Here is a 115343-nt window from a genome sequence, read left to right on the forward strand (position 1 = left end):
TTTACCATTTTGAAAGTACGCATTTCTACGGTACCGTTTGATTGTTGCTCGCTGACATCAAACGCAACGTCTGGAGTTAAACCAAATTTTGCAATAACAGGCTGCTGTAAAGGGAAATTAGCACCAGGACTGGCTTTTACATAAGTAATTAATGCATTTTGCTGTTCTGCAGCGGCATCTCCTTGTGTCACTGGCGCACCAGAACTCGCACTACCATTGTTACAATAAGTTCCGTATTCAAAAGCTTGATAAAAGTCAAAGGAAATAAGATCATCAAAAAGACCTACTTCACCTTCTACCGCACCAGCGGCATAGACTGGTTTCGGAAATTCTCCCGTTATCCAGGCGCCAGCTTTTATAGATGCGATGTTAATATTCCATTTTGTACTTCCGTTCTTTTTATATCTTGTTACTCTAGCACCAGCAGTACCGTACATTCCTAATCCGCCTTTTGCTCTATAACCGTTGATACCTAATGGAGTGTACCCACCACAACTACCTACATACTGCATGTAAGAGAGATGTAGTTCTGCTCCAGCGGCTAGATCCCATCCTAATACATGTTTTTTTTCTCCGCTATTGAATTTTGTGACCTTATATTCTCCACTTTTATCAAACATAAAACCTATTCCCATAGCAAATCCTTTTCCTTGCTCTGTATTACTGCCTACACCACCAGAACCAGTGGTTCCTGCATAAGGATAGTTCCCTACGGCACTGTAATAGTTATTCTTGAATCTCGTCGTAAATCCACCTGGAAATGGGATTTTATTTCCAAACATGAGATATTCATATAAGGAAACTCCACTTATATTAACGGTATTTAGATAATCGGGTTCTCCAAATTTGAAGAACCATTCATTCTTCTTTCCATCAATATCAAGAATCAAGTTCATAGGTGATGGAGTCGTGATAGGTGGTGCATTTATATTTACAGCTGCGGTTAAAATAAATTTCTTGTTTGGAAAATTATAACTAACACCTACGGCACCATCTATTTTGGCTTTACTGCGATCTACAATTTTTGCTCCTACAAAGAAGTCTCCGGTAAAAGCAATATTGGTCATACCGCCACTACCAGAAAAGGCAGCCAGTAGTCCTACGTCTGCATTAAAAGTCTCTTCTTTAGGAGTCGTTGCGATTACTGCATTTGCTCTGAAACCTAGTTGATCATACTCTGGTGTGAATATAAACTCACTTCCATCAGGTGTCGCAATCATATTTTGAAAAGCACCACCGCCAAAACCTCTAAAGGCAATTCCCGGTAAAAATGTAATTCCTGGAGCAGGGAAAGTCGCTGCAGCTTCAACACGCCAGTATCGGTAAGGACTAGTGTGATTGTAAGTGGTATTTCCGAACTCTGCCAGTGCACTTACTTTAATACCACCAGCTTTGAACTCGGCTTCTAGTGTTCCTAGAAACCCATTGCCATATTCAGGATCATCGGTTCTAAAAGCGAGCATTCCATCTATTTTCACGGCTGCTAAATCTGCAGAGACATGAATTTCATCTATGACTACACCTAATAATTCTGGATCAAAAGTTTTCCCACCACTAGATTTAGTGTCTGTAATGGCTCCTTCTATACCTAATGTTGCTCGTCCTCCTATTTTCTTGGATAGGTTGAAAATCAAATCAAAATTTAATTTACCGCGCATTAATTGATTGCCAGTAGTAGTCATTTGATTGAATTTAATTTCTTCAATCGTCACAGGGAAATTTGCAGCTTTCTTTTGTGGACTTGCAAAAGCCCAATTTCCTGCATCAAAGGATAATTTATTGCTGGATAAACTGCTGTCATAATCAAATCCTAGACCTTCAAAACCTAGTGCCATGTTGATTTGATCTACAGGCCCTACGGTAGCATCTTCCCACGCAAAATCACCATTAAGATCCATGGTAAAGGTTCTTTTATCTTTATCAAAGTAACCTGATAAGTTTGAAGTCTCATCAAGAGTAAATTGTCCACCACCGAAAAGATCATTCTGTATAGGTTGATCTGGTTCTAGAATTATTTGAAAATTGTTATTCAACGCTGGATCTAACGGGTTGTTAAACAAAGCAGTATAAGCAAGTGAGTTATCAATTCCATTTCCTTCATTTACTGGTATAGCGATACGACCTTCAACGCCAGCTTCTACAAAATTACTAGATAGTATTTCTAGATAAATACGATCTACACTAGCAACCATATCACCTACTTCTGCACCGCCAAAAGCGATGAGATTTTCTACCTCAGCAGTTAGTGTGATTCCGGTATCATCTATGATCATGTCATTAATGCTCACTTCTATAGGGCCACCACTTGGTGTATTCATTTTATTAGGAGAGAATTTTACCGTTAATTCATCCATATAAAAACCTCTAAACAGATTGGTAGTTTCACCAGTGTAAATAGGAGGAAAGGACATTCCAGGCGTGTTCATGGTATCAGACATATCCATGGCAATCTCGTCGGCAATAATAATAAAGTCATGTGCTCCAGAATCTGTAGGTGTACCATTATCTGGATCGGGTATTGTAGCAGATAATATAGATTCTTCAAGATTACCAGTAAGTACTATTCCTTCCCATGCAGTTCCTGCACCTACTAGGTTTGCGGTTGATTTTTCTGTTCCATCAATTTCATCTACAGGAATTAACCATTCTCTAGTAAAATCTACATCCAGTTCAACAGCATAGTTTGTAATTCCTGAACTGCCCCATTCTATAAAACAACCAGGACTAGTTCCTGGTACTGGAGCTTTAAATGTGAAGGTGATTTTATTATTGACATTTCCTATACTAATATCTTCAAGTAATTCTAGTCTTTCTGGTGGCCATACAGGTGCTGCTAGATGAAAGTCTGTATCACAGGCTTTAAATCCTAATACTTGATCTGGATTCACGTCTGGCTCAAATTGTTTGATGACTAGTAAATTAAACTCTGATTTTGTAGGTTTAAAAACCATAGAACTTACTGCGATAATATCACCACCAGGAAATTCAATTCCAAATGGAGCTTCTAAAGGTGCAAGAAAGGGTAGTGCAGGTGTGTACTCAACGATAGCTCCATCTGTAGTTAACCAATCTTGAATATCATCGGCATTATCGTGTCCCATTCCTACACATCCATAAGGATAAGCAGGCGCTGTATCGGCTACTATTACTGTGATTTCTCCAGAAACAAGATTTGCATCTGCGTCTACGGTAATATCGGTAAATTCTACAGCCACGTTTGCGAGTAACCATGGGATATGTGTGATTCCAGTTCCAGAATATGGGCCATCTCCTGTGATGCTGTCTATGACTATTTCAAACTCACCTTGTCCATCCACATGTTTACCTGCAAAAATGCTATCTCCATCAGCGATGTCTCCATCTCCTTCAGCTGCAGTATTTAATGCTAACCATTCTATAGGCACCGGTAAACACTTAGTTACCTCACACGCTTGACCATCGCTTGAAGGGAATAAAGGCGTTATGGTAAAGGTTACACATATTTCAGATGGAATTTGATGATCTTCTGTATCATAAGCATGTGTAAAAGGTCCAGCATTTACTATAGACTCTTCGTCATGGTCTTCGTCCCAATTAATATTGACTTCCATAGAGTGAGTAGAAAGGCTGTAATTACTATTACAATTTAATAAGTAATCTCTATAAGCCGTAATTCCGCCGAATAAAATTTCTCGAGGTTCCTCGACAACATCTGGTCTTAATAAGGTAAGTGCTGGCTCAGTAAGCGTTGTGTCATCATCACATTCACATTCTTCTGTCCCGTTTATCGCGTTATATGCATCATGTGGTACAGGCACGTCTTGTGTGAAATAACAATCTATCCCAGCATTATCATTTACAATATGAAAAGTTACGGTCACAAATTCTGCTAGTGGTTGATCTGTGTCCTCTAGAACGGTAAATATATGTGTGTTACTAGGGTCATTTATAGCGTCTGGTATATGCCATTCATGTGTTACTGTTCCTGTAAAAAAATGTTCTTGATAATTATATTCTGGATGACCATCCATATTTTCCATACCTTCAAATTGTTCAATTGTAGCCATACAATCTATAATGGATTGTAAAGCTGCTGGTGAACCAGGAACAGTGAGTGTATGTTCTGTGCCAACTCCATTTGCGGTATAGTCCATGGTAAGATCTGGAATAGTCACACTGCTTTTATCTAGACAAGCACAATCTTCTTCGCCAGCTTTGTCGTTAACGTCTGAATTATCATCATCTCCTGCGCCTTCATCATATTTTAAATCGTCTAACGCTCTCTGAAATTCTTCTGATAATTCAAGGCAATAAGTTTTCTCGCACACTATAATTTCTCCACGTATTTTTCTTTTAATAGTATAGGTAAGGCAAACTTTTTGTGGTATTTTTCTTCTAACGCAATCTTTAGTATACGTATGGGTTATAGTGCTGTCTTCACCTCTATCAATTTGAGGATCATGAACTTCCTCATAAGTAGGTTCATGATAACCATTATCGTAGCTTACATTTAACTCTGCTTCATAATGATTAACTCCAGGATACAATAGTTCTCGTCTAATCTCCTCGGTAAAATCTGCCACATTAAATATTTCAATTTTTAATGGATCAGAGTTTGGATCGCTGTTGATAATACTTACTGCACGTTCAAAATCTCTTTGTGAAGGAAAATCACATTCCTTTAGTTTATCAATTTTATCTTGATCAAAAGTTGAATCTTTAAGCTCCACAGGGACAATTTTTACACAGACCATTCCCGATTTAAGAGAAACGAGTCTAAAGTGAATATTTATTGTAGTAGGAATCGAAAAATTATTATGAATACTTGAATTATAATCATGATATATATCTACGGCGTTTGCTGAAATAATTTCCATAGGATGAACTTGATCCCATTCGATATGAGTAGTCAATTGATAATCCATAGGTTTATATCCACCTACTGTTTGTAACCAATATTTTTGTTGTATAATATTTAATCCAGTCAAATGATATTTATAACTAAGACCGGTATCCATAAATATGATATGATTGCTCAAATTATTTGGGTTCCCTGGATATTCTGGATTAGCATTGCAATTGATTACTTCTGGAATGAATGGGTCTTTATTATTTTTAATAGAATTGTCTCCATCTTTATCATCTCCGCTTTCATTACCACTTTTATTATTACTAATAAAATCGTCATTTCCATCACCTTTTTCATCACCGCTTTTATTATTGCCGCGTACGGTAAACACTCCATAATCTACAAAACCATTGTTTTTTTCTCGATAAGTATTACCTTCTCTAGTCATAGGTTTAATTCCCCAAACATATTGTTGATCCTCATCTGGTGCTGGGATATCTAGTGGCCATATGAATTGCGTCCCGATGGTTACTTCTTCTTCTATAATCGGGTAATTCACACTGAATGCTTGACTGGGCGTTTGTCCAGGCTGCACTTCACTTACGGCAATTAGGTAAGTGATACCAGTCATGGCATCTGGTACAGGAACTAGTGGTGTCCATTGAAACATTAGACTGTTAATCAATAAAGGATCGATTACTTTATCATCGTCAGGGGAAAGTAGTTCTGGCATTTGATAATCTGTAATGATCATAGGTCTACAGATTTGTTCTGGTTGCGTTAAACTGCGACCTTCTTGATCTAATAACTCGACACAAAAACTGTAGGAGCCAGGTGGTAACATACCAGTACGAGACACTTTATCTTTAAACTTAGCATCTATAAACTGTACCGCAGTATATGGGATCAACTCATCTGCAAGAAATGTTTCTGTACCTAGATCAGCCGTCATATATGGTACAGATCTATCGGTAGTTAATTTTACATCACCATCTAATAGTAGACTAACTTTAATTTGGTAATCTATAGTCAGACCAGCAACTGGATTAGTCACCGTTAAAATGGCGAGATTATTACGATTTACCCATTCACTTAATTCTGGAGTAGGATTTGAATCTACATTAAGTGTGGCTTGTAATTGTGCTTGAGCCCATTGACAACAGCATGCAAAAACTAATATTAATAATATCTTTTTCATAATCCAGTGTATTAAAATCGTTGTTGAATAGAGAATTGAACTCTATTTTGATCCAGTGCGGCACCAGGTTTAGAATTACCGTATCTGAAATTTGTGTAGCGATACTGCAGTTTACATTGCAGTTTTTTAGTCAGTTTATAACCCAATCTTAGGTTTAAATTTTTTCTATAATCTGTAGTGAATCCAGGAACGTCTACATGAGCAAAGTTGAATCCTATGGAAGGCGTTAATTTTTTATCTAGCATTTTGTAGCTGGCTATAAGACCATAATTCAACATGGTAAAATCTCCAGTAGGTAATTGGTTTTCTAGATAGATGCCTTGTAAACCGATGCTCAAAGGCTTTTCTAAGAAAGAGATATTATAATTGATAGAGTAGGTGGTATTTTCCGCTTTCGCGAAAGCGTTACTGACGACATCAAATTGCTCAAAACTGGTCAGCGCCACATTACCTGTAATAAGGTGCATGTACTTTTCTGTTTTAAACGTGTAGGAAGGCGATACCGTGATGGAATTATTGACTAGTTCTATGCGTTGATTCAATATGTTAGCATCGTTTTTGAATCCAAAGTTGCTGTAATTGAGGTTGACAGAGAAAGATTCTGTCACTTGCGCAAATAGATTTGCATTAGAAATAATGCGTTCTGAAGACGATAATTTTGTATCGTTTAAATTATTAGTTCTTATACCAAAACTACCTGTAAAGTTTACTTTGTTGTCAAATAGTTTCATACCAGTATTGACCTTATAATCTAGGATGTCGCGTTCTACAAATCGATATCCCACAGGTAAAAATCCTGGACCTATATATTGTACTTCACCACCTAATTGAAATTTATCTCCTTTCCAGTCTATACGTGTGTTATGAGAGAAGTCTGCGGTAGTACTTGCATTAACGGTGATAAAATCTTCTACTGCCGTTATGTAATCTTCATCGATGACTCCATTATTAAAGAGATCTTTGGTAAATATAGATCCAGCAGTCTCTGTACGGATGTTTAATTTTTTAAACACTTTAAATTCTGCATAGGGTGAAATGGTCAAACCTTCAATAGGTTCTATTCCTATGGGATTAGCAAGTACAGAATTTTTATGATCTCTCACACGTACTACGTTAATCGTGAATTTAGAGCCTTCTATTTTTCCTACTCCTATACGTGCCGTGATAATACTTTGTTCATAGGCGCCAGGTATGTTTAATAATATATCTGGTTCGATAGCACGTTGAGATTTCCCTACTGCTGCAGATAGAATAAATTTACCTGGGTTTATTTCTAGACCAACTCCAAAGATGGGTATGTCACCAGTAGTTAGTGGTGTGTACATAGGTGTTTGCGTACCAAAAAAGCCTTGAGCCCATTTGTACTTAGGATTGATGCTTATGTTGTTTGCTGGATTTTGAATATAATCTAGAGCACTTTCTTCTGGTACACTAGGTAAATTATAAATAACGTCTTGATTAGTAACGTTGACACTTATAGGTATGCTAAAGTGCTTGCCAAAGTTGATGCTCATTTGAGCGTTAAGTCTTAATAGATTTTCGGGATATCGAGGTCTAAAACTTGCATAGTTTTCTTGTGTATAAGAATAGTAGTCATAGTAAAAACCTAAACTTCCTGTAACCTGAATAGGTGACTTTTTATCTTCTTTTTCATCTTGTGCCTTACTAACATGAAAACCCATCAATAAACACAATAATAATGTAAAAACGATTTGAACATTCCTCCCCATAATGTTGTAGTCTTGATAAAAAGTCACCTTCAATTAAATAATTAATTCAGGCTTCTTCAATTTAACAAGAACAATTTGAGACTTTCATTAAGAAAAGACAATCGCTATTTATTCAATGGTTGGTTTCATTCCATGAAATGCTTATTTGGTTCCTTAACATATTTTAACATTCTTAGAGCATTACAAGTAGAGGATAAATTGAGTGTAAGTATTAAAGTGTCTGATAATAATCATATTAAATGCGGATATGGTTGTTGATACTTCTAAAAAAACGAGTTAATTCGTAATTAATTAAGAGTATTACCAATGATGTGTCTGTATGTTTAAAATAAAAAATGAGTTCAGAAAACCTATACCAAAGAGAAGCTTTAGAGAAATACTTAGAATTATCCAGATCGATTGAGACCAGTATGATGCTTACTAATCTAGGGTCAAAGCCAGTCGACAGTATACCTATGACGCCTAAGAGAATTAATGATAATGGATCGATCTTATTTTTCAGTAAAAGCACGAGTGATCACAATAAAAACATCCAAAAAGATGCAGATACTCAATTGATTTTTAGTGATGTAAAGTCTAAAGAGTTTTTGAGTGTTTATGGATCTACTAGTATTAGTAAGGATCCTGTTTTAATTGAAGAGCTTTATGGAAATCTTGATAATAATTGGTTTGATGGAAAAGATGACACAACAATAACGGTATTGACCTTCACACCAGAACAAGCGCAGTATTGGGATACTAAAACAAATTCAATTGTAACCTTAGCAAAATTAGCCTACACAGCTATTACAGGCGATGAAACAGAAATAGGAACTAGTGGAAGTTTAAAATTAAAAGAAATGACTAATTCATATTTTTAATAAATTCTTAATCTATTAACATAATTAACAAATGGACTTAACATATCCATTTACAATTCAGCAGCAATCTCTTCATGAATCACATTTTGCTCACCATATTTTTTAAGGTAAGCTCTGATAATTTGATTGGTATGAAAGTTTGCAACCTTGCGGTCTATAAAATCTTCACAGTCTGATAAAGAGTTGATCGTTGCATAACGATCTACATAACCATAACCTTGATATTCACCATCTTTTACGAGAATAAAACAAGATTCTTCATGGGTTCTACCAGGCTGTTTAATGATGTAATTAGGATTCTGATTATGTAAAGATTCTATCGCCTGTTGTGCACGCAAATTGTATAAAGAAACAAGCTCTTCTTTTTTACACACGCCTTTACAGTTCTTTAATTTATAATGTGATGTACAATCCTCTTTGGTTTTAAAGCTACAATATCGAGGACATAGATTATAATCTGCACAAAGCTGTTCTAGTTGCTCTACGGCATGAGCGCGGTTATAATGTGTCACTACAGAATAATCATAGGACTTAACTAATCCTACTGCAAATTGAATAATCCCTAGCTGATTTTTATAATGTAGGATTTGATAGGCCGGTTTAGGTTTTTTTTGAACCACATTAAAACGTGGATAGTGCTTTTTAATCAAATCAGATTCTTGCAATAAAGCAACCAGCTCATTACCCGTCACGATATGATCAATATGAAAAATCTCTTGACACATTAGGTAAGACTTAGACGTTTTAGAATAGAAATGAGACAATACACGTTTACGTATGTTTATGGCCTTACCTATGTAAATGATTTTATGTCCTTTATCTTTAAAAATATATACACCAGCGATTTCAGGTAATTCATCAAATTGTGAACGTTCCAGATGTGGCGGAAAAGTTCCTTCTTTAAAAGTGCCTTTAACAAATTTGTCAAACGTCACACCATTATCATCTATTGCGAGTAACTTTTTAAAAAGGATGACTGTCGCATCCGTATCACCTTCGGCGCGATGTCTATTGATTAATGGAATGCCTATCGCATCACATAATTTTCCCAGACTATACGATCTCATTCCTGGTATTAATTCTCTAGATAATCTTACCGTGCATAATTTTTTACGTTTAAAGTCGTGATGTAGTCTTTTAAACTCGTTGCGCAATACGTTGTAGTCAAAGTTGACATTATGAGCTACAAAAATGCAATCCTTGGTAAAATTCAAGATCTCTTCGGCAACATCTGCAAATACTGGTGCACTGGCCACCATAGCATTATCTATACCTGTTAAAGTCGTAATGTAATCTGTGATTAAAACTTCTGGGTCAATTAAAGAGCTGTATTTATCCAGTATGGTATCGCCTCGCATACGTACTATGCAAATTTCGGTCATACGATTACCGCTCATACGGTTACCAGTAGTCTCTATGTCAACGACACAATATAAATTTTCAAGATGATTCAAATGCTGTAATTTGGAAATGTTCCAAAATTATGGAATAATTCCAACATTTATATTCTGAATTTGAATTTTAACATACTTAAGATATCATCAAGCTATGACTCAGATATTAAAATCTCTCTAATAAAAATTAACTACTACAGCTCAACATGCTACAACCTACTTTGTTGCGAGCCCACTTAGGTCGCAGATCATACCATTTGTCAAATTCTGGTTGCTCGTCATACGGTCGCTGCAACATTTTGTAGACATCGTTTAATAAAGTATAATCTCCTCTGTCGGCATCATCGATGACCATTTGTGCGATGTAATTTCTAAGTACGTATTTAGGATTTATAGCATTCATTTGTTGTTGTTTCGCTTTCGCGAAAGCGATACCATCCATACCCAACGCGTCCTGTTCTAGCTGTAATCGTTTTAAGTAACGTTCTAACCATTCTAACCAGCTCCATTGATGAGGCTCGCTGATGTTCTCAAGATCATAGAAAGCCATTGAAATAGTTACAAAAGCTTTATCGGCATCCATTTGTGGTTCAACTAAAGATAATTCTCTGAAGAACAAGGTCATGTCGGTCTCGTGTAACTGTAAATGATGTTCTAAAGTAGCGATCAGCTCTTGATCATTTTCTTGCGATGTTTGAAGACCCAATTTACTTTGCATCATCGTGAGATACTGCGACTGGTAATTTGTTTTATAATCGTTTAAAATCGCTTCTAATGCAGGACCATCATTAATTAATTCATACAATGCATTTGCCAGTTGTAATAGGTTCCATAAACCTATCTCTGGCTGCGCACCATAGCGGTATCTCTTGTTTTGTCGGTCTGTCGTGTTAGGTGTCCATCCATGATCATAAGGCTCTAGCCAGCCATAAGGTCCATAATCTATGGTAAGTCCTAGAATAGACATATTATCGGTATTCATAACACCATGTACAAACCCGACACGTTGCCAGTGAATGATGGTATCGAGTGTGCGAGCGGTAACTTCTTTAAAGAATTGTAAGTAGGCCTCTTTACCGGTCGTGGTAATATGACTGTAAAATGTTTTAATGGTATAATCTGTAAGCTGCTTCAAATACTCTGGATTGCCTTGCGCTGCCGCCCATTCAAAATTCCCAAAGCGTATAAAACTAGGTGCCACACGACATACAATAGCGCCTTTTTCATGTGCAGCATTGCCATCGTACAACATATCACGCAACACCTGATCACCACTTAAAGACAATGATAAAGAACGCGTGGTAGGTATGCCCAGATGATGCATCGCCTCGCTACATAAATGCTCACGTATGCTACTGCGCAGCACGGCAAGTCCATCGCCACTACGAGAATATGGAGTAGGACCAGCACCTTTTAATTGTAATGCCCATCGCTGGTCATGATGCAACATTTCAAATAAATTGATGGCACGTCCATCACCTAACTGTCCAGCCCAATTGCCAAATTGATGTCCGGCATATGCCATCGCATAGGGTGCAACGCCATCAGGGAATTCTTGTCCAGTTACTATATTTTTAAAAGCAAGAGACTGCACTTCTTCGTCTGTAAAACCCAGCTCTTGTGCTAGCTTAGATACATGAATGACTTGTGCGTTTTTAAAAACTAAAGGTTGCGCTAGGGAATAAGCAGCACCAGTAACTTGTCTGGTGTAATTTTCTGTTATTGGGTCCTGTGGTAACGCGTCTGTAAAGCTGTTATTGATATGAATGTCGTGCATCATACAAAGGTAGTAGAATTGAAAGGAAACTAGATTTAATGACATGCCAAACCATATATAAAGAAATCTCAAAAATCCCCCATAATGGGAATGTTTTACTATTCAATTGCGATGTAATTTTCATCATTAATCAAAAACGGTGAATTATGAAAAGTTTGATGATCAGTATAGCCTTCGGTTTATTTATAAATATAACGATGGCACAGTTTCCCAATTTTAGAGCTAGTGATAAGTATTATTCTCCTGTAATTTCTAATGATGAAGGTTCTGTAAAATTTGGTGATAGCATTGCAGCAAATAAAGTAGTTTCTATTTATAAAAAAGATCTTGATGTATTCTTAAAAGAGAAAATTGATCCAAGCCTAGATTATGATGTTTTGCAAACAACAGACCTGAGTACTTTTCAAAATAAAATAGCTACAGCAAACGGTAGAACCTTAAGCGCAGACCAAATAGCTTTATATAATTTGATTCAGAAAAATGTAGAAGATCTAGATGGCCATATTTTAAACATCAAATCTGTAGATTATGATAACGCTACACTAGATCATTTTATCAATACGCATTTAATTGCAGAATCTTTACCAGCATCTCAAAGTAACTTTCCTCTTTTAAAATTCAAGTACCATCAAACGCTAAAACAATTAGATTCGGTTAGAAAGAAGAAGCGCACCTTACTGGATAATCAAGAATTTATTGAGGCAGAGAGACTGACGATAATAGAGAAGAAGTTTCAAATAAGTGCTGATACTTTAAAAACACTGTTTCACGATGCCCGAGATTCTACAAATATCAAGTACAATATTTTTAAAGAGAATCAGATAGATCCAGTACAACAAATATATGCTCGAGATCATGGCGAGTTGTATTTTGTTAATGAATCAGCCCTACAATTTAATACCGATGCAGCAGTTGTTAATACTGAATTTGCAGCGACATTTTTTGGACCGTTGCGCGTGAATTTTGGAACGGTTTTAAGTACTGGATCTAATGATGAGGTTGCGGTAATGGATCCTACCACTCCTATTGTGGAAGAGGTAAAAGTAAGCGAAGAAAGCAAACAACGTTTAATTACGGGTGGAGGAAACACTTATCTAGGACTAGAGCTTCCATTATTATATTACAGCTCCCATCGATTTACGTTTTTTGGTTATATGCGTGGTAGAATGTCTTTAGAACTTAATGATTTTTCAGATGATGTCGATACCAGTTCTGGTGTATTAAGCAGCACTGGCCATATGGTACTGGCTATTAATAGTGATGATCGTGCCTTTAATTTTTATGTGCAAGCCAGTTATGGCGCATATACCGGAGCGAGCGCTTTTAGAGAACGATTAGGTGTTGAGGAAAAGGTTTTTGATTTTGGATTAATAACTGCTGGCGTGACGATTAAAGACTCTATGAGAATATCTGTAAATCTTAAACCGATCAGTTCACAAAACCAGTTAACAGATGGAAAGTTTACTTTAGGAATTCAATTCCTACCCAATCTCTTTAAAATTTAAAAGAATTCGTATTATTGAAGAACAACCATGAAAACATTGCACATGAAAATTTTAAAAGCTTTGAGTCTTTCCGCAGTTTTATTTATGTTTCTAACTTCCTTTGCAGCATCAGTGGGCGATAGCGCACATGTAGGTCTTTGGAAAGGTGAAGATAAAGGCGATATGGGATATCTAGAATTGACCAGTGATGGATATGCCACCTTTGAATTTCAAGGAGAAAAAATGGGTGGTAAATCATATTATAATGATGGACTAGAACTCGCTATGACTTATGAAATTGACAATAAGAAAACACCAGCACATATCGATTTTATAATGATAGATAAAAGCGAAAATTCTGAATTAGGACGCCTTAAAGGAATTATAGATATGAAATCACGTGATCAATTGAATCTCGCAATAGGCTTCGGTGGAGGATCACGTCCTGCAGATTTTACAGTAGACGCATTACTTTTCACTAGGGTGAAATAAGTAATCTTATATAAACCAATATCGTTATAAGTGACTAGTTTTGTGATAAAAAAAACACTCTTTTGAACTGCCCTTGCGATTCCCAGCGACTCTATAAAAACTGTTGTGCCATAGCGCATCATCACATCAACGACGTTAACACAGCACAACAATTGATGCGATCGCGTTATAGCGCCTTTGTAATGGGTGACATCGATTATCTACAACGCAGTCATCACAGCTCTAAAAGGCCTAGTAAAAAAGAAGCTCGCGAGATGAAACAATGGACTCAATCTGTAGAATGGGTGAAATTAGAAGTGTTGCAAACCAGTCATGGGCTTGAAGATGATCTTACCGGTACGGTAGCGTTTAAAGCATTTTATATGGAGAATGGTCGATTAGAAATTATCCACGAGCATTCTAGATTCTGTAAAGAGAATGGACATTGGGTCTATCTAGACGCGTTGGTATAATAGGCAGATGGGTTGTTGGATTCCGCTTTCGCGAAAGCGTACTGAAACAACTAAGCCTCTTTATTATTTTGCCCAGCTTTTACAATAGCCTTTAAGCGCAGGGCACGCGCCTCTTTCTCTTGGCGCAATTTATTTTTCTTGCGATTCATAAGCTTAGTATGCTTACTCTTGTTTTTAGTGTTTTTTTCTTTTCCAGCTTTTGCCATGAGGATATCATCAGGCGACAAAGGTAGTCGATATAGAATACTTGAAGATAGCACTTACCTTTACAAACAAAAAAACGATGACCGTAAATGATCTGGTAGGAACTTATAAAATTAGTGGTCATAATCAAGATCGTGCCCAAAGCAGCTATCGCGGTATCCTTACCTTATCACTAGATCAACATGATAGAATTGTTGCATTATGGCAAATAGGTGATGATCAAGTGCAACAAGGAGTAGGCTTTTATAAAGATCATATTCTGGTCATTAACTTTAATTATAAGTCTGATACCGGCACGATATTTAAAGGTGTTGTGGTGTATAAATGCCTGACTAGGGATGTTCTAGACGGATTCTGGTCAGAAGAACTAGGTGATCCAGACTATCTAGGAGTAGAACAAGCCTATAGAATTAAGGAAACCGATGACTTACTGAACTAAATATAACAATATCACTATTCTTTGTGGTGATTCATCTCCTTTTCTGGTATTTGGTAAGTAGTAAAGAATATTCTTATATTTATTTTAGTTTAAAACTAAATTGAGCCTAGTTTCGTATTTGATATAACCTTACTCAAAGCGTTTTAATCATACACCGGTCAGGTAAACACAATGAATCAATACTTTTTAATAGGCCTACTCATTCTCTTGGCGTTTCTAATTATTAGGATCTACCTGTCTGTAGAAGCTATTAAGAAAAAGCGTACTACCGGTCAGAAAAGCTATAAAGATAAAATGTATTATAAATACTTTCTCAAGTATTTAATGAAAGACATTCCAGATTAAGCGGTTTTAACCTTTGTGTTCTGTCCTTATAAGATTCCCTATAAAGGGTATGTTGATATTCAAATCATACTCATATATTTGAATACTAACCGTTTTATTATGAAAAAAACTTGGGGAATTATCATTGTCGTATTGTTAATCATTATTGTAACTGCAGGTCGATTGTATAAAAAATACGATCGCGATCAGCGATTGCAAGAAGTAAATGCGGTGTCGCAAGAGCAAGCACAACAATTGATACAAAACCAACGCCAGGCAGAAATTGATGCCCAGCTCGCAGAACAAACCCGATTAAGAGACTCTGCTTACCAGGTTGAAAAAGCCGCTCGAGAACAACAAATGGCAGATCTTAAAGCTTTAAGAGAACAACTAGAAGCAGAAGCTGCTGGGAATTGATTTTTACCAGTAGAAACTTGAAGGATTTGTAGATGGTTGCCGTGGGAAACTTTAGTTTGATAGTGGCGGTTTTCCTGTACGTGCTACTATCATAATTATACTTTTCATTTCCCATTTATTTTTAATTCTCTTATATTCACATTCCCCTAAAACACAGATTTTCCTACATCATTGGATAAGTGCGTTTTAGGGTTTTTTGATTTAAATTACGCTTTCGCGAAAGCGGAATTACAACACACAAACCACAATCACCTCAACATTTTAAGATTTTGAAGTGTCTGATTCTAACTTTTCAAGGTTAATATTGCATTTTAAAATTGAATTGCGAGGCGTCTATGAGCGAACTGGAAATCCCCATAACCGAGATTGAGAATTTTATTTACTGTCTAGAGGTCGTTCCCGATGCCGCTATTACTGATACGACTGAGGTGCTTACCATACTAGAAGATATGGCACTGCAACAACATATCACCAGTATCTATAAAGCTTGCGATACCATTGAAGATCTAGAAGATAGTATCAATCATTTACTATATGATGATCATCATTTTAAAGATTATGAAATGATTTATCTGGTCTTACCTGGTGAGGCTAATAATATATTAATCAACGGTTACTACTACAGTATTGAGGAAATCGCAGAGCTTTTTGAAGGTAAAATGGATGGTAAAGTCATACACTTTGCAAACAAAAAACTACTAGACCTTACTGATGAGGAATCACAGTATTTTCTTGATGTCACTGGTGCAAGAGCCATTTCTGGTTATGGAGTTTCATCGGCTCACATGACCAGTGCGTTTACGCTAGATCGTTTGTTTTTCAGTTTGTTCTATGAGAACGATGATTTAAAAGAAGTCGTGGAGCGCTTGTTTTATAAGCAGTATAAACTGTGTCAACTGCTGGACTTTAGGTTGTATTATTAGTCTGTTGTGATCCTTAGTTTTTTTGAAGACGCTTTCGCGAAAGCGATATCCATCAATTGTATAAAAGAGGAATCTTAGGGATAAAAACACATTAATTATCCCGTTAGTTTTTACTTCTTGATATGGTCTAATAGAATTCAGGTGTGTTTAATATATATTGAGGGATCTTACTGCTATGGAAGCGTAGTTTTCAATTTACAATTTTGGAAGAATTAAATCTTTGATTGTTCTTAATGTGCTCACCTTTTTGTGAGGCGTTAAAAGATTTCACCAAACATGATATGGCACAATAGAAAAGCAAGTACAGAGCTTATGATCCCAATTAAAAATACATTGAATGACTTTCTTAAAAGCTTGAATTTTCTATCCATAGTTTTACCTAGATAGTAAGTGTCTTTTGCTATGATTTTATATAACTCATCACCTTCATTCATTAAAGTGGTTATATTTTCAACATATTCATCTTCTTCCATATCTTGAAAATTACCATAGAACATTAAATTGCGAGTTTCTTTTTTACCATGAATTAATTCTGGACGTGTTGCAAATATGGCATAGGTAATGGATACTAGATTTGTGATCATCATCATTACTACAGGGAAAATCAAATGAGGATCTGTATCTAATTGACTCATTACGGTTCCTAAGATCAACGAAATAATCAAAGCATTAATAGATAACAAAATATTAGATTTTGTATCTATCATTTTATTCAATGTATATTGATTTTTAGATAGTAGTCTAAACAAGGTCTCAACGCCTCGCTCAGAACGTGGTTCTAGTTTTGCAAGTTTCTTTTTTAATTGCTTAAGCCCTTCTTTATCTACATTGAGCTCTTCCATTAGGTATTTGTCTTCTTCTTTTTTGATTTGTTTTTCGCTCATAATAAACTTTTATATATTAGGTATTGTGAACTCAGTTCACTGTCTGAATTAGTGTTTAAGTATTTATTTTCTTGTTTTGCATCAATTAATCTTCCCTTTATATGATCATTCAATTGTAGATTTAAAATATTTCTTAATTTGAATGCAATGTCCTTATCTAAGATAGGTGTAATAACCTCAATTCTATGATCTAAGTTACGAGTCATCCAGTCTGCAGAGCCTATATACATTTTTTCTTTTCCTCCGTTTCCAAAGATGTATATTCTACCATGTTCTAGAAACCTATCGACTATACTTGTAACTTTTATATGTTCGCTTTGACCATTTATTCCTGGAACTAGACAACATATTCCTCTTATGAGTAGTCTAATCTTTACACCAGCATTATTTGCCTTGTAAAGCAGTCTTATCATATCTTGATCTTGCAGGCTATTCATTTTTAATGTGATGTATGCATCTTCTCCTTTTTTAGATAGTTTAATTTCATTTTTTATGAGCTCTTCAAAAGTTGATCGCGTTGAAAATGGAGATATTAATAATTGTTTTGTTTTAGGTAAAAAGAGCTTGCGCTCTAAAACCTGAAAAACCTGTAGAATTTCTGATGTGATTTTACTATTTGATGTTATTAAACTGAAATCAGTATATATGGTAGCTGTTTTTTCATTAAAATTACCGGTGCCTATAAAGGCATAACAGGTGGGATTGTCATTCTCATTACGTTCAATGTATAGTATTTTAGAATGTACCTTTATACCAGGATAACTATATTTTACGTCAGCACCATTTTCTTCTAATCGTTTTCCCCACTTAATATTATTTGCTTCATCAAAACGAGCTTTTGTCTCTATAAAAACGAAAACATCTTTTCCATTTTGAGCGGCTTTGACGAGTGCTTGTGCTACTGTTGAATCATTAGAGACTCTATACAAGGTGATTTTAATACTGGTAACAAAGGGATCTACAGCAGCAGTTTCTATAAAATTTAAAACACTATCATAAGAGTCATAAGGGAAGCATAGTAATTGATCTTTTTCATCAACTGCTTTAAAAATATTCTCGACAGATTTTAATACCTTGTTTTTTACAGGTGGTAAATCTTTGAAATATAGGTTCTTATTTCCTAATTTAGGAAAGCCAAAAAAGTCTTTAAAGTTATGGTAAGCTCCTCCTTTAATAATATCGGTCGCATTAATGTCTAACTCCTTTTCTACTGCCTTAAGTAGTTTATGAGGCATCATTTCATCAATTAAAGCTCTAGTTACCTGACCGGTGATTCTATTAGGAAGTGCTTCTTTTATTTTCTCGAGTAAATCTCCCGAATATTCATTATCAATATATAACTCTGCATCCCGAGAGATTTTAATAGAATAAAAATCTGTTTGAAATTCTTCTTTTAAATGAAGCTTAAGGATATCATCTATAAAAATGATGCAAGATGATTTATCACTAGTTGGGATTTCTAAAAATCTGGAAGTATTACCACTGATTTTAACCCAAATTAAAGCATCATCTTTTAAGTGACCTACCAGATATAATGCTTCATTTTCTATAAATGTTTGAGCTTTATCTGTCATCGGCTCAAAAAGGTGTTTGACTTTTTTATAATACGCTTTCGCGAAAGCGAGACCTTCATCATTTAACTCATGAATATTTTTAAAGAAAATATCTTCTTTTTCTAAAGCAGGTAATAGTATTGTATAAAATATTTTACCAAATTCTTTTTGTTGCAGATCAACTTGTGTTTTAATTTTTGCCAAAAGTCTATTAGGTTTAGTAATAAGCTTTTTTCTTAAAGGTTTATCAAGTTCTTTTATTTTCCTGATTTCAGAAACGCGTACTTTAAAGAATTCATCTAAGTTTGATGAAAATATGGCCAGAAATTTTAATCTTTCCACTAGTGGATTTCTATCATCTGCAGCTTCTTGAAGAACACGATGATTGAAACGCAACCATGATAAATCTCTATTGTATTCTTTTTTTGTGATTAAGGCCATAGGTCTAAATTTTGAAGCGTAATCCAGTTCTTAAATAAAGGTCATTTGTGTTATCGAGTCCTTTAATGTTATTACGACTATTATCTCTGAAGTTTACGGAACTACTTATAACATATGAAGATCTGGCATAAAACTGAAGGTGGCTAGTGACATGAAACTCGTACTGTAAACCACCTAATAATAGAGACATATTGATACTCTCTGCAACTGTTGAATTATCGATAAGTACACCTTGTTGCAGGTTTGCCGTAAAACCATCTAGTTCGGTATATAATTTTAATCGATGCTTTTCAGAGATATGATATTGTAAATTTGTTTTAGGTATTCCAAGGTTGTAAGACCATTTTTCATGAAATTTTCTATAGTAACTGATAAATGGAAGAGGGAAAGGAAAGCCGCGATTACCAGAATAGGATACTCCTAGTATAAGACTCCAAGGTTTATCTGCATTAGGGTCTTTCTTTTTGTCTTTAATAAAAACGACATCACCAGAGATTATAACGTCTTCTAAACTCAAGTCATTTGCGGTTAAGTTAGAGCTAAATCCTGGTGTTAACCTGACACCTAATCGCCAGTCATTTTTTAATGGTGTTGTGTAAGCTATATTCAAATCTAATATTTGAAAGTCACTAATCTTTTCTGTATCAAATGATAGATTGTCATTCATATCAAGTTTAATGTTTGAATAATCGAGCCCTAATAATAAATAGGCACCTTCTTTTTTTAGTTTTACAGGATAGTTGAATAGTCCTCTTACACGACTATACTCTACGTCAGAAGTTCCTGCGGGCAGTATGGTGTAGTCTACTCTTGCTAGATCGCTCAGTTGTGCATATCCTAATGTAGATGAGAAGATCAAAAAGACTAGTGTTATAAATGTTACTTTTTTCATTTCTTTTGATATAATTTTTGAGCAAAGACACCTATACTTAATCCTTGTACTATAATTGAAAAGATCACAATGATATAGGTAATATGAAGAATTAGATTCCCAGAGAACTGGTCACTTAAACTCAGTGCTAGTGCTATAGAAATACCACCACGTAAACCACCCCAGGTCAATATAGCTATGGTTTTAATAGGTTTATCTTCTTCATGTTTAAGTAAAGAATAAGGTAAGAACACAGAAATAAATCTTGCTAACAACACAATGATAATTGTTATTACACCTAGGTAGACATAACTGCTAGTAAAATCTAATAAGTGAATGGCAAGACCTATAAGTACAAATAGAATACCGTTAAAAACGTCATCTAGAATGGCCCAAAATGAATTGATAGCTATTTGTACTTCACTTTTATTTTCACTGACATGGATCTTGTTACCGATTAATAATCCTGCGACTACCATAGCTAGTGGAGCAGAGGTATGCATTAAAAAGGCTCCTGCTGTTCCTCCCATTACTACAGCAAGACTCATCATTACGGCAAGTTGTGGGTTATCATTTAAGGACTGCATACATTTTAAGCCTATAAAACCTATCAATAATCCATAAAGTATGCCGCCTACAGCTTCTTCTAAAAATAGAATACCTATTTCAGTTCCTATTTCGGTACTATTAAACTCTCCGGTGACAGATGCTATTATAAGTATTCCTGAGAAAACAACCACGCCTATACCATCATTAAAAAGCGATTCTCCTTCTATTTTAATTCCTAGACTTTCGGCAATATTTGCTTTCTTTAAAATAGCCATAACAGCGATAGGATCGGTAGGTGATATTAATGCTCCAAAAAGAAGTGCATGTATAAATGGTAAGTTTAAGTCAAAGAGTTGTGCTGTGAAATAGGTTAAAGAACCTACTATAACGGTAGATATAAGAACGCCTAATGTTGCAAACAAGATGATAGATTTTTTTTCTTTGGCCAGTGAAGCAAGGTTAACATGCAACGCACCAGCAAATAGTAAAAAACTCAATATACCGTCTAATAAAAGTGTTTTAAAATCTGCATTAACGATAATGTCACAAAAGAATTTATAAAATTCAGGAAAAATAGACTCACTTAAGGTGATAGGAATGATGAGTAGCAAGCTTAAAATCATTAAACCTATAGTGGTAGGTAATTTTAACCATTTATAATTGATGTAGCTAAAAAATGCTGCAATAGTAAATACGATACTGAATGACTCGAACATTTTATTTTTATTTAGTATTAATATATTTCCCTACAAAAACCCCAATTACAATAGCTAGATAAAATTGTCCAATGATATTCATTACTAGTGTAAGTGACTGCGCAGGTGCGGTTAACGGCGTAATGTCTCCATATCCTACGGTTGTAATACTTATGAAACTGAAATAATAGAAACTAAAGCCAGAAAATCCTTTGATGAGTTCGAATGAACTAGGATCAAAAAAATGAATTAATTCGAATAGAGTTCCTCCAATAATACCTAAATAAAGAAATCCTAAAATTGGACCTAGAATAAACTGAAGATTTATTTCTTTAATTTTTAAAAGTTGCCTTACAAGAATGATACAGAAACAAGCAAATAATAAAAGAGAAAGTACTAACCTGCAAATCAAGATTGATTTAGAATCAGAATTATTAAATTCTAACCAAATAGTTGAAAGTGTTAAACACCCCAAAATATAAGTAACGATTTTTGATGTCTTAATTGATGCAATTAAGGAACTACTTAAAATAACCAGCGTATAATTTACAACTACTATATATGCAGGATTAAAGCCACTTATCATAATATGAATAGGAGTTAAAAGAAAATTGAAGACGCTTAAAAGCGCGATTAAATACTTGAAATTTTCTTGTAACATTTTAACCTTATTCATCCTCTATGAAAATTGTTTGTTATGATTTCATTACTATAGAATTATACTTTACTATGAATATTGACATTACTTCTTTAGTAATAATTTAAGTTTATATATAGAAAGCACAGATAGAATTATAGCAATAACAACTAGCATGATATCTGGTTGAGGTCTAGCAAAAAATTCCATAATTAGACCACCAATCATTGTAGATAGCAGAAAGAAATACGCTATTTTCCCTAAATTAACTTTCTTATTGATTGTAAAAGCGATGAGTAATATCGCAATCAAAAGCTCGACGGAGCCTGTAAATATTCTAAATACATCTGCATCTAATGGTACTAAAGATTTAAACTGTTCAAAACCTTTAACACTCTTTTCAATTCCTATTAGTTTAGGGATAGCGAAGAAAAGCATAAGTCCTCCAGCTACTAAATTGGTGATTGTATTAAATTTTTTCATGTTGTATGGCTTTAATTATTAATTTATATCAGGTTAACATCGGTAATAACTTCTAGTAGTGCAGGACCATCATGATCACGTAGTTTTTCCATTGCTGGAACTAGATCTTCTAACTTTTCTACACGTATTCCTAGAGCGCCGCAATTCTCTGCATACTTTGCAAAGCTTGGGTTAGAGAGTGATGTTTGCCATACATCTACCTCGGCAGCACGTTGTTCTTTAGATATTTTTCCTAGTTCAGAATTATTCAGCACGACGTGTTTAATATTCATATTGTACTTGACTAGTGTATTGATTTCGGCTAGATACTGTCCTAGACCAGCGTCACCAGACACAGACCATATAGGTCTTTTATCTCCTTGTGCAGCCCATGCTCCCATAGCTGCTGGTAAAGCAAAACCTATAGAACCTAAATATCCAGACATTAATACGGCTTGATTTGTAGGTTCAAAATACCTTCCAAAAGAGTAGGTGTTGTTACCTACATCTACCGCTATAACAGCGTTATCTGGAGTAACTTTATTCATTGCGTTAAATACAGAAATAGAGCTCAATCCATTACCACAATCTTTTAAACGACTTTCTTTTTCTTCTCTCCACAGTTTCCATCGTTCTTTAATTTCTTCGGTTTGATCTATGGCTGCGGTTTTATCTTTAGTTTGAGTAGTAATAATATGAAGCGTTTCAGAAATCTCTCCCCATAATGCCACATCTACTTTATGGTGTTTACTCAATGCCATAGGATCGTAATCTACCTGAATAATAAGTTTCTTAGGTGTTATTCCAGTATGGTTAGAGAACGATGCACCTAACACGAGCATAAGATCACATTCATTCATAAACCAAGATGCGATAGGAGTACCGCTTCTTCCTAGCACACCACAACCTAATGGATGACTGTCTGCTATCAATCCTTTTGCTTTAAATGTGGTTATGACTGGACAGTTTAACGCTTTCGCGAAAGCGGTAATAGCATCCATCTCAAAACGTGCTCCATGGCCTACTATAATTACAGGCCTTTTTGCTTTCTTAAGTAAGTTAACCGCCTTTTCTACCATTTCCTTGGGAGGCGATATATTAAAAGGGGTAATTCTATTTTCTGGTGTTTGCGCTACGGCATGTTCTGGCTTTTCAGTAAAGGCTACTTCATCAGGAAAAGTTAAGTGTACCACATCTCTTTTAATTAAAGCGGTCTTTACTGCTTGAGACATTAACTCACTATGATTAGAGTTTAAATGAACCGCATGATTAAATTGTGTGACACTGTCAAAAGCCTTAACGAGATCCACTTCTTGAAAAGCTCCTGTTCCTACTACTTGTGTATTTACTTGTCCAGAAAGGGCTAGCATAGGTGCTCGATCTACTTTGGCATCCCACATTCCTGTAAACATATTGGTTGCACCAGGACCAGCTATCCCAAAACATGCAGCAGGTTTTCCAGTTAATTTTGCATAACCAGATGCTGCAAACGCTGCGGCACCTTCATGTCTTATCCCAAAAAACTGTAGTTTTTCTTTCTCTTCTTGTCGGCGCATAGCATCTGCCACAGCAAGATTACTATGTCCTACCATTCCAAAAACGGTATCTATGCCCCAGTTTACCATGGTTTCTATCATGACGTCAGATATCGTGTCTTTGTGAGACTCTTCTTCTGGTATGGCAACATAAATGGCGTCGCCTTCTTCTTTTACTTCAAAAGTGATAATGCTATCATCATGACCACCTGGCGACTGACCATTGCAAGGGTCAAAATCCCAACCGTGCCACGGACATCGCAGCATACCGTTTTCTATAGAACCTTCTCCTAGAGGACCACCTTGATGTGGACAGGCGTTATCTAGCGCAGAGAATTTACCGTCATAATGGGTTAAACAAATACCTTGATGACCAGCAGTTACGGTTTGTACACGTCCTTCAGGCAATGTATTTCTATTATCTAAAACTTTATACCACTTTTTATTATCCATAATCAAGTTGATTTAATTAGATCTATTTTTAAATTGATTTTGATGAATATTCACAGATCTAGTTGAATATATAATCAATGATACAAGCCCAAACGTTGCTACTGCAATCGCACAAACTCCTAAATAGGTTGCTATTTTATAGCTTTGATTTATACCAGCGATCACTCCTGAAATGAGTAATAAGAAGACCGCTATATAAAAGTAAATCATAGCTCTATTCAATAATTTTAACTGTCTCAGTTTGCGACTTATTAAATTATCGTCCTTACAATTAGTTATTAATTTGTCCAACTCATCACTAAGCGCCACCATTAAATTAGATGTCGATAGAATCAAAAGACCTATTCCTGGTATGATTGTTATGGGTAGATACCAATGCTCCATATTAAACAAAGTGTTTGAGGTTATAATTGCAACACTCGCTAAACTTTAAGCTTAATGTAGATTGTCCAGATTGTACGCAGAAATATTCATTATTCTGCATCGTAAAATCAAGAGAATCCATTAGATTAAGATTTCTTAAATTGTTCAATTGCTTCTTTAAAGAAAGTACTCCATTCTTCTTCTTTTAAGTCACCAACAGGAAGTATAGCTCCTTTAAAGCCATCATTTTTCCATTCTCCTTTGCTCAATTTATTAAAACTACTTGTTTCAATCAACTTCCCATCCTTGTAACCACTTATGTATAAATAATGATCACGACTTAATGTATCTGGTATTGCTAGACCTAAACCTATTGTAATTTCACTATCGTTTAATCTAGTATAGATACCGGTATCAAAGTGATGTGGCCATACTCTTATAGAGGTATGGAGTTTATAATGCTCAACAATATGTTCTAGGCTATGCTCTGCTAAAATTCTAAGGTGAGTTAAGTCAGCTAGTTCTGATTCGTCATCTTTCCTAAAAACAGCTGCACCTTCCATTTTATATGGCATGTCATAATGAAGATCGTAATGATATTCTTTATTCAATTGGTTTTTTGAAGTTTCTTTAAGCCATTTTAAAACATCTTCATGTGTTGCTCCATCTAGATTGAAGGATGTTTTCCCATCATTAGAAGTCCATTCTAAAGAGAAATCACGAAAATTGAGTGACAATAAATCTCCATTATTTGATAATGGATGCGTTTCTAAGCAGCCGTTATCTGTATTAAAGCCAGCGTTTGTGTGGCTATCATCTTCTTTTTTATCAAGAAAACTAATTCCTGCGGCTGCTAGATATTGCGCAGCCATGTGTAATTGATCTTTCATTTTTTAGTTTTTAAATTCCAGCGTATTTAATTCCAGTTAGAAAATGTATGTCTCTATCATATGTAGAAAGGTCTTCTTGATTAAATTTAGATATATCATCATAACCACAAGCGCGAGCTACAACTCTAATTAAATCGTTTGTTGCTTCAAAGTAATTCTGTAATTGCTTTGCAGACTGGTCTATTATTATTCTACTTCTTAAAGACTCTTTTTGTGTAGCAATACCAACCGGACAGTTATTAGAACCACAGGCTCTCATACCTAAACAGCCTATAGCTTGTAATGCAGAGTTTGATACTGCGATAGCATCTGCACCTAACATCATCGCTTTAGAAAAGTCTTCTGCTACACGTAAGCCTCCTGTGATAATAAGTGTTACGTCGTTAGCACCCATTTTATCTAAATAAGTTCGGGCTCTTGCTAGTGCAGGAATGGTTGGTACATTTATATGATCTCTTAAAATAGTTGGAGCAGAGCCTGTTCCACCACCACGGCCATCAAGAATGATATAATCTACACCTACATCTAGTGCAAACTGTATGTCCTTTTCTATATGACTTGCGGCTAGTTTAAAGCCTATAGGGATTCCACCGGTTCTTTCTCTTACCGCTTTCGCGAAAGCTTTAAAATCATCAACTGTATGAAAATTAGGATTTGCTGCTGGTGAAATAGCAGTTTCACCTTCTTTTAATCCTCTAACCTCAGCAATTTCTTTACTTACTTTACTACCTGGTAAATGTCCACCAGTTCCTGTTTTTGCACCTTGACCAGCTTTAAAATGAAATGCTTGAACATTATCTAATTTATCCCAAGAGAAACCAAATTGAGCTGATGCTAATTCATAAAAATATTTTGAATTACTAGCTTGTTCTTCTGGTAGCATTCCACCTTCTCCAGAACAAATTCCTGTGCCAGCAAGTTGCGCTCCTTTTGACAGAGCAATTTTTGCCTCTCTGGAAAGTGCTCCAAAACTCATATCACTAACAAAAAGTGGCATGTCTAATTCTAATGGCTTTTTTGCTTTAGGACCTATAACTACTTTAGTAGCCACATCTTCATGATCTAACAACGGTCTTGAAGCTAATTGGGCTGGTAAAAACTGGATATCATTCCATTTGGGAAGTGTATTTCTATCCACGCCCATGGATGCAGAAAAACCATGATGACCAATGTTTTGTAGCCCATTTTGAGCCAGTTCTTTTATATAACCAGTATAAGGTTCTGTTTCTTCAGGATGCGTGTCGGCATAAGCTCCTAAATATTCATCACGATTAAATGGTTGTGGGCTATTAACTAAATAGGCGTCTATTTCAAAAGCATCTACATATAAGTTGTCTCCTTCAATTTTTGTAGAAAACTTATGAAGCACTTCTTTATTATTATATTCTGATACACCAGAATCTACTCTGTAATCCCAGCCGTGTACTCCACAAATTAGATTATGACCGTCCACATAACCGTCAGACATAAGAGCACCTCTGTGTAAACATCTACCGTAAAGTACAGAAATGTCATTATCAAATTTCACTATAACTAGGTCTAATCCATTAACTAGAGCATGCTCAGGTTCTTTATTTTTTAAATTACTTACTTGAGCAATTATTTGAGGTTTTTTCATGTTATTTTATTTTTATAATTAAAAAGCAAAGCCTAATACGAAAGCTATTCTTCCACCATCACTACTACCGTAATAGCCTAAGTTAGCAGTAAAAGTTTCTAAACCACTAACCCAAAAAGAACCTCCAACATTGTTGTGCCACTTATCTGAATTATCATCTTCTAACCATACTCTTCCATAATCAAATCCTCCAGTAATCCCATATTTGAGAGGTAGTATACTCGTTTTAAAGTTCCCTAAGACTAATCTTAAATCTGTGTTTTGATACATGGAATATTTACCTAGAAAACGTTCTTTTCTAAATCCTCTTAAACTACTTCCTCCACCTAGGTCTGCTGCGTGGTATAGTTCAAAATTATCTCCTAAGATTGCTTGACCACCTATTTTTGTAGCTAGTACTAAACTTCCACTATTATTTAATCTATGATCTATTGCAATATGTGGCGTGATATATGCAAATTCATTATCAAAATCACTGTCAATGTTTGTTTTATAACCAGCTGTAAGACTGACATCTAATCCCAAAGTAGGGAATGAACTATCATTTTTATTTTTATAGCTATAATTAACCTCAGCACCAGCATAAGTTTGTTGCTCAAATACACTAGAGTTTGCAGGTAGTGCAAGATTGATAAACCGATCAGATTCATCAGTGTCAACTTCAAATGATTCAATTAAAGGTTTGAAATAGAAAGAACCTCCATCTCTACCGCGCCATATTAAAGAAATAGCAGTATTCCATTCCTTAATACTTACACGATTAAAGTCTATTTCTACTTCATCTTTATCGTATTCTGTATTGTTACCAAATCCAAAGAAGTTTTGCGCAAAATTTGGACTTGTATATTTAGCCTCAATACCAAAATTCCAATTGTGAAAAATGTTTGAAAACTCACCTTTATAAGATAAATCATAACCAGAATTCCCAGTATAATATGATGCACTTACAGAATGTCTTGTTGTAAAAGGATTGCGTTGAATACCGTAGGTAGTATAATTATTTGTAAAACCTATTTGGAACCCATCATCTGGATTTGCGCCTATAATAGGTAAAATTTGATTAATTCCATATTTACGCTTTTTATAATCGTAATTGTTTATTTCATAATCATCCACCAACCATTTTTTTGATTTTTTATTTACAATAGTATTGTCTTTGCCTTTATAATCATAAAGCTTTACTTTTTTTATATTCTCAAAATTATAAGTGTCATTTTTCTTACCACCTAAAATTTTAATGGTGATCAAGTTATCACCATCTCCAGTAACATTAAATGTGTCCTTACCATCTAAACCGTAGATCCATATTTCTTTAGTTTCTTCTTTATTAAAGGTTCTAGTAAAAACATCTAAATCCTTTCTATGTACCTCTATAGTAGTTTTACCATCGGCATGTCTAGTTACATTAAATGTATCAGACTTTTGAGTTCCTGTAATTACTGCGTGTTCATTTGTGAATTCATAGTATCTACGAGCTATATCTACAATGTTCCCTCGTCTTCCTTTTAATTTCCTTTTAATTCCCTCAATAGTTTCACCCTTCATTTCTTCTGGGATATTTTCAAATGCTCTTTCAATAACTTCATCGGTTAAACCAGTTTCCAGAGTTTTTGCTTCTCTTTCCCAATCTTCCCAATTTGATTTATTAATGAAAGTCATATCAAGAGGATATGGTTCAAAACTAAACCACTTAGGACTGCGTAAGTCATCGTCAAATGACTGCATCATACGCAGACTCGGTACCGCGTGATTTAAAAAATTCAATATCGCTCCGTCAAAAGTCGAGAACGCTTGATCTCTATCTCTAGGGATAGGCTTACAAATTTCTGTGCCATCTTCTTTTTCAAAAAGTGCCCATCTCCACTGGTCTTCATGTCTGTCCCAATCTCCGATAAGCATATCAAATAGTCTAGCTCTTATGTACGATGGTTCATCTACAATAGATTTACCAGTTTTATTTATTTCTTGAAGCACATCACTAGTGCTTAAAATATCTTTAGGTTTTCCAAAGCTTGCTAAATCTTTATGTCCAGACTCTACACGTTCTTCAATCAGATATAGTTCATCACCATATTCGTCATTATATTCACCTAGAGCTTCTTGTTTTGGGATATAATACAATTCAGGATTTGTATGAAAAACATCAACAGCATCAGAAAGAGTAGCTACTACGGTAGGTGTATATGGATGTGCGGTGGTATAGAAATCTGAAAGAAAATCATCTGCATAACTACCTTCTAATTCTTCTTCGACATACTTATCTTGAAATGCAGTGGATTGTAAAAATTTAATGGCGCTTTTTCTAAGAGCTCTCATTACATATTGTTTACCATCTTTGGTTTCTAATCTTAATGATTTAGATTGATGACCACCACCACGTCTTACAGGAGTTAATCCTCCTTTTAAAGTGTCTATAAAAGCAATTTTTGCGCGTACATCTTTACTATAAAATTTTCTATAATGTTTACCCCAAAGAGCTTTATATAGTCCACTTTTTTCTGTTTCTTCTATTGAATAAACGGATGAAGTAATCGAGGTTTCAAAACTATCTTTTTCTTTATAGTCTGTAAACACTTCTCTTTTAATAGGTTTAATTAAAGTTTCGGTATAAGGTGTTGAAACACCTTGAAAAGTAACACTTACTTTACCTCCTTTATAAATATCAATTCTAGCATAACCGTTTTCGCTTGATGCGAAATCATTATCATTGTTTAAAGGTGTTTTTCTAGTCTTACCTGCAGCTCCACTAATAATTTGAGGTATACCGTATTTGTTGATATATTGTAAATTTTCATCATGTCCAGAAACGAAGAATATATCTTCTGTTTGTCTAGCTAATGTGATTAATCGATTTCTAAACTTTCTATTTTGTTTATTTTGAAAATTGTGTAATGATGTCCCACCTGTTCTTGCTATCAATCCCTCATTTGTGTTAGAAAAAATAGGGTGATGCATTGCAACCATAATTATTTTCCCTTGAGATTTTTTAAGGATACTTTCAAATTCTAAGAAAAACTCGGTTCTATTTTTAATATCACAATCCTCATTTAGATAAATATGATTATTCCAATCTTCAAGGTACCATTGAGAATCAACTGTGATTAAAACTACATTATCTGCGATATCTGTTTTTTTGATAGGACAACCTTCATCAGGATAGAATTTTGCGGCACTATTCTTTTGAATAAATTTCTCTAAATCTCTTACATCTCTATGGCCATTAATAGCCCATTCATTTTGTCCTGGTGTAAAAATAACTTTACCATTGAAAGATTTTAAAGTCTCAAATTGTTTTGTCACATCAGTTTTTGCATCTTCTGTGTACCCATCTTTTGAGACAAAATTCCCTAATATTAGTAGGTTTGAATCGTTCAATGTTTGAGACTCTTCATTAATCTGAGACAACACAGTTATATCTTCCGTTGTTCCAGTGTTTCCTGTTATGAAGATAGAAGTTTCTAATTCTTGAGCTGTAGTAAAGAAGCTGACAAGAAATAGTATATACAGTAGATTAATTTTAGTTAGGTTAGGGGTTCTCATATTATTGGTTATTTGGTTTTAAATGATGAACTTTGGTAACGACCAGTACACTAAATATTAATAGTGAATAATAACACATAGGTGTTCCTGAATCTGTTTTAGGACATTCGGTATATCCGGTAAACTGCATCGTGGATGCTATCAAAGCAATACTGCCAGCTAGTCCTGTGAATAAAAAGTATAACAAATTCCATTTTTTCAATACATGTACTCCGAGTGGGATTACTAGACAAATCAGAACAACCAAACATACCGGTATATAAATTATTTTGGGACAGCCTTCACCGGTTAGAAATTCCTCAATAACAAGAACTCCAGCTCCGTATAATCCTATTAGTAGAATTATTAAAATTAAAATATAGGTAAGTCTTTTATTCAATAGCCTTTATTTTTAATTACACATGTTGGGCAAACTTTACCGTTGATACTACTCTTAAGTTTAATTCCCTTCATATGGGTTACTATAAAATTTTGAACAAAGGCATAATTAGCACTATGATTGTTAACGCTTATTTGAGCATCCTTATATTTTTCTCTTACAAGATTGTCATACTCTTGATCTCCCCAACAGTTAGGGCAATAGGCACTGGATAATTCAGTAATTTTCTCATTATTTTTATGGGTTAGTAATTGTTTAATAAATCTCATCCTTGTTAGCTACTTTATTGTCGTTTATTTATTTTTTTCCTTCAGTTTTGCTATATCAGAGCCTCTGAAAAATAATTTAATAGGTTGTTTAACTTGTAGATAAAATGCCATTATACCTTTGTATATATTAGGATACAATTTACTGCCTTAAATGAACGGAGTAAAATTGTATTTTGCCAATAGTTACTTTGAACGACACTTTGCAAATATTCATTTCAACCTTACTGATATTTAATTTTCTCGAACATCTTCTCTAGAGATTTTTACTTCTTTATCAATTTCTGATCTCAAATTAATCATGCTATTAACTTTTGGATTATCAATGCTAATTTCTTGATCATTAGATAAAATAACTTTTAGATTTAAGATCCTACTTTCTTTACCTAGTCCAAAGTGAACTAACGCGGTTTGATCACTTGCTAATCCTTCGCCTGTAACTAACCATTCAGTTAAAGTTTTTGTAGGAGTTGTAATAGTAATTTTAGCTCCTTGAGCATTAACGGACTCTCCTAGATCAACCTGCAGGTAGTTGTTGGTGCCACCTTTATTTATATAGGCTAATGAAGGCGAGTCAATATTAACCCATATCATATCTAAATAACCATCCTGATTAAAATCGCTTACCAATGAGGTAATAGCATAATGAGGATTGGTAACTCCACTTTCTTCTTCTGTAGGAGCGAATGTGCTATCTTCTTTTTGAATTAACACACGACTAGGTAATTTAAATAACTTGTTAGGAGGAAAGTCCACATAATTTTCGGCAACCATTAAATCTTGTAATCCATCATTATTTAAATCGGCAAAAGTGCAACCCCATGCAAATTCATAGTCTGCTATTTTAGCATCGGCTGCTACATCAGTGAATTTAAAATCACCGTCATTTTTAAATAAGATCCACTTATCAGTAAACAATAAAGGATCCTTAATATCCCCTTGTGCAATTATGTTAGGAAGGGTGCTTCCGGTGTTAGAAAACATAAAATCCACTTTTCCATCATTATTATAATCACCTACAGCTAGTCCCATAGGATAAGCAAACTTCTTAGTTGTGGGATTAGATTTCATAGTGAATGTTAAGTCTCCATTGTTCTTATAGGTGCGAACTTCTCCAGTATCGTGTACAACAATTAAATCTAACCAACTGTCATTATCGATATCAACAAAAACACCTTGAAAAGTATTATGAACATATTCTAACCCTGCGGATATGGTAATACTTTTAAAAGTATTGTCTCCATTATTAAGTAACAGTTCACTGGTGGAACCATAACTGTAATCCTCAAAAATGTTTTGACCTTCCATCAATTCCTTTTTAAGATAAGTAGCTAAGAAAATATCTAAATCTCCATCTTTATCTATATCACCTACCGTGATTCCTGCAGGATTAGATTTTTCGTTTACCGGCGTGGCAATAATTTTTTCTGTAAATTGACCACTCCTATTATAGTATATATGCAGCCCATCTTCTCGACTTAAAATGATGTCAGAAAATCCGTTGTTGTCAAAATCAGCAGATACGACACCTACAGTGGTTGTAGAATTTCCTTTTTTAGGCAAATTTACTTCGGTAGAAATATCAACAAACTCATTATTCCTGTATGCAAAAATGGCATCTTCTTGATTCATTCCACCTCCAAAAAAGACTTCGTCCACATTGTCATTATCAATATCAATCAATGCAGATGGTGCAAGTGGTAGAGATTTCTCTCCATTATATTTATGAATAAAGTCTAAAGGAATTGATTTGAATTCCGGGATTTTTTCTTCAGAAATTGAGGTATCATATTTATCTGAAACAGAATCTCTCCAGAAAAAGCCCAAAACATAAAGGATAAAAAGAATAATAATTATACCGAGTATTTTAAGTGTTTTTTTAAGCATATAGTTGGTTTTTAGAATATTTTTTTAATTGATAAATTGACAATGTGAAAAGTATAAAATGTGTAACGTTCATAGCTATAGGAACTAAATGTTTTGCTACATCTTTAGCAAAAAACATTGTTGAGAAAACGAGTGCTAAAATTACAATTGGATTAAAAATGGCCATCCATTTTTTATAATATGTGCCTCCTTTTAAAATAGCAATAACAAATAAAGTAGATAAAATGGCGATCACCACACGAAGTACTTGTACTAATACCTCCATATGATTAGTGTAATGTGTAATCAAGTTTTCATAGCTTTGATTGTCTATAGAACCTTTTAAATGGATTATGTTACCTATTGAAGCTCGTGAGCCTATCCAAACTCCACCAACAGCAAAAGCAATAAATCCTGTTGCTAAAACTAATCTGGCTAAGATTTCATTTCCAGGTTTAAGCATTCTATAAATATGAAGATAACCGGCAAAATAAAATGGTAAGCCTATTACTGCTAGAAAGTGACCGATAGTAAGGTTTTCTAAAGGCACAAATTTGAAAAATTCATAATGTTCCGAATGCCCTAAGATATCTGAAGAATAGTGTAAAAAGTATTCTCCTAATCCTACGAGAATAGATGCTAGAATTCCAAGATAGCCTAATGATTTGGTAAGATTCATTTTATATTAAATTATTTGTAACTATTTGATTAATATGGTTTTATTTCAAACTAAGTGTTTAGTTATTATGTAAAAAATTATAGCGTCTTAAATGTGTTATCTATATAATTTTCTAATTGAGTATCGATAGTAATCTTAGAAGCTGATGATAATCCAATCATTGATATTAAAAGATAATCTGCTTTTTTTTCTGCGATTAATAAACTTTCGTTATTCCCAGTAATAAGCTTATTTAAAAAAACTTGTCTTATATCATCACGAAAACTCTCTACTTGTCTCAATATCTTATTATCAGTTTCTTTATCAATATCCATTAAAGTATTAGTCATTAAACAACCTTTACTGAAACCTTTTCCTGCAGACAGTTTTAAAAAATCATAGAAATACTGTTTAATTGCTACAACTCCTGCCGAAGATTTTTCAAGTTGATTAGTTATTTCTCCTACCTTTTTTCTATAAAGTTTTAAACTTTCAATAAATAGGTTTTTTTTTGAGCCAAAACTAGAATAGATTGAAAATTTATTTATCCCCATCTCTTTCTCGAGCATTTCGAGTGAAGTGTTTTCATATCCTTTTATCCAGAATAAATTCATAGCCTTTTCAAGAACTTCTTCTTCTTTATATTGTTTTTTTCTTGCCATTTTTGAAATAAATTCAAACCTAACTAATCAGTTAGATAAATAAAAGACATTTTATAAGAAATTTGTAACAAGTTCATTATAAACTCTTCCATTTCAATTTTCTCTAAAATTAAATCTTATGTTACACTTTATTTTTACGTATTAGTAAATTTATTCGTTATAAGACTTTTGAAATAAACTCAACATTATAATCAATTACTCCTTCCTTTCGCATTTTACTCAAAACATTGCTCACTGTCTGTCTTGAAGTATTAGTTAGGTTTGCTATATCCTTATGAGACAGTAAATTTTTAGCTTTTGATTTACCTGATTTATCAATTTCTCCAAACTCATCTAGATAATCCAAAATAAACTCTTTAATTCTAGTAGGACTATCTTTAAACAATAAATCATTAAGTCTCCTCTCTAGCTTTTGAATACGTAATCCATAAATTTTAAGTAAACCATTTTTAAGTGATTTATGTTTTTCCATAAGAGCCTCCATTTGATCAGACTTTATATAACAAATCACACAATCTTCTAGAGCAAATGCAACCTCTTCAATAGCAGCTTCTTTATCAAAAAGGGCAAGCTCTCCAAAAACATTACCACGTTTTACTACATACTTAACGGTTTCACTACTGTTATCTATTATTTTAACACTACCTCTTTTTAAAAAAAATACACTGTTCTTATGCTCTTCCTTAAGTTCGATACGTTTGCCTTTCTCAATATTATCCATTTCTAGAATCTCACATATCTTCATCATGTTGAGCATTCCAAGCTTTCTAAAAAGATTAAAACCTTCTAAAAACCAATATTTTGTTATAGCTTTCAATTATCATCGATGTTTACGTATTCAAAATTAACATAATCATTTAATTTCTTAATATTTTATCTTGTCAATTGTTACTTCAGACGACACTTGAGTTATGTAATTCGCTATAATTACATTAAAATTTTAAATAATCACTAAGAATATTAGTGATTAAAAACACTATAAGAAATATAAGTAGATGATTATAAACGTAATTAAATTTTTCATTTTATCGTGCAATCATATCTATCTTGGTGTGATAAATAGATTCTAATAAAGAATATTTTTATTTATTTTAAATAGTTTAGGTAAAAGAAAAAGCCTAATTACATGAAAAAAGAGATTTAATAGACTTAAAAATTATACTTAAGACACAATGATCCAAATAGGTCTGAAGATTGAATTGATAATTTAAAAGTTATAGTATTTGTAAATGAGGTGTGAATTCTTGGTACTAATAGTAGATAGGATTCTGACTGCAAATTAAAATATTGACAATAAGTTAGTACATTAAAAATAACAATTACTTCCCAATACAGAACTGACTAAAAATATTACCCAACAATTCATCATTAGTAATCTCACCAGTGATAATGCCTAAGGACTCTGCAGTGGCACGTATGTCAATAGCTAGAAATTCACTAGAGATATCATTTTCAATACCTTCTTGAACTTCTAGTAAAGAACTATAGGCTTTTTGTAAGGCATCATAATGTCTAGCATTGCTCACAATAGTATCATCTTGTGATAGAGCACCACTTTTAAAACTACTAACCAGTGCTGTTTTTAATTCGTCCACACCAGCACGAGATTTGGCACTTAAAGAAATTAGAATCGTCTCTGGTGACTTTGAGTTAATTTGTTTGGTGATTTCAGCATGTTCTAGACCGGTGATTTGATCAATTTTATTGACGATCACTACTAGTGGTTTGTCTGGAAATTTCTCTCTTAAAATCTGTATACGCATTAAGCAATGCATGATTCTAGGTGCCGTATTAAGCTGTGTGGCGTCTAGTAGATATAACACTAGTTTAGACTGTTCCGCTTTGGCATAAGAACGCTGTATTCCCATACCTTCAATGGTGTCTGTCGTTTCTCTTAATCCTGCAGTATCTATTAATCTAAAGCGTATGCCATCGATATTAATTTCATCTTCTATAGAGTCACGAGTGGTACCAGCAATATCACTTACGATAGCCTTTTCTTCATTAAGTAAAGCATTGAGTAGGGTAGACTTACCTACATTAGGTTCACCTACTATCGCAACAGGAATACCTGTTTTAAGTACATTTCCTAGTGCAAAGGAGTCGATTAACTTACGCAAGGTTTGCTGACTTTCTGATAATAACCTTTTCAAGTCTTCACGATCTGCAAAGGCGACATCTTCTTCACTAAAGTCTAATTCTAGTTCTATCAAGCTGGCAAAGTTGAGCAGTTGACCTCGCAAATCTTTAAGTTCACTAGAGAAGCCACCGCGCATTTGTTGTAACGCAATTTGATGTGCCGTCTCACTTTCACTAGAGATGAGATCTGCAACAGCTTCTGCCTGATTAAGATCCATTTTTGCATTTAAAAACGCTTGTAAAGTGAACTCACCAGCGTTTGCCATACGGGCGCCGTTTTTAAGGCATACCGCAATAATTTCTTGTTGTATGTATATAGAACCATGGCACGATATCTCAACAACGTGTTCGCCTGTGTAAGATCGTGGTGCGTTAAATTTAGTAAGCAGCACTTCATCCACCATGCGATTACCGTCATAGATATGACCTAAAGTAACCGTGTTTGCTCCTAGATTATTATATAACTCTGATGTTGATTTTGAGTCCGCTTTCGCGAAAGCGGGAACAAAAATCTTACTTGCTATCTCATGAGCCTCAGAACCTGATAATCTTACAACGGCAATAGCTCCAGAACCTGCTGGTGTTGCCAGCGCTACAATGGTATCGTTTTTATACATAGTACAAAGGTAAAGAGAAGCCAGCAGTTCTATCTTAATCCCATGACAATTCTTAAATTAAGATATTATTGAAACCTTTTATAGAATCTATTAACCGGTAATATTATAACCACCATCTACATGTCTTATTTCACCTGTAATGCGACTTTCTGGTCTAAAAAGGTGTGCAATTTCATAAGCTAGATCGATAGGTAAAGCATTCCCCAGCGGACTCATTTTATGGGATGTGGCGACATCTTCTTCTTTTAGTGTTGCATTTCCTGCTTTACTTCCCATGTAAGGTGAGAACCTTATGGCATTTACACGTATACCGTGCTTGCGTCCTAGCTCATCTGCTAGTTCTACGGTGATACGTTCTAGAGCGGCTTTGGCAATACTTATATTCCTATAAGGATGGAACGTCACTTTTGCAGCTGCAATATAACTTAAGGAACAAATAGAAGCACCAGACTGTAAGACGTCATGTTTTAAAAGATAGTGTGTTACTCTTATTAAGGAATAAGCACTTACATTCATGGTATCACAAAACTCATCTAGTGTGACGTCTATAAGTGGTTTTACTTCTTTTTTACGTATGGTTTTATCCATGGCAATGGCATGGAGAAATCCATCGAGTTTAATGTTGCGTGCGGCTAGTTCTTGAGCAAATGCTTCTATATTCTCATCGAGTGAAACATCTAGGATCTCCACCATGGCGTCTCCTAAAGAATTATGAACCGAGGATTTAAAATCTTCAAAGTTTTTATTTAGGAACGACTTAGCTTTATCTGATAAATTTTCGTGAAAACGACTTACGCCTAGACCTGTACAAACGACCTTACCGCCATTTTTTATAATTTCTTTTGCAGCATACATGGCTAGAGAATGCTCGTCTGCTATTCCTGTAATTAAAAAAGTTTTATTTGAGAACATCATGTGATGTGAAGTTTTAGTATTAAAATAAAATTACCATTTATAAAGTGAGGTTGCCCAGGTCCATCCAGCGCCTACGGCGGCAAATAATACCATGTCACCATCCTTAAGTTTTCCTTTTGAAACGGTTTCATGAAGCATGATAGGTATAGTACCACCAGAGGTATTTGCATAACGATCCATATTAGTCATTACTTTTTCCCATGGTAAAGAGACACGTTTTGCAACTTCTTCAAGAATGCGCACACTAGGTTGATGTGGTATGAGAAAATCAATATCATCTATGTGAGTATTGTTTCTATGAAGCAATTTTTCAATAGATTCTGGAACAACTTTTATCGCGGTTTGAAAAACGGCTGGACCATCCATTTGAAAATATTGAAGCCCTTTTTCTAAAGTTTCTGGGGTAGTAGGAGTGAGAGAACCACCAGCAGGTATATTCCAGCAATCCTTACCACGACCATCTGTATGTAGTAAGAAATCTATAAATCCTTTATCCTCATTAGTATGAGAGATTACCATGGCACCAGCACCATCACCAAAAAACACAGCGTCTCTACGATTCCAATCTGTGATGTTTGAAAAAGTATCTGCTCCTATAACAAGCACATTTTTATACATTCCAGATTTTATGTACTGTACTGCGGTAGTAGTAGCAAACAAAGCACCTGAGCAAACAGCAGAAATGTCAAAGGCTACAGCATTAAACGCTTCTATTTTTTCTTGTACAAAACAGGCGCACGATGGAGCGAGCTTATCTGGTGTTGCGGTGGCAAGAATGATTAAATCGATATCTTGAGGAGTGAGGCCAGCATTTTTAATAGCTTCCTTACCAGCCATTGCAGCAAGGTCGCTGGTAGTTTCACCTGTGGAGATGCGTCTTTCTTTTATTCCTAAGTTTTTTTGTATCCAGGCATCATTAGATCCTACAGATTCAAAAAAATCGTTTTTCACTATGTTTTCTGGAGCATAGGATCCAGTTCCTTTAATATATGCGTTATTCATAAATGAGTATAAGCGCATAAAAATGTGACATTTAAACAATAAAAAAGAGTAATATCTAAGAAAATATCGGTAAATTAAGATATTCGTAAATTAATCCGTAATTCATTTTTGTTTACTTAATAATATTGCATTAAATCATCAAATTGATAAAATAAAAAAGTCTCATTTCTAGGATTTACTCTTTAATCACATTTATTTTTGCAAAATGTATTCACGTGAAGAAGCAAAATTAGTTAGACAGCAATTCTGGACCATGTTTGGTAAACGATATGATCGTAAGTGGTTGTTATACAATACTAAAATTAAAGATGTGGTTCTTAAGTTCTCTTTTGAGGATCGACGTGCGCTGGTTTCCATGGATATAGAACATGATGATACGTTTTATCGTGAGTATTATTTTGAAAAGCTTATTAGTCTTCAATCGATTCTTAAAGAAGAAATCTCACCAGATATTATTCTAGATGCAGACTATGTTCTAGAGTCTGGCAAGCAGATTTCTCGGGTTTATGTGATGCTAGAAGGTGTTAAAATCCAGAAAAAGACGCAGTGGCCAGAGGTCTATGAGTTTTTCTATACCTATATGGATAAGCTGGAATTATTTTTCTGGGAATACAAAGATTTTATAGAAAGTTGATTTATTCGTTAATAAAGCTAGCCATCTCTTTTATCGATTTGCGTTCTGGAAGTTCTTGCTCCTCATAAGGATATGTTCCTAGATAGAAAAAGCCTAAAAACTGTTCGTTATCTGCGACATGTATTCCTTCTAGGTTTTTAATGTTTGCAAACGGTTTAGGAGAACTCCAGTAGGCGCCATATTTCATATTATGACTAGTTAACCACATGTTTTGCACGCTCATGGATACCGCTGCTATTTCTTCCCATTCTGGTACACTTTCATTGATGTCACGATGCATAAATATCAAGATGACAGCGCTAGCTTTGATAGGATTTTCTTGTAATTTCTTTAGTTTAAACTTTTTATAGCCTTCCGTTTGGGCATAAGATGTCGCCATAAAGTTACCTAACCTTTCTAATGCTTTACCAGTCAGTATTTTATAACGCCACGGTTCTGTCTTACGATGATTAGGTGCCCATCTGGCGCTATCTAAAATTTTTAGAATATCTTCTCTTGGTATTATTTCTCCGGTATACTGCGCAGGAAATACACTACGACGCGTTTTGATGATTTGATCTATCATTTTTTAATAAAGATAATATGTATATGGTAGACGATAACGGGTTTGCAAAAAGCTTTAATGCCGATTTAACAAAATTATGTTAGCTTTATATCGAATTATGAATTTTAACCCCAATTAATTTTAGAGTATTATGTCAGAAAACACAATCCCATTAGAACAAGCCCAACAATGGCGTAGCAACTGGAAAGCATCTGGTAAAGAGTGGATCCAAGCACAAACAGATGGTTTACAAGGATTTTTAGTTCCAGGAAGTGACCTTTCTCAAGTAACTGGAGAAAACGGAGTAGATTGTAGAATTTACTTAGGTCTTACTGAGCCAGGAACCGGCGGCGTGGCAAAAGTAATGTTAGTGGCTGTAGGGAGCGACGGTAAAGACTTGATAGATGCAGAGAATGGATATTATATCTACGATAATTCGAGCAGTATTCCACCTAATGGAGATTCATCAAGTCCTTTAAATTAGATTTAAACATTGTCTTTTTCAGATTTCATTGCTGATTTATACTATTTACTATTGATACTGACTACGATTGTGTTTTCAGTATCAATTGTTTATGGTGCCAGAAAGTTTTTACCTATTACTATTTGTTTAATCATAGGTTGCTTATGTGAATTCTTTACATATTTAATACGTGAGCACCACTTATTAATTATGGGAGAACAAAATAACGCGATAGTTGGTCATGTTTATAAATGGACTTCTTTCTTAACTTTTGGGTTCTTTTTATACAGTGTTCAAAAAAGTAAGGCAACAAAAAGATATTTTGTTTATCTATTTTCCATTTGTGCGGTAATAGGTATTTTTTCTCAATCAAGATTAAAACATTATTGGTTAGAAAATGATCCATGGTTAGCTTTCTCTTTAATGTCAACTATCATCATAGCTTCGATGGTTTATTTTATTCAATTGTTAAAAGCTAGAGATGGTTATCCTTATATCACAACAGGGATTTTCTTAGTGTCGGGTAGTTTTTTAATATCTAGTGCTGTGAATGGTACATATGTAGGTGTTGATCTTGAAGTTTGGTTTTTTAGAGAGTCCATTAATAGAGTGGTTTTAATTATTATGTATGTCATGTTTTTGTTAGAATCATATTTATATTTTAAAGAAAGTGACGTTATGAAGCTACAACGTTTACAGCAGTAATGTATGATTAACTAATGGAGTCATTTTTAGACCATCTTTCTACAGTTTATAAAACCCTATTGATTCTCGCTTTTTTATTTTATACTATAGCGATAAGTATGGGGAAAAATGATTTCAAGCCTATCTTTTTATATCTTATGGCTGGCGCATTTACTGAGGTCATGAGTAAAATGATTACTTGGGATTATTTTCTAGTTTTAGGTGAGAAAACAAATGCGCCCTTTTTCTTTCTTTTCACTATTTTGCAATTTGTCTTTTTATCTTATTTCTTTAAGAAAGTAATCGACTGTCCTGTTTTTACTAAATATTTTAAATCCTCGGTAATCATAGTTTTAATAATTGGTATCATACCATATATTTTTAATCCATCATGGATATTAGAATTCTCAGTTTGGTTACCTTTAATGACTATACCTTTATTATTGTTTTTTAGCGCATATTATTTTATAGAATTACTTAAAAATAAAATGGGCTATCCTTTTATTAATATTGGTTTATTTATAATGCTAGGAACAACTTTGATCTTTTTTATGACGATGCAGTTTTATGAAGGTGTTCCTCCAGATGTGAAAATTCTACTCAGAACTCTTCATGTTTTACCATTAACGATTTTACATACCTTATTTATTTACGAATGCCTGTTATACTTCAAATCTCAAATACATCGATTAACTATATAGCTATAGGGTTGATGATTTTTATTATTCTATTTTCTATAGGTATGGTTATTTTTTTCCTGCTTTCGCGGAAGCGTATCACAGAAGCTGATCTGGAAGTAAGGGACACTCAAATTAAAGCTCAAAAAGATGTCATGTCTGCTACACTTGTAACTCAAGAAAAAGAAAGACAGCGCATCGCGAGAGACTTGCACGATGAAATCAGTGCAAAATTGAACGTGATTGCCATGAATACTAACATGCTTAAGGAAGAATCTTTATCTATTGAAGAGCGTGAAATGTTGATTTCTCGTATTGAAACAGCAACAGGTAAAACATTAGAAAACGCACGTAAAATAGCTCATAACCTTTTGCCTCCAGTACTTGAGAAATTTGGTTTATGTGCAGCACTTACAGAGGTTGTTAAGAGTATTAAAGGTGATAAAATTGATATTTATTTCTCCTGTGACTGGAATGAAGAGCAGTTAAATCCTGATTCACAATTACATGTGTATCGTGTCATACAAGAGTTACTCAATAATACCATTAAATATGCACAGTCAGATAAAGTATCCATAGTACTTCATGAAGAAGATCATTATCGACTAATTACCTATAGTGATAATGGAATAGGTTTTCAAGATAATGCTCAAATAGGTCTAGGAACTAGTAATATAAGCAGTAGAGTAGACCTGTTAAATGGAACCTATCACCTAGAAACTAGTGATGGTAATGGTGTTATATATACTTTTAAATACCCTAAAACTTAAACCCATATGATAAACATCGCCCTAGCAGATGATGAGAGTTTATTTCTAGATACCTTAAGTTTTATGCTGCAAAGAATTCCAGATTTTAATGTGGTTTTTACAGCAACAAATGGACAGGATCTCGTAGATCAACTTTCTACTCAATCGCCATTACCAGATGTAGTGGTTACCGATCTTAAAATGCCAGAATTAAATGGAGTAGAAGCTACTAAAAAGATCAAAGAACTTTTTCCAGAACTAAGTGTTATCGCATTAAGTAGTTACAATACAGATGTGTTTATTTCTAATATGCTAGGTGTAGGAGCCGCGTCATATTTAGTGAAAAATACCACGCCTGCACAAGTTGAGCTTACCATCAGAGAAGTCGCGGCAAAAGGATTTTATTATGATAAAAATGTTTTACGCATATTACAGGATAATTCTCAAGATGGAAATTATAAGCGCAGCACACTAGATCATAATTTATTAACGCCACGAGAATTAGATGTATTACAGTTAATTTGTGAGCAATTTACAACTGCCGAAATTGGAGAACAACTTTGTGTTTCTAAACGCACTGTGGATGGGCATCGCAATAATTTATTGGTTAAGACAAAAATGAGAAACGTCGCTGGACTTGTGGCTTATGCCATACAGAATGCCATTATCACAGTCGAAATTTGATTTTCTATCAAAAAACAGGTATTTATACCTATTGTGTACACCTCTTAAACTGTCTAAATTTGAACAAGTAAAATAAGTAAAATAAGTAAATAAGAGAAGTTGAAGACTCTTTTTGATTTTGTAGGGGAAACCAAGAAGATATCTCAACTTTGAACACTAAAATAAATTTTTGACGCATCAAAAATTTATTTTTAGAAAAATGTAAATGAGGCTTAGGCCTCATTTACTATTTAATGACCTTAATAAGTATTGATTTTCAGTTTGTTAATCGATATAAATAATGTATATTTAAGTAAGTAGTTTTAACCAGGTGATTTTCTTGTTTTTGTAGGGGAAACCGAGAGACTCTTCTGATTCTGTTTGAAAACTACTTATTTAACCTTCCAGAATCATATTCTAAGGCAATGAAAGTGAGGCTTCGGCCTCATTTTCTATTTCGTACTATTTGTTCAATATGCAAAAACAGGTATTTATACCTATTTCATGAACGATGAGGTATGCATAACTTTGAATTGTAATTAAGCTAGAGTTCTTCTTTTATTCAGTTTTGTAGGGGAAAAGGTTTATGAGTTGAACTTGAAATTACACACTCTGTATACAGAGTATTTAAAGGGGAAGGGAAATGGGGCTAGTGCCTCATTTCTGCTTTCCTTTTTAAAAAGGAATCGTATTTGAATTGAGTGTTTTTAATAAGTTTTGCTAATTGTTTTGATGGTTATGGATCGTCTAGTTTTCGGGGGAAAAATGTATCACTCCATCAATTTAAGGTTATCAAATTACCTGCATTAGCAACACATTAACTGCAAGAATGGGACTTAGGTCCCATTCTTTGTATTACTATATATTAGATTTATAATACTTCTGTTAAATTTCCTACTTTTAAACCATAAACCTATAATATGCTCACAAAAGTCTATGGAAGCGCCGTTTTTGGTGTAGAAGCAACAACTATAACAGTAGAAGTTAATAGTGTAAAAGGAATAGGATATCACCTCGTTGGGTTACCAGATAAAGCGATTAGCGAGAGCTCTTATCGTATCGCAGCAGCATTGTCTAATGTAGGATATAAGCTGCCAGGTAAGAAGATCACTATTAACATGGCGCCGGCAGACTTACGTAAAGAAGGAAGTGCTTATGATTTAACACTTGCCATAGGTATATTAATATCCTCTGGACAAATTAAAGCAGACGAAGTAGACCAATATCTTATTATGGGTGAGTTATCTCTAGATGGTAGCTTGCAACCTATTAAAGGCGCCTTACCCATTGCCATAAAAGCTAGGGGAGAGAAGTATAAAGGATTTATACTGCCAGCGCAAAATGCTCGCGAGGCTGCTATTGTTGATGGACTAGAAGTTTATGGGGTTGATAATATATCACAAGTGATAGACTTTTTTAATGAAGGCAAGCCACTAGAACCTACCATAGTTGATACGAGAGATGAGTTCTTTCAGGCTTTAGAGCATCCAGAATTTGACTTTGCAGATGTAAAAGGACAGGAATCTATTAAACGATGTATGGAAATAGCTGCAGCCGGTGGACACAACATTATCCTGATAGGACCACCAGGTGCAGGAAAAACAATGCTAGCAAAAAGACTGCCGTCCATCTTACCACCTATGACATTACATGAGGCATTAGAGACAACAAAAATTCATAGCGTTGCCGGTCGTACTCAAGAAAAAGTAGGATTGATGGCACAACGCCCATTCCGCAGTCCACATCATACCATATCAGACGTTGCCTTGGTTGGTGGTGGAGCATATCCACAACCTGGTGAAATTTCATTATCACATAATGGTGTTCTCTTTTTAGATGAATTGCCTGAGTTTAAACGTACTGTACTAGAAGTGATGCGACAACCTCTTGAAGATCGCGAGGTCACTATTTCTCGTGCAAAATTCACGGTTACTTATCCATCTAGTTTTATGTTAGTGGCGAGCATGAATCCTAGTCCAGGCGGATATTTTAATGATCCAGATGCACCTGTGCAAAGTAGTCCAGCAGAGATGCAACGATATCTTAGTAAGGTATCTGGACCGTTACTCGATCGTATTGATATTCATATTGAAGTTACACCAGTACCATTTGAAAAATTAACGGAAGAACGACTAGCAGAAAAATCAAATGTTATTAGAAAGCGAGTGACTGCGGCTAGAGATATTCAAACATCACGCTTTCGCGAAAGCGAGAAAACACACTACAATGCTCAAATGAGTGTAAAGGATATTAGGAAATACTGTATTCTAGATGATGCGAGTAAGGAGTTACTGAAGAACGCGATGGAACGATTGAACTTGAGTGCAAGAGCCTATGATCGAATTTTGAAAGTATCAAGAACTATTGCAGACCTAGAAGGTAGCGCAGAGATCACAGGTACACATATTGCAGAAGCTATACAATACCGCAGCCTAGATAGAGATGGCTGGTTGGGTTAAAATAATTATATGAAATGAGTGAAATTTTAGAATTAGAGACCCTTAAAGATAACTTTGGCGATGATGTTGAAACGTTTGTACAAATACTAGATATTTTCTTGCATGAAGTTCCAGTAGATTACCAACTACTTAAGAAGCAAATTGAGACAAAAGACTATGAAAATGCTGGTGAAATAGCCCACAAGATAAAGTCTAGTTATCGGTTGTTAGATATGGAAATGGAAACGATGTTATTACAGGAAATTGAAAATAGGGCCAAGGCAGTACAAGATACTGATGAAATTATCACGCTATATGAGCAATTTCAAGCAAATTATGATACCGGTATTGATATGGTGCAACAAACACGAGATGCATTTGCCTCAAAAAGCTAAGCCTTGACTATAACTGATTTGATAATCAGTTGATTATTAATTAGCAAGTAGAGCTTTTAATTTGTATTTTTGCAAAATATTTAAAAGAAGTTATTTGAAAAATTTTGAAGTCTTAGGACTCTCACAGCCGTTATTAGACGGCCTCGCTGACATGGGTTTTGAAAACCCAACAGAGATTCAGCAACAGTCTATTCCCATTTTATTGAAGCATGACGGAGACTTTATAGGTCTTGCTCAAACCGGTACGGGAAAAACTGCTGCTTTCGGTTTACCCTTATTGGATCTTATAGATGTTAATTCACGTGAAGTACAAGCCCTTATTCTGGCACCTACTCGCGAACTTGCTCAACAGATTTGTGGGCAAATGGAACAAATGTCAAAACACCTAGGTAAATTGAATGTTGTTCCCGTTTTTGGTGGAGCAAATATTATGAATCAAATTAGAGACATACGTCGTGGCGCACAAATTATTGTGGCTACACCAGGTCGTCTAATGGATTTAATGAAACGCCGTGAAGTAAAACTCGACGCTTTAAAGTACATGGTACTGGATGAAGCCGATGAGATGCTTAATATGGGTTTTAAAGAGGATATCGATTTTATTCTCTCAAAGAGTGATACTGGTAGAAATATCTGGTTATTCTCTGCAACAATGGCACGTGAAATTAAGCGCATAGTGGATACCTATATGGTCCAGCCTGAAGAGGTGCGTATTAATCCTAAAAACATTGTAAATAAAAATATTGAACACCAATCGATACAATTAAAAGCATCTGATAAAATTGAGGCGTTAAGACGTTTCTTAGATTATGATCAGGATATGTTTGGTGTTGTATTTTGTCGTACAAAACGTGATACTCAAAACGTAGCAGATCAGTTGAACAACAATGGTTATGCCACAGAGGCTTTACATGGTGACATGTCACAAGCGCAGCGTGATGCTGCGATGAAACGTTTCCGTAATAAGAATCTTAAACTACTTATTGCAACAGATGTTGCAGCACGTGGTATCGATGTAGATGATATTACTCACGTTATACACTTTGCTTTACCAGATGATCCTGAATTTTATACACACCGTTCTGGTCGTACTGCTCGTGCTGGTAAAAAAGGTGTTTCAATTGCGTTAATCACTCGTGGTGATAATCGTAAGTTAAAATTTATTGCTAGTAAATTGGGTATTGAATTCACACAAGGTGAAGTGCCTGCTCTAGAAGCTATTACTCAAAAACGTATTGCTCGCTGGTCAGATAACATGATCAAGCAAGAAATCAATGAGAAGATAGGTGAGGACTTACTGACAGCAGTTCAAGAAAGCTTTGCCGATGTAACTAAAGAAGAGTTGATAGCAAAGTTATTGACTAAAGAATACAACTCTATTTACAAGCGTAATTCTATTTCTGATCTTAATGATCGTTCTAAAGGACGCGATAGAGATGATAGTCCAAGACGCGAGCGCGGTAAACGTACAAGTCGTGGTACTGAAGAAGGTATGAAGACTTACTTTATCAATTTAGGTCTTAAAGATGATATCAATAAAGGAGCTTTACTAGGATATGTATGTGATACCACAGGTATATCTGGCGCTCAAATAGGTCGTATCGTTATGGATAAAACACATTCTTATATGGATGTAGCAGAAGATGTAGCGTCACAAATACTGACATTAGATGGTAAACAACGTAACGGACATGATCTAAGAGTTAATGAGCATAAAGGTGTTGTAAAAGAACCAGCTCGTGAACGTGGTGGTCGTGGTGGTCGCAGTGGTGGCGGTTTTAAAGGACGTCGTGATTCTAACGGTGGTGGCGGCTATAAAGGACGCAGTAATTCTGGAGGCAGTAGCCATAGAGGAAGACGTTCTGATTCTGATAATAGCGGTTCAGGTAATAGAAGTAGTCGTCGTAGAAGTGATTCTTCTTCTGGCGGTAATGATAGTGGTGGTAACCGTGGCGGCTTTAAAGGTCGTAAGTGGTAATCATATCATTAATATAAAAAAAGCCTGTTTAGTAAATGCTAAACAGGCTTTTTTATTTTAATCTAATCAAGAAAAGGTAGAATGTGATTTTTTAAGTCAATTTCGCAGTCCTTTTTTACGTTGTTTTTTCTTTAAGTCTTGTCTACGATATTCTTCTTTATAGTCTCTTAATCTAGAACGAACTAACCATAGCCCAAATAGGATACATAGAATGCTACCTATGATAATTTTATAATCAATTATAGGTGCTGTGATAAAAAGTACAAAAGGAATTATAAAGAGAATCAAGGCAAATAAAAAGATCGATTGTAATCTACCTGTTAAAATACTACAAAGCATTAAATGGGTTTCTTTTAAAATATCAGACCTTTTAATCATTCTTATTTTACAATCAACTTCAAACTTTGTGACGCATTTTCCGTTTGAACTTTCACTATATATAAACCTATAGGTAAGTCGTGTTCAAAGGTCGTGTTTTGATCAATATCTCTTTTAATAGTAATTCTTCCTAATTGGTCATAAATAATTACCTGAGTGTCTTGTTCTATCCCAGAAATATGAAAGTTATTTTCGCTAGGGTTAGGGAATAGTTTCACTGTTGTCAATTCAGTACCCTCATTAGATAATGTAAAGTTTTGTCCTACCTGATTTCCCCAGATGTATTCTACTAATTCTGGATTATCAATGAATGGATTACGATTGATTTGCCATGTGTAGATTACATTGTTACGATTCATTTCAAAATCATCTGGCGGATCATTTCTATGCCATTGTAATAATGTCGCTAGGTCACCGATCTGTCCAACAGTCGAATTACTAGGGTTTCCATTGACAACATCAATATTGTTATAACGCAAGGTCATGTAAAATATAGCTCGGGCTACATCACCATGCCACGAACCTTGGGTACCATTAGGTCCATCATATTCTGGATAATCTTTATTACCTCTTGAACTATTCTCACCACCATCCGTAGCTCTTAAATGATGTGCATCACTTTGCCCGTGTCTCAAGCTATCTACGTTAGTATCAGTCCATACAGCCATTCCATCAATGGTTTCATCATATTCAATTTCATAAAAGCCACCTCGTGATCGTGGATAGATGTGCTCACGATTCCATTTTCCAGTACTGTTGCTTCCGGTTTGATAATCTGCTTTAGATCGTTGTTGTTCAGTATACATTAACCATACTTGATTAGAATTTAATGGTGACTGATCAGATTCTTTCATGATTTGAACGATATCGTCATAAGTATGAATGCGTACTACAAACTCTTCTGCTATGATGTTGGTTATTGCATTTTCTAATTGTGGACTAGCTAACCCATCGAGAGAGTCGTAATAATTTGCTGGTGCCGTGCTGTTAACAATTCCATAGGTAGGTGCTAGAGGAGTACCATAAGCAGCTACTTGAAAATCATTATCAACAACTAGATGGCGCTCATTGTCTTTCAATCTTTTAAAACCTACAGGAACATTATTATCTAGATTGACACTTAATTCCTCATCACCTTCGTCAATGGTATCGTCTATTATGGTATAACTAGCAACGACACTAGTTTGTCCAGCAGTAAAAGTTACTTGAGAAGGACCCGTATAATCTGAACTATCAAAGTTTCCTAAATCGATAGTATAGTTAAGAACAAAGTCGGTTGTTTGTGGTTGTGATAAAGTAAAAGTGATATCAAAATTAGAGCCTTCAGAAATAGGTAATGGTGCTACTGTAAATCCTATACCTGTGTAGGTAGGTACTGTAGCATCATTTAAAGAATGTGGAGTAGGCGCTTTGGTCTCATATGTCCCATCTGCTTTACGTTGAACAGATTCAGTGGTTTTATTCCCATTCTCATTCTCGTTATATTGATCATTAATGCCTAATAGGCTCATTAACGCCATATTATCAGCATCATCGGTATCATAAATTAATGCACTGATAAGGTTGGTTTGAGAAGCAAAGGTTTGATCTGGCCAGTCGGTGTCATTTCCTGCATAAATAGCAACAGCATCTGCACCTATTTGAATATTACTTTCTGCTAGATAGCGATCTGGTACAGGAGAAACTAATGAACTTCCTAATACAACCAGTCCATTATCGTCTGTTGTAAGACCATCTAGGTCTACGGTATAATAGCTGCGGCCCATCCCAGTAGAAGCACTAGTTGAACCATTAAAAAATACGAGTACATAACCGTTGAGAGAAAAGAATGGAACGTCAGATTTGAGTTCTACAAACTGCCTATCGTTTGTACTAGGCGTATCTGAGTCTAGCTCATTGATGACTACTTGCGCTTTCGCGAAAGCGATACCAAATATAGCAATCGTAATAAAAGTGATTAGCTTTTTCATTCTAGGGGATTTTAGGCAAAAATACGGTTGTTTCTGCGCTTCCTAGAATAAGAAATAGTTAATTATAAAGTAGTTATTCAATAATTAAAAGCGTAATGATAATCCTATAGAAGTACCTGTTGAAATAAAGGAAAGTTGAGCAGATGGTTCACTAGAAGGATTGAGACCTGAATTGTAAAGATCTACAGCAGTTTCTATTTTCCTAGTCTGCCTAATATTGATAGGGATAGCGATCGCTATTAATCCAGCACCGAGAAATCCTTGTACGTTATCAAAATCTTTTCCAGCAATTAAGTTTCCTAGTTGATACCCTATTAATGCACCACCAGCAAATCCTAATATTTGAGATATGCCTCTATATTGTCTAGCATCGTACAACAATCGATGGGCCTCTTCATTAGATTCCAAAACTCTATCTAAATCAGATATGTTAAGAAAATCATCACCTAATTGATAGTGATAGCCACCAGTAGAGATTTTTTTTATTTCTTGTCCTTGTGAGAGGATGAGATTGAAAAATAATAATAGTAATGTAAAAATGATCTTCATAACTCAATTTAATATGGTATAAATGTAGTCTATTTCTGCTGTAATAATCTGAGTTTAATAAGTAATTGAGGTTTATTAGGCTATTGTCTCGCATGATTAATAAATGTAAGTTTGAATATGACAAATAATGATTTTTATCGTGATCTATTCATCCAGCATATACCAATTCAAGAGGTATTGCTAGAGCCTTCTTTATTTGAGGACGTACCTGATGACTGGAATATCATTGTTACCGATGTGCAGAATTCTACAGCTGCCGTTAATGCCGGAAATCATCAACTTGTTAATCTAGCCGCAACAGGTAGTATTGTAGCGTGTCTTAATATTGCTCGAGATAATGATGTAATGATTCCATTTTTTTTTGGTGGTGATGGCGCGACGATTATAGTACCTGATATTATTCTCAAGGAGTGTTTACATGCACTTATCCTACATCAAGAAAACTGTCAATCTAATTTTGATTTCTTCTTAAGAGTCGATTCTTGTAAGGTAGGTGACATGTATAATAAAGGGGCTACTTTAAAAATTACAAAAGTAAAATTGAATGATTTGCATATTATACCTGTCGTTTTAGGTAATGCCTTGCAAATGGCTGAGGATGAGGTAAAGTCTAAAAGCCGAAAGATTGGGTTAACAAATATTCCATATAATCTTAATTTAAAAGGTATGGAATGTAAATGGGATAAAATAGCACCGCCCGTAGACTCTAATGAAATACTAACGCTTATCATAAAAGCGCAAACCACTGCTTTACAAAGTTCTGTTTACAGTGAGGTTTTAACTAAAATGGAATTTATATACGGTGATGTTAAGAAGAGACATCCTATTACCATCGAAAAGTTAATTATGATCAATAGCCTAGGACAGCTCAAAAATGAGGTTATGATGAAATTTTCAGAGCTTAAATGGGTAGAAGTATTTACGAGTGCTATACGTTCCTTTATCGCTCGATGGTATTTGAAAACTAATGAAAAAGGACGTAATTATTTAAGAGAATTACCAGAGTTAACGGAATCTTTAATGGTGGACGGTACGATAAATACTGTCATATCGGGAACTGCAAAACAGCGAGAGTTATTACTCTTTGAACTACAAGCCATGCAGGATAAAAACTTATTGCGATATGGTTATTATGTAAGTAATACTAGTGTGCTTTCTTGCTATGTAATCGCTATAGATGATTATCATGTACATTTTTTAGACGGTGATCAAGGTGGTTATACACAAGCTTCTAAATTGCTTAAACTCTAGATTTTTAAAAACATATTATTGACATAGTTAATTGATGTGTAGTGACTTAATATTGTTTGTTAGATTATTATTTATTCAATAAAAAAGCCATCTCAATTGAGATGGCTTTTTAGTTTTATAATATACAATCCTAGTAGTACGTGAATCGTCTAACTTTAGCGATGTATTTTGCTAATCTTATTACTTGATGACTGTATCCATACTCATTATCATACCATACATATAGAACGACATTCTTACCATCTGCACTGACAATAGTTGCATTTGAATCAAATATAGATGGAGCATTAGATCCTACAATATCGCTGGACACTAATTCATTATCAATTGAGTACTTAATTTGCTCTACAAGGTCACCTTCTAGTGCATATTTTTTCATTATTTGATTGATACCTTCTTTACTAGTAGTAGTTTCTAGTTCTAGATTTAAAATAGCAAGAGAACCATTAGGAACAGGTACACGTATCGCATTAGAAGTTAACTTACCTTCAAAAGATGGTAGCGCTTTACTTACTGCTTTACCAGCACCAGTCTCTGTGATCACCATGTTTAAAGCAGCAGCACGCCCACGACGGTACTTACTGTGCATATTATCTACTAAATTTTGATCGTTAGTATAAGCGTGTATAGTCTCTAAGTGTCCTTTAACAACACCAAAGGTGTCTTCGACAGCCTTTAATACTGGAGTGATCGCATTAGTGGTACAACTAGCAGCAGAAAAAATATCTATTTGATCTGGATCATTTTCTAACTGGTTAACACCATGCACGATATTAGGGATCCCTTTTCCTGGTGCAGTAAGTAAAACTTTATGAGCACCTTTAGCTTTTAAATGACGAGCAAGAGCTTCATCATCTCTAAAAGCGCCAGTATTATCTATAATTAAGGCATCATTAATTCCGTAAGATGTGTAATCGATATCCTCAGGTGCATTTGCACTAATCATTTTAACAGTGGTACCATTAATGATTAATGATTCATTTGCCACATCATAACTTACCGTACCAGAAAAATCACCATGTACAGAATCTTGAGCAAGCAATGATGCGCGTTTTTCAAGAACAGTTTCATCGATTTTACCACGAGTAACGATAGCTCTTAATCTTAACTGGCTTCCTTTTCCGGCTTTTGTCATTAACTCTCGAGCTAATAAACGACCTATTCTACCAAAACCATATAATACCACATCCTTTGGCTTAATATCATTAGCCTGTTGTGCATCACCTAACTTACTTGCTACAAATGCTGTAGCATTTTGATAGTCATTATCTTCTAGATGGTACTCATAAGTTAATTTACCTATGTCTAGTTTTGCAGGAGGCATGTCCAATTGTAGAATAGCCTGAGCAATTTCTACACTATCAAAAACCGAAATAGGCTTTTGTACAAACTCACCAGCATACTCATGCAGGTTGATGATCTCACTCACGTTACGATCAATCAATTGATTTCTAAAAAGCACCAGCTCTATAGACTTATCATACCATAAATCGCTTACGGCTTTAATAAATGCAACTGCTGCGCGACGCCTGTCAGTTTGAAAGGCGAGCTCTTTTTCATAAGTATCTAAGCTACTCATTGAATGGGTTTTTGTGGGTTTTATTTGGCTGCAAAAGTAATACTTCTACAACGTTTTCGTAACTGGTTTTAACTAAATATTTAGAAGCATATAGTCTTCATAAATTTATAATTATCTATTCTCTAATTTATAGCAACCATGAATTACTAAAATTTATTTGTAAGCTTTCTTAATTTGATCTAGGCGTTTCTTATTATCACGATCTTTGATAGTCTCTCTTTTGTCGTGAAGCTTTTTACCTTTTGCAAGAGCGATGTCCATTTTAGCAAGTCCTTTATCATTGATAAATAACTTAAGTGGTATAATCGTATTACCACTAGAATTGACATCTTTTTCTAATTTTTTAAGTTCTTTACGGTTCAATAGTAGCTTGCGAGCTTGTTTAGGCTTATGATTAAAATAAGTAGCATGAGAATATTCTTGTACTGTCATGTTAATTATAAAGAGTTCGCCGTTTGTAAATTCACAAAACGCCTCGGCTATACTAGCCTTACCTAAACGTATAGCTTTTATTTCAGTACCGCCCAAAACGATACCAGCCATATACTTATCTAGTATTTCAAACTCAAATCGCGCTTTGCGATTTTTAATCTCTATGTTGTTCTTAAATTTCATATAACATTGGCAAATATAATTTAATGGTCCTAAGTCATCGTTATATATTTGTGAAATGAAAAAAATCCTATTCACATTTCTTTGTATTTCCACAATTTTACTACAATCATGTAGTAACTCACCTTCATTAAATGCAAATCAAATTATTGATAATGCTATAAATGCTCATGGTGGTCATTTATTAGAACAATCTACGATGGAATTCGATTTTAGGGGTGTTAAGTATCAAGCCTTACGTGATAATGGCTTGTTTAAGTTTACCAGAACGCGTGCAAAAGATAGTATAACGGTTGTAGATATACTTGATAATCAATCCAGTCAACGTACCATAAATGGAGTGCCTCAGAAGGTTGCAGATTCAATCATGGCTGGTTATGCAAGTAGTGTGAATAGCGTTATATATTTTGCGCAATTACCATACAGTCTAGACGGTAAAGCCGTTTATAAAGAGTTAGTAGGAGATAAGATTATTAAAAATGAACCTTATTATAAAATTAAGGTGACTTTTGACCCTAATGGTGGTGGCGAGGATCATGAGGATGAATTCATATACTGGATTCATAAAGACACTTTTTTTGTAGATTATCTGGCATATTCTTATTGTGAAGAAGATTGTGGATATCGCTTTCGCGAAAGCGTTAACCGCAGGAACATAAAAGGAGTAACTATCCAAGATTATAATAATTATAAAGAAGCTATTCAAGATCCTGATTTATCACAAATGGATCAACTTTTTATGGACGGTAAGCTTGAATTGTTAAGTGAGATTAAGTTGGATAAGGTACAGTTGAGTTTCTAGAATTAAATCTTAAAGGTTTTTGGTAAGGATAAATGAAGGTCGTTCACTATTGAATTAATAATCAAAACTTCATATAGTGGTCTAATTATTAAAGATATAGCACTATCATTTTGAATTCTACAGTGTTTGTAATTTCTAGAGATTTTTGTGGGAATTTTTACGTACTTACTTGGTAAACACTATATTTGAGTCTTAAATATTGCTCATATTTTATCTTAAAAAAGATGCTCAAATTTTATTGCGTTACAGTTCTTTTTATTTTAAATCATTTATTGGCTTCTTCTCAAGTAGGTATAGGTACCATTTTACCAGAACCGTCGTCTATTTTAGATATAGAATCGACCACTCATGGTGTATTGTTTCCCAGAATGACCACAACAGAAAGAGATGCCATCACAACTCCTGCCGAAGGTCTTTTTATCTATAATCTAGATAGTGATTGTTTTCAATATTACAAGGGTACATCGTGGTCTGGTTGTTTAAGTGAGACACCGGTAAATGCATTAGTCTGTTCATCTACATCTGTAAACGGTACATATGTAGCTGGTAATCCTTTAAACGCGAGCAATACAATAACCATTGATGTTATTGTTAATGTAATTGAATCCTACACCATCAATACCAATACTGTAAATGGTTATAGTTTTACGAGTTCTGGTGTGTTTACTCATATAGGTGTTAATACAATCACTCTTACTGGTTCAGGAACACCTATCCTTCAACAAACAGATGATTTTACAATAACCTTCACGGGTAGAGGAGATACCTGTCTTACAAGCATTAATATAACCACAGTTCTACCTAATTGTCTAGCTTATTATAACGCAGGCTCTACTACAGATGGAGTTTATACGATAGATCCAGATGGTGCTGGTGTTAATCCTGCTTATGATTGCTATTGTGATATGACAAATGATGGTGGTGGATGGACACTGGTATTCAATCATAATACCGCTGGTGGTTACTGGGCAAACAACACGGAAGCCAATGAATTCAACATTGCTTCACCTGGTTTAACGACTAATAAATATTCTATTTTAAGCAAACTTGATGAGCTTATAAGTGGATCAGATTATGAGTTCAGGTTATATTACCCGACTTTAGGTTTAACAAATCATTGGTCTCAAACTCTTGATCCTAGAAGTAGCGCTTCGGGTATTAGACCGGTCGCTGGTTATAATCCTATAAGCGTTAGTATGACTAACAGTAATTGGGGTGGATTAGAATTATCAGGTGGTAACACATACATAGATGGTTCCGTTAATTCAGGTAGTTGGTATTATTCTATAGGTAGTGTTAATCAATGGAATGGTGGTATACCGGCTAATGCAAGTGCGGTGAATACTGTCCAGCTATTTGTCAGATAATACTAAAAGATCATCTTTAAAACCTCATTTATAGGATGACAAATATCATGTTAATTAAGGAAGCTGTTATTTAATTTTGAATGAATAACAAAAACTAATAACATGAATAACGTAGAAATCAATCAAGGAGAAATTAAAGTAAAACTTAAAGGTTTAAGTGATGGTAAGCTATCATTTGCTGCGATGGGTTTTGAAAAGGATGTGGTGAATTTAGAAAGCGGATTACTACGTCTAGTTTTTGATCTTAAGGATATAGGTGAACACAACTACTATCAAGTGCCTACAATTGAAGTTTTCTATGAGGAGAATATGTCTGAGACTCATTGGATATGTGAGTTTAATGGAAAAACTATTTTAGATAAAATGGATCATCATGGTAATTCTACCATCTTGTTATTAAATAGAAAAGTATTGAGTGAACTAGAGCAGCATCATGAGAACGCTATTATTGTGCATGCAGAGTTTCCTCAACCAGCTAATATTAATTTGGAGAAGTCGTTCATACATTTCTTTAAATAAAAGTTGAGAAATCATAAGTTTTAAAACCTCAATGACAATTCATATAGTCGTTGAGGTTTTTTTATCGTGAAATGATTTAATTAGAGACGACTTTCAAACCTACAATAGATATTATTAATGTTGAAATAAAGAATAATCTCCATAAAGTAGCAGGTTCTTTAAAGACTATAATACCTAATAAGACTGTTCCTACAGCACCTATTCCTGTCCATACGGCATAAGCGGTACCTATAGGTAGTTCTTTAGTCACTTTAACTAGCAATATCATACTTATAGATAGACATACTATAAAGCCTATATACCAGTAGGTAGTCTGTATACCTGTACTTTCTTTTGCCTTTCCTAAACAGGTAGCAAAAGCTACGTCAAATAAACCTGCAATGACTAATAAAATCCAATTCATAAAGTGTGATGTAATATTGTTAGAATCTTTTTTAAATACGATGCTACCTAAATTGGTTCTTGAGCAAAATAATTCTAACACGCTATAAGGAATAAGATAAGACGATTTTAAAGTACATAGTCTTCAAATAATTCCTCTAATGTTTTTTCAGGGTCATCGGTTAGACCTGGATGTGTTTTAGAACTTTGAATAATCGTACTCCTACAAGCAGATAGCCATCTGAAACGATCAGATAGTTCCATAGCTCCTATTTTACCACCTGATAAACTTCCATCACAAACTAATTTCCACGCCTTAAGGTAATCTTCAAAAACTGTAATGTTGGCATCTGGATCAAAAGCTTTTAATTTATCTAAATCAATGTGATATTTAATACCTACGTATTTTTTGCGCTTGCAAAACATTATTACACCTACATTAAAAAACTCTTCTCTTTCAACTCTAGGAACTATTCTTATAACAGCGTATTCAAATGTAAATCTACCTTGCATCTATAGCTTCTTTAATAAGTGCATCAATTTTAGATAAACGCGTCTTTAAAAATAAAGTGTAGGCATTTTTAATCTCTAGACCAGTCATCTCGTCTGTTTCACTTGTCAACCAGTCTGCGGGAATACTTGAGATTATATCTGTAATCTTCTCTAGACTCAGTGATTTTTTAATAATTGCAGCAGCTTCTTCTAGTTTAGTTGCTTTAGATAATAAAACATGATCCTTAATTAATGGAAAAGTTCTTGTTAAATGACTTTCCCAGGTGCTCCAGTCATGATGAAAGTAAAAGCTTGCGCCATTATCAATGATCCATAATTCTTTATTCCAGTGCAATAAATTAGTGTTTTTTGCAGTGCGGTCTATATTACTAATAATACTATCCAGGAGCACCACCTTTGAGGCAGTAAGAGCATCTACTTCACTTACTAATGGATCGTAAGTTATAGAGCCAGTTAAAAAATGTAATCCTAAATTTAAACCAACGCTAAATTTAAGTAGGTCTTGTATCTCTTCATCTGGTTCTGTTTTACTGAAAGAGTCATCTAGATTCATGAACACGATTTCAGGTACGTTAAGACCTACAGAGCGAGCCATTTCTCCTCCTATAAATTCAGAAATTAGAGCTTTTTTTCCTTGTCCAGCACCTCTGAATTTTATGACATAGAGAAAGCCATCATCTGCTTTAACGATGGCTGGTAGTGAGCCGCCTTCTCTTAAAGGTTGTACATATCGTACTACATCTACGGTACGAATTTCAATTTTATTCATAAATCTAATTTACTAAAAAAGCGTCTGATACAGGCTTTTTTCATCGTACAGTTTATTTTTTACTCTTACGAGAATTGCGTCTACCACGTCGGGTACTTTTACGGCTATAAACTATGTCAATAAATTTAAGTAAAGGCAATAATAGGATAGGAGTAAATCTAGAGAGGATTACAAACTTTAAAGAAACGATTATCGCTAGTAACCATATGAAACTCGCTGCTAGATCTCTAGACTTAATCCATTGTAGGGTGATCTTTTCTTTAGGATTATTTAATAAGCCATCTTTCTGAATCCTATATACCATTAAATATTTGAACAAGCTGAGTGCTATTATATTCGCAGAATACACCATAAATGGTTCGTTTATATAAAATGTTTTGCAATAGAAAGCTGTTGTAAACGGCATTAATACTACCATAAACAATAGCATGATATTGATCCACAGAACCGATGTAGTATAATGTTTAATATGCTTAGAAATATTCATGTGACTAACCCAATAAACGGCTATCACAATAAAACTAACTGTATATCCTATAAAGTTAGGAATCAGTTGGGAAATATTAAAAGCAAAGGTTTTGGTCTGTATCGCTTGATAACTAGGAACTGCGAGGTCCAATACAAGCAATGTCATGGCTATAGCAAATACGGCATCAGTGAAGTTGTTAACTCTGGTTTTGTCGTAGGTAAGATTCATTTAGTAAATATATAAGATTTTAATAATTACGCTTTCGCGAAAGCATAAACTAAAATCCTATCCTAATACTTCATTGAGTAATGCCGCTAGTCGTACTCCACCTTTCTGCAATTGTCCTTTAAGGACATCAAAATAATCGTACATATACCTGTAACCCAGTTTTTGCCCTACAGTAGTATTTGCATAAATATCTTTTACCACTATGCGACTATCTTCTAACCAGTCTCTATGGGTACCACTAGCAATAGTTTTGCGTTCTTTTTTGGAAAGTTGTGGCATATTCATCGCTAGTTCACTATAGGACATCCCATAACTTTCAATCATTTGTGTATCCCAGACGCGATGCAAATTTGTTCCATCTTTATACCATCGTACTTGAAAATCGTTGCCGCCTTTATCTTCACTTATTCCTGTGTGTAATGGCTGGTGTAGATCACCTATAAAATGAACTAATAGACGCAGCTGAAAAGCTTTTTCTTCCTTAGTGGCAGTATCTGACTTTAAGGTAGCGATGCAGTGGTCTATGGCCTGTATAATATCACCTTTTTCACTATGTGGATGTGTGTCATACGTTTTGTCAAATGGTACATTTACATAATGCTGTGGCCCATAGGCTCTATATAGCGTATCGCTCTTAATATCGTCTGCATAAGTAGATACTAAGGCAAGGGATTCTCCATCTAGTAACTGGGCAATCGCTTTACGAGCTTTTTTATTGAGGTATTGCTCTGCAATCGCACCAGTAGCGCGATGACCTGTTTTTCCCCAATCGTCTGCTTGTGCAGTAAAAGCTACTAGAAATACTAAGAAAGTGATGATAAAACGCATGAATCTATTTTTGTGGCAAGTTACTATCGCCTTGATTTAATAATGTTAGGTATTTATTAATTATTCCTCATCTGGCGTAAAACATTTTGACAACATTTGATAGATGTCTGGATGTTTGCGTTTCATTAATTTGGGTCTCGAGAAAAAATACTCTGCTGCAACCGCAAAAAACTCTATCTGACTACTACCACCATAATGACGTATATCTGATTTATCTTTATTAATGCGCTCCATTTCTTCATGCATTAAGTTAATCCAAGGTATGACGTATGATTGTTCTAATAAAGCATGAGGTATACCATCAATAGTACCATCCATTTTATCAATAAGGTGTACAAACTCGTGTATAGCGGTATTTAATTTATCGGTTTCATTTTTAAAACCATGGTAAAGTGCTTCTTTAGAAAGTATCATTTTATGATTCCATTTACCAGTTCCTACCATACCAAAAATGCGTCTTCCATTTCCATGACCTTCAAATTCTAGATCTTCATTAAAATGTTCTGGTAAAAGAATAACTGTTTTTAAGTTACTATAATGCCAGTCTGGAAATTCAAAAACAGGAATGATTGCGCTTGCCGCTATTAATAAAGCATCTGTCTCTGTAGGTTCTGTTTCTATAGTTTCAATCTCAATCTCATCTAAGAAAGCCTGCATGCGCAGTTTAAAAAACAATCGTTCTCGAGGCTCGAGTTTTTCAAAAAAGTTGACATGTTCTAATAATATTTCGTCCCAATGATCTGTGGATGGAGCTGGTGACTTTTTACGGAAAAGATTAAAAATGGGCATGCAAGAAATGTATTATAAAAGCTAAATATAATAGCCGAAGAGTGATTTTTTACAATTGAGTTGTGTTTTTCTACAATTGGGTTATTATGACTTTATATAAAGAGAAGACTGCTTCATATTTGTGCTGTTCTAAACGAATAAAGTATTTTTAGAATTACAAACAGAAAGTATGTCATTTAAGAAATTCATAAAATTTATAATCGCAGGTATAGTTATCTCTATTGTCATTAATTTAATTAATGCATACATGAGAGGTGGCTTTTTAACCATCGTAAAAGAAATAGAAGGTTTTGGTATCAACTTTATGTTTTCTATCGTATTAACAGTGGGAAATCAATGGTGGTTTGATTTAATGACCAAAAAGTATTCTTGGAAAGAACATACTTTAAAACGTATTGTTCTTGGTGCAGCAGGATCAGTAATCATTACTATGGTTTTATTAACCATACTTAACTTTTTTACTTATGTGGTCATCTATGGAGGTAGTTGGGATAGCTTTGTGAGTAATCAGTCTATAGATTGGTATTTGTTTGGGTTATTTATTACCCTAGTGATGACACTTATCTATCATGCTATTTACTTCTATAGATTGTCTCAAACTCAAAAAGTAAATGAACAAAAAGTTATTGCAAGATCTGCAACCGCACAATTTGACGCTTTAAAAAATCAGTTAGATCCTCACTTTTTATTTAACAGTTTAAATGTGCTCGTCTCTTTAATTGAAGAAAACCCTAAAGCGGCTACAAAATTTACGACATCGCTTTCTAAAGTATATCGGTACGTACTAGAACAACGTAATAAGGAATTAGTAACTGTAGATGAAGAATTGAGTTTTGCTAGGGCTTATGTAGGTTTACTTAAAACCCGATTTGAGGATAGTATAGAAATAGATATTCCACAAAAAAGCTCAAATCCAGAGATGAAGGTAGTACCATTATCCTTACAGTTACTGCTAGAGAATGCCGTAAAGCACAATGTCGTAAGTGATAGTAAACCGTTAAGGTTGCGCATTTATGAAGATAATAATCAATTGATTATTGAAAATAATTTACAGAAAAAGCAAGTAGCTACTACTAGTAGTGGTGTAGGACTACAAAATATAGCGTCTAGGTATCAATTACTGACTAAACGTAAAATGAGCATCGCACAAGATGATGAGTTTTTCAGAGTACAAATTCCTATTCTAATTAAATCACAAGATGTATTAACCGCAAATATAGAAGACATGACACCAGTAGAAGACATAAAATTAATCAAAGCAAAAGAACGAGTGGCCAGCATTAAAGAGTTTTACGATGATGTTGTTAAGACAGTAGGTATTTTACTTTTTCTAGCCGCTATCAATTACTTTACATCAGACTTTCCATGGGTGATATTCCCTGCGATAGGTATGAGTATAGGGTTAGTATTTCAATACTTGCGCACTTATGAAAACAATGCGTTTCTAGGTAAAGGCTGGGAAGATCGTAAAATCGAAGAATTAATGAACGATAAAAACTTTTAAGATGAAAAAAGAAGAAACATATCAAGAACGTTACACAAGAGCAAAGGCTCGAGTTGAAGAGATTAGATCATTTTATAACCACTTATTAATCTATATCATAGTTAATATAGGCATCGCTTCACTCAATTATTATCAAAATGAATGGGAATATGCATGGTTTTTATTTCCATTAGGTGGATGGGGAATAGGTTTACTAGGTCACGCACTAGGCACATTCAGCGCAAATCCATTTACGGGTAAGAATTGGGAACAGCGCAAGATCCAGGAATTAATGGAAAAAGAACGTTTAAATAACTAGTTATGGAATCTAAATTTAACGAGCAAGAAGCACGTGAAAAAGCCCAGAAACGTGTCAAAGATATCAAAGGGTTTTATGATCACCTGATTGTATTTATTATCATTCATTTGTTAATTCTAGCAGCGGTACTTTATTTTAATGGTGATTTAAGGTTCTTTATAACCTTTACATTATTAGGTTGGGGAATTGGACTATTTATTCATGCACTAGTCGTCTTTAAATGGAATCCATTTACAAGTGAAGATTGGGAAAAGCGTAAACTTAAACAGTTTATAGAGGAACAAGAAAAACAATAATGATGAGCGACGAGTTAGAAAAGGCAAAGAGAAAAGTTAGAAATATTAAAGGTCTTTATAACCACTTGATCATTTTTGTGGTGATGAATTTAATATTCCTTGCGGTAGTGCTATACATTGACTTTAGTGTGAACTATTTTATTAACTTCTTTGTTTTACCATGGGGAATGGGCATCTTTATCCAGTGGATGATTGTCTTTAAGTGGAACCCATTTGTAAGTAAAAAATGGGAAAAACGTAAGATTAAAGAATATTTAGATAAAGAAGATTAATATGAAAGCTATAATCATAGAAGACGAAAAACCGTCTGCCAGAAGATTAAATCGCATGTTAGCAGATATCGGTATTACGCCAGAGGTGATGCTACATTCTGTACACGAGTCAGTAGAATATTTATTGAATCATCCTGCACCAGATCTAATTTTCTTAGATATACAATTAAGTGATGGACTGTCTTTTGAAATATTTGATCAGGTGGACATCAATAGTGCTATAATTTTCACCACTGCATATGACGAGTATGCATTACAAGCTTTTAAGCTTAACAGTATTGATTATCTATTAAAACCTATTGATGAGGATGAGTTAAAAGCAGCAGTAGAGCGATTTCAAGTACGCTTCCGCGAAAGCGAGAAAAAACAACACATAGATTTTAATGAAATAGCAAAAATGTTAGGTAACCCTGTAGATCGTGTTTATAAGAAACGATATACTGCTAAAGTGGGTGAACATCTTAAATTGTTTAATACAGATGATGTACAACTTTTTTATTCTGAGAATAAAGGTAGTTATCTAAACTTAGAAAATGGTCGCAACTACCTTATAGATGATAAACTAGAAGCGATAGAGAAAGAACTAGATCCAGCTCAGTTTTTCCGCATATCTCGACAAGCGATAATAAATGTAAATGCAATAGATGATATGATATCTTACACTAACTCGCGCCTCAAGATCAAAATAAATTCTTTTAAGGAGATGGACTTAATAGTAAGTAGAGAACGAGTAAAAGATTTTAAAAACTGGCTAGAGAAATAAATAGTGCTTTAAGTATTTGATTTTAAGCGACTCACTAATAGGTGAGTCGCTTTTTTATGTATTGGGAAGATTGTTTAGACATTAAGAGAGTTTTAACAATAGAATTAAAACTGCATCTAGTAATCCTGCGTAGGTAAGGTATATAACAATTTATAAAACCCAATTAACATGAAAAAAATTGCCCTTTGGTCTAGCCTTGCACTTGCAGTATGTGTAGGAGCGTTTATCGCAGCAGATCACTTAGATGCACCAGCTGTGGCTAATACAACAGCAGACATCGCAGATTTTTACGCCTTTGAAGGTGCAGACGCTAACTCGACAACATTTGTTGTGACATTACCTGCAGCAAATGCATCAGCTCAATTTGATGAGAATGTTCTTATTGAAATTAACATTGATAATACTGGTGTCGATGCAGGTACCACAGGTGTTACAGAAGATTTAGTAATTCAAGCATTGCGTCAAGGTGATAAGATGTATTTCTTTGGTCCTTATGCACCTTCATCAACTGGCCTTAACAGTACGATTGATACTAATGAGCTTGCTGCTAGTGTAGACATAGGATCTATGACTACTGTAGGTGGCGTTAATTATTTTGCTGGATTAAGACAGGATGCATTCTTCTTTGATTTTGAAGCCTTCAATAATGTGATTAGTATGGCACCAGCTACTGGTTTTGGTACTACTGGTAATAACACATTTGCGCCATTGAATGTAAATGCAATAGTTATTGAGGTACCTAATAGTATGTTAGGAACAGCACCTACTCACATCGTTGATCAATTACTTGCCCCTAATGGTCCTGGTTTGCCAGTGGCTTATAACGTATGGGTAGAAACTAAAAGAAGATAAAAACTAACAATTTAAAATTTACAAAAATGAAAATATTTAAATATTTAATAGCTCTTACCGCTGTTGCTGCACTTACAGTATCATGTGGTGATGATGATGATATAGTAGGAGGTAACCCAGCAACGACAGACTTTTCTGGAACTTTTACACAACAAGATCAAATGGGTCGTCCAGGAATCAATACTGTTTTTACACCTACAGAAGCTGATGAAAATATGTTTAACGTGACAGTTCCGGCAAATGGAATCGCCATGTTTCAACCTACGTTTCAAGCTCGTATAGAAGCATATTATAATGCATATGGAGCAACTTATGAAAATAATATTCTAGGATTGGATTTACCTACTTTAACTACAGCACTTGCCTTAGACGTGCTACAAGTATCTCCAGATGCGCCTACTTCTTACTTTAGTGCCGCTGGTGTACCATTAACAGGTCGTGCCATTGAAGATGATGTTATCGACGTGTCATTAATATTACTTTTCGGTGGTAATACAGGAGCAAGATTTGATGGTAATAACGGTACTCCTAATCTTGTTTCAGATAATGTTGCACAAGAAGCAGGTACTTCTTCAACAACATTCCCATACCTAACTGCAGCGCAGTTCTAGATCAATTATAATTTATAACTAGGCTTCCCTAAAGCCTAGTTATAATTTTAAGTACAACAACCCCAAATCATGAAAAATCTCATCACTCTTTTATCTTTATTGCTTCTTATTTCTTGTGCCACGGCACCAGATCAAAACCAAGCAATAATTACAGACATTAACGACTTTCAATCCTATCTTGATAGCGATAGAGATGCCCTAGTCGCAACATTAAAATCAAAAACAGCTCCACTAAAATTAGACATTGAGCAAGACTCTACTCGTATTGTACAGATGTCTCGATTAGCAGGATTAAATAATCAATTGTATGACCTAACTGGTGATATCAGCTATTTAGAACAAGCTGTAAGCTTGCGCGAAAACGTACTTAAAAGAACAGCGATAAAACCAGAAAGTGCGCGAAGATCACTCGCACAGATGTACATTAAACAACATCGTTTTAAAGAAGCAGATAGTTTAATGAAAAACGAGGTAGCAAACGAAAAGCAAGATCATCTAGTCAAATTTGATATTGCCATGGAGTTAGGGAATTATGTTGAGGCAGAAGAATTATTAAACACTTTAAGAAACTTAAATGATTATAATTATCTGATTAGAGCGGCAAAGTGGAACGATTATAAAGGCAATCTAGACGATACTATTAGACTAATGGAAAAGGCCATGGAACTTGCTGAAGAAAGTGGTTCAGAAAACCTGATGTTATGGAGTTATTCCAATATTGCAGATTATTATGGGCATCATGGAGATCTCGCTTTGTCTTACAAATACTATTTGAAAACACTCGAGTTAGATCCACAAAATGATTATGCTTTAAAAGGAATATCGTGGATAGCTTATTCTAATGATGATGATACAGCATTAGCAACACAAATTATAAACAAGTTACAATCTCGTCATCATATTCCAGATTATAATCTCATTCTTTCAGAATTTGCATCTTATCAAAATGATGAGAAAAAAGCTCTTGAATTAAGGGAATTATTTTTAAAAGAAACAATTAAGCCTGCATATAGAGGTATGTATAATACCTATAGAATTGAAAATTTATTGGCAGGTACTGAAGCACAGCAAAAATCTGGTCTAGAACTTGCGATTATCGAAGTAGAAAACCGTGCCACTCCAGAAACTTATGATTTGTTAGGATATGCATATCTGGTTAATAAAATGCCTGTAATTGCATTAGAAAATCACAAGCAATTTGTGCAGAATAAAACATTTGAACCTGTAGCACAACTACATCTAGCTCAAATTTTTAAAGAAAATAAATTAGTTGACGTTGCTCAACCTCTTAAGAATGAATTATTAGAGGCACGATATGAATTAGGTCCAGTCACTTATAAAGAAGTAGAACAAATTTGATAATCGTTAAAGAATCATCAACTCATAAGTAAGTAAGTAAGTAAGTAAGTAAGTAAGTAAGTAAGTAAGTAAGTAAGTAAGTAAGTAAGTAAGTAAGTAAATAAATCAGAATGATGATTCACTTTCCTCTCAAATTGTAAAGTCTAGGAAGATGCATGAGTATTTCTAGATGGCTTTGGGGAAAGTCTTTTTGGTTGGTTAGTTGGGATTCCCGATTTGCGTTTGCAGGTCGGGTTTCTGTTTTAGATACCAACTTATATGAAAATTTGTCTTTTATATTTTGGTGTTATTATCGTCACTTCTTTTGTATTTCTATTTTGTAAATTAATGTCAATATTTGATTTAAAGAACATCTCGTTTTCTGTTTTATAGATGATTTGTTCTTGATTCTCGCATTTTTCAAATTCTTTAGTGGTAATTAGTTTTCCTGTGGATAAATTATAATCCATAGTTAACCAATATTCACAAAGCTTAAAATAGTCGCTGGTATAACCTATAAGCTCAAATTCATTATTTTTATATCTATATTTATCGGTATAAGACCATTTCCAACTACTGCCGCCAGAAAAAGCTATCAATAAAGTACCATGATCTATTTCAATTCCGTCAAATGGATCACTCATCATAATGTCTTTCTGATATTTCAAAATTGCATTCTCTGATGAATGCCACATGATCCAAATCCCATCCATATTTCTATAGATTTGAATAAATCTTATATTTCCTGACTCTGATTTTTCAACAGTTTCAAGAACTGAAACTTTTTCATCGATTCCATCGCCATTCAAATCTCCATATGCTCCAGCAATGATTTTATACTTACCTGAGATGGTATTCTTTTCACTTGTTAGATGAAGGCTTAAAATAATTATTGTAATAATGATAATACTTTTCATCATAAAAGGATAATATAAGTTACCATGTTGGTGTATAGGTAACCTTATAAAAATAGAACAAAAAAAACCAGCTCTTTAATAAGAACTGGTTTTAAAATACAATCGATAATAGTATTATCCTTTATCTATTACACCTAATGTGTAAAGTCGTTCTAGGGTAGGAGCATCGGCACCACCAGCTTCCTCTAGAGTAATTCCAAATGCTTGAGTATCATATGCGTTATCTATTCTTAAAAGCTCGTTATAAGATTCTTTTTCTATAGGTAGAGTACCTAAACTAGTAGGCGTTAATGGATCTAGAGTTAAAGACCATAATTGATATACCATATTTTCTGGCACCTCTGGTAAACCTTGAATATCTACATAAGTAACATTTTTCTCATTGTTATAAAAGGCAACGGCGTTACTAGATTCAAAACCAGCCTGACCAGCTAAATTTACTTTAACCGTTTCAGGATCTGATAAAACTTGTAGGGTAGATGCGTATTGCGAATTAATACTTTCTATTTCTATATTCTCAGTTTCTAGAAATTCCTTTTGTTGCTCAATTTGCACTATTTCTTCATTTGCCTCATTATTTGCATTATAGAAATAACCAGAAGCAATTAGTAACAAACCAGCTGCAGCCCATCCTATATAAGTACTCCATGAGCTAGTTGATTTTACTACCTTGTTTTTAGCACCTATAATCGCTTCTAGCTTAGCATAGGTTTCATCGTTATGATCTGGTGCAAGTCCTGCAGCCAGTCGCTGATATGCATTTTCTATACTTATAATTTCTTCCAGTACCTCAGGATGCTGTTTTGAAATTTGTGCGATTTCTTGAGCTCTATTTGCCGGTAATGCACCGCACACATATAATTCAAGATCACCACTGTCTATTAATTCTTTTGTGTCTATCATTCTCCCATTACATTACGTAATTCATTTACACATTTTCTGTGCCTAGTTTTGAGAGTGCCTTCTGGAATATTTAATTCGGCAGCGCCATCTTTAAAAGTAAAGCCTTTAAAGAAAATCAAGTCTATTATTTTAATGCAAGTAGGCTTTAGTTTATTTACCCATTTCATTATACCTAGACTGTCCGTTTGCACTTCCATTTCATCAGTCGCATCCTCTGGGATATTTACGAAATAATCACGACTAAGGTTTTTAAGATTATTCTTATGTGCTTTAGATCTTAGATGATCTATAGCAGCATTACGCGATATATTTAATGCCCATGTAAAAAAGCGTCCTTGCTTTACGTCATATGATGATGAGTTATTCCATATTTTCATGAAAACATCCTGTAAAACTTCTTCAGCAACAGCATCATCTTTAACCACGGCAAATATAATTCCTCGTAAGGCCTCATTATATCTTTCATAAACACGAGAAAAAGCCATTTCGCTTCCTTCTTGCATTTTGAGTATTAGTAAATCGGGTTGATTACTCATAAATAAATATTGTAGAGTTCAAGATGCAAAAAATCCGCGAGTTTCCACGCGGATTTTTAGTTAATTATTTTGAACAGAATTACTCTATAACTCCGCAAGCTACTCTAGCACCAGCAGCTCCACTAGGTTGTGATTCAAAGTCATCTGCAGTAGCATGTACAATAAATGCTTTTCCTAAAACATTGCGTGTATCGTCATCACATCCTATACACCATTTATCAGTGTTAAATGTTAGTGTTGCTCCACCTTCATCATTTGCGATTAGATTACCTATATCTCCCATGTGGTGATCGTGATCGCCCCATTTACCGTGATCTTCTGTTGTTGGATTCCAGTGTCCACCTGCACTTTTACCATCATCACTACTACAATCACCATTTTCATGGATGTGTATAGCGTGTTCACCAGCAGTAAGACCTGTTAATGATACGACCATATTGACCTCTTTTTCGCCTTGAGTTAAAATAATCTTACCAGTTACATCACTACCACTTTTAGAGCCCATCGCTACAATAACCTCTTTACCTATCATTAAAGTATCACCATGATCATGGTCGCCATCATCGTGTGAGTGTCCTCCATCATCATCGCCACCATCGTCATCATAAGACATATCGTCGGTGATATCGTTAACTTGTTCTTTGGTAGATTCTTTACAAGAGTTTAAACCTACTATTAATCCTAGTGCCACAATGGCTAGTGTTATTTTTTTCATGGTTGTTTAATTTTGATTTAAAAATAAGCAACTCTAGTTGATTTTCATCATAAGAGTTTCTCAAATTTGATAGGATTATGATTTCCTATTTTAAGGTTTTCCATAATGTTTAAGGCTATATCAACACGTTTTTGAGAGTCAGTTACTCGATAAACCATAAAGATGATGTTACGTTGTTTACCTGGTAATAGAGATTCAAATATCTCATAAGCTTCATAATCACTTAAAAGAACAGCTTCAAGTTCTTCTGTCATAGGAGCTTGATATTTACTAGTGTCTTCTCGCATGTCAATTTTTAACGAGTCTCCTGCGGTCACTCCTAGTGTTTTTTGATTGGCCTTTGAAAACATCATGTAGATGACGCCATGTTTTTTTGCAATACCTGCATATAGCGTAATTTCTTTGTCGTTTGCTATTACAGTGGCTACAACTCTTTTAATTTTATCTGTAGCTAGTTGTGCTGCGATATCATCAGGTATTAAAATGGCTCCTGTATAACCATTATTACCTATAGACGTTTCAAAGGAAAAGGTCATTAACGTACTAATTTAGTAACTACTTGAGTGTCGCTATGCAAAGTTTTGTGAACTGGACATTTATCTGCTATTTGGAGAAGTCGTTGTAGTTGTTTTTCATCTAGGTCTCCTGTAATTTTAATCTCTCTGGTAAAGGTGTCTATTTTTGCACTTGATTCCTCACAATTCTCACAATCTATCGCATGTTGTTTATCATAATCTACATGACATTCTACATTCTCGATCAACCATTTTTTACGTCTAGCGTACATTTGAATGGTCATGACCGTACAAGCTGCTAATCCACTGGACAAAAGCTCGTATGGATTAGGACCAAAGTCATTACCACCTATACTAGTAGGTTCATCAGCTATAAAATAATGATTACCTGCTCTCATTTGTGTAGTAAATAAGCTATCATTATTTAGACTGGCCACTACATTGTGTCTTGTTGCTAATGTGATATCTTCCTCAATATCAATATACCTAGAGGACCATCCTGCAATGACCTCACCTACATATTTAGAATCTTTCTTATCCATTAATAGATGGTCTGCACCATCTAAGCTAACAAAACTCTTAGGATGAACTGCCGCATGATACAACTTCTCTGCGTGCTCAATACCTACTGTTTGATCTTGTGGAGAGTGCATGATCAGTATAGGTTTACGTAAACTTTTAAGTGTTTGTGTCACCTTTTGTTCATTAAGGTCTTTAAGTAATTGCTCTTTAATTTTAAACGGTCTGCCACTTAATTGTACGGTAGCCTCTCCATTTTCTACGATAGCATCAAGTTGATCACCAAATAAATGTCGAACATGTTTAGTATCACTAGGAGCACCTACCGTAGCTACCGCTTTTATGGAGTCTGCTTTTGCAGAGGCATATATCACAGCAGCACCACCTAGACTATGTCCTACCAGTAGGGAAGGAGCTTTATAATGTTCTTTTAAGTAATCAATTGCCGCCAATAAATCATCAACATTTCCTGAGAAATTGGAGTCGGCAAAATCACCGTCACTATCGCCCAATCCTGTAAAATCAAAACGCAATACACCGAATCCTGCACTAGTCATAGCTCGTGTAATATTCTTTGTGGCACTGAAGTTTTTACTACAAGTAAAACAGTGAGCAAAGACGGCATAACTGTGTGGATGCCTGTCTGCAGGTAATTCTAAACGGCCACTAAGTTCATAACCAGCGGTATTTTTAAAGTTGATTTTCTCAAAGTTCATGCGTTTCTCTATTTATCTCTACAATTTACAACATCACTATATAACACTAACTATGGGCGGGAATTATGCGTAAGGAATCAGGAAATTTTTGATGATTTTATCATTGTGTTTAATTCCTAATGTATAGTTCATATTGTAATGCACGATATTGAGCTTAAACTGTTTTATTTCATGCTATTCCCATAGGTCTATTGTCACTTCTTTCATCTCAACTACAAAAGGGTCCCAGTTTTCAGTAAGCCATGTTTGTGACTCAATAATTCTTTCGTTTGCTAATTCTCTAGCTTGATTAAATAATTGTGTTTCTGTAGCAGTTTGTGGACCTTGACGGCTGCTTATGTATTGATTTGCTAATCCTATACGATTCATTACAGTGACTTCAGGATTACGAGTAATTCCCTGACGTTTATCAGGTGTACCAAAATACTTATTCTGCTCAAGTTCAATACCTTTTATAATAGAATCGGTTCTTTTGATGTGATCTTTGTATGCTTTTTTATCCTTATCCTTCATCAACTTAAGGAAGGTTTGGGCTTTCTTTTTATTTTCGGCCAGTTGCTCAGTGATTCCAGATACGGTAATCGATAGGGCTTCTAATCTTTTTTGTGCATCATATTTAGACGTCATGTCTGCCATGCTCAGTTCATCAATCCTAGGATCTTCTTTAATAGTAATACTTGTTTCACTTTTAGTATTTCCATATTCTAATACGGCTCTATAGGTACCTGGTAATACACGGACACCACTAGGTTCCCTTTTTGAAGTATTAACTTTTCTTGATGGTCGATCAGCACCTTTTTCTCTCATTCTCCAGCTCCAGGTCTGTATACCTTTTTCTTTAGGAGTTTTGCTCGATAACGTGCGTATTAATTGTTCATCATCATAGATTTTTAAATAGATTGAATCTGATTTTACGGTATCGTTTTTTGCTTTTAATTCTTTGTCAAAGAAATATTTAAATTTTGCACCACTACCACGGTTTTCTCCATGGAACATCGCGTCTGCGCCAAATCTACTTCCAGTAGGTTGTTGATATCTAGCAAAGTATGCAGTAGGTGGCTGGTATAGAGCAATAGGTTGTTGAGGTTGCGCTTTCGCGAAAGCAACAAAAGGGGCAAGATCATCTAAAACCCAAGCCGCACGACCAAATGTACCTATCACCAGATCATTCTCGCGCTCTTGAATAGCAAGGTCTTTCACAGAAACGGTAGGGAAACCATTAGTGTATTTTACCCAATCATCGCCAGCGTTAATACTTACGTATAGACCATCATCAGTACCCAAAAACATCAAATTGTTCTCTTCTGGATGTTCAATGATACATAAGGCGTAGCTTTCTACATCATCACTATCTACAATTCTAGTCCAACTTTTACCATAGTTAGTCGTACGATATGCATAGGCCTCAAAGTTGAATCTACGATAATCATTTGCCACGAGTAGGGCATGACCTTTTTTAGTTTTTGAGGCTTTTATTTGAGTAATCCAGCTGCCTTGTGGTAGACCTTTTAGACCTTTTGAAATATCATCCCAACTATCACCACCATTTTTTGTGATGTGTACTCGGCCATCGTCTGATCCTGTGTACAGAACATCACGTTCTACAGCACTAGGTTCTATGACTAGTATAGTTGTATGATTCTCTGCTCCAGTAGCATCCATGGTTAATCCACCAGATTCTGATTGTTTTTGCTTCTCAGGATCATTAGTTGTTAAGTCTGGAGAAATCACTTTCCACGTCAGTCCTTTATCTGTAGATTTATGAACAAACTGACTACCGAAGTATAAGGTAGCGCTATCAAACGGATCCATGTTGATGGCAGCATTCCAGTTAAAACGTAATTGTACATCTGGATCTGGATGTGTAGGTCTAACACTATAGTTATTACCGGTTTGCCAGTCATAACGGCTTACATATCCTTGCTGACTCATAGAATAACCGAATCTACTATTATCTGGATCTGGAACGACATCAAATCCGTCACCAAAGCTGATTTCTTGCCAGTAACTATTTCTGATACCTTGCGCACGCCATGAGTATGCCGGTCCACGCCAGCTACCATTATCTTGCATACCACCATAAACGTTATAAGGCACTTCATTATCTACATTAATATGATAGAATTGTGCCACAGGTAGATTCCCTATAAATCGCCATGTCTTACCACGATCGCGTGTGATGTTTAAACCTCCATCATTTCCATCGATCATAAATTTACCGTTAGTAGGATGGATGTACCAAGCGTGGTGATCTGGATGGACACCATTATCTGCATTATAAGCAGGCATCAGTTGTTTAAAGCTTTTTCCACCATCTTCAGAGACGTTTATGTATGTGAAAACAGAGTACACACGATTCTCGTTTTGTGAATCCACATATATTTCAGAATAATAGAAAGGTCTATTACCAATATCACTTTTATCATTGATCTTTTTCCACTTAAAACCACCATCTGTGGATTTGTACAATGCATTTTTCTTTGCCTCTACTAGTGCATAAACAACATTAGGCTCGCTAGGAGCAATGGCAACACCTATACGACCTAGTTCACCTTTAGGCAATCCATCTTCATCGGTAATTTTTTTCCAGTTTTCTCCACCATCATGGGTCATATACAATCCAGATCCTTCACCACCAGATTTAAAAAACCATGGATCACGTTTGTGTTCCCACATGGCAGCAATTAATTTATTAGGATTTGTAGGGTCCATTACTAGATCTGCCGCACCAGACTTATCGTTGGTGTAAAGAATTTTTTTCCATGTTTTTCCACCATCAGTGGTTTTAAAAACACCACGTTCTGGATGAATTCCCCATGGTGAACCTATCGCAGCGGCATAAACGACATCTGGATTAGTTGGGTCAATAATGACTCTATGAATGTTACGGGTTTTTTCAAGTCCCATAGATTTCCATGATTTACCACCATCGAGTGACTTGTATATACCATATCCACCGTTCAAAGAGTTACGTGGATTTCCCTCACCAGTTCCTACCCATATCACACTAGGATTGGATTGTTGTATGGCTACAGCACCTATAGAAGCAGTAACTTCATCTTCAAAAATAGGTTCCCAGGTCACGCCACCGTTTTGTGAACTCCACAGTCCTCCACTAGCTGTACCTGCATAAATGATATCTGGATTATCGTGTACCACATCTATAGACGTCACACGACCAGACATACCGCCGGGACCTATGTTGCGAGGTTCTAGATTTTTAACTAATTCTAAATCAAGTTTTTGAGAAAATGCGAAGCTGGAAATCAAGCAAACGCATAAGAGTAGAGTTCTTTTCATGGTAAAAATTATAGAACTCTAAAGATAAGTCATGAAACCGCTTTCGCGAAAGCGTGTTAACAAAGCATTTGGATTCCGTTAACTATTTGAAGAAACTATAAATTCAAAAACAGACTGTGCCCTTCTAACGGCACCTTCCATATAACCTGCGTATTGAGAAGCAGTTTCAGTACCGGAAATGATTAGTTTATTGTTAAAGTACAAATGATTATATACTGAATGGCCATTGTTTTGATGAGGTGATAATAAATAATGACTTTGCGCCCGAGTGAATTTTTCTTGAGCCCAACATTGTTCCTCATAAGAAATGAAATCTAGAGCTTCTTTACCTAAAAAGTCCTCTAATTGACTTAAAATCATTTTTTTGCGCTGCGATGATGATAAATCTGTAAGCGCTGGTTTCATAAATCCAGCAAGTGCAAAACGATTTTCATTATCATTCGTATGATCATATAGTTCTGTAAATGAACCTACATTGCTGAAACAAGAACCGGAAAGGCCTTTCTCTTTCCAGAACGGTTTATGGTAAGAAAGCCCAAATTTTATAGAGTCTGCCATCCATGTGTGTGTGTTATTTGCAATGTTCACTAAAGAGTCTGGAAGGTCAGGAGTAAACTCAATATTGTTAACTAGCAATCTTGGCGGAATGGTTGAAACAACCAAATCAGCTTGGTAAGTAGACTTTGAAGTCCTTACATCCATTTGATGAACATTTTCTTCAAGGTTTAATACCGGTTCATTAAGTTTTAAATCTATAGAACTCAATACGGAGGAAAGTTTTTTAATGATAGAGTTTGTGCCACCAGCCATTCGATAACTGGGTTCTTGGTTTTCTGGCAGTTGAAATAGTTGTGGTGGCTGGCTAGCCATGGATTGATAATAAGCGTTACCAGTCGCAAATTGTTGATGTATAGGTATCTCTAGTTCTTTAAGGAGATTGAGAAGATTGGTGTTTTGGTTCCATAACCATGCTGGACCTAAATCGATAGGAGTTTCACCTGACGTATTTTTAGTAAGAATGCGTCCTCCTAAACGATTTCTTGCTTCAATTACCGTGATTTGATAATTAGAGTTTCTAAGCAAGTAAGCCAGTGTAAGTCCGCATAATCCAGCTCCTAGGATGATGATATTTTTGTTTTTCATAAAAGACAAAGCAAGGTCTTAATAATTCTATTAAAACCTTGCTTAAATGTATTTAGAATATTTTAATTTCTTCCAGCTCGTACACCACCATCAGTATCCCAAATCGCTCCAGTTACCCAAGATGCTTTATCAGACAATAAGAATGTAATCGTATTAGATACGTCTTGTGCGGTACCATTTCTACCTATAGGATGAAAGGCATTGAAACCTTCAAGTGCCTTTGCTGCTTCATCAGATCCACCGAAAACGCCATCGTAAACTGGTGTATGAACGACAGCTGGTGATACTGCATTAACACGTATGTTATGATCTGCAAGTTCCATCGCAAGATGTTGTGTTAAGGAATGTAAACCAGCTTTTTGCATAGAATAAGCACTTGAAGGTGTTGCTTTTACGGCTTGCTTTGCCCACATAGCGCCTATATTAACAATGGATCCACCTTGAGTTTCTTTCATTTTATTTGCAACGGCTTGTGTAATAAAAAAGAATCCACGGTTTAAATCTTGATAAGAATCATAATCTGCTATAGTATGATCTAAGAATGGTTTAGGTCCAAAGATACCAGAAGCATTTACCAGATAATCCACGTTGTCTAATGTGTTTATCGAGTTTCTAAAGTTCTCTACTTCAGATTTGTTAGTAATGTCTACTTGATGTTTGAATAGATTGGGAACATCTGCTACTTTATCTGTATTACGACCTACAATATGAACCTGAGCTCCTTGTTGTAATAAATCTTGAGCAGTAGCATTTCCTATTCCACTGGTTCCACCTATTATGATGGCTACTTTGTTTTTAAATTCTGACATAATAAAAGTTTAATAAAGACAGAACAGTCTGTCTCTTTTAGATTAAAAAAAGGGTTAAATAATTTTGTTACATAATTGTTTTGAAGAATTGATAGGCCATACATCCTTATGTAAATGACTTTCTGAAACTGCTGCTTCATATAAGAGGTACACTTGTTTTGCCATCATAAAACTTTCTTGAACGTTAATATCTTGAATGTTGTCAATAATTAGCTGCTCAATAAATCGTATGAAATCTCTTTTTTGGGTTTGAATCTCGGCTAAAATAATCTTGTTATCTCGAGGGATTTCAGCAACGGTTTTGATACACCAGCAACCGTTAAAATCCTGATCTTCAAAAAAGAGTTCCAAAAATTCAAAAAGAGCAAGGACTCTACCTTTACCAAGTTCTTTTGATAAACAAAAGGCCTCAATTTGTTTTATAAATGAATTGTTTTTGTGTTGTAGGTAAGCTACACAAATATCTTCTTTAGATTTGAAATGATTATATAATGTGGCTTTTGCCACGCCAGAAGTTGAGATAATCTCATTGATACCAGTAAGATTATATCCATTGCGATAGAACAGCTGCGAGGCTGTTTCAATAATGTGCTGTTTAATTTCTGATCGTTTCACGATGCAAATATAGAAAACATTTATAAAAACAGACAAGTCTGTCTATTTTTTATTTTCAATCACCTTAGTCTTAGAAAATATATCGTGAAAACCGTCTTTCATAAAAGCAAAAGAGAAGGCTTCTAAAGGAATAAAACGACAAGCCGTTCTCATTAATAATTCGGTAATACTAGGCTTTTGGTCTTTTTCTGAAACGACAATGGTACCAGTCACAATTTTACCTAGTGTTTTATTCCAAAAGAATTCTTGGATAAAATAATACAGAAATAGTATAATAGAACCTATAATACGCTGGTAATTGGACCAATTATACTTAATACTATCAGAGCCAAAATTCGAAAGAATAACATGTATTAAACTAATCAAAACTACAAAACTGAAAAAGTCAACGATAAAGTTAATAAGCCTTAATCGTATCGATGCTCTGTTGTCAATTACTTTTTCTTTTTTAGAAATTCTGAAATAAGTGTCTCTATCATTAATATATAGATAGATGTCAAGACCTCGCTTTTCTGCAATAAGTTGCGCTTGCTTTATGTCAGCTAATTTGTGAGAATCTTTGTCATCGGTGATGATGTTTAGGATCTCTAGGTCAGATAAGGATTCCAATATTATTGTGAAATAAGGTAATCACCTAATTCTGTTTCTTTCCACATCTCTTGACTGAAAGGTTTTAGCTCCATACTGCCGCTTAACTCGTCATATTGGATGCTAGATTTATTAAAACTAGGTCTTCCATTTGCCATAATGTCTTGAAGACATGCCGCTAGTAGTGGTTCATTTATATCACCTAAAACTCCTAGGTTTTCAAAATCCTCACGCAATGCTATATCAGGAGCAAGGCCATTAAAGTAATCTGTAAATCCAGCGCTGTTGATACTTTTTAATACTAGTGGCTGTAATGCATATCTATGAGCAGGATTTGCACCAGATCTACCAAAATCGCTACTGTCATATAAGGTAATACTTGCTTGAAATTTACCTGCGGTATCATCACCTACTTGAATAACATCTACATAAGGTTCTAAAGCGGCAATAACTAACTCACTAGCACTAGCGCTGCTACCAGTTGTAATGACATGAACTTTAGAAAGTCCTAGAGTATTTAAAGCTGTGCCAGCATTAGTAGTTGTTTTAAAGAAATTAGTCAAACGATCTGGTTGATTGTTTTCAAAAAATTCTTGCACATCAGGATTCCATTCTTCTGTCGAAAAAACGTCTGTCGTAGGTTGTCCTGCTATAAGGCTTCCTAAGATGATGGAAGTATTTACAGATCCACCACCATTATATCTTAAATCTAATACCAGATGAGTTACTCCTGCAGATTGTAAAGTCCCAAATGCATCATTTAATTGTTCATCAAAATTTGACGTAAAGCTATTATACATTAAGTATCCTATTTTTTGTGAACCTTGATCTATAATGGCAGTTCTGAAAACAGGATTTTCAGTTATGGATGTTTTATCTAAGGTGATTGTCATTCCATTACTAGTAGCAACACCAGCATTTAAATCTGCTAGTCCTATGGTATATGAATCTTGTCCTAACAATACACTAAAGTTATCACGTGTTAATTGAATTCCATCTATTTGATTAAATATCATTCCACGTGCAACACCTTGTGTACTAGCACTCGAGTTGGGTAGAACATAACGTACATAACCCCATACATTAGAAGCGCTACCTGTTTCACCTACCAGACCGAATTCCATACCGTTATTAAGCGTGGTACCAGCAAATAATTGTTCTAATGCTATATAGTCACTTACAATAACGCTGAATCGGTCTGTAAGGGATCTATCAAAAACTAATGATTCAAAAAAGGCCTCTGGTGTATCATAAATACTGTGAAACTCTTCTAATTCTGGAACAGTCGCAAAACGATCGTCTGCCAGTTCTGGAACATCTGGTTTATATAAATAAAAAGCATTCATACCTCTGTAAACAAAGTTTTTTATTGAAGTAGAAGAAGCAAAATTATCGTCGTTATCCTTAAAACAACTTACGGTAATTAAAACGGTAAGGCATAATAGGATTATATTTTTATAAGATTTCATCATTATTAGTGCTTATAATTAAGGTTTAAAGGTAATTGTATTCTAGATAATGATCTAGTCACCACAATTATCATTGTAGAATTCTATAGCTTCAGGAATTCTTTTCTTTTTCATTTTTCCATCTTCGAGTTTAGAAACGAGCTCTGGACAGTCTTTCAACATTTTAAGATGTCTCTTTTTAAGTTTAGTCCCTATTCTCACAAAACGATCGTCTATGACCATAAAGTATATTGTGTACGGCTCTTGATCTACATAAACAGGTTGTAAGTTAGTACCAGGTCCAAAACCTATACTAGAAGTGCCGCCTTGCATGTATAACCCGTATAACATGATTTTTCCACTTTCAATCTCTAGATAAAGTGATGGTGGATCAGTACGATTAGTCCTTACATACCTGTATTTTAATCCATCAATATCAAAACCTATGATGTGCTTATGGTCATAGACTACGGTTTCATCTTCTTCATTTTCTTTAAATTTCACACTGTCATTTGCTCGTGTTTTAATGAAACCAGCCTTACTAGTGTTATTATTAAAGATAATGATGCCTTCTTGATACTGCGCTTTTAACGAAATACTACACAGTAAAAAAAATGCGAAAAGAATAATATTTTTCATGAAAACATTTTCGGATTTAGAACTCAAAGATAACGAGCAGTTATCACACTTACATAACGTATTATTCTTTTATTTAGTTTGATTTTTCAGGATTCGCTTTCGCGAAAGCGAACCCATAATACCCATTGAATCTTTATTAAAGGATGATATTTGAAAAAAAATAAAGGATCTTGTAACAATAAAAGAACATGCTCGTCATGGTAGTATAACCAACACAATGAACCAACAAAAATTCATAGCTGTTTTTAAAGAAGTACAACACAAAATGTACTTTTTATCAAAACGCTTGCTTACCTCGCATGAAGAGGCAGCAGACGCTGTGCAAGAAGTAATGGCAAAGTTATGGGAGAAAAGAGACACTCTAGAAGAGGTGAAAAATAAAGAGGCATATGCCATGCAAATGGTAAAAAACTTTTCTCTAGATCGCTTGAAGAGTAAACAGGCTGGGCATTTAAGAATTGTACATAGCAATTATGAAGATGACCATCGCAATGCTCAAGAAGAGATGGAACGCAAGGCAAAAGTCACAATGGTACAGAATGTGATTAATACCTTACCAGAGCAGTATAAAGTGGTGCTGCAACTGCGAGATATACAGCAATATGACTTTGAAGCCATAGAGCGCATATTAGATATGAAAGCCACCGCAGTAAGAGTCACTTTAAGTCGAGCCCGTAAAATGCTCAAAGAAAAAATTGAAGAACAGTATCAAATAGACATCGCATGAACGAACTATTACATAAATATTGGGAAGGACAATCCAGTCTGGAAGAAGAGCAAAAGCTCATAGCTTACTTTAATAGTGAGGCTGTAGCTCCAGAACATGAGGTCTACCGCAGCATCTTTAACGCCTTTGAAGAAGAAAGCGTGATGAAAGAGGAAATAGATTTTGATGCTTTTGCAAAACTTGCACCAGAAGAAAAACCTAAAGATCACTCAAAAATCAGAGTGCTTAAAGGATTAGGTATTGCCGCAGGATTTGCTGCGTTGATAGCTGTAGGTTCTAATTACATAGGAACGACTGAAACTAACACGGATTTGGGAACCTATGAAGATCCTAAAGAGGCGTATCACGCAACGGTAGAAGCTTTACAGTTGGTGTCTACTAAGTTTAATAATGGACGTAAAAATTTAAAACCACTAAGTGAAATTAATAATAAGACAGAGAAAGTCTTTAAAACTAAATAATTAAAATCAAGAATCTCTTAAAATAAAAAACATGAAAAATTTAATTTACATAACAGCTTTCTTGCTTACCAGTGGTATAGCAATGGCACAAAACTTCAGCGCACTAGATAATCTTAAAAACACATCAGAGACTGTTGTGACCGATGAGATGTTTGCATTAATTGCAGGAGTAGATATCGATAGTGATGATAAAGAATTCAACGAGATTAAAAAAATTATTGATAATCTTAAGGAATTACGCATTTATGCTACAGATAACCCTACTAGTGCTGCAACCTTAAATTCATTTGCTCAAAAGTATATCGCAAATAATAACCTTGTGAAATTAATGCATGTTAAAGAAGATGGACAGATGTTCTCTTTTCACATGCGCAAAGGTAGTAATGATAAAAAAGTACGTGATCTAGTCATGTTGATTAATGGCTCTGGTGATAATGATGATAAAGACACCGTATTTCTTATTATATCTGGTGATATTGACTTAAACCAGATTTCAAAGCTTACTAAAATGATGAATGTTCCAGGTCAGAAGCAAATAGAAGACGCTACAAACTAATCATTTATCTATACCTGATAAGCCAGATAGTTGACCAGTATCTGGCTTAATTTTAAAACCATTAAAACATACCATTATGAATAATCTTATTATACGAGTCCTAGCACTAGGAATTACCTTAATCCTGTTTCTTACCTCATGTAGTTCTGACCCAAGTCTACAACAATACTTTGTGGATAGTCAGGAAAAGCAAGGCTTTATCACAACAACCATCCCTAAAAGTATACTAGGATTAGATGTTTCTCAAATGAGTGATAAATCACAAGAGGCTTATAATTCAATCGATAAGGTAAATTTACTTTATTATCCAATTGATAAGCAAAATACAGCCGCTTTTGAAAAAGAAAATACACAACTTAATGCGATTTTAAAAAGCGATGATTTTAAAACTTTAATGACTCACAAGTCTGATGGTGTCAATATGCGTTTTTTATATGACGGTTCTAGTGAGAGTATTGATGAAATGATTATTTACGGTTCTTCTCCAGAAATGGGATTAGGTGTCGCTAGAGTATTAGGTGATGATATGAAACTGGGTTCTATTATGAAAATGATGGAAGAAATGAAGGATGTAAATCTAGACCAGACAGGTATCAATAATATTCTTAAAGACATAGGTGTAGATTTAAATGAAGAAGGAGAAATCGATGAAGAAGCCGTTAAAAAGATTATGGCTTCAAAAGGTATGGATACTACTAATTTGCATATCGACATGAATAGTAAAGAGTAAGAGAAAGTAAATTTGTTTAAAAACCGCTATAGTTTCTATGGCGGTTTTTTTGTGTTTAAAAGTGAATATTTTTAAATATAACAAATTGCAAGAATCGGTTTATATTTGCACGCCTTTTAAGATAGTGATGATGGTTTATCTCGCTTTCGCAAAAGCGCAATAACAACAAACATTACAACACATGAAAGCAGGAATAGTAGGATTACCTAACGTGGGAAAATCTACCCTTTTTAACTGTCTGTCTAACGCCAAAGCGCAAAGTGCAAACTTTCCGTTCTGTACCATAGAACCTAATGTAGGTGTGGTAAATGTACCGGATCCTAGATTAAAAAAGTTAGAAGAGCTAGTTAATCCAGAACGTGTGATTCCAGCAACTGTAGAGATTGTGGATATCGCTGGACTAGTTAAAGGAGCAAGTAAAGGAGAAGGATTAGGGAATCAGTTTTTAGGTAATATACGTGAGACAGATGCTATTATTCACGTTTTACGTTGTTTTGATAATGATAATATTATACACGTAGATGGTAAAATAAACCCTATAAGTGATAAAGAAACTATCGATATAGAGTTGCAGTTAAAAGATCTAGAAACAGTAGATAAAAAACTAGAAAAAGTAAAGCGCGCAGCTCGCACAGGTAATAAAGAAGCTCAAAAAGAAGAAGAGGCTTTAATGAAAGTTAAAGATGCTTTAGAAGCTGGTAAATCTGTACGTACGATAGAATTTGATGAAGCTATTCATGATGAGTTTATCAAGCCATTACAGTTTATCACAGATAAGCCTGTATTGTATTTATGTAATGTTGATGACGCATCTGCAGTGACAGGTAATGCATATGTTGATCAGGTACGTGAAATGGTAAAAGATGAAAATGCTGAAGTACTCGTTCTAGCTGTAGGAACAGAAGCAGATATTGCTGAACTAGACGATTATGAAGAACGCGAGATGTTTCTAGCCGATATAGGTCTAGAAGAAGCAGGAAGTGCAAAGTTGATACGTAGTGCTTATAAATTACTGAATCAGCAAACTTATTTTACGGCTGGAGTAAAAGAAGTGAGAGCATGGACCGTAAAAATAGGAGCAACAGGACCACAGGCTGCTGGTGTCATCCACACAGACTTTGAAAAAGGATTTATACGTGCAGAGGTAATCAAGTATGACACCTTTGTAGAATATGGGTCGGAAGCAAAAGTAAAAGAAGCAGGAAAGCTTAAGATAGAAGGTAAGGATTACATCGTGCAAGATGGTGATGTAATGCACTTCTTGTTTAATGTTTAAAAAGTTAAATATAGAGGTTTAACTCGAAATATAATTGATAAAAAAACCGAATCTACTTTATGTAGATTCGGTTTTTTATTGCTTTAGATGATTCATTAGTTTATCTCTTAAATACTCATTTTGGCAATTAATAATTGAAGTAACTTCTCGGGATTTTTACTTAACAGGATAATACTTTTAGAAATTCCATTATGATCAAATTGAATTTGGATTTTCATACGATTTCTCGTTACTGACTTCAAGTTTTGTATTGGTATTCTATGAAGTAAGTCAAACCTGTCTGCAATACTTGCCATAAAGGTGTTTGTAGTAATCCATAATTCTTCATCAGTAACTCTTATTCTTAAAGCTTTATTTGCACCGCCATATTTTGTAATAAAAGATTTTGTTGAATAGCCAGAAGCACCATCTTCTTGATAGATAAAATTGCAATTATCCAGTTTAGGAAAATGTTTTAGCGCTTTTCTACCGTCAATTACAAATTTTGTACAGATCAAAATAGCTGCAATTAGCCATATGATTAAGAAAATATACTGTGGTTGCATCGATTATTCTTCTTCATCTACAGGAGCGCAGGTCTCTACCCAAAGTGCTTCCACTTTATCACGAGCCCATAGGGTACGCCTTAAGAATTTTAAACTTGACTTTATAGTAGGATCAGTATTAAAAGAGTTGATTCTTATACGGTCGCCCAGCTCATCCCAGCCAAATTTCTCAACGAGATCTTCAACGATTTGAGCCAGTTTAATACCGTGTAACGGATTGTTAGGTTGTTTGCTCATTTATAAATCATAGTTTTTTTCCAGGGCAGCATCTAGTAAAACGTCAAAGTTCTTATTACTAGGGAAAGTAAATTCAGAATTTGCTATCGTGCCATCTGGAGCAATTAGAATGAATCTAGGTATGCTGTTGATACAGTAAGAATCCATAAAACTATCTATGTTTTTCGCTCTTATTTGTAAGATGTCAGAATTCATTTCTACAAGATCTTCAGACCAGCTACTTTCTTTTATGTCTACATTGACACTTGCAAAGATGATGTTTTGCTCTTTGTATTTCTGGTATTTACGCACATAAAATGGTTCTTGATATTTACAAGGTCCACACCAGCTTGCCCAAGTGTCTAACATGATAAACTTCCCTTTGAAATCAGATAGGTTATAGTTTTTACCACTCGCATTATAACTCGCAAAGTCAATGGCAGGTTGCCCTATGTTCAATTTATTGAATTGTTGTCTTTTAAAGTTTGCCAGTTCAACAAATCTTTCATTTGAAATCTCAGATTTATATAAGTTGTAAATTGAGTCACGTTTTTCATTACTTGTTTCTGCCTCTAATTCGGCAATTAAAGATGCAAAGAGCCATTTATCCTTGAAGTTGGAATTTTCTTTATCGGCTATCAAATCAAGTCTATTTGAAATTGAATCTTTTTTATGTTTTATAAGCTCCTTTGTGATATAATCAATAAAAATATTGTTGTTGAGTAAGCTTTCATTATTTAAATCGATGTAGCTAAGTAGGTCTTCTATTTGGTTGTTTTTTGCAATCACAACATCAGGATGATAGAGCTCCTTTTTCTTTAAATAACTGTTCCAATAATTTGCATAGCGTACAGCAATTAATTGTTTTGAAATGTTTAAAAAATCATCTCTAGCTACAATATGGTCCACACTTATTTTGCTGCTTAGTTTACTTAGGTCATTCTTATAGTCTCTTATGATTTGCTTTATATAAAACTCAGGTTCATCAAGCCTGGTGTTCCTGTCTAACATAGTTCCTACATAACTCCAGTCACCATTATAATAAACTTGTTGGTTTTCAGTTATGCGAGTACCAGTAACATAGACATTGCCGCTGTTATTTCCGTATTGTTTGTAAATAAGCCGAATACTATCATTAGAACTCATAAATATTTTGTCTCTATGATAATTCCCAAAAATAAAGTAGTAATAATTGGCAGGTAGTTCATTTTCATATTCCATTCGGAATGTATTATCTGTTACTGGAATTTGAGCTATAGTATCTTCAGTAATAGGTTCTATCATTAATACCGAAGAAATGGATTTATCGGTGTTCAACTTTCCTTTTACTACTGTTTTTTCAAAAGACTCAGTGGTGACGGTTCTAATTAAAAAGTGAGAAAGAGAAATTGCTATAATGAGAACAGAAATACTAATTATGAAACGTTTTGGCTTTTTTAAAAATGCATAAAAAAAACCTTTATAACGATACCAATTAAAACCTATAAATAAGAATACAATAGAGTAAACAATACTCAACCATTCTGCTTTAAGTATAAAATCACCTATCTGTCCGCCACTTGGGTTAGCGCCACTTACCAGTAATGAATTATATGGAAACCACCTTAAAGATATACCTGCATCATCTAGCAACAACTGACCTAATAGCATAGCAAACCCTAATACTAGAGACCATATGAAATTTGAAATTATAACAGAAATCACATATTGTAATGCAATGACGGCTAATGTTGAAATGAAAACCCTAAAAGAGGCATAAATAATAAATTCAATATCAATATGCATGGAGTAATTTTCATGTATATTATAAAATATAGAGTATACCCAGCCGAATACAATTATGGCAATAGCATAAAGAATAATGGACTTTAGGACATTGTAAACCAATATAAGGTACTTAGAAAAGAAAATCGCAAACTTAGAAATGGGTTGAGTCTCCATTAATTGCCAGCCTTTATTTTTATGATCTAGCTGGGCTATTTTACTAGCGGTAATAATAATGAGTAGCGGTAGAAAGAAACCTGTAAATGCCTCAAGCAAGCTTGTAAATAATGAATTAAAATATAAGATGCCGTTATTAACAGGTTTCATCGCATATTCTCCTTCAAATAGATTTGCTGTTATAAATGCTATAGGAAGTAATATGCCCAGTATAGTTCCTAGCGTCAATATATTTGACCGTTTAATTTTAATAACCTCAGCTTTAAGAGTTTTAGTTAACGTACTTATCATTCTTTTGAATCTATTGAGTAAGTGATAAAAACCAATTTTCTAATCCATCTTCACTACGAATTTCATATATCGGGATTTCTTGACTCGTTAAATAACTTACCATTTTAGGTATCTCTTCTTTATCCTTTAGTAAAACTTCAATTTTCTCATCTTTAAGAACTTTAAATTCATAGTAATTTTGAGTTAATACTTCTACTGCTTTTTTGCTAGCAGTGGTTGTAAGCGTAACTTGATGTTTTTGTTGTAGGTTTTTCAAATCATTTATAGTTCCTTCAAACTGTAGTATACCATGGTTAATAATCCCAACATGAGTGCACATTTTTTCAATTTCGCTTAATAAATGACTAGAAATGAAAATAGTTGTTCCTCTATCTTGATTGAGTTTAACGAGTAATTCACGTACTTCAGTAATTCCCACAGGATCAAGACCATTAACTGGCTCATCAAGAAAAAGAATCTCAGGATTACCTAGTAATGCCATACCTATTGCAAGACGCTGTTTCATACCTAAAGAGTATTTCTTCACCTTAAGACTACCTTTGTTTTCCAATCCTATGATTTCTAAAACCTCCGGAATTACCGTCTCGTCTATATCTTTAAGTGTGCAGATGTATTTAAGATTATCATAACCAGTTAAATGCAAATACAACGCTGGAGACTCAACAAGTGCACCTATGCGATTGAACACCTCAGGTGTTTGTTCCTTTAAAGGTCTTTCAAAAACATTTATGGAGCCATTATAATCTGATAAAATATCAGTGAGAATTTGCATTGTTGTGGATTTTCCAGCACCATTAGGACCTAGAAAACCATAAATAGAACCTTGCGGTACATTTATATTTAGATCTTTAAGAATATGGCTTTTTTTTCCGTAGAAGAAATTGAGATCTTTGGTCTGAATGGAATAAATCATAAATTATAGAAGAACTTAAATTTTTACTTTTCGGTTTATTTTTAAAATCAATCCTCCATAAAATCCATAGATTCCTTAACACCACTGGACTTACCCGATCCGCTAACGCGCACATAGAAATAAGAGTCGTAATCGTTATCATCTAATGCGTTATAAATGCTATCATTTTGAAGCTGGTTAGTATACTCATTAATCGTATTACTATGTCCAAAAAGAGCAACCGTTTTACCTCTATACTTTTCTAGTAAATCTAGTGCCTTAACCGTGCGCACATCATAGATTTCCACCTCCATATCGTGTGCGGCAGCAAGTGGTGCAGCGGTCGCTTTGGTACGTTTGTAATCAGAGCTTATGATGTTGTCTACATTTTTAAGGAAAAAGTAATTTACCCATGCATCAGCACGTTTTTTTCCTTCCTCAGTAAGTTCAGGATCGCTACCTTGATCAGTGCGTTTTTCTGCATGTCTTATAAAATAGAAAGTAGTGATTCCTTGATTGTCAACTGGTTCACCTTGTTTAGGGCCTGTGTTACAAGACAATAGGCTTAAGAAAGTGAGTAGTAATAATAACTTTTTCATGATTTTTTAATAAAGCTTAAAACTACTGCTTTTTAGACTTTTATGGTGTCTAGATAGCTGTTGATATTTATCCACAATTGAATTAAAAATGATGTTAATTAATTTCGCTTTCGCGAAAGCGAAATTCAAACAGATATACTTATATTTCGGGAAAGACTGCAGAATTAATTTATGGCTGAAAACACGCAATATACAGAGGATAACATCCGCTCACTGGACTGGAAAGAACACATCAGAATGCGTCCTGGAATGTATATCGGGAAACTGGGCGATGGATCCAGTGCAGATGATGGAATTTATATTTTAGTTAAAGAAGTCATCGACAACTCTATTGATGAATTTGTAATGGGATCTGGTAAAACCATTGAGGTCTCTATACAAGGTGAACGTGTGACTGTACGTGACTATGGTCGTGGTATACCACTGGGTAAAGTAGTAGATGTTGTTTCTAAAATGAATACTGGTGGTAAATATGATAGTCGTGCGTTTAAAAAGTCTGTAGGGTTAAATGGAGTAGGTACTAAGGCTGTAAATGCGCTATCGAGCTATTTTCGTGTAGAATCTACTAGAGATGGGAAAAGCGCCAGTGCCGAGTTTTCTCGTGGTGAGTTGAATGATCAAGAGATGTTAGAAGAGACATCGCGACGCAAAGGAACTAAAATGACCTTTGTGCCCGATGGCGAGATTTTCAAGAATTTTAAATTCCGACCAGAGTACGTAGCGCGTATGTTGAAAAACTATGTGTACCTCAATCCTGGATTAACCATTATGTTTAATGGTGAAAAATTCTTTTCTGAAAATGGTTTAAAAGATTTACTGAGTGAAAATATTTTAGACACTGATCGTTTATATCCTATAATTCACTTAAGGAGTGAAGATATTGAAGTAGCAATTACTCATAGTAGAACGCAGTATAGTGAAGAATATCACTCTTTTGTAAATGGTCAAAATACAACACAAGGAGGAACGCATCTAGCCGCGTTTAGAGAAGCTCTTGTGAAAACGGTAAGAGAGTTTTATGGTAAGAACTATGAGGCCAGCGATATACGTAAATCTATAGTCAGCGCTATTGCGATAAAAGTTATGGAGCCTGTCTTTGAATCACAGACTAAGACTAAGCTAGGATCTACAGATATGGGTGGTGATTTACCTACCGTACGCACATTTATAAATGATTTTTTAAAAACTAAACTAGATAATTACCTTCATAAACATAGCGATGTTGCAGAGGCTTTACAACGCAAAATAGTTCAAGCGGAACGTGAACGTAAAGAGCTCTCTGGAATAAGAAAACTAGCAAAAGACCGTGCTAAAAAAGCAAGTCTACACAATAAAAAGTTACGAGATTGTCGTGTTCATTTAACGGACAGTAAGAAAGAAAATAATCTAGATAGTACCTTATTTATTACCGAAGGTGATTCGGCTAGTGGATCGATTACAAAATCTCGTAACGTTAATACACAAGCCGTTTTTTCCTTGCGTGGTAAACCACTTAATTCTTATAACATGTCTAAAAAGATTGTTTATGAGAACGAAGAATTTAACTTGTTACAGGCGGCTCTCAATATTGAAGACAGTATGGAAGATTTGCGATATAATAAAATCGTAATCGCCACTGATGCAGATGTTGATGGAATGCACATTAGATTACTACTTATCACATTCTTTTTACAATTCTTTCCAGAATTGATAAAGAAAGGACATATTTATATTTTACAAACGCCTCTTTTTAGAGTACGTAATAAGAAAGAAACTAGATATTGTTACACACCAGAAGAACGTGCAGCTGCTCTAGCAGACTTAGGAAAAAATCCAGAAATCACCCGATTTAAAGGACTAGGTGAGATCAGTCCTGATGAGTTTAAGCACTTTATAGGTGAGGACATGCGTCTAGATCCTTTAATGCTAGATGATAATATGAGTATTGAAGATTTACTAAGATTCTACATGGGTAAAAATACACCTGATCGTCAAGAATTTATCATTGATAATTTAAAGGTAGAGCTCGATATAATTGAAGAGGATACTGTGTAGTACGCTTTCGTGAAAGCTTGATTTAACATGATGATAAAATATAAATACATTATAATTATTGCAGCATTAGGGATTATTGCTAATACATTAGGTGCGTTTATTAAAATTTTACATTGGGAATTTCCATTGTTCGGAATGGCTATAGGTGGATCAAATATTTTGGCTTTAGGGACAATGTTTTGGATTGCCGCGGCTATTTTATTGATTTTCAAGGCAGTATTTGCTAAGGATAGTGATTTTTTAAATAAATAACCGTTAACCGATAACCGTTAACTAACAAATGAGTGAAGAAAACGAAGAATTAGAGTCCACAAATGATGGTGAAATACTGGAGCCTATTGAAAGTATAACTCGTATTACGGGAATGTACAAGGAATGGTTCTTAGATTATGCGAGTTATGTAATATTGGAACGTGCGGTACCAGCGATTGAAGATGGTTTTAAACCTGTTCAAAGACGTATCATGCAGTCTATGAAAGATCTAGATGATGGACGTTATAATAAGGTAGCAAACATTGTAGGTCATGCCATGCAATATCATCCACATGGAGATGCTAGTATAAGCGATGCCATGGTACAAATAGGGCAAAAAGACATGCTCATCGACATGCAAGGAAACTGGGGAAACATCTTTACAGGCGATCCTGCAGCAGCTTCTCGTTATATAGAAGCAAGATTGTCAAAGTTTGCGCTAGAAATTCTTTTCAATCCTAAGATTACAGAATGGCAATCTAGTTATGATGGCCGTCGTAAAGAACCTGTTAACCTACCGGTAAAATTCCCGTTACTACTCGCACAAGGAGCTGAAGGAATCGCAGTAGGACTAAGTACTAAAGTGTTACCACACAATTTTATTGAGTTAATAGATGCTTCTATAAAGCATTTACAAGGTAAAAGATTTACTATATATCCGGATTTTCCGACTGGTGGAGAAATCGATATCTCTAACTATAATGACGGTTTGCGTGGTGGTAAAGTGCGTGTGCGCGCAAAAATGCACGCACCAGATAAGAATACGATAATCATCACTGAAATACCGTATTCAACAAATACAAGCTCTTTAATCGACTCGATTTTGAAAGCCAATGATAAAGGTAAAATCAAAATTAAAAAGATAGAAGATAATACGGCAGCAGATGTTGAAATTATGATACATCTTCATGCTGGAATTTCTCCAGATAAAACGATGGACGCCTTATTTGCTTTTACAAATTGTGAGTCCAGTATCTCTCCACTAGGTTGTGTGATAGAAGATAATAAACCATTATTTGTAGGTGTTACAGAGATGTTGCGTCGCAGTGCAGATCATACTGTTGATTTATTAAAACAAGAGTTAGAAATACAACTTGATGAAGTAGAAGAGCAGTGGCACTTTGCATCATTAGAGCGCATTTTTATTGAGAATAGAATTTATCGCGATATTGAGGAAGAGGAAACATGGGATGGAGTTATCACTGCGATTGATAAAGGATTAAAACCGCACATAGGTCATTTAAAAAGAGCTATTACTGTAGATGATATCACGAGATTAACAGAGATTCGTATTAAACGTATTTCAAAATTTGATATTGATAAAGCACAGCAAAAAATAGATGCCCTTGAAGAACGTATTGCACAGTTAAAGCATCACCTAGAGCATCTTATTGAATATGCGATTGATTACTTTAAATCTCTCAAAAAGAATTATGGAGAAGGAAGAGAGCGTAAAACAGAGATCAAGACCTTTGACGATATCGTAGCTACAAAGGTAGTGATGAGAAACACTAAGCTCTACGTAAATAGAGCCGAAGGCTTTATAGGTACTTCATTAAAAAGAGACGAGTATGTTACCGATTGTGCAGACATTGATGATATCATAGTATTTACTAAAGATGGAACGATGATGGTGACTAAAGTAGATGCTAAAACCTTTATTGGCAAGGATATTATTCATGTTGCTGTCTTTAAGAAAAAAGATAATCGTACCATATATAATGTGATTTATCGAGATGGTAAAACAGGACCTAGTTATGTAAAGAGGTTTGCCGTAACCAGTATGACCAGAGATAAGGCATATCCTATGGGTAAAGCAGATAAAGGATCTCAGGTACATTATTTTAGTGCAAACCCTAATGGAGAGGCTGAGGTTGTAAGTATAAATCTGCGCCAGCAAGGAAGTATTAAGAAAGTAAAATGGGATTTAGATTTCTCTGAGATTCTAATTAAAGGTAGAGCATCCAGAGGTAATCAAGTGACTAAGTATAACATTAAGAAAGTAGAACTTAAAGAAGAAGGTGTAAGTACCTTGAAACCACGTAAAATTTGGTTTGATGATACGGTACAACGTTTAAATGTTGATGGAAGAGGTGAGCTTTTAGGTGAATTCAGAGGAGAAGATCGATTGTTAATTATCAATCAAAAAGGATTAGTTAAAACTATAATTCCTGAGGTAACAGCTCGTTTTGATGACGATATGATAGCTTTAGAGAAGTGGTCTCCTAAAAAACCGATAAGCGCTATATATTTTCATGGGGAAAAAGAATTATTTTACGTTAAGAGATTCTTAGTTGAAAATGAGGAAAGAGAAGAAACATTCCTGCCAGATGTTGAAGGCTCTTATCTTGAAGTTATTTCTACAGACTATAAGCCTGTTGCTGAGCTAGTGTTTAATAAACCAAGAGGTAAAGAACAACCACCTAATGAACCTGTCGATATCGACGAGTTTATAGCGGTTAAAGGAATAGGTGCACAAGGGAACCAGCTTACTAAAAGTAAAGTGAAACAAATTAACTGGTTAGATCCATTACCGTTTGAAGAGCCAGAAACCACTCCAGCGGTTGATGTTGAAGTTAATGACGAAACGGTAGTGTCTACTACTGAACCTTCAAATGCTAATGCAGCAGCAAAACCTAATAAAGAAACTAAAGATGATAATGCGCCAGATCCGGATATCGATGATAGTGGACAGGCTAGCCTCTTTTAAAAGTTAAATATTTATATAATCCTGCTTTCGCGAAAGCAGGATTTTTATTTTTATATCACAATTAAAAAAACTATGGGAATACTTACTGAATTTAGGGGATTTGCTGTAGAAGGGCATATGATTGATATAGCGATAGTTATCATTATAGGGATTTCTGAAGAATAAATATTATATACAAATGGATATTAAAATATAAAACTATACACGTGAGTAGTTTACCTTAATTAATTGACGCTTTATCGCATTCTTTTTATTTTATTTTATTTTTTTTGATTAAACTATAACGAAGGTGGTAGTTTTGCTTAAAATTAAATTTCATTTAATGAAAACCTTATTTAAAATATTTTTTTTAGTCGTTCCTTATGTGAGTTTCGCTCAAGTAGGGGTTAATACTGCAAATCCAAATGCAAATCTTGACATTGTAGCTGATATACCTAGTTCCCCTTCTGTCGAAACAGGTGTTTTAATACCACGAATAAGTAATTTCTCTTCTGTAAACCCTGGCTTAGAACAACATTCTATGCTTGTTTATTTAAATAATGATGTTACGAGAAATATAACAGGTACAAATAGTTTGTATGGACAAGGTTTCTACTTCTGGGATAATAATTTAAATGATTGGATTCCTTTTAATAGTTCTAATGGTAATATAAATACATCAGGATGGCAAGTCGAGGGGAATAATAATTTAACAACAGGAACACATTTCATCGGCACAACTGATACTACAGAATTGGATTTTAGAGTTGATAATAAACAATTGTTTAGAATGTCTGCAAAGGGACAATTGGAAATATTACCATCTGAAGGTAATATTTTAATAGGTGAAAAAGCAGGTGAGAATATATCTGGTGGTCGAGAAAATATAATAATTGGTCAGAATTCTGATGTTAATGCGACAGGATTTAAAGAGACGGTTGTTTTAGGGAATGGAATAACGGCCTATGGAGATAATGCAACAATTATAGGGTCTGGTGATTCAAGAGCTACTACTGACGGTATTTCAATAGGAAGGTCTGCTAAAAGTCAGGCAACTGAAGCAATATCAATCGGTTATTTATCCGAAGCTAATAGAAATGGCGCAATTAGTATAGGTAAAGGAGCTATTACTAAAACAAGTGAATCTATTTCGATTGGGGTAAATGCTAAAGTAGAATCTAATTTTGATAGATCTATCGCTTTTGGGGTAAATGCCAATGTAAATAAAGATAATCAATTAATGATTTCAAATGATATTAAAGAAATAAGTGCAGAGCAAGCTACGGTAAGAGCCCGTCAATTTTTTGCTACCGCTTCTAGTTCTACTTATGCAGATTATGTATTTGATATCTACTATGAGGGCAAATCAGAATTGAGTAAAACTTATACATTTCCTACTATTGATGAAGCAGAAGCTTTCGTTAAGGCTAATGGACATTTAATAGGAGTGAAGTCTATTGAGGATATTCAAGCTCAAGGCATGACAGTAAATGTTACAGAGACAGCACTGAAAAACTTAGAAAAATTAGAAGAACAATTTCTTTATATAACAGAACTGCATTCTAAATTAAAAACTCAAGAAATAAGAATCCAAAAATTAGAACAATCACTGGAGCGTATTGATGCATTAGAAAAAAAACTAGATGCTTTAAGTAACGATTAGAAGTATTCATATCGCTTTCGCGAAAGCGGAATTTAATAAGCCCATCTATTATGATGGGTTTTTTTTATGTTATGACTAAACTATTGCACAATTGTTAAGTCAAATAAGAAAGCCAATTTATATGAAAGCACTTAAATCAGTAGCAATAGCAGTAGGAGTTGTAATATTAACGAGTTGTGGTTCAACAAATACAACTGAAAAATCAGCAACTTCTAAAAATGGAGAAAAGCCTGACGCGGCAACTCTCATCCAGCAAATGGATACAAACAAAGATGGAAAGTTATCAAAAGATGAGGTTCAGGGACCGCTTAAAAATGACTTTGATACTATAGATACAGATGATGACGGTTTTCTATCATTAGAAGAGCTTAAAAACGCTCCTGTACCAGAAAGACGATCTGGAGGACCTGGTCAAGGCGGTAGGCCTAACGGTGGTAGATAAATATTATCACTTCATTAAAAAGCGCCGTAAATTAATTATTTACGGCGCTTTTTAAGTTTTAATTAGTGAGTGGCTATTTAATGATTTCATCTTCCTCTAGAAGGTCTGTAGTTTTCTTATGTTTAATTTTCTTTCCTCTTAATTTAAAATTTAAGAACTCTATGAACATGGAAAAGAAAATAGCAAAGTATAGGTAACCTTTAGGAATTGTACCGGTACTTTGATTAAAGATAACTAGATCGGCCATATGAGCACCTTCAGCAATAAGCATAAACCCAATCAATAATAAAAAGGCAAGTCCTAGAACCTGTACCGATGGATGCTTATTTACAAACTTTCCAACAGGATGAGCAAATACCAGCATAATGATAACAGATATTACGATTGCTATGATCATTAATAGTAAAGCTCCATCTGGATCATCACTCAAACCATTTGTCATTCCTATAGCTGTCAGAATACTATCAAAAGAAAAGACAATATTAATCATAGTGATTTCCATGATAACTTTTGATAGTGCAGATGTTCTCTTGCGTTTGACCTCTCTTTGATCATGTCCTATGTCTTCAACTTTTTCATAAATCTCTTGAGTAGATTTATATAATAAGAATATACCACCAGCGATAAGAATTAAAGACTGCCCAGATATGGATCCGTGAGCCCAGCCCCAATCAAATATAAACCATGGAGCCTGTAGAGATATCAAAACGCTAATCCCAAAGAGTAGTGCGATACGTAAAATCATCGCAAGCGCTAAACCTATGTTAGTAGCTTTCTTTCTTTGATCTGCTGGTAACTTGTCTGCCGCTAGGGAAATAAATATGATATTATCTATACCTAGTACAATTTCTAAAAATATCAATGTTACTAAAGCGATCCACGCGTCTGCACTTGAGAAAATTTCAAACATAATATGTGATTTATTTTTTTACGGCAGTACCTTGATACGTTTGTTCACGACCAGATTGTTTAAATTCAAATGTATAAGAATCTTCAGTCGTGTTTAATATTCTAAAAAGATAAGCTCTACTATCTGCATTTGTTTTTGGATTGATAGGAATAATTCTCCACTCACAATCATTTATCCACTCTACTCGAGAACTGTCAATAACACCTTCATAGGTTTCAATTTGGAATTCTTCTGTTCTTGTAAAAGTTGTTTTCAATAATTTACCACCACTTTCTTGTTCCCATATAAAGGTACCTGTTCTGAAATTTGAACAATCTCTTTCAACTTGATAACATGAACTAGTCATCAAAACTAGCATAAGAATTCCTAAAATACGCATCTCTTATTTTTAAACAAATTTAAGCAATAGCTCATCTATTCTGGGAAGTAATCTTTAAAACTTCCGTCACTATACAAGACGATTATTTTTGATATATTTTTCCCTTTAATTAATGTTTCCGTTTCTTTGGTAATCTCGGGTTTTGGAGTGGAAAATAAATCTGGTGATGGAGTGACTGGTGGATTTACAGCAGCGGTTGTTTCAATTTTATCTTCTTTTTTAACGGTAGGAGCTACTGGTTGAGCAGCAGGAGTCTCAATCATTTCCTTTTTAGGGTAAGAACCTTTACCGTTTAGTAACCAGTATAGATCTACCTCTGGAAATTGATCTACAATATTCATGACTAGATCTAGACTAGGTTTGTTACGTCCAGATAAAATATGTGAGATTGAACTGCGACCTACGTGTATAGCTTCTGCAAATGATGATGCGTTCAAATCATTTTTTTCCATGATTTTATGGATTCTCTTTGTAAAATCAGCTGAATTGACCATGTGTTACATTTGTAAACAAAAACAGTGTTGTTTTATTGTTTACAAAACTAAACAATATGTACGTCATACGCAATACGTCCTTATGATTGTAGGTTTATAGTTGAATCTTTAGTGTACTTGGGTGTAATTAATCTACTGAATTAAAGATTTTTACTATATCAAAGTGTAGTGATAATGGTATGTGGTAATGTTCCAGTGGTAAGGTCTACAGTTCAACAATTGATATTGATTACAGTTGTAAACAATTCAATGCATCGTTTTGTTTACAATTGTAAATTAAAAGGTGTTTACATGTGTAAACTGCGGATGAGTTACATTTGTATCACTTATTTTGTCACAATGAATACAACCTGCTTTAATACTAACGTCATGGCACCTGTTCTCGATAAGCGTTACTTTATATATGAAGATTTTATTAGTTCCTTAGATACTCTTATAGGTAGTTTTAAGGGGTATCACTCTATTAAAAGTGAACTAGGGAAATCTGTTTTAGGTAATTCTATTTATAATGTGCAATTAGGATCTGGTTCAATTAAAATATTGATGTGGTCACAAATGCATGGAAATGAATCTACCACTACTAGAGCGTTGATTCCTTTTATGGATTGGTTTGTAAAGTCAGATAATTTTAAAAAATATTCATTATATATAATTCCTGTTTTAAACCCTGACGGATTAAAGAGATGGACCAGGGAAAACGCAAATTCTGTAGATTTAAATCGAGATGCTCAGAATCTTTCTCAGCCAGAAAGTGTTCTTTTAAAAACTGCATTTGAGGTTTTTCAACCTGACTATTGTTTCAATCTTCATGATCAAAGAACGATCTATGGAACACCAGATGGAAGTAAAGGAATTCACTGTTCTTTCTTATCTCCTGCAGCCGATGAATCTAGAGAGGTGACACCTGCACGTTTAAAAGCAATGAATGTTATCAATCAATTAATTGATTGTATTAGCCATGATTCAAATCACATCATAGGTAGATATGGAGATGGTTTTAATGCAAATAGTGTTGGAGATACGTTCCAATCTCTAGGTGTTCCTACAATACTATTTGAGGCAGGACAGGCAGATGATGATTATTATCGTACCGAAACTGTTCATTCCATATTTAAGTCATTACAACGTGCTATTGAGGTTATTGCGTCAAGTGATGATGTAGATTCTCCAAAAGTGCTTAGTGAGTATCATTCGATTACTCCAATAGAAACTAACTTTTGTGATATTCTCATAAAAAATGTCCCATCAGGTAAAAGTACAGTCGATTTATCTATAATGTATCGAGAGATTTTGAGCGATGATATTCTTTACTTTGTTCCGTTTCTTACTGGTGTTAATGATACTACAGTAAAAAATGCGCATCGCATTATAGATATGAGTTTAATTGATGCAGTTGTTGACTTTGAGATATCTACAGGGCAAAAGATTATTAGTAATAGTTTAGATATTCAGATTTTCTATTAATTATATGATAAAACTGACTTTTTGTTCGGGTTTATCTTAGTTTTTTGTGTTTTTTTGTAAATAATTGATAAAATAAAGAAATGGCAAGGATTGACGACATAGATAAGCAAATACTTGATGTGTTAATTGAAAACACGAGAACACCTTTTACAGACATCGCAAAGCGATTAAATATATCGGCAGGAACAGTTCATGTACGAGTTAAAAAGATGGAAGAAAGTGGAATAATAAAAGGATCTTCTCTAACTGTGGACTATGAGCAATTGGGATATACATTTATCGCATATATAGGTGTCTTTTTAGAAAAAACGTCACAGACTCAATTTGTAATCAGTCGTATTAAAGAGATTCCTTTTGTTACTGTAGCGCATATTACGACAGGTAAGTTTAATATCTTTTGTAAAATTAGAGCTCAAGACACCACTCATGCAAAAAAAATTATTTTCTTGCTTGATGATATTGAAGGAGTTAGTCGTACCGAAACGATGATATCGTTAGAAGAAAGCATTAACGATAAGAAAAGATTACTTCATAAAGTTTTTCAAGACCTTTAAATAATGACTCGTAAAGAACTTCAATCAGAAGAGTACAATAGCTACTACGATCATTATTTAAATTTAGTACCAGAGGCAGCAACCATTGATACGATTCTTGAAACTAGTTTAGAGGATACCTTACATTTTATAAAAGCGATAGACAAGCCTCTAGACACTACATATGGAGAAGGAAAGTGGTCGATAGGTGAGGTGTTGATGCATAATATCGATACAGAACGTGTGTTTGCTTATCGAGCCCTTAGATTTATGAGAGGTGATGTAACACCTTTACCAGGATTTGATCAAGATGTATTTGCTAGAGATTATAAAAATTACGCTTTCGCGAAAGCGGATCTATTAAATTCTTTTCAAGCTACAAGAAACGCTACTATTGATTTATTTAAGTCTATTACGGTAGATCAACTTATGATTAAAGGTATTGCGAGTGATAGCGCTATGAGTGTACGTGTGATTCCTTTTTTAATTGCTGGTCACAATAAGCATCACGAAAACGTGATAATGGAGCGGTATTTAAGTTAATTTTTGCTAAATCGGTAAAATTTAAGAGCCTGCTAAGTAAATCTTAGCAGGCTCTTATTATATAAACACATGGCAGTATGTGACTTTTGTAGAGAATTTAAAAATAATATATACCATGAAAAAGAAAGTAGCTATATTAGCCACAAACGGATTTGAAGAAATAGAATTAACCAGTCCTAAAAAAGCATTAGAAGATGCAGGTGCGACTGTACATATTATAAGCCCTTCAGGAGAGTCTATAAAGGCGTGGAATGACGGAAATTGGTCAGAAACGTATGAGGTAGATCATGCAGTGTCAGATGTGTCCGCAAGCGACTATAACTCTTTGATGTTGCCTGGCGGCGTATTGAATCCAGATCAATTAAGACAAGATGATGCATCCATAGGATTTATCAAAGACTTCTTTAAACAACATAAGCCAGTAAGCGCAATTTGCCACGGTATTCAACCCTTGATAGATGCTGGCGTATTAAATGGACGTAAGTTAACATCTTACCCATCGTTGCAGAAGGACATTGAAAACGCAGGAGGAAATTGGGTGAATGAAGAAGTCGTCGTTGATGAAGGCTTTACAACGAGTAGAACACCTGATGATTTAAATGCATTCAATGCAAAGCTTATAGAAGAAGTAAGAGAAGGTAAACATGAAGAACAACATGCGTAATGTTATGTTAGATATAAATAAAAAAGGCTCGCATTAAGCGAGCCTTTTTATTTATATAAAGTAAGTGCTTTTATTGATTAAGCATTACTGGCATCACAAGCATAGTTACATGTTCACCTTCATCTAGACCATCTACTGGTGTTAAGATTCCAGCTCTATTAGGCATAGACATTTCAAGAGAGACATCTTCACAGTTTAAATTGTTCAACATTTCAATTAGGAAACGACTATTAAAACCTATTTGCATATCATCTCCTTGATAATCACAAGTAAGCCTTTCATCTGCCTTGTTGCTGTAATCTAGATCTTCTGCAGATATGTTTAACTCTGCTCCAGCCATTTTAAGTCTGATTTGGTGAGTTGTCTTATTAGAAAAGATACTTACACGTCTCACAGAGTTTAAAAATTGATTACGGGTAATCACTAATTTATTAGGGTTTTCCTTTGGAATAACGGCTTCATAGTTAGGATACTTACCGTCTATTAGACGACAAATTATACTCGTTGAGTCAAACGTAAATTGAGCATTACTTTCATTATATTCTATTAAAACCTCTGTCTCACTACCTTGTAACATTGATTTTAAAAGATTCAAGGGCTTTTTAGGCATAATAAATTCTGCTGTTTCACTAGCAGATAAATCTTCTCTACGGTATCTTACTAATTTATGAGCGTCTGTTGCAACAAAGGTTAATGAATCTGTTGAGAATTGAAAGAATACACCAGACATTACTGGTCTAAGGTCGTCATTTCCAGCAGCAAAAATGGTTTTATTTATTGCAGTTGCTAGAGTGTCACCTAATATAGAGGTACTACTCGGATCTGTTAAACTTACCGCTTTAGGGAATTCCTCACCATTTGCACAGGCTATTTCAGAACTACCTTTATCATGGCTTACCGTCATGATACCATTATCTGCACTGAAAGTGAGAGGTTGTTCAGGAAAAGTTTTTAAAGTATCAAGTAATAGCTTTGCTGGTATAGCAATGCTGCCGTCATCTTCACTTTCAACTTCTAGGGCGGTAAGCATGGTTGTTTCCATGTCTGATGCAGATACTTTAAGCTCTTTACCATTTAACTCCAATAAAAAGTTATCTAATATAGGTAAGGTGTTGTTACTGTTAATAACGCCACCTAACATTTGAAGGTGTTTCTGTAAATAAGAACTTGAGACAATAAATTTCATATTGTGTTATGCTTTTGTGATACTATTATAGCTTATTTGTTTCATTAGAATTAGTTAAATACAAACCAATTGTAATTTTTTTACGTATTTTTCGACTCTAATACAGTAATTTCTGCAAAGATATTTTAATATCGATAAAGCTGAAAGATACTTATTAACAAAAGAACCCTATTTATAAATAAAAACATGAAAAAGACTACACTTATCCTTGGATTAGCTTTGCTTAGTTCAGGTCTTTCTTTTGGGCAAACCGCTGAAGAGCGAGCGCAAATTACAAAAGATTATGATCAAGTAAAATTAGAAGAGCTAAGACTAGAATTCCAACAGGAATATGAAATAAGAATGGAACGTGCCACACGTCTTGCAAAAGAGAATGGATGGCCTCTACGTAAATCGTTCGAAGATGGTTCTTCAGGTGCATTATATGATGTTATTGACAATGAACCTATTTATATGTCCACAGATAATCGTATTGCTGGATTAATGCAAGGTGCAAATGAATTGTGGAATGGTGGATCTTTGGGGATTAATATAGAAGGTCAAAACATGGAAGTTGGCGTTTGGGATGGAGCTAGAGTACTACAAACTCATGAAGCATTAATAGGGCGAGTGGTTGCAGGAGAAGCTCCTGTTTCCTCAGGAGATCCTGACGATGATGACCATGCAACTCACGTAACTGGAACTATTGTAGCAAATGGTCCTGATAATAATGCCATAGGTATTGCTCCGCAGGCAACTGCAAAATTTTATAATTTTACTAATGACAATTCAGAAATGACGACTGAAGCCAGTAGTGGGATGTTAATTTCTAACCATAGTTACGGTATACCTTCAGGTAATGTTAATCGTGCCTTTTTAGGTCGTTATGGAACTGAAGCAGCGGCAGTCGATAACATCACTTTCAACGCACCTTATTATTTACCGGTAATGTCTGCTGGTAATTCTAGAAATACAGGAGTTAACACAATGGACAATGGTTATGACCTTTTAACAGGTGATAAACTTTCAAAAAACGCTATGATAGTTGGTGCAGCGGTGGGAAATCCTAATTATGCGAGTCCTGCATCAGTTCCTATGTCTTCATTTAGTTCTTGGGGACCTGCTGATGATGGTCGTGTTAAGCCAGACATCACTACTAAAGGTGTTAACATGTATTCGTCATATTATAATCAAGGGAATTCTGGATATGCTACTATAAGCGGTACAAGTATGTCAGCTCCAGCAGTATCTGGTGGATTAATTTTATTGCAACAATATTATAACTCCTTAAACTCTCAGTATATGAAGTCTGCTACTGTTAAAGGTCTTGCTTTACATACTGTTAAAGAAGCAGGTACTTTCGATGGTCCTGATTATCAATTTGGATGGGGACTTTTAGATACAGAAGAGGCAGCATTAGCAATTCAGAATGATGGTAACAGTTCTTCAATAGAAGAATTGTCATTGGCAAATGCAGCCACGTATACAAAATCTACTTTTTCAGTATCAGGTGGAAATGATTTAGTAATATCAATTTCTTGGACTGACTTTAGGTCGCTGCAACCTTTCCCAAATTCTGATACAACTACTGAGGACCCAACACGCCCTGCGATTACAAATGACTTAGATTTAGTGGTAACTGATGCAACAGGTAATACATATTATCCATGGAGTTTAGATCCTGCATCACCAGCTGCAGCTGCGACTAATATTGCTCCTAATAACGTTGATAATTATGAAAAAATTGAAATTGATAATGCTTCTGGAACATACACAATCACTGTAACACACAAAGGAAATTTGTTTTTTGCTCCGCAAGCTTTTTCTCTGATCATCACAGGCGCAGATCCAGCAACATTCTCTAACAAAGAAGATCAATTAGATAGTTTTAGTATTTATCCTAATCCAGCAACAGATCACTTTACCGTAGCATTTAATAATCAGTTATCTGGTGATAAAATTAATGTCAATGTTTATGATGTTTTAGGACAAGAAGTAATGTCTAGATCATTTGACAACAATGGTTTATTTGAGCAACGTATTTCTACGGCCGACTTAAATTCTGGTATCTATCTTGTAAGAGTTGGAAATGGTATAACGGCAAGTACAAGAAAGTTAATAGTTAGATAACAATATATTCTTACTTTTATTAAAAACCGCTTCAAGTTAAATGAAGCGGTTTTTTTACATCTTTAATTTATGATACATAAAGAACTTCTTACCTTTCTTACTTCACTAGAAAAGAATAATAACAGACCATGGTTTGAGAATCACAAACCTCAATTTCTTGAACTAGATAATGCTTTTAAAAACAGTATTAATGAAATTACCGACTTGCTAAATCAGCATGATGTAATTGAAAAGTCTAAAACATATAGAATTTATCGAGATATTCGATTTTCAAAAGATAAAACGCCTTTTAAAGTACATAGAAGCGCTAACTGGATGCGTGCTGGTGTAGAGCGCCGTGGCAGTTATTATATGCGTATAAAGCCAGGTAATCATTTGATAGGAGTAGGTTTTTTTGGTCCAGAGAAAGAAGATCTTTTAAGAGTACGTAAGGAGTTAGAGGTAGACGCACAAGAATTAAGAGATATTATCGAGGAGCCTCAATTTTTGAAAACATGGGGAACCTTTCAAGGAGAACAGTTAAAGACGGCTCCGAGAAATTTTGATAAGACACATCCAGATATTGATTTGATAAGATTTAAAAGCTATCACTTTTTGAAAAGCTTCACAGATCATGAAATTCAGAGTCCAGAGTTCTTTGACAATATCAATAAGTCATTTGAAACAGCTAGACCATTCTTAGATTATATGACAGATGTTTTAACGACAGATTTAAATGGTGAATCTTTAATTTAATTGATTTAAAAATCTTACGAGTCATACCGTTGAAAGTAAAAGAATCACTAGCCGTTAAATTCTTCATAGCCTCATAGATAGGCGCATTAGAAGATATAGCATAGAATTTATCTCCTTCATCAGTTATCAGTTCACCTAAGGAGACGCTTATTAAAAACATATTTGAGTCAGTAGTGACTAGAGCACCTTCCGTCACGACCGTTTTACCACTACCGTAAGAGATATTTTCAAAAGCTCTCTTTAACTTCTCGTGTTCATCTTTAAGATTGTTGTATCGCTCAAAATCAGCCATTAATTCACCAGAGCCATCATCATCTTCGGCATCATTACTGGCATCGTTGTCTGCTAGAGAATCGCCTAATTCCTGAACACGCACTTTATAGCGGTCTATACTATTTTGTATAACCTCTTTACACTTATTTACCGCATTGATTTTAAGCATGATATATAAAGTTTTAAGTACCGGATAATCGTTATGCTATCCTATGTAAATGTATACTTAAACTTTTATAATTCTACTGGTGGACGTTCAAAAAGTTGAATACTATTTATCAATCTTTCACGTACTAAATTCATCATACGCTTGTTAAGAGCACTAGAGTTCTTAATATATGCAAGATATTCATTTACAGTGAATTGACCTATGATGATACCTTTAAGAGAGTTGCGGAATTTCTGATCTCGATTTACAGCATTCTCGATATAATCTATACGCTTATTAGAGGTCAACCCAAAAAACACATTCTTATGTTTCTTGATATAATTATGAAAAACGGCTATTAATAAATCGTGCTGTAATTTTGCAATGGGTCTTAGTGTTCTATTTTGAAATTGTTCTTCAATAGACATGTCATCACTTACTCGTGCATTAGGAATCTCAGGTCTTAGTGCTACTAGATATTCGTCTCGATTATTCATGATAGAAGGTTTTTTAAAGTTACTAAGGCTTGTGTTTATTACGCTTTCGCGGAAGCGTAGTTTCTCAACAACCTTATCAACACTAATTTTATAGTCGTTAAACTCGTGTAAATCTTGCCTTCTTTAGATTCAATAATCAGTATCTTTAAAATAAAAAGTGATACAAACTATTAATCCATATAACGGTAAAGAGCTCAAAAAATATCAAGAAGATAATTCAAAAACCATAGAGCATAAATTACAAACGGCACAAGAGCAATTTGAGCAATGGCGATTAACAAGCTATGAACACAGATCCAATCTTATATTAAAAGTCGCAGGTTTATTGCGCAAAAATACTGATCAATATGCATTAAAAATGACTCGTGAAATGGGGAAGCCCATATCACAATCACGCAGCGAGCTTGAAAAATGTGCATGGCTGTGTGAGTATTATGCTGCTAATGCGGAGAGTCATCTTAAAAATGAATATGTAGATACAGATCATTTTAAATCTTATGTCTCCTATGAGCCATTAGGAGTCGTACTAGCAGTGATGCCATGGAATTACCCATTCTGGCAAGTGATGCGTTTTATAGTTCCCGCGTTAATGGCTGGTAATGTAGGTGTGTTGAAACATGCGAGTAGTGTAATGGGTAGTGCTGTATTGATGGAAGATATTTTTATTGATGCTGGATTTCCGAAAGGTTGTTTTACAAACCTAGTAATAGGTAGTAAAGCTGTAGAAAATATAATCAAAAACCCTATAGTTAAAGCAGTAACCTTAACAGGATCAAAGCCTGCAGGTAGTGCTGTTGCCGGAACTGCGGGAAGTGAGATTAAAAAAACGGTTTTGGAATTAGGTGGGAATAATGCATTAGTGGTATTTAAAGATGCAGATATCGAACAATCTGTCGAGACCTGTGTGGCTGCACGCTATCAAAATACGGGACAAAGCTGTATAGCAGGTAAGAGACTCTTATTGCATGAAGATATTGCAGATGTATTTATGGAAAGATTCAAAACTGCTGTAAAAGATTTAAAAGTAGGAGATCCTGAAAATGATGAAACCTACATAGGAGTAATGTCTAGAGAAGATCTTGCAGAGGAGTTAGAAGATCTTATGAATAAGTCTATAGAAATGGGCGCAACTCTTGAACTAGGAGGAAAGCGAGATAAAGCATTTTTTGAACCTACTATTTTAACAGGTGTTACTAAAGATATGCCTGTATTTAAGGAAGAAACATTTGGTCCTTTAATGGCTGTAACAACTTTTAAAAATGAGGATGAAGCTGTTGAATTAGTAAATGATTCAGAATTTGGTCTAGGAGTATCTCTATTTACACAAGATCTAGAAAAAGCGGAAAAACTCGTCTCTAGGTTTGATGATGGTGCCGTATTTGTAAATGCTAAGGTTGCGAGTCATCCCGCATTACCATTTGGTGGAACAGGAATTTCAGGTTATGGTAGAGAATTATCGCATTTTGGTATTAGAGAGTTTTGTAACATTAAAACTGTAGTGATTGATAAATAAATTTATGATCATAGTGTAGACTACAATGAGAGATAAACAGTTACTTCAAAATGATTCCAGCAATTCAAAAGAAAATCCCAATTCAGGCAAACCTGATGATATAGACGCTAAGAAGGTACTAAATAAGAAGTCTTTTATTGAAAAATGGGAGCATAGTCCATATTGGTTTATTAGTGGATCTTATAAAGTACTTCATTCTATCTGGATGGTAGTTATGGCTGTTGGAATGTTTCTGGCGTGGTTAATAGCGTTGTTAGCTACATGATAAAAAAGGTACCCTTAGTAACATTGCATATTGTAGCATTAATATGCATGTTGATGTATGCTGCTGTTCAATTCATGAAGTTAGTACAGTACGAATCTTATCCATTCATTTTTAGTTATCTCAATGATATATTGGTCATCCCTATCATCGCTACTATATGTCTTCATGTACTATGGATGGTAAAAAAGAATTATCAATTACGAATAGGTGTTTTAAGCCTTATAAGTTTAGTGGTTTTATACTCTTATTATTTTGAATACTATCTTCCCTTAAACTCAGAACGATATACTAGAGACGTTTGGGATATAGGTTGCTATGTAGCCGGAGCTGTAATTTTTTACATCGCTCAAAAGTTGCCCTAGGCTAATCTTTTATTTAATAAATACCACTGAATTCCTATCAATGAAATGGAGTTATTAAAAGCACCTTCATCAAGCTGCTTTTTAATATCGTTACATTTTATTTTAATCAACTCAATATCTTCTTTTTCAGAGACAGCTCCGCCACCTTTTAAAGTCTTTTGAGAGCTGTTGACCTCAGTATAATACAAATGGATTTGTTCTGAGCAGCCACCTGGTGATGGGAAGTAAGTGGTTATCAATTCCAGTTCATTAGTTTCATAACCTATTTCTTCTTCAATTTCTCGTTGTGCACAATCCATAGGATTTTCTCCTTCTTCTACGGATCCTGCGACTAGTTCTAACATCCACGGATGATTACGTCTGGCACTAGGATATCTGAATTGTTTGGTAAATAAAAAACTATCGGTATCCGTTTCATAAATAAGCACCGCTACACTATCGCCACGTTCAAGACAAATGCGTGTAGCTTCTATAGAACCACTTTGATTGATTTTATCGTGAGTCACTTGAGCTTCTAGGACTTTGAAGAAGCCGTTGTAGACTGTTTTTTCGTTGTTGATGGAGTATTTCATGGTTGGATATTAAAAAGCCAGTCTGCTGGACTGGCTTGATGAATTAAAGATAACTATCTATTAATAAAATGAAGAAAACTAATTATACTACAAAAGAAAAGGCCTATAATCAAAATCCAATTTTTTACTTTTTTTGTTTTAAGAATTATTGGATTGGTTCCTTTTTTCTTCTCATAAATCATTGACTTTCTAAGAATTATATAAATAATTATCGATATTGAAAAAAGCAACAACGACATTAATATCGAAATAGGTATTTGATCCATTTACTTATTTCAAATATCTACTGCTTCCTATACTTCTCCATATAGCGATCGTTCAAATCCTTCTGTCTGGTATTTAAAGAGATATCACGTCCATCAATAAATGCACGAGACAATTGATTTCCTCGCATATCTAAGGCATCTCCTTTTGAAATGAATAGGGTAGCGCTTTTACCTTGTTCTAGCGATCCGTAATCTTTATCTATTCCTAAAACAGTTGCTGCGTTAAGTGTTACTAGCTGTAAGGCTTTCTCTGCATCCATACCAAAACCTACTATAGTTCCTGCATAAAAAGGAAAGTTACGTGCTTGGTGACGCTCCATATCTCCTGAGTTCTCAAGAGCAACCATAACACCAGCGTCACTTAATAACTTTGGGAACTTATAAGGCATGTCATAATCAGCATCATCTCGTGCCGGTAAATCGTGAACTCTACCTGCAAGAACTGGAATTTTCATAGCAACTAATTCTTTAGTCACGTTTTGAGCACCTTGAGCACCAACTAGAACGACTTTTTTTAAACCTTGTTCCTTTACAAATCCTAAAACATCGCGTATCGCTTTTTCTCCATTCACATGTATATAAGCCGTTGCATTACCTGCAAGCACTGGTTTTAAAGAAGCATACTTTAAATCTTTCTTTCCACTTCCTGTATAAGCACGCGCAGCAGCTAAGAATTGAGTCAATTCATCTACTTCTTTATCGTAGTTTTTACTAGGGATAGTAGGTCCTGGCTCATACCAGCTACCAGATCTTCTAAAAGTTCTAGGCCAGTTGATATGTACACCATCATCCACTCGTACTGCGGCATCTTCCCAGTTCCATGCATCCATTTGCATCACACTACTCTGACCAGAAATACGACCACCACGTGGTACTACTTGCGCAATAAGAACACCATTAGGTCTCATGGTTTCAACCACACGACTCTCTGCATTATAAGCAATTAAACTACGTATATGCGGATTATAAGTTCCTATTTCTCTATCATCATCACTCGCTTTTACCGCATCTATTTCTACTAGACCTAACGTTGTATTACAAGCGATTATTCCTGGATAAACATGCAATCCGCTGGCGTTAATGACTTCTCCTTTTGGTTGCATTTTTACAGTTGTAGCATCTGCAACTGTGGTAATTTTACCGTTTTCTATAACGATGACACTATTTTCTATAAGCTCTCCATTACCTATGTGTGCTGTAGCATTCATAATAGTATATGACTTATTTGCCTCAGGTGCTGGAGTTTGTTGTGCTGCTGCGGTAAATCCTACTACAGCGCATAATATATATATGATTCTTTTCATGATTACCATTCTAGCGTGTTACACTCATAAAGAGTTTTAGTAGATTGTTTTGGCTCTTGTGTTTTGAGCCCTTTATTCTTTGCAGCGATCATCTCATTGATAAGCTGCTGGCGTTCTTCTTTTATGCTTTCGCGAAAGCGTAGATCACGTTCCTTATCAAAAAACACAATCCCATCAATCATAGTAACCTCTGCGGTTGCCGTAACAGATAAAGGATTATCTGACCAAAGAACCAGATCTGCATCTTTTCCTGTTTTAATACTTCCTGTACGATCGTCGATATGTAAAAGTTTTGCAGGGTTTAAGGTTACAAATTTCCAAGCATCTTCTTCACTGACGTTTCCATATTTTACTGCTTTTGCCGCTTCTTGATTTAAACGTCTAGACATCTCAGCATCATCTGAATTGATTGCTGTGACCACACCTTGAGAATGCATGATGGCTGCGTTATAAGGTATAGCGTCGTTGACTTCATATTTATAAGCCCACCAATCAGAGAATGTAGATCCACCTACACCATGTTCTTTCATCTTATCGGCCATTTTATAACCTTCTAGAATATGTGTAAATGTATTGATACGGAAACCGTGCTTTTCAGCCACTTTCATTAACATGTTGATTTCTGTCTGCACATAAGAGTGACAAGAAACAAATCGCTCACTTTCTAAAATTTCTAGAATAACTTCCATTTCTTCATCATAGCGGAAATTCTTTTTTCCTTTAGAATCTGCATATTCTCTTGCACGAGTAAAGTAGTCTTCAAATACTTGTTCTACACCCATACGAGTCTGTGGGAAACGCACACCATTCTGGTAACGCGATTGTTTTACGTTTTCTCCTAATGCAAATTTGATAAACTTAGGACTGTCAGAATAAATCATTTCTTCTGGAGAATAGCCCCATTTCAATTTAATAATCGCACTACGTCCACCTATAGGATTTGCAGAACCATGTAAAAGTTGTGAAGTAGTTACTCCACCAGCAAGATCTCTGTAAATATTTACATCTTCGTGATCTACTACGTCTTCAATAGTAACCTCGGCAGTAGAATTGTGTCCTGCTTCATTGACACCATTATCTATAGCGATGTGACTATGTTCATCTATAATACCGCTAGTTAAGTGTTTTCCTGTAGCATCGATTACTCTAGCGTTACTAGCACTAAGGTTTTTACCTATCTTAGATATTTTTCCATTTTTAACCAGAACATCTGTGTTTTCTAAAATTCCATCTTTCTCATTAGTCCATACAGTAGCGTTGCTATACAGTATAGTCTCTTCTTGAGGTTTTGTAGCGCTTCCATAGCTTACATTTGGAAAGGTGAGTGGACCTAAAGTTTTAGTTTCCTTTTTCTTTTCATCCTTCTCTTTTTCATCCTTTTCTTTCTCAACATCTTTTGTTGCGGTAAAAGAAACTTCATTACCATTTGCTAGGTATGCAGTACCTGTCAAACGATCTTCTTTAGATACTTTACTGATCATTCTAGTGAAGGTCTTGTCATCTGCATTTTTTTGAGAAGCCGTAATAGTAATCCAATTACCATCATAAGCGATTTTCCCACCTAATTTAGTACTGTCTATTTTGATACTTACTTTTTTAGCATCTCCAGAGATATCCATTTTATAAGTATCTCCTGCGATAAGAGCCGTGTAAGATCCGTCGATATCTTTACGGTGACGGTCTTTAATCACATGTTTAGAACCTTGAACCCAATTTTCATAAATTTTAGTATCCTTCTCAAATAATGGCCCAGAAGTCATAATAAGGTTAGCGACTTTTCCTTTTTGAAGAGTTCCCACCATATCGCTTACGCCCAAAATCTGTGCAGGTTTTGTCGTTAATGCTGCAAGAGCTTGGTCTGCTGTAAGTCCGTATTGCATTGCCATTTTTAATTTCTCCATCAATTTATCTGGAGTTTTTAATCCTTGACTAGTGATGGCATAATTGATTCCAGCCTGTGATAATAAGTAAGGATTTGCTGGTGCTTGTTTCCATTCACGCATATCAGCTAGATTCACGTACCATTCTTGATATGGATTAGTCACATCATAGGCATCTGGGAAATTTATAGGTAGAATAAGAGAAGCCTTAGTTGCTTTAATATCGTCTATCATTTCATAAGCGTCTGCACCACCTACAATTACAAATTGTTTGCCGACACGATCACCCATTTTATCTACTCTCAATACATTCTTCTTATCACCAGCTTCAATAATTTGAACTAAGTTTTTATTAGCGACTAGAGCTTCAAGAGATAGATCGCGTGTAGCACTATTTCCTTTTGAGTACCAGTCTGCATCAAAATGAGTCTGACGCAATAATGCCAGTGTACCCATTAATGAAGTAGGATAAGATTGTCTAGTTTGAACACTACGTTTTAATGAGAAAAAGCTTCCACTTTCTTCTTTAAGAATTCTCATTCCATCATCACCGTTATTATTAAGAGCTACTAGCATACCAGTACCGCGAGCAATACCGTCATTCATATGTGTTTGCACCGTACCATAACCAGCATCGATCATTTTTTTAGCTTCTTTCTCGTCATATTTATAGAAGTCTAGGGCATCTTGCTCTGCACGGATGTGGTCATTCCAGTAGTAACCTTGACGACTCTCATCATATTGCTGACCGCTACCTGAAGCACGTTTTGCTTTTTCCATTCCAAAATCTGCATAAGGCTCGATAAAAGATGGGTAGATGTAACTTCCATTTGCATCCTGAATAACTGCTCCTGTAGGAACGGTTATACCGCTTCCTATATTTGATATTTTACCATCCTTAAGGATGATAGTTCCATTATTAATAACGGTACCTGGTTGTGTCACTATAGTTGCATTTGTAATTGCAACTACCACCTCACCACGTGCAGAAATGTCGTCATTATTAGGGAAGTATTCCTGTGCACTGGCCATACCATATACAAGGAATAAGAGTAGTAGAACTCGTTTCATTAATAAAGTTTTTGAAATTAGCTTTTAAAGATAGCTATTCCATTAATCTACAATTCTTAAAAAGTGTTAAGAGCCACAGAAAATTCACATCCACTTTTGGTAAATACGAGGATGAAAAATACCCTATATGGGGTATTACCTGCATAATCAATTCCATGTAGTTTTGAAAAACACTTTAAATCAGTTCATTATGAAAAACTTTACTTTAATTATTATGTTTTTGTTCAGCACCTTACTTGTTGCTCAAAACCAATTACTTTCATCTATAGATGAGTATTATGATACAGCGTCCAGCCAGTGGATAAATAGTTCAGGAAATAATTATGTCTACGACAGCAATGGTAATTTAACCTCTGAAGAATATTTGTTTTGGGACACATCTACATCTTTATGGCAACAAAGCTACCAGACTATTTATTCTTATAATGCTAACAGTCTCGCTACGATGGTTTTAGAGCAGAATTACAATAGTACAACCAGTCAGTATGAAGATAGCTATAGGATTACGTATTCTTATAACTCATCAAATCAATTGATTAGTCAGGTTTTTGAAGAATATGTAGGGTCTATTTGGGTACCTAGTGATCGATTTACTGTAACTTATACTAATGGTGTTTTAACTACTGCTATTATAGAGGTTTGGAACGGTTCACAGTACGATCTTGAAGAGCGATTTACTTTGTCTTATAGTGGTTCTAATATCACACAATTTCTAATAGAAGACTGGGTAGGTTCTCAATGGGTATTAAGTGAACGCGATTTGATAAATTATAACGGAAGTAATCAACGCACTAATAGAATTTATGAGGAATGGGATGGTATTACCTGGAGTGAAACAGATAGAGAAACCTATACCTCAGATACCTTTGGAAATAGAATTTCTACACTATCAACTTTTATAGGTAACCCATCTCAGGATTATAAGATTGATTTGAACTTTGATACTAGTATACAACTTAGCACATTAGACCATCCTTTCAAAGATAAAACGGGTATCGATTTTATATATGATGAAAGTCCTTATATCAGTAAAATATTAACTTCAACAGAGTCTCAATATGACTCTGCAGCTATGATCTTTTTACCTAATTATCGTACTACCTTTAATTATAATAGTACTTTATCAAACAGTGATATCGCGTTAGAAACGCTACCATTTAAAGTTTATCCAAATCCAACTAGTGAGTTCGTGTTTATTGAAGGACCAGAATTAATACATACGGTTGAATTATATGACATGAAGGGAAGAAAAGTTCTTGAATCTACAAATGAAAGAATATCGATTCATCATTTACCTAGCGGATTATATAATTTATTGATCGAAGATATTAATGGATTAAAAAGTGATTTTAAAATTATAAAGAACTAGCCATCTTTAGTCCATATCATATTCTGGTAGGTTGTTTTCTTTTAAGTATTCCTGTTCACTTACTATAGCGTAGACGAGGAATAAAAGTAATAGTACTCGTTTCATTAAAAAAGTTTGTGAATGTAGGTTTAAAGGTAACGAATTAAGTAACCTAAAATTCTTAAAAAGTGATAACAAAATATTCCCCATAGAGGGAATGGTTACCTTTTAAAATTTCATCTAGTTTTGTATTTTTACATTTATATTATTAAAATAACCAACGATATTATGAAGCATTATAAAATTACATTTATTCTTTTAGTATTAATATTAGGATCTTGTAAGCCTATTTACTTTTATCAAACAACCAGAGACCGTGTTCAAAGTTCTAGTAAAGATAATATAGAAAAGATTCAATTTTTTAATGATGAAAAAATCACAATTGTATACAGAACTGCCTCTCGAGATGA

Annotated in this window: 112 protein-coding genes (2 of these 112 cut by a window edge); 49 read left to right on the plus strand and 63 right to left on the minus strand. The window is 34.7% G+C overall.

Annotation, left to right across the window (positions count from 1 at the left end):
* Together R1T42_RS02355 and R1T42_RS02360 are read right to left on the minus strand one after the other, a co-directional pair.
* Positions 1–6026: the 5' portion of a hypothetical protein gene (locus R1T42_RS02355; RefSeq protein ID WP_317291149.1), read on the minus strand. The gene continues 511 nt to the left of window position 1, outside the view; only the first 6026 of its 6537 coding nucleotides appear in the window; its start codon is at positions 6024–6026; the stop codon falls past the left edge of the window.
* A gap of 11 nt (positions 6027–6037) precedes the next feature.
* The gene (locus tag R1T42_RS02360; protein ID WP_317291150.1) at positions 6038–7756 is read right to left on the minus strand and encodes a hypothetical protein; all 1719 of its coding nucleotides are present in this window, start codon (positions 7754–7756) and stop codon (positions 6038–6040) included.
* A 335-nt stretch (positions 7757–8091) separates the two neighbouring features.
* Between R1T42_RS02360 and R1T42_RS02365 the strand changes: the two genes are divergently transcribed.
* A complete protein-coding gene (locus R1T42_RS02365; protein ID WP_317291151.1) occupies positions 8092–8616 on the plus strand; it encodes a pyridoxamine 5'-phosphate oxidase family protein in 525 nt (174 codons plus the stop codon).
* Positions 8617–8666: 50 nt separating this feature from the next.
* Here R1T42_RS02365 and R1T42_RS02370 read toward each other — a convergent pair whose 3' ends face one another.
* Both R1T42_RS02370 and R1T42_RS02375 read right to left on the minus strand, forming a co-directional pair.
* The gene (locus R1T42_RS02370; RefSeq protein ID WP_317291152.1) at positions 8667–10070 is read right to left on the minus strand and encodes an exonuclease domain-containing protein; all 1404 of its coding nucleotides are present in this window, start codon (positions 10068–10070) and stop codon (positions 8667–8669) included.
* Between the two features lie 127 nt (positions 10071–10197).
* A complete protein-coding gene (locus R1T42_RS02375; protein WP_317291153.1) occupies positions 10198–11832 on the minus strand; it encodes a protein adenylyltransferase SelO in 1635 nt (544 codons plus the stop codon).
* A gap of 152 nt (positions 11833–11984) precedes the next feature.
* Between R1T42_RS02375 and R1T42_RS02380 the strand changes: the two genes are divergently transcribed.
* From R1T42_RS02380 to R1T42_RS02390, 3 genes are all read left to right on the plus strand, one after another.
* Positions 11985–13292, plus strand: coding sequence for a hypothetical protein (locus tag R1T42_RS02380; protein WP_317291154.1), 1308 nt, complete (start codon positions 11985–11987; stop codon positions 13290–13292).
* 42 nt (positions 13293–13334) lie between these two features.
* Entirely contained in the window at positions 13335–13763 is a 429-nt protein-coding gene (locus tag R1T42_RS02385) for a hypothetical protein (RefSeq protein WP_317291155.1), read from the plus strand.
* A gap of 62 nt (positions 13764–13825) precedes the next feature.
* The gene (locus R1T42_RS02390; RefSeq protein ID WP_317291156.1) at positions 13826–14215 is read left to right on the plus strand and encodes a YchJ family protein; all 390 of its coding nucleotides are present in this window, start codon (positions 13826–13828) and stop codon (positions 14213–14215) included.
* 50 nt (positions 14216–14265) lie between these two features.
* On the opposite strand, the gene R1T42_RS02395 is transcribed toward R1T42_RS02390, so the two are convergent.
* Positions 14266–14421 (minus strand): hypothetical protein, encoded by a 156-nt coding sequence (locus R1T42_RS02395; RefSeq protein WP_170062953.1) that lies wholly within the window; start codon positions 14419–14421, stop codon positions 14266–14268.
* Between the two features lie 41 nt (positions 14422–14462).
* On the opposite strand from R1T42_RS02395, the gene R1T42_RS02400 reads away from it, so the two are divergent.
* The 3 genes from R1T42_RS02400 (at position 14463) to R1T42_RS02410 (ending at position 16522) form a co-directional block, all read left to right on the plus strand.
* A complete protein-coding gene (locus tag R1T42_RS02400; RefSeq protein ID WP_317291157.1) occupies positions 14463–14858 on the plus strand; it encodes a hypothetical protein in 396 nt (131 codons plus the stop codon).
* 444 nt (positions 14859–15302) lie between these two features.
* Positions 15303–15599 carry a hypothetical protein gene (locus R1T42_RS02405; RefSeq protein WP_317291158.1) on the plus strand — a complete coding sequence of 99 codons (297 nt, stop codon included), beginning with the start codon at positions 15303–15305 and terminating at the stop codon, positions 15597–15599.
* Positions 15600–15934: 335 nt separating this feature from the next.
* Complete coding sequence (locus R1T42_RS02410; RefSeq protein WP_317291159.1) at positions 15935–16522, plus strand: DUF6642 family protein; 588 nt, start codon at positions 15935–15937, stop codon at positions 16520–16522.
* Between the two features lie 257 nt (positions 16523–16779).
* Here R1T42_RS02410 and R1T42_RS02415 read toward each other — a convergent pair whose 3' ends face one another.
* From R1T42_RS02415 to R1T42_RS02505, 19 genes are all read right to left on the minus strand, one after another.
* Complete coding sequence (locus R1T42_RS02415) at positions 16780–17406, minus strand: Pycsar system effector family protein (protein ID WP_042270467.1); 627 nt, start codon at positions 17404–17406, stop codon at positions 16780–16782.
* Positions 17403–19400, minus strand: coding sequence for a polyphosphate kinase 1 (gene ppk1 / locus R1T42_RS02420; RefSeq protein WP_317291160.1), 1998 nt, complete (start codon positions 19398–19400; stop codon positions 17403–17405). The genes R1T42_RS02415 and ppk1 overlap by 4 nt, the downstream gene beginning before the upstream one ends.
* A gap of 4 nt (positions 19401–19404) precedes the next feature.
* Positions 19405–20292, minus strand: coding sequence for a DUF6268 family outer membrane beta-barrel protein (locus R1T42_RS02425; protein ID WP_317291161.1), 888 nt, complete (start codon positions 20290–20292; stop codon positions 19405–19407).
* A complete protein-coding gene (locus R1T42_RS02430) occupies positions 20289–21536 on the minus strand; it encodes a cation:proton antiporter (protein WP_317291162.1) in 1248 nt (415 codons plus the stop codon). Before R1T42_RS02430 ends, R1T42_RS02425 begins: the two co-directional genes overlap by 4 nt.
* 7 nt (positions 21537–21543) lie before the next feature.
* A complete protein-coding gene (locus R1T42_RS02435) occupies positions 21544–22176 on the minus strand; it encodes a potassium channel family protein (RefSeq protein ID WP_317291163.1) in 633 nt (210 codons plus the stop codon).
* Between the two features lie 81 nt (positions 22177–22257).
* Positions 22258–22635 (minus strand): DoxX family protein, encoded by a 378-nt coding sequence (locus tag R1T42_RS02440; protein ID WP_042246557.1) that lies wholly within the window; start codon positions 22633–22635, stop codon positions 22258–22260.
* Positions 22636–22658: 23 nt separating this feature from the next.
* Positions 22659–24602, minus strand: a complete 1944-nt coding sequence (locus R1T42_RS02445; RefSeq protein WP_317291164.1) for a thiamine pyrophosphate-binding protein — start codon at positions 24600–24602, stop codon at positions 22659–22661.
* A gap of 12 nt (positions 24603–24614) precedes the next feature.
* The gene (locus tag R1T42_RS02450; RefSeq protein WP_042246560.1) at positions 24615–24986 is read right to left on the minus strand and encodes a DUF2721 domain-containing protein; all 372 of its coding nucleotides are present in this window, start codon (positions 24984–24986) and stop codon (positions 24615–24617) included.
* 125 nt (positions 24987–25111) lie between these two features.
* The gene (locus tag R1T42_RS02455; protein ID WP_317291165.1) at positions 25112–25855 is read right to left on the minus strand and encodes a hypothetical protein; all 744 of its coding nucleotides are present in this window, start codon (positions 25853–25855) and stop codon (positions 25112–25114) included.
* Positions 25856–25865: 10 nt separating this feature from the next.
* Positions 25866–27473 (minus strand): glutamate synthase-related protein, encoded by a 1608-nt coding sequence (locus tag R1T42_RS02460; RefSeq protein ID WP_317291166.1) that lies wholly within the window; start codon positions 27471–27473, stop codon positions 25866–25868.
* 18 nt (positions 27474–27491) lie between these two features.
* A complete protein-coding gene (locus tag R1T42_RS02465; RefSeq protein ID WP_317291167.1) occupies positions 27492–31013 on the minus strand; it encodes a metallophosphatase in 3522 nt (1173 codons plus the stop codon).
* Positions 31014–31388: 375 nt separating this feature from the next.
* Positions 31389–31661, minus strand: coding sequence for a hypothetical protein (locus R1T42_RS02470; RefSeq protein ID WP_317291168.1), 273 nt, complete (start codon positions 31659–31661; stop codon positions 31389–31391).
* Between the two features lie 231 nt (positions 31662–31892).
* Positions 31893–33545 (minus strand): CRTAC1 family protein, encoded by a 1653-nt coding sequence (locus R1T42_RS02475; RefSeq protein ID WP_317291169.1) that lies wholly within the window; start codon positions 33543–33545, stop codon positions 31893–31895.
* Positions 33538–34203, minus strand: a complete 666-nt coding sequence (locus R1T42_RS02480) for a DUF6796 family protein (RefSeq protein ID WP_317291170.1) — start codon at positions 34201–34203, stop codon at positions 33538–33540. The genes R1T42_RS02475 and R1T42_RS02480 overlap by 8 nt, the downstream gene beginning before the upstream one ends.
* A gap of 77 nt (positions 34204–34280) precedes the next feature.
* Positions 34281–34844, minus strand: a complete 564-nt coding sequence (locus tag R1T42_RS02485) for a TetR/AcrR family transcriptional regulator (protein WP_317291171.1) — start codon at positions 34842–34844, stop codon at positions 34281–34283.
* A 157-nt stretch (positions 34845–35001) separates the two neighbouring features.
* Positions 35002–35661, minus strand: coding sequence for a Crp/Fnr family transcriptional regulator (locus tag R1T42_RS02490; RefSeq protein ID WP_317291172.1), 660 nt, complete (start codon positions 35659–35661; stop codon positions 35002–35004).
* A gap of 502 nt (positions 35662–36163) precedes the next feature.
* On the minus strand, positions 36164–37600 hold the full coding sequence (gene mnmE, locus R1T42_RS02495) for a tRNA uridine-5-carboxymethylaminomethyl(34) synthesis GTPase MnmE (RefSeq protein WP_317291173.1): 1437 nt from the start codon (positions 37598–37600) through the stop codon (positions 36164–36166).
* A gap of 90 nt (positions 37601–37690) precedes the next feature.
* Complete coding sequence (locus tag R1T42_RS02500) at positions 37691–38515, minus strand: SDR family oxidoreductase (protein ID WP_317291174.1); 825 nt, start codon at positions 38513–38515, stop codon at positions 37691–37693.
* Positions 38516–38545: 30 nt separating this feature from the next.
* On the minus strand, positions 38546–39517 hold the full coding sequence (locus tag R1T42_RS02505; RefSeq protein WP_036580961.1) for a 3-oxoacyl-ACP synthase III family protein: 972 nt from the start codon (positions 39515–39517) through the stop codon (positions 38546–38548).
* 205 nt (positions 39518–39722) lie between these two features.
* Here R1T42_RS02505 and R1T42_RS02510 point away from each other — a divergent pair, with 205 nt between their 5' ends.
* On the plus strand, positions 39723–40151 hold the full coding sequence (locus R1T42_RS02510) for a DUF4268 domain-containing protein (RefSeq protein ID WP_317291175.1): 429 nt from the start codon (positions 39723–39725) through the stop codon (positions 40149–40151).
* A 1-nt stretch (position 40152) separates the two neighbouring features.
* On the opposite strand, the gene R1T42_RS02515 is transcribed toward R1T42_RS02510, so the two are convergent.
* Positions 40153–40716, minus strand: coding sequence for a nitroreductase family protein (locus R1T42_RS02515; RefSeq protein WP_317291176.1), 564 nt, complete (start codon positions 40714–40716; stop codon positions 40153–40155).
* A 130-nt stretch (positions 40717–40846) separates the two neighbouring features.
* Here R1T42_RS02515 and R1T42_RS02520 point away from each other — a divergent pair, with 130 nt between their 5' ends.
* The 8 genes from R1T42_RS02520 to R1T42_RS02555 all read left to right on the plus strand — a co-directional run bounded on the left by R1T42_RS02520 (position 40847) and on the right by R1T42_RS02555 (position 48742).
* Complete coding sequence (locus tag R1T42_RS02520; RefSeq protein WP_036580953.1) at positions 40847–41179, plus strand: hypothetical protein; 333 nt, start codon at positions 40847–40849, stop codon at positions 41177–41179.
* A 9-nt stretch (positions 41180–41188) separates the two neighbouring features.
* Positions 41189–41863, plus strand: a complete 675-nt coding sequence (locus R1T42_RS02525) for a hypothetical protein (RefSeq protein ID WP_317291177.1) — start codon at positions 41189–41191, stop codon at positions 41861–41863.
* 14 nt (positions 41864–41877) lie between these two features.
* Positions 41878–42543 (plus strand): hypothetical protein, encoded by a 666-nt coding sequence (locus R1T42_RS02530; protein WP_036580948.1) that lies wholly within the window; start codon positions 41878–41880, stop codon positions 42541–42543.
* Complete coding sequence (locus R1T42_RS02535) at positions 42498–43289, plus strand: sensor histidine kinase (RefSeq protein ID WP_317291178.1); 792 nt, start codon at positions 42498–42500, stop codon at positions 43287–43289. The genes R1T42_RS02530 and R1T42_RS02535 overlap by 46 nt, the downstream gene beginning before the upstream one ends.
* 6 nt (positions 43290–43295) lie before the next feature.
* On the plus strand, positions 43296–43952 hold the full coding sequence (locus R1T42_RS02540; RefSeq protein WP_317291179.1) for a response regulator transcription factor: 657 nt from the start codon (positions 43296–43298) through the stop codon (positions 43950–43952).
* An 899-nt stretch (positions 43953–44851) separates the two neighbouring features.
* Positions 44852–46390 (plus strand): YifB family Mg chelatase-like AAA ATPase, encoded by a 1539-nt coding sequence (locus R1T42_RS02545; RefSeq protein WP_317291180.1) that lies wholly within the window; start codon positions 44852–44854, stop codon positions 46388–46390.
* A 14-nt stretch (positions 46391–46404) separates the two neighbouring features.
* The gene (locus tag R1T42_RS02550; RefSeq protein WP_051788650.1) at positions 46405–46764 is read left to right on the plus strand and encodes an Hpt domain-containing protein; all 360 of its coding nucleotides are present in this window, start codon (positions 46405–46407) and stop codon (positions 46762–46764) included.
* 94 nt (positions 46765–46858) lie between these two features.
* Positions 46859–48742 (plus strand): DEAD/DEAH box helicase, encoded by a 1884-nt coding sequence (locus R1T42_RS02555; RefSeq protein WP_317291181.1) that lies wholly within the window; start codon positions 46859–46861, stop codon positions 48740–48742.
* Positions 48743–48838: 96 nt separating this feature from the next.
* On the opposite strand, the gene R1T42_RS02560 is transcribed toward R1T42_RS02555, so the two are convergent.
* The 3 genes from R1T42_RS02560 to R1T42_RS02570 all read right to left on the minus strand — a co-directional run bounded on the left by R1T42_RS02560 (position 48839) and on the right by R1T42_RS02570 (position 51639).
* Positions 48839–49120 carry a hypothetical protein gene (locus R1T42_RS02560; protein ID WP_317291182.1) on the minus strand — a complete coding sequence of 94 codons (282 nt, stop codon included), beginning with the start codon at positions 49118–49120 and terminating at the stop codon, positions 48839–48841.
* A 2-nt stretch (positions 49121–49122) separates the two neighbouring features.
* A complete protein-coding gene (locus R1T42_RS02565) occupies positions 49123–51090 on the minus strand; it encodes an endonuclease (RefSeq protein WP_317291183.1) in 1968 nt (655 codons plus the stop codon).
* Positions 51091–51174: 84 nt separating this feature from the next.
* Complete coding sequence (locus R1T42_RS02570) at positions 51175–51639, minus strand: hypothetical protein (RefSeq protein WP_036580884.1); 465 nt, start codon at positions 51637–51639, stop codon at positions 51175–51177.
* Between the two features lie 117 nt (positions 51640–51756).
* Here R1T42_RS02570 and R1T42_RS02575 point away from each other — a divergent pair, with 117 nt between their 5' ends.
* Entirely contained in the window at positions 51757–52890 is a 1134-nt protein-coding gene (locus R1T42_RS02575) for a DUF3095 family protein (protein WP_317291184.1), read from the plus strand.
* Between the two features lie 130 nt (positions 52891–53020).
* On the opposite strand, the gene R1T42_RS02580 is transcribed toward R1T42_RS02575, so the two are convergent.
* Entirely contained in the window at positions 53021–54469 is a 1449-nt protein-coding gene (locus R1T42_RS02580) for a glyceraldehyde-3-phosphate dehydrogenase (protein ID WP_036580880.1), read from the minus strand.
* 153 nt (positions 54470–54622) lie between these two features.
* Positions 54623–55084: an SsrA-binding protein SmpB gene (gene smpB, locus R1T42_RS02585; protein WP_036580877.1), complete on the minus strand. Its 462-nt coding sequence runs from the start codon at positions 55082–55084 to the stop codon at positions 54623–54625.
* A 55-nt stretch (positions 55085–55139) separates the two neighbouring features.
* Between smpB and R1T42_RS02590 the strand changes: the two genes are divergently transcribed.
* From R1T42_RS02590 to R1T42_RS02600, 3 genes are all read left to right on the plus strand, one after another.
* On the plus strand, positions 55140–55883 hold the full coding sequence (locus R1T42_RS02590; RefSeq protein ID WP_317291185.1) for a DUF6503 family protein: 744 nt from the start codon (positions 55140–55142) through the stop codon (positions 55881–55883).
* 224 nt (positions 55884–56107) lie between these two features.
* A complete protein-coding gene (locus R1T42_RS02595) occupies positions 56108–57250 on the plus strand; it encodes a fibrinogen-like YCDxxxxGGGW domain-containing protein (RefSeq protein ID WP_317291186.1) in 1143 nt (380 codons plus the stop codon).
* Positions 57251–57352: 102 nt separating this feature from the next.
* Positions 57353–57769, plus strand: coding sequence for a hypothetical protein (locus R1T42_RS02600; protein WP_317291187.1), 417 nt, complete (start codon positions 57353–57355; stop codon positions 57767–57769).
* A gap of 76 nt (positions 57770–57845) precedes the next feature.
* On the opposite strand, the gene R1T42_RS02605 is transcribed toward R1T42_RS02600, so the two are convergent.
* The 6 genes from R1T42_RS02605 to R1T42_RS02630 form a co-directional block, all read right to left on the minus strand.
* Positions 57846–58172, minus strand: a complete 327-nt coding sequence (locus tag R1T42_RS02605) for a DMT family transporter (protein WP_317291188.1) — start codon at positions 58170–58172, stop codon at positions 57846–57848.
* Positions 58173–58279: 107 nt separating this feature from the next.
* The gene (locus tag R1T42_RS02610) at positions 58280–58663 is read right to left on the minus strand and encodes a DUF3037 domain-containing protein (RefSeq protein WP_317291189.1); all 384 of its coding nucleotides are present in this window, start codon (positions 58661–58663) and stop codon (positions 58280–58282) included.
* Positions 58653–59432: a HipA family kinase gene (locus R1T42_RS02615; protein ID WP_317291190.1), complete on the minus strand. Its 780-nt coding sequence runs from the start codon at positions 59430–59432 to the stop codon at positions 58653–58655. Before R1T42_RS02615 ends, R1T42_RS02610 begins: the two co-directional genes overlap by 11 nt.
* A 52-nt stretch (positions 59433–59484) precedes the next feature.
* Positions 59485–60129 (minus strand): TMEM175 family protein, encoded by a 645-nt coding sequence (locus R1T42_RS02620; RefSeq protein ID WP_042248768.1) that lies wholly within the window; start codon positions 60127–60129, stop codon positions 59485–59487.
* A gap of 57 nt (positions 60130–60186) precedes the next feature.
* Positions 60187–60957 (minus strand): S1/P1 nuclease, encoded by a 771-nt coding sequence (locus tag R1T42_RS02625; protein WP_317291191.1) that lies wholly within the window; start codon positions 60955–60957, stop codon positions 60187–60189.
* Positions 60958–61017: 60 nt separating this feature from the next.
* Positions 61018–61746 (minus strand): M90 family metallopeptidase, encoded by a 729-nt coding sequence (locus tag R1T42_RS02630; RefSeq protein ID WP_317291192.1) that lies wholly within the window; start codon positions 61744–61746, stop codon positions 61018–61020.
* 169 nt (positions 61747–61915) lie between these two features.
* Here R1T42_RS02630 and R1T42_RS02635 point away from each other — a divergent pair, with 169 nt between their 5' ends.
* The 8 genes from R1T42_RS02635 to R1T42_RS02670 all read left to right on the plus strand — a co-directional run bounded on the left by R1T42_RS02635 (position 61916) and on the right by R1T42_RS02670 (position 67701).
* Complete coding sequence (locus tag R1T42_RS02635; RefSeq protein ID WP_317291193.1) at positions 61916–63250, plus strand: histidine kinase; 1335 nt, start codon at positions 61916–61918, stop codon at positions 63248–63250.
* Between the two features lies 1 nt (position 63251).
* Complete coding sequence (locus R1T42_RS02640; protein WP_036580854.1) at positions 63252–63548, plus strand: 2TM domain-containing protein; 297 nt, start codon at positions 63252–63254, stop codon at positions 63546–63548.
* 2 nt (positions 63549–63550) lie between these two features.
* Positions 63551–63844, plus strand: a complete 294-nt coding sequence (locus tag R1T42_RS02645) for a 2TM domain-containing protein (protein WP_036580851.1) — start codon at positions 63551–63553, stop codon at positions 63842–63844.
* Between the two features lie 2 nt (positions 63845–63846).
* A complete protein-coding gene (locus R1T42_RS02650; RefSeq protein WP_036582023.1) occupies positions 63847–64116 on the plus strand; it encodes a 2TM domain-containing protein in 270 nt (89 codons plus the stop codon).
* 1 nt (position 64117) lies between these two features.
* Entirely contained in the window at positions 64118–64879 is a 762-nt protein-coding gene (locus tag R1T42_RS02655; RefSeq protein ID WP_317291194.1) for a LytR/AlgR family response regulator transcription factor, read from the plus strand.
* Positions 64880–65047: 168 nt separating this feature from the next.
* Positions 65048–65731, plus strand: coding sequence for a DUF4331 family protein (locus tag R1T42_RS02660; protein WP_036580848.1), 684 nt, complete (start codon positions 65048–65050; stop codon positions 65729–65731).
* Between the two features lie 26 nt (positions 65732–65757).
* A complete protein-coding gene (locus R1T42_RS02665; protein WP_036580845.1) occupies positions 65758–66342 on the plus strand; it encodes a DUF4331 family protein in 585 nt (194 codons plus the stop codon).
* A gap of 69 nt (positions 66343–66411) precedes the next feature.
* A complete protein-coding gene (locus R1T42_RS02670; protein WP_317291195.1) occupies positions 66412–67701 on the plus strand; it encodes a tetratricopeptide repeat protein in 1290 nt (429 codons plus the stop codon).
* 254 nt (positions 67702–67955) lie between these two features.
* Here R1T42_RS02670 and R1T42_RS02675 read toward each other — a convergent pair whose 3' ends face one another.
* From R1T42_RS02675 to R1T42_RS02735, 13 genes are all read right to left on the minus strand, one after another.
* Positions 67956–68597 (minus strand): hypothetical protein, encoded by a 642-nt coding sequence (locus R1T42_RS02675; RefSeq protein WP_317291196.1) that lies wholly within the window; start codon positions 68595–68597, stop codon positions 67956–67958.
* A 114-nt stretch (positions 68598–68711) separates the two neighbouring features.
* Positions 68712–69500 carry an anti-sigma factor gene (locus R1T42_RS02680; RefSeq protein WP_317291197.1) on the minus strand — a complete coding sequence of 263 codons (789 nt, stop codon included), beginning with the start codon at positions 69498–69500 and terminating at the stop codon, positions 68712–68714.
* Positions 69497–70036: an RNA polymerase sigma factor gene (locus R1T42_RS02685; protein ID WP_036580839.1), complete on the minus strand. Its 540-nt coding sequence runs from the start codon at positions 70034–70036 to the stop codon at positions 69497–69499. Before R1T42_RS02685 ends, R1T42_RS02680 begins: the two co-directional genes overlap by 4 nt.
* Before the next feature lie 79 nt (positions 70037–70115).
* A complete protein-coding gene (locus R1T42_RS02690) occupies positions 70116–70751 on the minus strand; it encodes a superoxide dismutase family protein (protein WP_317291198.1) in 636 nt (211 codons plus the stop codon).
* A 47-nt stretch (positions 70752–70798) separates the two neighbouring features.
* Positions 70799–71287 (minus strand): hypothetical protein, encoded by a 489-nt coding sequence (locus R1T42_RS02695; protein WP_042272563.1) that lies wholly within the window; start codon positions 71285–71287, stop codon positions 70799–70801.
* Positions 71287–72501 carry a bifunctional alpha/beta hydrolase/OsmC family protein gene (locus R1T42_RS02700; RefSeq protein WP_317291199.1) on the minus strand — a complete coding sequence of 405 codons (1215 nt, stop codon included), beginning with the start codon at positions 72499–72501 and terminating at the stop codon, positions 71287–71289. Before R1T42_RS02700 ends, R1T42_RS02695 begins: the two co-directional genes overlap by 1 nt.
* A gap of 174 nt (positions 72502–72675) precedes the next feature.
* Positions 72676–75801, minus strand: a complete 3126-nt coding sequence (locus tag R1T42_RS02705; RefSeq protein WP_317291200.1) for a WD40/YVTN/BNR-like repeat-containing protein — start codon at positions 75799–75801, stop codon at positions 72676–72678.
* A 78-nt stretch (positions 75802–75879) separates the two neighbouring features.
* Positions 75880–76944: a flavin monoamine oxidase family protein gene (locus R1T42_RS02710; RefSeq protein ID WP_317291201.1), complete on the minus strand. Its 1065-nt coding sequence runs from the start codon at positions 76942–76944 to the stop codon at positions 75880–75882.
* A gap of 62 nt (positions 76945–77006) precedes the next feature.
* Positions 77007–77753 carry an SDR family NAD(P)-dependent oxidoreductase gene (locus R1T42_RS02715; RefSeq protein WP_006797005.1) on the minus strand — a complete coding sequence of 249 codons (747 nt, stop codon included), beginning with the start codon at positions 77751–77753 and terminating at the stop codon, positions 77007–77009.
* Between the two features lie 54 nt (positions 77754–77807).
* Positions 77808–78368: a TetR/AcrR family transcriptional regulator gene (locus tag R1T42_RS02720; protein ID WP_317291202.1), complete on the minus strand. Its 561-nt coding sequence runs from the start codon at positions 78366–78368 to the stop codon at positions 77808–77810.
* Between the two features lie 42 nt (positions 78369–78410).
* The gene (locus R1T42_RS02725) at positions 78411–78977 is read right to left on the minus strand and encodes an RDD family protein (protein WP_317291203.1); all 567 of its coding nucleotides are present in this window, start codon (positions 78975–78977) and stop codon (positions 78411–78413) included.
* 2 nt (positions 78978–78979) lie between these two features.
* Entirely contained in the window at positions 78980–80428 is a 1449-nt protein-coding gene (locus tag R1T42_RS02730) for a S41 family peptidase (protein WP_317291204.1), read from the minus strand.
* A gap of 51 nt (positions 80429–80479) precedes the next feature.
* Entirely contained in the window at positions 80480–81043 is a 564-nt protein-coding gene (locus R1T42_RS02735; RefSeq protein WP_317291205.1) for a hypothetical protein, read from the minus strand.
* Positions 81044–81260: 217 nt separating this feature from the next.
* Between R1T42_RS02735 and R1T42_RS02740 the strand changes: the two genes are divergently transcribed.
* The 5 genes from R1T42_RS02740 (at position 81261) to ychF (ending at position 84793) form a co-directional block, all read left to right on the plus strand.
* Complete coding sequence (locus R1T42_RS02740; protein ID WP_042248801.1) at positions 81261–81770, plus strand: RNA polymerase sigma factor; 510 nt, start codon at positions 81261–81263, stop codon at positions 81768–81770.
* Positions 81767–82231 (plus strand): hypothetical protein, encoded by a 465-nt coding sequence (locus R1T42_RS02745; protein ID WP_317291206.1) that lies wholly within the window; start codon positions 81767–81769, stop codon positions 82229–82231. The genes R1T42_RS02740 and R1T42_RS02745 overlap by 4 nt, the downstream gene beginning before the upstream one ends.
* Before the next feature lie 31 nt (positions 82232–82262).
* A complete protein-coding gene (locus R1T42_RS02750; protein ID WP_036580804.1) occupies positions 82263–82787 on the plus strand; it encodes a DUF4252 domain-containing protein in 525 nt (174 codons plus the stop codon).
* A 76-nt stretch (positions 82788–82863) separates the two neighbouring features.
* Complete coding sequence (locus R1T42_RS02755; RefSeq protein ID WP_317291207.1) at positions 82864–83517, plus strand: DUF4252 domain-containing protein; 654 nt, start codon at positions 82864–82866, stop codon at positions 83515–83517.
* A gap of 181 nt (positions 83518–83698) precedes the next feature.
* Positions 83699–84793 (plus strand): redox-regulated ATPase YchF, encoded by a 1095-nt coding sequence (gene ychF / locus R1T42_RS02760; RefSeq protein ID WP_036580798.1) that lies wholly within the window; start codon positions 83699–83701, stop codon positions 84791–84793.
* Between the two features lie 107 nt (positions 84794–84900).
* Here ychF and R1T42_RS02765 read toward each other — a convergent pair whose 3' ends face one another.
* From R1T42_RS02765 to R1T42_RS02785, 5 genes are read right to left on the minus strand one after another with little or no spacing between them, the layout of a single operon-like run.
* Positions 84901–85338, minus strand: coding sequence for a hypothetical protein (locus R1T42_RS02765; RefSeq protein ID WP_317291208.1), 438 nt, complete (start codon positions 85336–85338; stop codon positions 84901–84903).
* A 3-nt stretch (positions 85339–85341) separates the two neighbouring features.
* Complete coding sequence (locus tag R1T42_RS02770) at positions 85342–85575, minus strand: VF530 family protein (RefSeq protein WP_317291209.1); 234 nt, start codon at positions 85573–85575, stop codon at positions 85342–85344.
* Positions 85576–87786: a redoxin domain-containing protein gene (locus tag R1T42_RS02775; protein WP_317291210.1), complete on the minus strand. Its 2211-nt coding sequence runs from the start codon at positions 87784–87786 to the stop codon at positions 85576–85578. It abuts the gene before it with no gap.
* A gap of 10 nt (positions 87787–87796) precedes the next feature.
* On the minus strand, positions 87797–88699 hold the full coding sequence (locus R1T42_RS02780) for an ABC transporter ATP-binding protein (RefSeq protein WP_317291211.1): 903 nt from the start codon (positions 88697–88699) through the stop codon (positions 87797–87799).
* A gap of 47 nt (positions 88700–88746) precedes the next feature.
* Complete coding sequence (locus R1T42_RS02785; protein WP_317291212.1) at positions 88747–89277, minus strand: phosphoglycerate mutase family protein; 531 nt, start codon at positions 89275–89277, stop codon at positions 88747–88749.
* A gap of 171 nt (positions 89278–89448) precedes the next feature.
* Here R1T42_RS02785 and R1T42_RS02790 point away from each other — a divergent pair, with 171 nt between their 5' ends.
* From R1T42_RS02790 to R1T42_RS02810, 5 genes are all read left to right on the plus strand, one after another.
* The gene (locus R1T42_RS02790; protein WP_036580788.1) at positions 89449–91311 is read left to right on the plus strand and encodes a DNA topoisomerase IV subunit B; all 1863 of its coding nucleotides are present in this window, start codon (positions 89449–89451) and stop codon (positions 91309–91311) included.
* 30 nt (positions 91312–91341) lie between these two features.
* Entirely contained in the window at positions 91342–91563 is a 222-nt protein-coding gene (locus R1T42_RS02795; RefSeq protein WP_317291213.1) for a hypothetical protein, read from the plus strand.
* A 28-nt stretch (positions 91564–91591) separates the two neighbouring features.
* The gene (locus tag R1T42_RS02800; RefSeq protein WP_317291214.1) at positions 91592–94273 is read left to right on the plus strand and encodes a DNA gyrase/topoisomerase IV subunit A; all 2682 of its coding nucleotides are present in this window, start codon (positions 91592–91594) and stop codon (positions 94271–94273) included.
* A gap of 322 nt (positions 94274–94595) precedes the next feature.
* Positions 94596–95915 (plus strand): hypothetical protein, encoded by a 1320-nt coding sequence (locus R1T42_RS02805; protein WP_317291215.1) that lies wholly within the window; start codon positions 94596–94598, stop codon positions 95913–95915.
* A 121-nt stretch (positions 95916–96036) separates the two neighbouring features.
* Complete coding sequence (locus R1T42_RS02810; protein ID WP_317291216.1) at positions 96037–96357, plus strand: EF-hand domain-containing protein; 321 nt, start codon at positions 96037–96039, stop codon at positions 96355–96357.
* Between the two features lie 73 nt (positions 96358–96430).
* Here the strand turns inward: R1T42_RS02810 and R1T42_RS02815 are convergent, their stop codons facing one another.
* The 3 genes from R1T42_RS02815 to R1T42_RS02825 are packed head-to-tail and all read right to left on the minus strand — an operon-like array spanning position 96431 to position 98098.
* The gene (locus R1T42_RS02815) at positions 96431–97267 is read right to left on the minus strand and encodes a TerC family protein (protein ID WP_317291217.1); all 837 of its coding nucleotides are present in this window, start codon (positions 97265–97267) and stop codon (positions 96431–96433) included.
* 10 nt (positions 97268–97277) lie between these two features.
* Complete coding sequence (locus R1T42_RS02820; RefSeq protein ID WP_036580774.1) at positions 97278–97646, minus strand: hypothetical protein; 369 nt, start codon at positions 97644–97646, stop codon at positions 97278–97280.
* Positions 97647–97681: 35 nt separating this feature from the next.
* A complete protein-coding gene (locus R1T42_RS02825; protein WP_235183318.1) occupies positions 97682–98098 on the minus strand; it encodes a helix-turn-helix domain-containing protein in 417 nt (138 codons plus the stop codon).
* A gap of 381 nt (positions 98099–98479) precedes the next feature.
* Between R1T42_RS02825 and R1T42_RS02830 the strand changes: the two genes are divergently transcribed.
* The 4 genes from R1T42_RS02830 (at position 98480) to R1T42_RS02845 (ending at position 101344) form a co-directional block, all read left to right on the plus strand.
* The gene (locus R1T42_RS02830) at positions 98480–99604 is read left to right on the plus strand and encodes a M14 family zinc carboxypeptidase (protein ID WP_317291218.1); all 1125 of its coding nucleotides are present in this window, start codon (positions 98480–98482) and stop codon (positions 99602–99604) included.
* Between the two features lie 80 nt (positions 99605–99684).
* Positions 99685–100158 (plus strand): Lrp/AsnC family transcriptional regulator, encoded by a 474-nt coding sequence (locus tag R1T42_RS02835; protein WP_036580768.1) that lies wholly within the window; start codon positions 99685–99687, stop codon positions 100156–100158.
* Positions 100159–100161: 3 nt separating this feature from the next.
* Positions 100162–100680 (plus strand): DinB family protein, encoded by a 519-nt coding sequence (locus R1T42_RS02840; RefSeq protein WP_317291219.1) that lies wholly within the window; start codon positions 100162–100164, stop codon positions 100678–100680.
* A gap of 115 nt (positions 100681–100795) precedes the next feature.
* Positions 100796–101344, plus strand: a complete 549-nt coding sequence (locus R1T42_RS02845; protein WP_317291220.1) for a type 1 glutamine amidotransferase domain-containing protein — start codon at positions 100796–100798, stop codon at positions 101342–101344.
* 70 nt (positions 101345–101414) lie between these two features.
* Here R1T42_RS02845 and dnaN read toward each other — a convergent pair whose 3' ends face one another.
* The gene (gene dnaN, locus R1T42_RS02850) at positions 101415–102530 is read right to left on the minus strand and encodes a DNA polymerase III subunit beta (RefSeq protein ID WP_036580761.1); all 1116 of its coding nucleotides are present in this window, start codon (positions 102528–102530) and stop codon (positions 101415–101417) included.
* A 186-nt stretch (positions 102531–102716) separates the two neighbouring features.
* Here dnaN and R1T42_RS02855 point away from each other — a divergent pair, with 186 nt between their 5' ends.
* Together R1T42_RS02855 and R1T42_RS02860 are read left to right on the plus strand one after the other, a co-directional pair.
* Positions 102717–104639, plus strand: a complete 1923-nt coding sequence (locus R1T42_RS02855) for a S8 family serine peptidase (protein WP_317291221.1) — start codon at positions 102717–102719, stop codon at positions 104637–104639.
* 69 nt (positions 104640–104708) lie between these two features.
* Positions 104709–105374: a DUF2461 domain-containing protein gene (locus R1T42_RS02860; RefSeq protein WP_317291222.1), complete on the plus strand. Its 666-nt coding sequence runs from the start codon at positions 104709–104711 to the stop codon at positions 105372–105374.
* Here R1T42_RS02860 and R1T42_RS02865 read toward each other — a convergent pair.
* Together R1T42_RS02865 and R1T42_RS02870 are read right to left on the minus strand one after the other, a co-directional pair.
* Positions 105307–105816: a hypothetical protein gene (locus R1T42_RS02865; protein WP_317291223.1), complete on the minus strand. Its 510-nt coding sequence runs from the start codon at positions 105814–105816 to the stop codon at positions 105307–105309. The genes R1T42_RS02860 and R1T42_RS02865 overlap by 68 nt on opposite strands.
* Positions 105817–105881: 65 nt before the next feature.
* Positions 105882–106292 carry a hypothetical protein gene (locus R1T42_RS02870; RefSeq protein WP_036580753.1) on the minus strand — a complete coding sequence of 137 codons (411 nt, stop codon included), beginning with the start codon at positions 106290–106292 and terminating at the stop codon, positions 105882–105884.
* A gap of 157 nt (positions 106293–106449) precedes the next feature.
* Between R1T42_RS02870 and R1T42_RS02875 the strand changes: the two genes are divergently transcribed.
* The 3 genes from R1T42_RS02875 to R1T42_RS02885 are packed head-to-tail and all read left to right on the plus strand — an operon-like array spanning position 106450 to position 108432.
* On the plus strand, positions 106450–107805 hold the full coding sequence (locus tag R1T42_RS02875) for an NAD-dependent succinate-semialdehyde dehydrogenase (protein WP_317291224.1): 1356 nt from the start codon (positions 106450–106452) through the stop codon (positions 107803–107805).
* 25 nt (positions 107806–107830) lie between these two features.
* A complete protein-coding gene (locus tag R1T42_RS02880; protein WP_317291225.1) occupies positions 107831–108070 on the plus strand; it encodes a hypothetical protein in 240 nt (79 codons plus the stop codon).
* Positions 108067–108432, plus strand: a complete 366-nt coding sequence (locus R1T42_RS02885) for a hypothetical protein (RefSeq protein ID WP_317291226.1) — start codon at positions 108067–108069, stop codon at positions 108430–108432. The genes R1T42_RS02880 and R1T42_RS02885 overlap by 4 nt, the downstream gene beginning before the upstream one ends.
* On the opposite strand, the gene R1T42_RS02890 is transcribed toward R1T42_RS02885, so the two are convergent.
* From R1T42_RS02890 to R1T42_RS02900, 3 genes are all read right to left on the minus strand, one after another.
* Positions 108429–109004 (minus strand): NUDIX domain-containing protein, encoded by a 576-nt coding sequence (locus R1T42_RS02890; RefSeq protein WP_317291227.1) that lies wholly within the window; start codon positions 109002–109004, stop codon positions 108429–108431. The genes R1T42_RS02885 and R1T42_RS02890 overlap by 4 nt on opposite strands.
* A gap of 283 nt (positions 109005–109287) precedes the next feature.
* The gene (locus tag R1T42_RS02895) at positions 109288–110574 is read right to left on the minus strand and encodes an amidohydrolase family protein (protein ID WP_317291228.1); all 1287 of its coding nucleotides are present in this window, start codon (positions 110572–110574) and stop codon (positions 109288–109290) included.
* Between the two features lie 2 nt (positions 110575–110576).
* The gene (locus R1T42_RS02900) at positions 110577–113525 is read right to left on the minus strand and encodes an amidohydrolase family protein (protein ID WP_317291229.1); all 2949 of its coding nucleotides are present in this window, start codon (positions 113523–113525) and stop codon (positions 110577–110579) included.
* 190 nt (positions 113526–113715) lie between these two features.
* Here R1T42_RS02900 and R1T42_RS02905 point away from each other — a divergent pair, with 190 nt between their 5' ends.
* Together R1T42_RS02905 and R1T42_RS02910 are read left to right on the plus strand one after the other, a co-directional pair.
* Positions 113716–114894 carry a T9SS type A sorting domain-containing protein gene (locus R1T42_RS02905; protein WP_317291230.1) on the plus strand — a complete coding sequence of 393 codons (1179 nt, stop codon included), beginning with the start codon at positions 113716–113718 and terminating at the stop codon, positions 114892–114894.
* A gap of 267 nt (positions 114895–115161) precedes the next feature.
* On the plus strand, positions 115162–115343 hold the 5' end (the start) of the coding sequence (locus R1T42_RS02910; protein ID WP_317291231.1) for a hypothetical protein. It continues 337 nt past the right edge of the window; the window shows 182 of its 519 coding nt (coding positions 1–182); the start codon lies at positions 115162–115164; the stop codon falls past the right edge of the window.

This window comes from Nonlabens ulvanivorans (genome assembly GCF_032922765.1).
GTDB lineage: Bacteria > Bacteroidota > Bacteroidia > Flavobacteriales > Flavobacteriaceae > Nonlabens > Nonlabens ulvanivorans.

Bases quoted from the DNA above. Each gene is read 5' to 3' on its own strand.
- R1T42_RS02360 (WP_317291150.1), bottom strand. From the start codon at position 7,756: ATGGGGAGGAATGTTCAAATCGTTTTTACATTATTATTGTGTTTATTG.
- R1T42_RS02365 (WP_317291151.1), top strand. From the start codon at position 8,092: ATGAGTTCAGAAAACCTATACCAAAGAGAAGCTTTAGAGAAATACTTA.
- R1T42_RS02375 (WP_317291153.1), bottom strand. From the start codon at position 11,832: ATGTCATTAAATCTAGTTTCCTTTCAATTCTACTACCTTTGTATGATG.
- R1T42_RS02380 (WP_317291154.1), top strand. From the start codon at position 11,985: ATGGCACAGTTTCCCAATTTTAGAGCTAGTGATAAGTATTATTCTCCT.
- R1T42_RS02385 (WP_317291155.1), top strand. From the start codon at position 13,335: ATGAAAATTTTAAAAGCTTTGAGTCTTTCCGCAGTTTTATTTATGTTT.
- R1T42_RS02395 (WP_170062953.1), bottom strand. From the start codon at position 14,421: ATGGCAAAAGCTGGAAAAGAAAAAAACACTAAAAACAAGAGTAAGCAT.
- R1T42_RS02405 (WP_317291158.1), top strand. From the start codon at position 15,303: ATGAAAAAAACTTGGGGAATTATCATTGTCGTATTGTTAATCATTATT.
- R1T42_RS02410 (WP_317291159.1), top strand. From the start codon at position 15,935: ATGAGCGAACTGGAAATCCCCATAACCGAGATTGAGAATTTTATTTAC.
- R1T42_RS02415 (WP_042270467.1), bottom strand. From the start codon at position 17,406: ATGAGCGAAAAACAAATCAAAAAAGAAGAAGACAAATACCTAATGGAA.
- ppk1 (WP_317291160.1), bottom strand. From the start codon at position 19,400: ATGGCCTTAATCACAAAAAAAGAATACAATAGAGATTTATCATGGTTG.
- R1T42_RS02425 (WP_317291161.1), bottom strand. From the start codon at position 20,292: ATGAAAAAAGTAACATTTATAACACTAGTCTTTTTGATCTTCTCATCT.
- R1T42_RS02430 (WP_317291162.1), bottom strand. From the start codon at position 21,536: ATGTTCGAGTCATTCAGTATCGTATTTACTATTGCAGCATTTTTTAGC.
- R1T42_RS02435 (WP_317291163.1), bottom strand. From the start codon at position 22,176: ATGTTACAAGAAAATTTCAAGTATTTAATCGCGCTTTTAAGCGTCTTC.
- R1T42_RS02440 (WP_042246557.1), bottom strand. From the start codon at position 22,635: ATGAAAAAATTTAATACAATCACCAATTTAGTAGCTGGAGGACTTATG.
- R1T42_RS02445 (WP_317291164.1), bottom strand. From the start codon at position 24,602: ATGGATAATAAAAAGTGGTATAAAGTTTTAGATAATAGAAATACATTG.
- R1T42_RS02450 (WP_042246560.1), bottom strand. From the start codon at position 24,986: ATGGAGCATTGGTATCTACCCATAACAATCATACCAGGAATAGGTCTT.
- R1T42_RS02455 (WP_317291165.1), bottom strand. From the start codon at position 25,855: ATGAAAGATCAATTACACATGGCTGCGCAATATCTAGCAGCCGCAGGA.
- R1T42_RS02460 (WP_317291166.1), bottom strand. From the start codon at position 27,473: ATGAAAAAACCTCAAATAATTGCTCAAGTAAGTAATTTAAAAAATAAA.
- R1T42_RS02465 (WP_317291167.1), bottom strand. From the start codon at position 31,013: ATGAGAACCCCTAACCTAACTAAAATTAATCTACTGTATATACTATTT.
- R1T42_RS02470 (WP_317291168.1), bottom strand. From the start codon at position 31,661: ATGAGATTTATTAAACAATTACTAACCCATAAAAATAATGAGAAAATT.
- R1T42_RS02475 (WP_317291169.1), bottom strand. From the start codon at position 33,545: ATGCTTAAAAAAACACTTAAAATACTCGGTATAATTATTATTCTTTTT.
- R1T42_RS02480 (WP_317291170.1), bottom strand. From the start codon at position 34,203: ATGAATCTTACCAAATCATTAGGCTATCTTGGAATTCTAGCATCTATT.
- R1T42_RS02485 (WP_317291171.1), bottom strand. From the start codon at position 34,844: ATGGCAAGAAAAAAACAATATAAAGAAGAAGAAGTTCTTGAAAAGGCT.
- mnmE (WP_317291173.1), bottom strand. From the start codon at position 37,600: ATGTATAAAAACGATACCATTGTAGCGCTGGCAACACCAGCAGGTTCT.
- R1T42_RS02500 (WP_317291174.1), bottom strand. From the start codon at position 38,515: ATGATGTTCTCAAATAAAACTTTTTTAATTACAGGAATAGCAGACGAG.
- R1T42_RS02505 (WP_036580961.1), bottom strand. From the start codon at position 39,517: ATGAATAACGCATATATTAAAGGAACTGGATCCTATGCTCCAGAAAAC.
- R1T42_RS02510 (WP_317291175.1), top strand. From the start codon at position 39,723: ATGTATTCACGTGAAGAAGCAAAATTAGTTAGACAGCAATTCTGGACC.
- R1T42_RS02515 (WP_317291176.1), bottom strand. From the start codon at position 40,716: ATGATAGATCAAATCATCAAAACGCGTCGTAGTGTATTTCCTGCGCAG.
- R1T42_RS02520 (WP_036580953.1), top strand. From the start codon at position 40,847: ATGTCAGAAAACACAATCCCATTAGAACAAGCCCAACAATGGCGTAGC.
- R1T42_RS02530 (WP_036580948.1), top strand. From the start codon at position 41,878: ATGGAGTCATTTTTAGACCATCTTTCTACAGTTTATAAAACCCTATTG.
- R1T42_RS02535 (WP_317291178.1), top strand. From the start codon at position 42,498: ATGCCTGTTATACTTCAAATCTCAAATACATCGATTAACTATATAGCT.
- R1T42_RS02540 (WP_317291179.1), top strand. From the start codon at position 43,296: ATGATAAACATCGCCCTAGCAGATGATGAGAGTTTATTTCTAGATACC.
- R1T42_RS02545 (WP_317291180.1), top strand. From the start codon at position 44,852: ATGCTCACAAAAGTCTATGGAAGCGCCGTTTTTGGTGTAGAAGCAACA.
- R1T42_RS02550 (WP_051788650.1), top strand. From the start codon at position 46,405: ATGAGTGAAATTTTAGAATTAGAGACCCTTAAAGATAACTTTGGCGAT.
- R1T42_RS02560 (WP_317291182.1), bottom strand. From the start codon at position 49,120: ATGATTAAAAGGTCTGATATTTTAAAAGAAACCCATTTAATGCTTTGT.
- R1T42_RS02565 (WP_317291183.1), bottom strand. From the start codon at position 51,090: ATGAAAAAGCTAATCACTTTTATTACGATTGCTATATTTGGTATCGCT.
- R1T42_RS02570 (WP_036580884.1), bottom strand. From the start codon at position 51,639: ATGAAGATCATTTTTACATTACTATTATTATTTTTCAATCTCATCCTC.
- R1T42_RS02575 (WP_317291184.1), top strand. From the start codon at position 51,757: ATGACAAATAATGATTTTTATCGTGATCTATTCATCCAGCATATACCA.
- R1T42_RS02580 (WP_036580880.1), bottom strand. From the start codon at position 54,469: ATGAGTAGCTTAGATACTTATGAAAAAGAGCTCGCCTTTCAAACTGAC.
- smpB (WP_036580877.1), bottom strand. From the start codon at position 55,084: ATGAAATTTAAGAACAACATAGAGATTAAAAATCGCAAAGCGCGATTT.
- R1T42_RS02590 (WP_317291185.1), top strand. From the start codon at position 55,140: ATGAAAAAAATCCTATTCACATTTCTTTGTATTTCCACAATTTTACTA.
- R1T42_RS02595 (WP_317291186.1), top strand. From the start codon at position 56,108: ATGCTCAAATTTTATTGCGTTACAGTTCTTTTTATTTTAAATCATTTA.
- R1T42_RS02600 (WP_317291187.1), top strand. From the start codon at position 57,353: ATGAATAACGTAGAAATCAATCAAGGAGAAATTAAAGTAAAACTTAAA.
- R1T42_RS02605 (WP_317291188.1), bottom strand. From the start codon at position 58,172: ATGAATTGGATTTTATTAGTCATTGCAGGTTTATTTGACGTAGCTTTT.
- R1T42_RS02610 (WP_317291189.1), bottom strand. From the start codon at position 58,663: ATGCAAGGTAGATTTACATTTGAATACGCTGTTATAAGAATAGTTCCT.
- R1T42_RS02615 (WP_317291190.1), bottom strand. From the start codon at position 59,432: ATGAATAAAATTGAAATTCGTACCGTAGATGTAGTACGATATGTACAA.
- R1T42_RS02620 (WP_042248768.1), bottom strand. From the start codon at position 60,129: ATGAATCTTACCTACGACAAAACCAGAGTTAACAACTTCACTGATGCC.
- R1T42_RS02625 (WP_317291191.1), bottom strand. From the start codon at position 60,957: ATGCGTTTTATCATCACTTTCTTAGTATTTCTAGTAGCTTTTACTGCA.
- R1T42_RS02630 (WP_317291192.1), bottom strand. From the start codon at position 61,746: ATGCCCATTTTTAATCTTTTCCGTAAAAAGTCACCAGCTCCATCCACA.
- R1T42_RS02635 (WP_317291193.1), top strand. From the start codon at position 61,916: ATGTCATTTAAGAAATTCATAAAATTTATAATCGCAGGTATAGTTATC.
- R1T42_RS02640 (WP_036580854.1), top strand. From the start codon at position 63,252: ATGAAAAAAGAAGAAACATATCAAGAACGTTACACAAGAGCAAAGGCT.
- R1T42_RS02645 (WP_036580851.1), top strand. From the start codon at position 63,551: ATGGAATCTAAATTTAACGAGCAAGAAGCACGTGAAAAAGCCCAGAAA.
- R1T42_RS02650 (WP_036582023.1), top strand. From the start codon at position 63,847: ATGAGCGACGAGTTAGAAAAGGCAAAGAGAAAAGTTAGAAATATTAAA.
- R1T42_RS02655 (WP_317291194.1), top strand. From the start codon at position 64,118: ATGAAAGCTATAATCATAGAAGACGAAAAACCGTCTGCCAGAAGATTA.
- R1T42_RS02660 (WP_036580848.1), top strand. From the start codon at position 65,048: ATGAAAAAAATTGCCCTTTGGTCTAGCCTTGCACTTGCAGTATGTGTA.
- R1T42_RS02665 (WP_036580845.1), top strand. From the start codon at position 65,758: ATGAAAATATTTAAATATTTAATAGCTCTTACCGCTGTTGCTGCACTT.
- R1T42_RS02670 (WP_317291195.1), top strand. From the start codon at position 66,412: ATGAAAAATCTCATCACTCTTTTATCTTTATTGCTTCTTATTTCTTGT.
- R1T42_RS02675 (WP_317291196.1), bottom strand. From the start codon at position 68,597: ATGAAAAGTATTATCATTATTACAATAATTATTTTAAGCCTTCATCTA.
- R1T42_RS02680 (WP_317291197.1), bottom strand. From the start codon at position 69,500: ATGATAGACACAAAAGAATTAATAGACAGTGGTGATCTTGAATTATAT.
- R1T42_RS02685 (WP_036580839.1), bottom strand. From the start codon at position 70,036: ATGAGTAATCAACCCGATTTACTAATACTCAAAATGCAAGAAGGAAGC.
- R1T42_RS02690 (WP_317291198.1), bottom strand. From the start codon at position 70,751: ATGAAAAAAATAACACTAGCCATTGTGGCACTAGGATTAATAGTAGGT.
- R1T42_RS02695 (WP_042272563.1), bottom strand. From the start codon at position 71,287: ATGACCTTTTCCTTTGAAACGTCTATAGGTAATAATGGTTATACAGGA.
- R1T42_RS02700 (WP_317291199.1), bottom strand. From the start codon at position 72,501: ATGAACTTTGAGAAAATCAACTTTAAAAATACCGCTGGTTATGAACTT.
- R1T42_RS02705 (WP_317291200.1), bottom strand. From the start codon at position 75,801: ATGAAAAGAACTCTACTCTTATGCGTTTGCTTGATTTCCAGCTTCGCA.
- R1T42_RS02710 (WP_317291201.1), bottom strand. From the start codon at position 76,944: ATGAAAAACAAAAATATCATCATCCTAGGAGCTGGATTATGCGGACTT.
- R1T42_RS02715 (WP_006797005.1), bottom strand. From the start codon at position 77,753: ATGTCAGAATTTAAAAACAAAGTAGCCATCATAATAGGTGGAACCAGT.
- R1T42_RS02730 (WP_317291204.1), bottom strand. From the start codon at position 80,428: ATGATGAAATCTTATAAAAATATAATCCTATTATGCCTTACCGTTTTA.
- R1T42_RS02735 (WP_317291205.1), bottom strand. From the start codon at position 81,043: ATGAAAAATATTATTCTTTTCGCATTTTTTTTACTGTGTAGTATTTCG.
- R1T42_RS02740 (WP_042248801.1), top strand. From the start codon at position 81,261: ATGAACCAACAAAAATTCATAGCTGTTTTTAAAGAAGTACAACACAAA.
- R1T42_RS02745 (WP_317291206.1), top strand. From the start codon at position 81,767: ATGAACGAACTATTACATAAATATTGGGAAGGACAATCCAGTCTGGAA.
- R1T42_RS02750 (WP_036580804.1), top strand. From the start codon at position 82,263: ATGAAAAATTTAATTTACATAACAGCTTTCTTGCTTACCAGTGGTATA.
- R1T42_RS02755 (WP_317291207.1), top strand. From the start codon at position 82,864: ATGAATAATCTTATTATACGAGTCCTAGCACTAGGAATTACCTTAATC.
- ychF (WP_036580798.1), top strand. From the start codon at position 83,699: ATGAAAGCAGGAATAGTAGGATTACCTAACGTGGGAAAATCTACCCTT.
- R1T42_RS02765 (WP_317291208.1), bottom strand. From the start codon at position 85,338: ATGCAACCACAGTATATTTTCTTAATCATATGGCTAATTGCAGCTATT.
- R1T42_RS02770 (WP_317291209.1), bottom strand. From the start codon at position 85,575: ATGAGCAAACAACCTAACAATCCGTTACACGGTATTAAACTGGCTCAA.
- R1T42_RS02775 (WP_317291210.1), bottom strand. From the start codon at position 87,786: ATGATAAGTACGTTAACTAAAACTCTTAAAGCTGAGGTTATTAAAATT.
- R1T42_RS02780 (WP_317291211.1), bottom strand. From the start codon at position 88,699: ATGATTTATTCCATTCAGACCAAAGATCTCAATTTCTTCTACGGAAAA.
- R1T42_RS02785 (WP_317291212.1), bottom strand. From the start codon at position 89,277: ATGAAAAAGTTATTATTACTACTCACTTTCTTAAGCCTATTGTCTTGT.
- R1T42_RS02790 (WP_036580788.1), top strand. From the start codon at position 89,449: ATGGCTGAAAACACGCAATATACAGAGGATAACATCCGCTCACTGGAC.
- R1T42_RS02795 (WP_317291213.1), top strand. From the start codon at position 91,342: ATGATAAAATATAAATACATTATAATTATTGCAGCATTAGGGATTATT.
- R1T42_RS02800 (WP_317291214.1), top strand. From the start codon at position 91,592: ATGAGTGAAGAAAACGAAGAATTAGAGTCCACAAATGATGGTGAAATA.
- R1T42_RS02805 (WP_317291215.1), top strand. From the start codon at position 94,596: ATGAAAACCTTATTTAAAATATTTTTTTTAGTCGTTCCTTATGTGAGT.
- R1T42_RS02810 (WP_317291216.1), top strand. From the start codon at position 96,037: ATGAAAGCACTTAAATCAGTAGCAATAGCAGTAGGAGTTGTAATATTA.
- R1T42_RS02815 (WP_317291217.1), bottom strand. From the start codon at position 97,267: ATGTTTGAAATTTTCTCAAGTGCAGACGCGTGGATCGCTTTAGTAACA.
- R1T42_RS02820 (WP_036580774.1), bottom strand. From the start codon at position 97,646: ATGCGTATTTTAGGAATTCTTATGCTAGTTTTGATGACTAGTTCATGT.
- R1T42_RS02825 (WP_235183318.1), bottom strand. From the start codon at position 98,098: ATGGAAAAAAATGATTTGAACGCATCATCATTTGCAGAAGCTATACAC.
- R1T42_RS02830 (WP_317291218.1), top strand. From the start codon at position 98,480: ATGAATACAACCTGCTTTAATACTAACGTCATGGCACCTGTTCTCGAT.
- R1T42_RS02835 (WP_036580768.1), top strand. From the start codon at position 99,685: ATGGCAAGGATTGACGACATAGATAAGCAAATACTTGATGTGTTAATT.
- R1T42_RS02840 (WP_317291219.1), top strand. From the start codon at position 100,162: ATGACTCGTAAAGAACTTCAATCAGAAGAGTACAATAGCTACTACGAT.
- R1T42_RS02845 (WP_317291220.1), top strand. From the start codon at position 100,796: ATGAAAAAGAAAGTAGCTATATTAGCCACAAACGGATTTGAAGAAATA.
- dnaN (WP_036580761.1), bottom strand. From the start codon at position 102,530: ATGAAATTTATTGTCTCAAGTTCTTATTTACAGAAACACCTTCAAATG.
- R1T42_RS02855 (WP_317291221.1), top strand. From the start codon at position 102,717: ATGAAAAAGACTACACTTATCCTTGGATTAGCTTTGCTTAGTTCAGGT.
- R1T42_RS02860 (WP_317291222.1), top strand. From the start codon at position 104,709: ATGATACATAAAGAACTTCTTACCTTTCTTACTTCACTAGAAAAGAAT.
- R1T42_RS02865 (WP_317291223.1), bottom strand. From the start codon at position 105,816: ATGCTTAAAATCAATGCGGTAAATAAGTGTAAAGAGGTTATACAAAAT.
- R1T42_RS02870 (WP_036580753.1), bottom strand. From the start codon at position 106,292: ATGAATAATCGAGACGAATATCTAGTAGCACTAAGACCTGAGATTCCT.
- R1T42_RS02880 (WP_317291225.1), top strand. From the start codon at position 107,831: ATGAGAGATAAACAGTTACTTCAAAATGATTCCAGCAATTCAAAAGAA.
- R1T42_RS02885 (WP_317291226.1), top strand. From the start codon at position 108,067: ATGATAAAAAAGGTACCCTTAGTAACATTGCATATTGTAGCATTAATA.
- R1T42_RS02890 (WP_317291227.1), bottom strand. From the start codon at position 109,004: ATGAAATACTCCATCAACAACGAAAAAACAGTCTACAACGGCTTCTTC.
- R1T42_RS02895 (WP_317291228.1), bottom strand. From the start codon at position 110,574: ATGAAAAGAATCATATATATATTATGCGCTGTAGTAGGATTTACCGCA.
- R1T42_RS02900 (WP_317291229.1), bottom strand. From the start codon at position 113,525: ATGAAACGAGTTCTACTACTCTTATTCCTTGTATATGGTATGGCCAGT.
- R1T42_RS02905 (WP_317291230.1), top strand. From the start codon at position 113,716: ATGAAAAACTTTACTTTAATTATTATGTTTTTGTTCAGCACCTTACTT.